Source organism: Chryseobacterium piperi, assembly GCF_002285635.2.
Classification (GTDB): Bacteria; Bacteroidota; Bacteroidia; order Flavobacteriales; family Weeksellaceae; genus Chryseobacterium; species Chryseobacterium piperi.
On record NZ_CP023049.2, the window covers coordinates 3,575,627 to 3,690,969 of the forward strand.

Annotated in this window: 82 protein-coding genes, 4 tRNA genes and 6 rRNA genes (2 of these 92 running past the window's edge); 54 read left to right on the forward strand and 38 right to left on the reverse strand. The window is 35.5% G+C overall.

Annotation, left to right across the window (positions count from 1 at the left end; translation table 11 throughout):
* From CJF12_RS15655 to CJF12_RS15665, 3 genes are all read left to right on the forward strand, one after another.
* Positions 1–117 carry the 3' end of a DoxX family protein gene (locus tag CJF12_RS15655; RefSeq protein WP_051887269.1) on the forward strand. It extends 330 nt beyond the left edge of the window, so the window shows 117 of its 447 coding nt (coding positions 331–447); the start codon falls outside the window, past its left edge; the stop codon is at positions 115–117.
* Positions 118–186: 69 nt separating this feature from the next.
* Positions 187–1,479, forward strand: coding sequence for a phenylacetate--CoA ligase family protein (locus CJF12_RS15660; protein WP_034684214.1), 1,293 nt, complete (start codon positions 187–189; stop codon positions 1,477–1,479).
* 7 nt (positions 1,480–1,486) lie between these two features.
* Positions 1,487–2,089, forward strand: coding sequence for a hypothetical protein (locus CJF12_RS15665; RefSeq protein WP_131329526.1), 603 nt, complete (start codon positions 1,487–1,489; stop codon positions 2,087–2,089).
* A gap of 34 nt (positions 2,090–2,123) precedes the next feature.
* Here CJF12_RS15665 and CJF12_RS15670 read toward each other — a convergent pair whose 3' ends face one another.
* Positions 2,124–3,365 carry an NAD(P)/FAD-dependent oxidoreductase gene (locus tag CJF12_RS15670; RefSeq protein WP_034684219.1) on the reverse strand — a complete coding sequence of 414 codons (1,242 nt, stop codon included), beginning with the start codon at positions 3,363–3,365 and terminating at the stop codon, positions 2,124–2,126.
* Between the two features lie 95 nt (positions 3,366–3,460).
* Here CJF12_RS15670 and CJF12_RS15675 point away from each other — a divergent pair, with 95 nt between their 5' ends.
* The 8 genes from CJF12_RS15675 to CJF12_RS15710 all read left to right on the forward strand — a co-directional run bounded on the left by CJF12_RS15675 (position 3,461) and on the right by CJF12_RS15710 (position 12,132).
* Positions 3,461–4,981 (forward strand): HAL/PAL/TAL family ammonia-lyase, encoded by a 1,521-nt coding sequence (locus tag CJF12_RS15675; protein ID WP_034684221.1) that lies wholly within the window; start codon positions 3,461–3,463, stop codon positions 4,979–4,981.
* Between the two features lie 61 nt (positions 4,982–5,042).
* Positions 5,043–5,774, forward strand: a complete 732-nt coding sequence (gene fabG, locus CJF12_RS15680) for a 3-oxoacyl-ACP reductase FabG (RefSeq protein WP_034684224.1) — start codon at positions 5,043–5,045, stop codon at positions 5,772–5,774.
* A gap of 85 nt (positions 5,775–5,859) precedes the next feature.
* Positions 5,860–7,080 carry a beta-ketoacyl-[acyl-carrier-protein] synthase family protein gene (locus tag CJF12_RS15685; RefSeq protein ID WP_034684226.1) on the forward strand — a complete coding sequence of 407 codons (1,221 nt, stop codon included), beginning with the start codon at positions 5,860–5,862 and terminating at the stop codon, positions 7,078–7,080.
* Between the two features lie 4 nt (positions 7,081–7,084).
* On the forward strand, positions 7,085–7,339 hold the full coding sequence (locus CJF12_RS15690) for an acyl carrier protein (protein WP_034684251.1): 255 nt from the start codon (positions 7,085–7,087) through the stop codon (positions 7,337–7,339).
* Positions 7,340–7,392: 53 nt separating this feature from the next.
* A complete protein-coding gene (locus CJF12_RS15695; RefSeq protein WP_034684229.1) occupies positions 7,393–8,274 on the forward strand; it encodes an LpxL/LpxP family acyltransferase in 882 nt (293 codons plus the stop codon).
* A 213-nt stretch (positions 8,275–8,487) separates the two neighbouring features.
* A complete protein-coding gene (locus tag CJF12_RS15700) occupies positions 8,488–10,026 on the forward strand; it encodes a phytoene desaturase family protein (protein WP_034684232.1) in 1,539 nt (512 codons plus the stop codon).
* Positions 10,027–10,114: 88 nt separating this feature from the next.
* Positions 10,115–11,764, forward strand: coding sequence for an acyl-CoA--6-aminopenicillanic acid acyl-transferase (locus tag CJF12_RS15705; RefSeq protein WP_034684234.1), 1,650 nt, complete (start codon positions 10,115–10,117; stop codon positions 11,762–11,764).
* Entirely contained in the window at positions 11,761–12,132 is a 372-nt protein-coding gene (locus CJF12_RS15710; protein WP_034684236.1) for a hypothetical protein, read from the forward strand. The genes CJF12_RS15705 and CJF12_RS15710 overlap by 4 nt, the downstream gene beginning before the upstream one ends.
* A 32-nt stretch (positions 12,133–12,164) precedes the next feature.
* Here the strand turns inward: CJF12_RS15710 and CJF12_RS15715 are convergent, their stop codons facing one another.
* Positions 12,165–14,345, reverse strand: coding sequence for a prolyl oligopeptidase family serine peptidase (locus CJF12_RS15715; protein WP_034684237.1), 2,181 nt, complete (start codon positions 14,343–14,345; stop codon positions 12,165–12,167).
* Between the two features lie 377 nt (positions 14,346–14,722).
* Between CJF12_RS15715 and CJF12_RS15720 the strand changes: the two genes are divergently transcribed.
* The 10 genes from CJF12_RS15720 (at position 14,723) to CJF12_RS15765 (ending at position 27,079) form a co-directional block, all read left to right on the forward strand.
* Positions 14,723–16,435, forward strand: a complete 1,713-nt coding sequence (locus CJF12_RS15720) for a helix-turn-helix domain-containing protein (RefSeq protein ID WP_034684238.1) — start codon at positions 14,723–14,725, stop codon at positions 16,433–16,435.
* 195 nt (positions 16,436–16,630) lie between these two features.
* Entirely contained in the window at positions 16,631–18,994 is a 2,364-nt protein-coding gene (locus CJF12_RS15725; RefSeq protein WP_034684239.1) for an outer membrane beta-barrel family protein, read from the forward strand.
* 88 nt (positions 18,995–19,082) lie between these two features.
* A complete protein-coding gene (locus CJF12_RS15730; RefSeq protein WP_095591180.1) occupies positions 19,083–19,268 on the forward strand; it encodes a class I lanthipeptide in 186 nt (61 codons plus the stop codon).
* Between the two features lie 84 nt (positions 19,269–19,352).
* A complete protein-coding gene (locus tag CJF12_RS15735; RefSeq protein ID WP_095591181.1) occupies positions 19,353–19,538 on the forward strand; it encodes a class I lanthipeptide in 186 nt (61 codons plus the stop codon).
* Positions 19,539–19,621: 83 nt separating this feature from the next.
* Positions 19,622–19,807: a class I lanthipeptide gene (locus tag CJF12_RS15740; protein WP_095591182.1), complete on the forward strand. Its 186-nt coding sequence runs from the start codon at positions 19,622–19,624 to the stop codon at positions 19,805–19,807.
* 84 nt (positions 19,808–19,891) lie between these two features.
* A complete protein-coding gene (locus CJF12_RS15745; protein WP_095591183.1) occupies positions 19,892–20,077 on the forward strand; it encodes a class I lanthipeptide in 186 nt (61 codons plus the stop codon).
* 84 nt (positions 20,078–20,161) lie between these two features.
* A complete protein-coding gene (locus CJF12_RS15750) occupies positions 20,162–20,347 on the forward strand; it encodes a class I lanthipeptide (RefSeq protein ID WP_034685886.1) in 186 nt (61 codons plus the stop codon).
* Between the two features lie 267 nt (positions 20,348–20,614).
* Complete coding sequence (locus CJF12_RS15755) at positions 20,615–23,692, forward strand: lantibiotic dehydratase (protein ID WP_084675668.1); 3,078 nt, start codon at positions 20,615–20,617, stop codon at positions 23,690–23,692.
* Positions 23,664–24,872 (forward strand): lanthionine synthetase LanC family protein, encoded by a 1,209-nt coding sequence (locus tag CJF12_RS15760; protein ID WP_051887332.1) that lies wholly within the window; start codon positions 23,664–23,666, stop codon positions 24,870–24,872. Before CJF12_RS15755 ends, CJF12_RS15760 begins: the two co-directional genes overlap by 29 nt.
* A 5-nt stretch (positions 24,873–24,877) precedes the next feature.
* Complete coding sequence (locus CJF12_RS15765; RefSeq protein WP_034685891.1) at positions 24,878–27,079, forward strand: peptidase domain-containing ABC transporter; 2,202 nt, start codon at positions 24,878–24,880, stop codon at positions 27,077–27,079.
* Between the two features lie 15 nt (positions 27,080–27,094).
* Here CJF12_RS15765 and CJF12_RS15770 read toward each other — a convergent pair whose 3' ends face one another.
* The 21 genes from CJF12_RS15770 to CJF12_RS15870 form a co-directional block, all read right to left on the reverse strand.
* Positions 27,095–28,267 (reverse strand): DUF2062 domain-containing protein, encoded by a 1,173-nt coding sequence (locus tag CJF12_RS15770; protein WP_034685893.1) that lies wholly within the window; start codon positions 28,265–28,267, stop codon positions 27,095–27,097.
* Positions 28,268–28,271: 4 nt separating this feature from the next.
* Positions 28,272–28,757 carry a hypothetical protein gene (locus CJF12_RS15775; RefSeq protein WP_034685894.1) on the reverse strand — a complete coding sequence of 162 codons (486 nt, stop codon included), beginning with the start codon at positions 28,755–28,757 and terminating at the stop codon, positions 28,272–28,274.
* Positions 28,754–29,134: a hotdog family protein gene (locus CJF12_RS15780; protein WP_034685895.1), complete on the reverse strand. Its 381-nt coding sequence runs from the start codon at positions 29,132–29,134 to the stop codon at positions 28,754–28,756. The genes CJF12_RS15775 and CJF12_RS15780 overlap by 4 nt, the downstream gene beginning before the upstream one ends.
* 3 nt (positions 29,135–29,137) lie before the next feature.
* Positions 29,138–29,770, reverse strand: coding sequence for a hypothetical protein (locus tag CJF12_RS15785; RefSeq protein ID WP_051887333.1), 633 nt, complete (start codon positions 29,768–29,770; stop codon positions 29,138–29,140).
* Positions 29,736–30,359, reverse strand: coding sequence for a LolA family protein (locus tag CJF12_RS15790; protein WP_034685896.1), 624 nt, complete (start codon positions 30,357–30,359; stop codon positions 29,736–29,738). Before CJF12_RS15790 ends, CJF12_RS15785 begins: the two co-directional genes overlap by 35 nt.
* Positions 30,352–31,107, reverse strand: a complete 756-nt coding sequence (locus CJF12_RS15795) for a polysaccharide deacetylase family protein (RefSeq protein WP_034685898.1) — start codon at positions 31,105–31,107, stop codon at positions 30,352–30,354. The genes CJF12_RS15790 and CJF12_RS15795 overlap by 8 nt, the downstream gene beginning before the upstream one ends.
* 552 nt (positions 31,108–31,659) lie before the next feature.
* The gene (locus CJF12_RS15800; protein ID WP_034685901.1) at positions 31,660–32,721 is read right to left on the reverse strand and encodes a beta-ketoacyl synthase N-terminal-like domain-containing protein; all 1,062 of its coding nucleotides are present in this window, start codon (positions 32,719–32,721) and stop codon (positions 31,660–31,662) included.
* Positions 32,718–33,917 (reverse strand): beta-ketoacyl-[acyl-carrier-protein] synthase family protein, encoded by a 1,200-nt coding sequence (locus CJF12_RS15805; protein ID WP_034685903.1) that lies wholly within the window; start codon positions 33,915–33,917, stop codon positions 32,718–32,720. The genes CJF12_RS15800 and CJF12_RS15805 overlap by 4 nt, the downstream gene beginning before the upstream one ends.
* Positions 33,918–33,920: 3 nt before the next feature.
* Complete coding sequence (locus CJF12_RS15810) at positions 33,921–34,178, reverse strand: phosphopantetheine-binding protein (protein WP_034685904.1); 258 nt, start codon at positions 34,176–34,178, stop codon at positions 33,921–33,923.
* A gap of 102 nt (positions 34,179–34,280) precedes the next feature.
* Positions 34,281–34,820 carry a 3-oxoacyl-ACP synthase gene (locus CJF12_RS15815; protein WP_034685905.1) on the reverse strand — a complete coding sequence of 180 codons (540 nt, stop codon included), beginning with the start codon at positions 34,818–34,820 and terminating at the stop codon, positions 34,281–34,283.
* 10 nt (positions 34,821–34,830) lie between these two features.
* Positions 34,831–35,991 (reverse strand): beta-ketoacyl synthase N-terminal-like domain-containing protein, encoded by a 1,161-nt coding sequence (locus CJF12_RS15820; protein ID WP_034685906.1) that lies wholly within the window; start codon positions 35,989–35,991, stop codon positions 34,831–34,833.
* Positions 35,988–36,416, reverse strand: coding sequence for an acyl-CoA thioesterase (locus tag CJF12_RS15825; protein ID WP_034685907.1), 429 nt, complete (start codon positions 36,414–36,416; stop codon positions 35,988–35,990). Before CJF12_RS15825 ends, CJF12_RS15820 begins: the two co-directional genes overlap by 4 nt.
* Entirely contained in the window at positions 36,406–37,674 is a 1,269-nt protein-coding gene (locus tag CJF12_RS15830; RefSeq protein WP_034685909.1) for an ABC transporter permease, read from the reverse strand. The genes CJF12_RS15825 and CJF12_RS15830 overlap by 11 nt, the downstream gene beginning before the upstream one ends.
* Positions 37,661–38,419 (reverse strand): ABC transporter ATP-binding protein, encoded by a 759-nt coding sequence (locus CJF12_RS15835; RefSeq protein ID WP_034685911.1) that lies wholly within the window; start codon positions 38,417–38,419, stop codon positions 37,661–37,663. Before CJF12_RS15835 ends, CJF12_RS15830 begins: the two co-directional genes overlap by 14 nt.
* Before the next feature lie 2 nt (positions 38,420–38,421).
* Complete coding sequence (locus CJF12_RS15840) at positions 38,422–39,417, reverse strand: BtrH N-terminal domain-containing protein (RefSeq protein WP_034685912.1); 996 nt, start codon at positions 39,415–39,417, stop codon at positions 38,422–38,424.
* Entirely contained in the window at positions 39,417–39,821 is a 405-nt protein-coding gene (locus CJF12_RS15845; RefSeq protein WP_034685913.1) for a hypothetical protein, read from the reverse strand. The genes CJF12_RS15840 and CJF12_RS15845 overlap by 1 nt, the downstream gene beginning before the upstream one ends.
* A gap of 7 nt (positions 39,822–39,828) precedes the next feature.
* Positions 39,829–40,272, reverse strand: a complete 444-nt coding sequence (locus CJF12_RS15850; protein WP_034685914.1) for an ABC transporter permease — start codon at positions 40,270–40,272, stop codon at positions 39,829–39,831.
* Between the two features lie 5 nt (positions 40,273–40,277).
* Complete coding sequence (locus tag CJF12_RS15855; RefSeq protein WP_034685916.1) at positions 40,278–40,709, reverse strand: hypothetical protein; 432 nt, start codon at positions 40,707–40,709, stop codon at positions 40,278–40,280.
* Positions 40,709–41,848, reverse strand: coding sequence for a beta-ketoacyl-ACP synthase III (locus CJF12_RS15860; protein WP_034685918.1), 1,140 nt, complete (start codon positions 41,846–41,848; stop codon positions 40,709–40,711). The genes CJF12_RS15855 and CJF12_RS15860 overlap by 1 nt, the downstream gene beginning before the upstream one ends.
* 3 nt (positions 41,849–41,851) lie before the next feature.
* Positions 41,852–42,766, reverse strand: coding sequence for a hypothetical protein (locus CJF12_RS15865; protein WP_034685919.1), 915 nt, complete (start codon positions 42,764–42,766; stop codon positions 41,852–41,854).
* A 45-nt stretch (positions 42,767–42,811) separates the two neighbouring features.
* A complete protein-coding gene (locus tag CJF12_RS15870; protein WP_034685920.1) occupies positions 42,812–46,462 on the reverse strand; it encodes an MMPL family transporter in 3,651 nt (1,216 codons plus the stop codon).
* Positions 46,463–46,648: 186 nt separating this feature from the next.
* On the opposite strand from CJF12_RS15870, the gene CJF12_RS15875 reads away from it, so the two are divergent.
* From CJF12_RS15875 to rrf (CJF12_RS16010), 27 genes are all read left to right on the forward strand, one after another.
* On the forward strand, positions 46,649–47,056 hold the full coding sequence (locus CJF12_RS15875; protein ID WP_051887334.1) for a hypothetical protein: 408 nt from the start codon (positions 46,649–46,651) through the stop codon (positions 47,054–47,056).
* Between the two features lie 2 nt (positions 47,057–47,058).
* Positions 47,059–48,198: an EpsG family protein gene (locus tag CJF12_RS15880; RefSeq protein WP_034685921.1), complete on the forward strand. Its 1,140-nt coding sequence runs from the start codon at positions 47,059–47,061 to the stop codon at positions 48,196–48,198.
* A gap of 327 nt (positions 48,199–48,525) precedes the next feature.
* The gene (locus CJF12_RS15885) at positions 48,526–52,008 is read left to right on the forward strand and encodes a T9SS type A sorting domain-containing protein (RefSeq protein WP_084675669.1); all 3,483 of its coding nucleotides are present in this window, start codon (positions 48,526–48,528) and stop codon (positions 52,006–52,008) included.
* Positions 52,009–52,300: 292 nt separating this feature from the next.
* A complete protein-coding gene (gene topA, locus CJF12_RS15890; RefSeq protein WP_034685923.1) occupies positions 52,301–54,847 on the forward strand; it encodes a type I DNA topoisomerase in 2,547 nt (848 codons plus the stop codon).
* Between the two features lie 110 nt (positions 54,848–54,957).
* Positions 54,958–56,028 carry a formimidoylglutamase gene (locus tag CJF12_RS15895; protein WP_034685924.1) on the forward strand — a complete coding sequence of 357 codons (1,071 nt, stop codon included), beginning with the start codon at positions 54,958–54,960 and terminating at the stop codon, positions 56,026–56,028.
* A 3-nt stretch (positions 56,029–56,031) separates the two neighbouring features.
* Positions 56,032–57,036: a glycosyltransferase family 2 protein gene (locus CJF12_RS15900; protein ID WP_034685926.1), complete on the forward strand. Its 1,005-nt coding sequence runs from the start codon at positions 56,032–56,034 to the stop codon at positions 57,034–57,036.
* Positions 57,037–57,152: 116 nt separating this feature from the next.
* Positions 57,153–58,271 (forward strand): glycosyltransferase family 4 protein, encoded by a 1,119-nt coding sequence (locus tag CJF12_RS15905; protein ID WP_034685928.1) that lies wholly within the window; start codon positions 57,153–57,155, stop codon positions 58,269–58,271.
* Between the two features lie 40 nt (positions 58,272–58,311).
* Positions 58,312–59,172 carry a polysaccharide biosynthesis/export family protein gene (locus tag CJF12_RS15910; protein ID WP_034685929.1) on the forward strand — a complete coding sequence of 287 codons (861 nt, stop codon included), beginning with the start codon at positions 58,312–58,314 and terminating at the stop codon, positions 59,170–59,172.
* A 4-nt stretch (positions 59,173–59,176) separates the two neighbouring features.
* Positions 59,177–61,663 (forward strand): polysaccharide biosynthesis tyrosine autokinase, encoded by a 2,487-nt coding sequence (locus CJF12_RS15915; protein WP_034685930.1) that lies wholly within the window; start codon positions 59,177–59,179, stop codon positions 61,661–61,663.
* A 213-nt stretch (positions 61,664–61,876) separates the two neighbouring features.
* Complete coding sequence (gene porG / locus CJF12_RS15920; protein ID WP_034685931.1) at positions 61,877–62,770, forward strand: type IX secretion system protein PorG; 894 nt, start codon at positions 61,877–61,879, stop codon at positions 62,768–62,770.
* A gap of 5 nt (positions 62,771–62,775) precedes the next feature.
* Positions 62,776–63,525 carry a polyprenyl diphosphate synthase gene (uppS, locus tag CJF12_RS15925; protein ID WP_034685947.1) on the forward strand — a complete coding sequence of 250 codons (750 nt, stop codon included), beginning with the start codon at positions 62,776–62,778 and terminating at the stop codon, positions 63,523–63,525.
* A 28-nt stretch (positions 63,526–63,553) separates the two neighbouring features.
* Positions 63,554–66,106, forward strand: coding sequence for an outer membrane protein assembly factor BamA (gene bamA, locus CJF12_RS15930; RefSeq protein WP_034685933.1), 2,553 nt, complete (start codon positions 63,554–63,556; stop codon positions 66,104–66,106).
* A gap of 8 nt (positions 66,107–66,114) precedes the next feature.
* On the forward strand, positions 66,115–66,666 hold the full coding sequence (locus CJF12_RS15935; protein WP_034685950.1) for an OmpH family outer membrane protein: 552 nt from the start codon (positions 66,115–66,117) through the stop codon (positions 66,664–66,666).
* A gap of 65 nt (positions 66,667–66,731) precedes the next feature.
* A complete protein-coding gene (locus CJF12_RS15940) occupies positions 66,732–67,235 on the forward strand; it encodes an OmpH family outer membrane protein (RefSeq protein ID WP_034685935.1) in 504 nt (167 codons plus the stop codon).
* Positions 67,236–67,305: 70 nt separating this feature from the next.
* Positions 67,306–67,791, forward strand: coding sequence for an acyl-CoA thioesterase (locus CJF12_RS15945; protein WP_034685937.1), 486 nt, complete (start codon positions 67,306–67,308; stop codon positions 67,789–67,791).
* Complete coding sequence (rfbD, locus tag CJF12_RS15950) at positions 67,791–68,651, forward strand: dTDP-4-dehydrorhamnose reductase (RefSeq protein WP_034685939.1); 861 nt, start codon at positions 67,791–67,793, stop codon at positions 68,649–68,651. Before CJF12_RS15945 ends, rfbD begins: the two co-directional genes overlap by 1 nt.
* Positions 68,652–68,664: 13 nt before the next feature.
* Positions 68,665–69,348, forward strand: a complete 684-nt coding sequence (locus CJF12_RS15955; RefSeq protein WP_034685940.1) for a hypothetical protein — start codon at positions 68,665–68,667, stop codon at positions 69,346–69,348.
* 898 nt (positions 69,349–70,246) lie between these two features.
* Positions 70,247–71,763, forward strand: a 16S ribosomal RNA gene (locus CJF12_RS15965).
* A 210-nt stretch (positions 71,764–71,973) separates the two neighbouring features.
* A tRNA-Ile gene (locus CJF12_RS15970) sits at positions 71,974–72,047 on the forward strand.
* Between the two features lie 91 nt (positions 72,048–72,138).
* Positions 72,139–72,212, forward strand: a tRNA-Ala gene (locus tag CJF12_RS15975).
* Between the two features lie 208 nt (positions 72,213–72,420).
* A 23S ribosomal RNA gene (locus CJF12_RS15980) occupies positions 72,421–75,184 on the forward strand.
* Positions 75,185–75,331: 147 nt separating this feature from the next.
* A 5S ribosomal RNA gene (gene rrf / locus CJF12_RS15985) occupies positions 75,332–75,439 on the forward strand.
* Positions 75,440–77,181: 1,742 nt separating this feature from the next.
* A 16S ribosomal RNA gene (locus tag CJF12_RS15990) occupies positions 77,182–78,698 on the forward strand.
* A 209-nt stretch (positions 78,699–78,907) separates the two neighbouring features.
* Positions 78,908–78,981 (forward strand) — tRNA-Ile (locus CJF12_RS15995).
* 91 nt (positions 78,982–79,072) lie between these two features.
* A tRNA-Ala gene (locus CJF12_RS16000) sits at positions 79,073–79,146 on the forward strand.
* Between the two features lie 208 nt (positions 79,147–79,354).
* Positions 79,355–82,118 (forward strand): 23S ribosomal RNA (locus CJF12_RS16005).
* A 147-nt stretch (positions 82,119–82,265) separates the two neighbouring features.
* Positions 82,266–82,373 (forward strand): 5S ribosomal RNA (rrf, locus tag CJF12_RS16010).
* The 16S, 23S and 5S rRNA genes sit together here with 4 tRNA genes alongside, the layout of an rRNA operon.
* Positions 82,374–82,594: 221 nt before the next feature.
* Here the strand turns inward: rrf (CJF12_RS16010) and CJF12_RS16015 are convergent.
* From CJF12_RS16015 to CJF12_RS16035, 5 genes are all read right to left on the reverse strand, one after another.
* On the reverse strand, positions 82,595–83,263 hold the full coding sequence (locus CJF12_RS16015) for a hypothetical protein (RefSeq protein ID WP_034682748.1): 669 nt from the start codon (positions 83,261–83,263) through the stop codon (positions 82,595–82,597).
* 63 nt (positions 83,264–83,326) lie between these two features.
* Positions 83,327–84,619 carry a spinster family MFS transporter gene (locus tag CJF12_RS16020; RefSeq protein ID WP_034682746.1) on the reverse strand — a complete coding sequence of 431 codons (1,293 nt, stop codon included), beginning with the start codon at positions 84,617–84,619 and terminating at the stop codon, positions 83,327–83,329.
* Between the two features lie 40 nt (positions 84,620–84,659).
* The gene (locus tag CJF12_RS16025; RefSeq protein WP_034682744.1) at positions 84,660–85,163 is read right to left on the reverse strand and encodes a DinB family protein; all 504 of its coding nucleotides are present in this window, start codon (positions 85,161–85,163) and stop codon (positions 84,660–84,662) included.
* Between the two features lie 23 nt (positions 85,164–85,186).
* Entirely contained in the window at positions 85,187–86,074 is an 888-nt protein-coding gene (locus CJF12_RS16030; RefSeq protein WP_034682742.1) for a fumarylacetoacetate hydrolase family protein, read from the reverse strand.
* Between the two features lie 40 nt (positions 86,075–86,114).
* Complete coding sequence (locus tag CJF12_RS16035; RefSeq protein ID WP_034682739.1) at positions 86,115–87,197, reverse strand: cupin domain-containing protein; 1,083 nt, start codon at positions 87,195–87,197, stop codon at positions 86,115–86,117.
* A 252-nt stretch (positions 87,198–87,449) separates the two neighbouring features.
* On the opposite strand from CJF12_RS16035, the gene CJF12_RS16040 reads away from it, so the two are divergent.
* The 3 genes from CJF12_RS16040 (at position 87,450) to CJF12_RS16050 (ending at position 93,099) form a co-directional block, all read left to right on the forward strand.
* A complete protein-coding gene (locus tag CJF12_RS16040) occupies positions 87,450–88,040 on the forward strand; it encodes a PadR family transcriptional regulator (protein WP_084675614.1) in 591 nt (196 codons plus the stop codon).
* A 250-nt stretch (positions 88,041–88,290) separates the two neighbouring features.
* Positions 88,291–91,185, forward strand: a complete 2,895-nt coding sequence (locus CJF12_RS16045; RefSeq protein WP_034682736.1) for a SusC/RagA family TonB-linked outer membrane protein — start codon at positions 88,291–88,293, stop codon at positions 91,183–91,185.
* A 15-nt stretch (positions 91,186–91,200) separates the two neighbouring features.
* On the forward strand, positions 91,201–93,099 hold the full coding sequence (locus CJF12_RS16050; protein ID WP_034682732.1) for a SusD/RagB family nutrient-binding outer membrane lipoprotein: 1,899 nt from the start codon (positions 91,201–91,203) through the stop codon (positions 93,097–93,099).
* 62 nt (positions 93,100–93,161) lie between these two features.
* On the opposite strand, the gene CJF12_RS16055 is transcribed toward CJF12_RS16050, so the two are convergent.
* The 10 genes from CJF12_RS16055 to CJF12_RS16100 form a co-directional block, all read right to left on the reverse strand.
* Positions 93,162–93,626: a hypothetical protein gene (locus CJF12_RS16055; RefSeq protein ID WP_228379074.1), complete on the reverse strand. Its 465-nt coding sequence runs from the start codon at positions 93,624–93,626 to the stop codon at positions 93,162–93,164.
* Between the two features lie 73 nt (positions 93,627–93,699).
* Entirely contained in the window at positions 93,700–94,221 is a 522-nt protein-coding gene (locus CJF12_RS16060; RefSeq protein ID WP_034682729.1) for a hypothetical protein, read from the reverse strand.
* Complete coding sequence (locus tag CJF12_RS16065) at positions 94,218–96,974, reverse strand: COG1470 family protein (RefSeq protein ID WP_034682727.1); 2,757 nt, start codon at positions 96,972–96,974, stop codon at positions 94,218–94,220. The genes CJF12_RS16060 and CJF12_RS16065 overlap by 4 nt, the downstream gene beginning before the upstream one ends.
* A complete protein-coding gene (locus tag CJF12_RS16070; RefSeq protein ID WP_034682724.1) occupies positions 96,967–97,767 on the reverse strand; it encodes a WxL protein host-binding domain-containing protein in 801 nt (266 codons plus the stop codon). Before CJF12_RS16070 ends, CJF12_RS16065 begins: the two co-directional genes overlap by 8 nt.
* Positions 97,768–97,863: 96 nt before the next feature.
* Positions 97,864–98,442: a hypothetical protein gene (locus CJF12_RS16075; RefSeq protein WP_034682722.1), complete on the reverse strand. Its 579-nt coding sequence runs from the start codon at positions 98,440–98,442 to the stop codon at positions 97,864–97,866.
* A gap of 276 nt (positions 98,443–98,718) precedes the next feature.
* Positions 98,719–101,070, reverse strand: coding sequence for a phosphocholine-specific phospholipase C (locus CJF12_RS16080; RefSeq protein WP_034682720.1), 2,352 nt, complete (start codon positions 101,068–101,070; stop codon positions 98,719–98,721).
* Between the two features lie 83 nt (positions 101,071–101,153).
* Positions 101,154–102,629: a SusD/RagB family nutrient-binding outer membrane lipoprotein gene (locus tag CJF12_RS16085; RefSeq protein WP_034682718.1), complete on the reverse strand. Its 1,476-nt coding sequence runs from the start codon at positions 102,627–102,629 to the stop codon at positions 101,154–101,156.
* Between the two features lie 21 nt (positions 102,630–102,650).
* The gene (locus CJF12_RS16090; protein ID WP_034682716.1) at positions 102,651–105,827 is read right to left on the reverse strand and encodes a SusC/RagA family TonB-linked outer membrane protein; all 3,177 of its coding nucleotides are present in this window, start codon (positions 105,825–105,827) and stop codon (positions 102,651–102,653) included.
* A 184-nt stretch (positions 105,828–106,011) separates the two neighbouring features.
* The gene (locus CJF12_RS16095) at positions 106,012–107,553 is read right to left on the reverse strand and encodes a BamA/TamA family outer membrane protein (protein WP_228379073.1); all 1,542 of its coding nucleotides are present in this window, start codon (positions 107,551–107,553) and stop codon (positions 106,012–106,014) included.
* Between the two features lie 259 nt (positions 107,554–107,812).
* Entirely contained in the window at positions 107,813–108,601 is a 789-nt protein-coding gene (locus CJF12_RS16100) for an SDR family oxidoreductase (protein ID WP_034682713.1), read from the reverse strand.
* 441 nt (positions 108,602–109,042) lie between these two features.
* Between CJF12_RS16100 and CJF12_RS16105 the strand changes: the two genes are divergently transcribed.
* From CJF12_RS16105 to CJF12_RS16115, 3 genes are all read left to right on the forward strand, one after another.
* Positions 109,043–111,931 (forward strand): SusC/RagA family TonB-linked outer membrane protein, encoded by a 2,889-nt coding sequence (locus CJF12_RS16105; RefSeq protein ID WP_034682710.1) that lies wholly within the window; start codon positions 109,043–109,045, stop codon positions 111,929–111,931.
* Between the two features lie 26 nt (positions 111,932–111,957).
* Entirely contained in the window at positions 111,958–113,466 is a 1,509-nt protein-coding gene (locus tag CJF12_RS16110) for a RagB/SusD family nutrient uptake outer membrane protein (protein ID WP_034682708.1), read from the forward strand.
* 174 nt (positions 113,467–113,640) lie between these two features.
* Positions 113,641–115,343: the 5' portion of an alkaline phosphatase gene (locus CJF12_RS16115; protein ID WP_034682706.1), read on the forward strand. The gene runs 124 nt beyond the window's last position; the window shows 1,703 of its 1,827 coding nt (coding positions 1–1,703); its start codon is at positions 113,641–113,643; its stop codon lies off the right edge, out of view.

Genomic DNA, 115,343 nt, shown 5'->3' on the forward strand with positions numbered 1-115,343 from the left:
CCTTATGACCAGGGGGAAATTACCTTTTTTTATTGGCTGTTTTTTGTGGTCTTTCTGATTGTAGGTGGTGGACGATTTAGCTTAGATGCCTTATTATTTCATAAGACTAAAGCTTAATTTGATTTTGGATTCTATACTATAATTGTGCTTAAGTTTTAATAAATTTGTTACTTAAAATCAAAATCATTGGAATTTTATCCATCAATCGAAAAATCAGATGTTCAGGAAATTAAAGTATTTCAGGAAAAGAAGCTTCGGGAACTTTTAGTTTATCTTGAAGAACATTCACCGTTTTATCAAAAGCTGTTTAAGGAAAATAGCATCAATATCCGTGATATTCAGTCTCTAGAAGATTTACAGAAGATTCCGACAACATCAAAAAATGATTTGCAGCAGCATAATCATGATTTTTTCTGTATCCCCAACAATGAGATTGTAGATTACAGTACTACATCGGGAACATTAGGAGATCCTGTAACGTTCGGTTTGTCAGATAAAGATCTTGAAAGACTCGCTTATAACGAAGCGATCTCTTTTGCGTGTGCCGGAATACAGAAAGGGGATGTGGTACAGATGATTACGACTATTGATAAACGGTTTATGGCAGGCTTGGCTTACTTCTTAGGTTTAAGAAAGATGGGGGCAAGCGTCGTAAGAATGGGACCTGGAATTCCGGAATTACAATGGGATTCTATTTTTAGATATCAGCCCAAATACCTGATTACAGTTCCTTCCTTTTTGCTAAAAATGATTGATTATGCCGAAAAACGAGGGCTGGACTATAAAAACTCTAGTGTATATGGTGCTGTTTGTATTGGTGAAAGCATCAAGAATCAGGATTTTACCGATAATATTCTTTCTCAGAAAATAAAAGAAAAATGGGATATTAAGCTCTTCTCTACTTATGCTTCTACAGAAATGAGCACTGCTTTTACAGAATGTGAATTTCAAATCGGAGGCCACCATCATCCGGAACTTATTATCACTGAAATTCTTGATGACCAAGAAAACCCCGTGAAAGAAGGAGAAAGTGGAGAGTTAACGATTACAACTTTAGGAGTTGAGGCCATTCCTTTACTCAGGTTTAAAACGGGAGACATTGTAAAAGCTCATTATGAACCTTGTCAATGTGGAAGAAGAACGATGAGGCTGGGTCCGGTTATCGGAAGAAAGCAACAGATGATTAAATATAAAGGGACGACTTTGTATCCACCTGCAATGAATGATATTTTAAATGATTTTAACAATCTCCTTTGTTATCAAATTGTTATCCTGTCCAATGAAATCGGGTTGGATGAAATCATCATTAAGGTTAGTGCAGAGGGAGAATGTGAAAATTTAGTGAACGAAGTAAGGGATCATTTCCGTGCAAAATTGAGAGTGAGTCCTAAAATTGAAATTGTAGAATTTGATGTTCTGTCTAAAATTGTCTATCATCCCAACAGCAGAAAGCCTATAACATTTATTGATCTCAGATAACCCCAATATGAAGAAAAATCTACTATTTCTATTACTAGCCATTTCAACAAGCTTGATGTCTCAGAGAGTAAAAGTGATTTCTGGAGATTATGATTTTTTGAAAAGCGAAAAATTTTTGAAAGTAGTCTTTAAATTCAATGATGTTAAATTCGAAAAAAAGAATTTGACTGAGGAGGAATTTATCACAAAAAGGATGGAAGAGATAGAGAAATCAAAAGGGAAAGAAGAAGCTGAAAAGTGGAAAGCTGATTGGGAATATACCAAGCAAAATACATTCCCGGATAAATTCTTAGAATCTTGGAATAAAAATACAGACATTAAAGCATCTACGAAATTTGAAAGAACGAAATATACTTTAATCGTAGAACCCAAATGGATTCATGTTGGTTTCTTTATGCCTTTTTCGAGTGACGTTGCTTTGTTGAACAGTAGATTGACTTTTGTGGAAACAGATAATCCAGATCATGTTTTGATGGTAGTTGAGGGAATAAAGGCTAAGGGGGATAACGGTTTTGGTGTTCCGAATCATAATTACCGAGTGGCAGAATGTTATGCAAAAACCTCTAAAATGCTTGCCTTGAAAGTGAATTTTTATACAAAGAAAAAATAAAAATATTTTCTTTTACTATTATCTTCAGAACATTTTATGGTTTTGTTTCCATTTTAATAAGATTAGCAAGGTTTTTAATGACTGTATCGTGTTTTTTTACAAAAGGATTTTCTTTATCCCAAACATATCCGGCGAGCACAGCGCAGATTTTTCTTTTAACATCTTCGTTTTCTGGTCTGTGAAAAAACAATTCCTGTAGATTGCCAGTATACCATTCTTTAACATAGGTGGTAAAAACACTTACCCCATACAATATATAATCCGAATATTCTTTTTGCCAGTCTATGATTTCACCGTTTAATTGTCTGATAGCCAATTTTGCAGCAAGCATTCCCGATTCTGTTGCAAATGCCATCCCTGATGAGAATACGGGGTCTAAAAACTCAGATGCATTTCCCGTTAGTGCAAATCCGTCGCCGTATAATTTTTTTACAGAGCAGGAGTAATCTATCAGTTTTCTGGGTTCAAAAAGAAAATCAACATTCCCAAAACGATTGGTATAATAATCAGAAAGTGAAATTGCCTTTCTTAGTGCTTCTGCTGTGTCTCCGTTTTCAGTCAGTTTCTCAATATAATCTGTTGGTCCCACAATTCCTACACTTGTATTTCCGTTGGAAAAAGGAATTACCCATAACCATACTTCTGTTTCGATAATGTCGAAAGAAATTAAAGTGCCTTCTGTTCCTTCTTCTCTGTTAATATCCTGGACATGAGAGAAGATAGCAGAATGGGGAGATAGTTTTGATGGTTTTTCAAGGTCAAGAAGACGGGGCAAAACTCTTCCGTAACCACTAGAGTCAATCACGAATTTTGAGTGGATTTCTTTAATTTCTCCGTCTTTGTTTTTTACCGTAGTGATAGAGTCTGTACCATTAAATATAATGTCGGTTACTTCTGTTTCAAATTCAAGGTCAATACCTTTGTTGATGACCTCATGGGCAAGAGTATAATCAAAGTCAGCTCTCGGAACCTGCCAGGTCCAATCCCATCCTTCTCCGAACTTATTGCTAAAATCAAAAAGGCAAACTTCATCCCCTCTTAAAAAGCGTGCTCCAAGCTTTTTTTCGAAACCCATTTTGTCCAGTGCGGGAAAAAGCCCTGCCTCTTCAAAATGATCCATTACTCTTGGAATTAAACTTTCACCAACAACCAATCTGGGGAATTTTGTTTTCTCAACAACTTTTACGTTGATATTGTTCTTCTTTAAGTATGAGGAAGATACGCAGCCTGAAGGTCCGGCGCCTATTACAAGAACGTCAACAAACTCTTTACCCATCTTTGATTTTTTATTTTAATAATAACTTCTATCTTTGCCGCAAAATTAGTGACAAATAATTAATATTTATAAAATTATCTAGATTACTTTAATCGATGAAAATAAATAACTTTTTAGAGCTGAAGGATTTTCAGAACATAATTATCAGGAATGAAGAAATAGAGCTGGATGAAACACTTTTAACCAGAGTAGAAGCAAGTTTTCAGTTTTTAAAAGAATTCTCAAGGAATAAAGTAATATATGGAGTCAATACGGGATTTGGACCGATGGCTCAATTTAAAATCAGTGATGAAGATAAGCATCAACTTCAATATAATCTAATAAGAAGCCACTCTTCGGGAATTGGAAATCCATTACCGGCAGAAGAAGTTAAGGCATCTATGCTGGCGAGGCTTAATACTTTGTCATTAGGAAATTCAGGAGTGCATAATTCTGTGATTTACTTACTTAAAGAGTTGATAAACAGAAATATTATACCGTTAATCTTTGAACACGGTGGAGTAGGCGCAAGCGGTGATTTAGTACAGCTGGCACATTTGGCTTTGGTCTTGATTGGTGAAGGGGAAGCGTTTTATAAGGGAGAAAGAAGAAATACCAAAGACGTTTTTGCTGCAGAAAATTTAGAACCCATAAAGGTTGAAATTCGTGAAGGTTTGGCATTAATGAACGGGACATCCGTTATGTCCGGTATTGGAGCGGTAAACGCTTATAAAGCGAATCAGCTTACTGAAATCTCCATACAACTTTCCTGTGCAATTAATGAGATTGTTCAGGCATATGATGACCACTTGTCAGAAGCATTGAACGGTACGAAAAGACATTATGGACAGCAGAAGGTTGCTGAGAAAATGCGGGCACGTCTATCTGATAGTAAACTGATCAGAAAAAGAGAGGATCATCTGTATACCCATTTTGAAGAACAAGAAAAAGTATTTAAAGAAAAGGTTCAGGAGTATTACTCTTTACGATGTGTTCCTCAGATTCTGGGACCGGTTTTAGATACTTTGGAATATACTGAAAAGGTTCTTGAAAATGAGATTAATTCTGCCAATGATAATCCGATCATTAATGTTGAAGATCAGCATGTCTACCATGGCGGAAACTTTCATGGAGATTACATCTCATTAGAAATGGATAAGCTGAAACTGGTAGTTACAAAACTGACTATGCTTGCAGAAAGACAACTGAACTATCTTTTAAACTCAAAAATTAATGAAATTCTACCTCCTTTCGTAAATTTAGGTAAATTAGGATTTAATTTTGGAATGCAGGGAGTACAGTTTACGGCTACTTCTACTACTGCTGAAAGCCAAATGTTATCCAACTCTATGTATGTGCATAGTATTCCTAATAACAATGATAACCAGGATGTCGTAAGTATGGGAACCAACGCTGCCGTAATTTGCAGAAAGGTTATTGAAAATGCTTTTGAAGTACTGACGATTGAAGCAATTACTATTGTTCAGGCTATTGAATATCTTGGTTTTCAGGATAAAATTTCTTCATCTACAAGGACGTTGTATGATGAGGTAAGAAAAATCATACCTGCTTTTTCTGATGATATGGTAATGTATCCTTATCTGGAAGAAGTAAAAAAATATTTGAAGACGATGTAACCATTCGGTACCATAAATTGTCAATTACTAAGGAGGAAAAATATTTAAAACACTAAAACACATGAAATGTGCAATTGTAACAGGAGGTTCTAGAGGTATTGGAAGGGCCATCTGTATAAAACTGGCGGAAGACAAAAACTACCATATATTGATCAATTATACTTCAAATGAGTTGGCAGCAAAGGAAACACTGGCCAAAGTTGAAGAACTTGGTGCTACAGGAGAAATCCTTAAGTTTGATGTAGGAAACGCTGAAGAAACTTTGAGCATATTAGAAAAGTGGCAGGAAGAAAATCCAGATGCACTTGTTGAAGTTATTGTCAATAATGCGGGGATTACAAGAGATGGATTATTTATGTGGATGAAAAGTGAAGACTGGAACAGTGTGATCAATACAAGCTTAAATGGTTTTTTCAATGTAACGAACTTTTTTATTCAGAAGTTGTTGCGTAATAAATACGGTAGAATTATCAATATGGTTTCAGTTTCCGGAGTAAAAGGAACTGCCGGACAAACCAATTATTCGGCCGCAAAAGGAGCTTTGGTAGGAGCTACAAAAGCACTTGCCCAGGAAGTTGCCAAGAGAAATATTACAGTAAATGCTGTAGCACCTGGATTTATTAGAACAGATATGACTCAGGATTTTAATGAAGACGAATTGAAGGCAATGATTCCTGCGAACAGATTTGGCGAAGCGGATGAAGTAGCGGACCTGGTTGCATTTTTAGCCTCCCGTAAAGCTTCTTATATTACAGGAGAAGTGATTAATATTAATGGTGGAATTTATTCATAATAATGTAGCAATATAACAATTTACCAGTGTACCAATTAAATCATTATTACATTGCTAGACTGATACATTGTTTCAATTAAATAACATGGAAAATAGGGTTGTGATTACCGGGATGGGAATTTATTCTTGCATCGGAACTTCTTTAGAAGAGGTGAAAGAGTCCCTATATCAAGGAAAATCCGGGATTGTTTTAGAACAGGAAAGAAAAGATTTTGGATATAGATCGGGGTTAACGGGACGTGTTCCGAAACCTGAGCTGAAAGGGCTTCTTAGCAGGAGGCAGCGGGTAAGCATGGGTGAAGAGAGCGAGTATGCGTATCTGGCTACAGTAGATGCATTAAAACAAGCCCGGATCGAAGATGATTTCCTTGATCAGCATGAAGTGGGTATATTATATGGGAATGACAGTGTTTCACAAGCCGTTGTTGACGCGATTGACATTGCAAGAGAAAAGAAAGATACTACTTTAATGGGGTCCGGAGCGATTTTTAAATCGATGAATTCCACGGTGACTATGAACCTTTCAACGATCTTTAAGCTGAGAGGAATTAACCTTACCATTAGTGCAGCCTGTGCGAGTGGATCTCATTCTTTGGGATTGGCTTATCTTATGATTAAGAATGGGTTACAAGATATAATTGTTTGCGGAGGAGCGCAGGAAACGAATAAATACTCAATGGCAAGCTTTGATGGGCTAGGCGTTTTTTCCATAAGAGAAGATAAGCCGGAGAAAGCATCAAGACCATTCGATACAGCAAGAGACGGGCTTATTCCCAGTGGAGGAGCCGCGACTTTAATAGTGGAAAGTCTGGAATCTGCACAAAGAAGAGGAGTGCCTATTTTAGGTGAAATTATTGGATATGGTTTTTCTTCAAACGGTGGGCATATCTCTACACCTAATGTTGATGGTCCTGCTTTAGCAATGGACAGAGCTTTAAAACAATCCGGATTAAAAGCAGAAGATATCGATTATATTAATGCTCATGCAACCTCTACTCCGATTGGTGATGCCAACGAGGCAAAAGCCATTTACGAAATTTTTGGAGCGGAAGTTCCTGTAAGTTCTACCAAATCTATGACGGGGCATGAATGCTGGATGGCGGGAGCTAGTGAGGTGATCTATTCTATGCTGATGATGCAAAATGATTTTGTAGCACCGAATATTAATCTTGAAAATCCCGATGATGAGGCAAAAAGGATAAATTTAATCGCTGAAACAAAAAATCAAAAAATTGACGTATTTTTGTCGAATTCTTTCGGATTTGGGGGAACCAATTCCGCACTAATTGTTAAAAAATTTGATTAAAAACATGGAAAGAGAAAAAATTGTTGCTATCGTTAATGATTTTTTGATCAACGAGTTTGAGGTAGATGGTGATGAAATAAGCAATGATGCAAATCTTAAGAAGACCTTAGGATTGGATAGTCTTGATTATATTGACATGGTAGTGATCATTGAATCTAATTTCGGCGTGAAATTAGGAGAAGCAGACTTTAAAAGAATGGTCACATTTGATGACTTTTATACGACTATAGAGCATAAAATAGCCAATAAAACTGCATAACATTGGCTGAAACTTTACTTTATTAATTTCCTCAAAAATTTTACGGATAAAGGATGAACAAATGGAAAGGTAAATCTAAAGGGACAATATTAGGATATAAAATATTTGTCTACTGTATTAGAAATATCGGTATTAAAAGTTCCTATTTTGTTCTTTATTTTGTAGCGACCTATTATTTTTTATTTCTTAAAAAAAGTAATCAGTATATTTTTTATTATTTCAACAAGAGATTAAACTATGGATTCTGGAAGTCTAAACTTTCGGTATTCAAAAGTTATTTTATTTTTGGTAAAGTACTGATTGATAAAACGGCTATTTCTGTTGGATTAAGAGATCGGTTTACCTATGAATTTGATGGAATAGAACATCTTAAAAACCTTCTTAATGAAAAACGAGGAGGAGTTCTGATCAGTGCTCATATTGGTAATTTCGAAATCGCAGAACACTTTTTTGCAGATATTGATTTTGATTGCCAGATTAACCTTGTAACTACAGATCAGGAAGTTACAGTGATTAAACAATACCTTGACAGTGTTGCTGTTAAGAAAAGCAACATTAAGTTCATCTATGTAAAAGATGATATGTCCCATATTTTCGATATTAATGCAGCATTATCCAATAACGAGTTGATTTGCTTTACAGGTGACCGGTATTTTGAAGGATCAAAATTTCTTGAAACAGAGATGTTAGGAAAAAGTGCCAAATTTCCGGCAGGGCCTTTTCTGATTGCGTCAAGATTAGGTGTTCCTGTAATGTATGTGTATGTGATGAAAGAGAAAAATCTCCATTATCATTTGTATGCAAGAGTCGCACAGGTAAAAAAACGTGATGCTCAAGGGCTACTCAACTCCTATGTACAAAATCTTGAGTCTATGCTTTATAAATATCCCCTTCAATGGTTCAATTATTTTGATTTTTGGGATGATATCGATTAATTTTTCTATTTTTAGACTCGAAAACTAACTAACAAAAGCCTCAACCATTAAGATTCTTTTAGAAGTTAAGATATTTAAGTTATATTCTACTCATTATAGAGTTTGGAGCTTTTAAAATGATCCAGACAAGTTTAAAATGTTGTAAAAACAAATGGGTTTGTTACTTAATTATTTTAATCTCTGAGTGTCTTAATTTTAAAGAAACCTTTCTCCTTGAAAAAAGAATATGACATACTTGTAATCGGCAGTGGATTAGGAGGCCTTGTTTCTGCTGTGATTATGGCGAAAGAAGGTCTAAAGGTATGTGTTCTGGAGAAAAATAATCAGTTTGGAGGGAATCTCCAGACTTTTTCCCGTGATAAGCTTATTTTTGATACCGGAGTTCATTATCTGGGTGGACTGTCAAAGGGGCAAAATCTTTATCATTACTTTTCTTATCTGGAAATAATGAATGAACTGGATATTCATAAAATGGATGAAGATGGATATGATAAGATTACTTTTGATGGTGATCCGATAGATTATCCCCATGCACAGGGCTACGATAACTTTATACTTCAATTGTCAAAGTTTTTTCCGGATGAAAAAGAAAACCTCGAAAGGTATTGCGAGGGTATACAGTACGTATGTAACCATTTTCCCAGATACAATGTAACCGGAAAAGATCAGTACAATGAAGAGATTCTTCATCTCAATACCCGTAGGTTCATTGAATCCATTACTCAGGATAAAAAGCTTCAGTCTGTTTTATTAGGTTCCAATTTTCTCTACGGAGGAGATTCTGAAAATACACCTCTTTATGTCCATGCGCTTACCGTCAATTCTTGTATCCAAAGTGCTTATAAATGTATAAAAGGGGGAAGTCAGATCTCTAAGCTGCTGATCCGTAAATTAAGGGAATATGGGGCAGAAGTTCATAAACATGCTGAGGTTGCCAGAATGATTTTTAATAATGAGGATGTGTTGATTGGTGTAAAAACCAAAGGCGGAAAAGAGTATCATGCAAAACAGTTTATTTCCAATATTGAAATCCGTTCAACAATTCAGCTGATAGGAGAGGACAGATTAAAAAAGTCATTTCTTAACCGGGTTTTAAGCTGGGAACCTGTTTCTTCATGTTTCAGTGTTTATCTCGTTTTAAAACCGAGAACAATTCGCAATTTTAATTACAATATCTATCATTATTCCTCAGAAGATCTCGTATGGAATGCATATCGCTATGACAAAAAATCCTGGCCTGAAACTTATATGCTTTCTTCAACTCCTTCAAAAGCTGATCATGAATTTGCAGAAAGTTTGACAATTATCTCATATATGGATTTTGATGAGGTAGCAACATGGCAGAAAACAGTCAATACAGTTGTAGATGAACATGAGAGAGGAACGCAGTACGAGATGTTTAAGCAAAAGAAGGCAGATCAGATGATTGATGCTTTAGAAAAAAGAATACCGGATTTAAGACGATCAATTAAAAAAGTTTATACTTCTTCACCGCTGTCTTATCGTGATTATATAGGAAGTGTCGAAGGGAATATGTATGGCTATAAAAAAAGCTCAGGTACGCCTCTGAAGACTATGGTGTCGCCACGAACAAAGATTGATAATCTATTTTTAACCGGTCAATCTGTCAATATGCACGGAATTTTAGGATGTACCATCGGTGCTTTTAATACCTGTGCTGAAATTTTAGGAAAAGAATTGATTGAGGAGCGACTGACACAAATGATTAAAAATAATGATGAAGGGAAATAATATAAGATTGATCATTCGGAATGTAAAGGAGAAATATCAATCGCCAGGAATTGATTGCTCTTTATGTCGACATGGCAAGATTCGAAGAATGTTATTCTGTTTTTTCTTTTTTCTTAATCTTATTTCTTGTGGCATCAGAAAATCTATCCATCATGCCCCTGACATAAACCAATACTCATTAGATATTCCAAAAGTCAATAAAGTCAATGATTCGACTTTCACGTATAATCGAAACTATTTAACAAAAAACAGGCAACAGCTTTGGGAATTGTATATCCAGGGAAATCCTTTACAATTAGGCTATAATAATGGAGCACTGACCCAAAATCTGATGCAGAAACAGGAAGGTATTTTCTTTTCCAAGGTGGCAGGTTTTGTTCCTTCGAAATTCAAACAAAAATTATTACGCGGTTTCCTGAAATGGTATAACAGAAAAATGTATCTGAATGTACGGGAAGATTATCAGGCTGAGTTGTACGGACTATCCCGCTACTCATCTGATCAGTATAACTTTATTGCACCAAGATATTTAAGAAGCCTATACTTGCATGGGGCTCATGATATCGGACATGCTTTACAGGATCTTGCAATGGTTGGCTGTACCTCCTTAGCGGTATGGAATGAGAATACGGAAGATGGAGATTTATTGATCGGAAGAAATTTTGATTTTTTCGTAGGTGATGATTTTGCTGAAAACAAGTTGGTTGAATTTGTGCAACCTGAGCAGGGAATTTCTTATATGTCTGTAAGTTGGCCCGGAATGATTGGGGTTGTTTCAGGAATGAATAAAGAAGGGATGACCGTCACAATTAATGCGGGGAAATCCAAAGTTCCCCTCACTGCTAAAACTCCTATTTCTTTTGTGACAAGGGAAATACTACAGTATGCAAGAAATATTGATGAGGCGATTGCCATTGTGAAAAAAAGAAAGGTTTTTGTTTCTGAATCCATTCTTGTTGGAAGCGCAAATGATAAAAAGGCAGTCATTATCGAAGTTTCACCGGATAATTTCGGAGTATATGAAGCTCCGAATTCAGACAGGGTATTTTGTGCCAATCATTTCCAGTCTGATTCTTATAAAAATGATAAAAGAAATCAGAAGCATATCCAGGAAAGTCATTCTGAATATCGGTATGAAAAATTACAGGAGCTTTTGCAGGAGAATAAAAAATTGAATCCTGAGAAGATGGCTTTAATCCTAAGGAATAGATCTGGCTTAAAAGACAGGAAAATAGGCTTTGGTAATGAAAAAGCCATTAATCAACTTCTGGCTCATCATGCTGTGATTTTTTCACCTGAAAAACGTTTGGTTTGGGTATCCTCCAACCCTTATCAGCTTGGGGAATTTGTATGTTATGATTTGAATGAAATTTTTTCTGACTACAGACTTGAAAGTACTGAACTGGCAGTGTCCCAATTCAATATTGAAAAAGATCCATTTTTAGAATCGGAGGATTTTAAAAATTATGAAGAATATAAAAAGCTGAAAGTTCAGATTAATGATGTTGTTGAGAATAAAAAAGAGGTGCTTACAGAGGGACTTATTTATCATTACCAGTCTTTAAATCCTGATTTCTGGATGGTATATTACCAGATAGGAAGATATTATTATAATCGGAAAGATTATCAAAAAGCAAAAATTGAATTTGAGAAAGCTCTTACCAAAGAGATTACAACAATACCTGATCAAAATAATGTGAAGCATTACTTGAGAAAAAGCATTAAAAAAGTACCATGATTTCTAAGAAAATAAAGCTATTATTCAGTATACCGGTGATTATCATTATTGTGTATACAGGATATCTGATCTGTCAGTACCATTCGATTCCTGATAATATTCCGATTCATGGTTATAGTGAAAATACAGGTGGATCCGGGAGTAAGCTATTTTTGTTTTTTCCGATCCTATTGAACATCATACTTTTATTATTGATCTGGAGGATTATTAAAAGACCGGATAAAATCAATTTTTCTTTTGAGCTTAAAGAAGAGGATAAAGCTAAAACGTATGCCATTACACAAATGGTATTGGTCATAATCTCAATATTCATCACAGTTATCCTGACTGTTATTCTATTTTCAGATGTTGTTTTTAGTGATCTTTAAAGTCTTAGAATTAGTATTTATGAAACGTACGTTTACTTTTTTACATTTTCTTTGGGCTGATAGTCCGGGTGACCCAACTGCCAAAATGCAAATGCGAACATGTCTCCTAAGTTAGCGTATCGTTGGGCAACAGGAACATTTCCTGCATGTCCTCCTTCAAAATCTATTTTTAATAGTATAGGATTATTGGAAGAATCAGCAGCCATCAATTTAGCAGCAAATTTTACAGGTTCCCATACAGTAACCCTCTGGTCATTTATTCCTCCGGTTATAAATGTAGCAGGATATTTTACCCCTTTTGTAATATGGTGGTAGGCATCCATTTCTAATAAAGCTTTAAATTCTTTTGGGTCTTTTACACTCCCGAATTCTTTAGGTTGCCCATTAGGAGTAGCTTCTTCTCTAATCGTATTTAACGATCCTACTTCTGCAACAACTGCTTTAAATAAATCTGGTTTTTCAGTCATCGCTCTACCCACAGTGATTCCTCCTGCACTTGCTCCCCAAATAGCTACTTTATCTTTTGAAGTATACTTTTCATTAATTAGATATTCTGTACAATCAATTAAATCTCTCCAGGTATTGGGTTTTGTTTCTTTACGACCTGCTAAGCGCCATTGTTCTCCTTTTTCTCCGCCTCCTCTCACATGAGCTACGGCAACCATTCCTCCCTGATTAACCCATAATAAATACATTTTTGCAAAAAAGGGAGTATAGGATACCCCGTAAGACCCGTAACTATCAATGAGCATCATGTTCTTACCATCTTTTTTGAGGTTTTTATTGTAGATTAAAGATACCGGAACGCTTTCTCCATCCCTTACTTTTACATTAATCTCATTGACTACCACATCTTTGAATTCAGGGTATTCTGTAATAGGAGTAAGATTCTCTGGTTTAAAGGTATTGGTTTTAATATCGTATTTAAAACGCTGTTCTTCATTTGCCCAACCGGAACACGTTATCCAGATGTCAGAAAAATGAGTTCCTATGGATTCTAAACTAACATTTCCTGAAGGAAAAGGAAGTTCAATAGAAATGTCTTTTCCGTTTTTATACAGATATAATTTAGCTTCTACTCCGTTTTTGGTAGTGGTATAATAAATACCATCATTTGTTATTTCATAATTTTTAATAATTTCATCTTTTTTCTCAGAAACTAAAACTTCTGAATTTTTAAAATCCGGATGAGTAATATTTGTTTTGCATAATCTATTAAAAGAAGAATTGTAACCCGAAAGGAAAACAACCTCATTTTTCAATGCATCAAAACTTTTTGCTTTATCACCTGGGTCAGATAAGGGCTCCCAGTTTTTTTTACCCTCCAGTAAATCTTTCTTCTTGATCATATATGTTTTTCTATAGGATTGATAATCTACTATCATTCCTATATAATATTGCTGATCTAAATTAAAGCTTAAAATCATAGGGTACTGATTATCCGCAATGTTTAGATCTGGATTATTTTTAGCAGAAAAAACATCTATTGCATCCTTTGGATCTGTACCTATTTTGTATAATACGGTTCGTGTATTTTTATAAAAATCCTTAGACTTAGGATCTGTTGTAGAAAAAGCGACATATAAAAAGCCACTATTATCGTCAATCCATTTTATTCCGTCGAAACCGGCGGGTGCTGTATTTGTAATGACTTCAGGATGAATATATTTTGTTTTGACATCCATGATAATTAGATTTGCCAGTTCATTGCCCTTTTCAGACATAGAAATAGCAATTTTATTTCCGTCCCAGCTTGGACTTATGTAATTGATAACAAAAGCATGGCTTTCTCCATTGCTCTTTTTATACATAACGGGATCATAAAGCAATTCTTCCTTTCCGGAAAATGTATCACGGTAATAGAGTTTGTATGCTTTTTCATCTCCTTTTTTCTTTAAGTAAAAATATTTATTATTACTTGTTATATTCAGGTTAGAAACAGAATATCCCTGTCTTTTATCAAGTTCTAATCTTTTCTCTAAATAATAATTTTTTTTAGGAATGAGATCAAGAACAGAATTAGTGTATGCAGTCTGAGACTTCATCCAATTAATAGTCTGGGGATCATCTAGATTTTCTAAGTTTCTATAGTCATCTACTACTTTAGTTCCAAAGTACTCTTCAGCAACAGGTGTTGAAATAGCTGAATTCGTTTTTTGAGCATTGATGAATATAGATAATAAACAGGTAATAATAAATATTCTTAATTTCATTAGCGTCTAAATTATTGTTGCCCTATAGTTTCGCGAATTGTGGGATCCGTAGGGTCATTGTCTCTGCCAAAGTTACCATTTCCGCCAATAATAGTTTTCATACTACTAATTTTTATTAGTTGTACTTTTTTTAACGACAATTTCTTGTTGTCCTGATTTTGCTTTTTCATAATTGTTTTTGGTGTTTTAAATTACCTGACAAAGAAAGTATTTTTTCCTGGACGAAACACGTAATATACCTATAGATTTATAAAATTATAAGGATGTTTTATTTGTAATGTGTTTGTTTTCAGATTTTTATGAATGTAAAATATTCGTTTTCAATTATCTGGTTTTTGACTAATAAAAATGTAAATTTGTAGGATATTCACGAAATAATGAAATATAATTACTTTTTTTTACTCTTTTTCTGTAATTTATTTTTCGCTCAAAATAAATCGACGGACAGTTTAAAAACATTGGGTTATGATAAGCTGAAGAATAAGTTTTATGGGTATTATGAAAATGAAGATACTCTGAAAACAAAAAAGGTTGCTGAATACTATCTGCAAAAAGCAAAAAAAGAGAAAAACAATCTTCAGATTGCGGAAGGTTATATATTAGTGCATTTTAATGAAGATTTTCCTACTGCTTTAAAATATATTGATAGTCTTGCTATTATTACCAAAGATGTAAAAGGAAATTTATATCCTACCAGGACATACTTGATGAAAGGGAATTTATATTTTAAGCATGATTATTTAAAGAAAGCATTAGACAATTATGTTATTGCTTTACAATATGCTAAAGAGCAAAAAAATGAGAAGCAGATTGCTTATGCTAATATAAATATTGCCTATTTAAATAGTTATTTGGGCAAATATGAAAAGGCTGCCAAAACATTTAGATATTACTTATATAATTCTAATAATATAACCAACGAAACCCAACATAATCAAATACGGGTAAGCCTTATTAATTGTTATCTTGAGCTTAATAAATTAGATTCCGCTAATATTTTAATTAAAGAAGGAAAGGCATCTACATTTACAAGTAAAAGCAAATATAGTGTTAATCAATATTCCTATTTTACGGGGTATTCTTATCTTAAACAGAAAGAGTACAAATTGGCTATAGGTGAGCTGTTGAAGGCCTATAACTTTTTTTCCAGTATCAATGATAATAATGAGAACTATGCACTCTATAGTTTGGGCAAATCGTATGATGGTTTGAATGACAAAGCAAAAGCAGTACAATATTTTACACAATTAGATGCTAACGTACAAAAAACGAATAAAACTTTTCCTCAATTACGAGAGGTATATACTTATATTATAGATTATTATAAAAGTATTAATGATCAGGAAAAGCAACTTTATTATATTGATCGTTTTTTAAAGGTGGATAAGAAGCTGGATGAACAATTCGAATATCTATCAACAGAATTGTACCAAAAATATGATACCCCTAATCTTTTAGAGGAAAAAGAACGGATTATCAGTAGTTTAGAAAATAGGAAAATCATTTTGTATGTTTCTCTTGGGCTGTTATCTATAGTTTTATTATTACTTTCTTTATTATACTATAGATCAAAAAAAATAGAAAAGAAACATAGAAAAATTGCTCACGATTTAATTGAATCTATTGAGAAAAGAAGTCTTGAAATACCTGAAAATAAGGTGGATATCGTTCCGCTTCAAAACGCCGAAAAAGTTGACATAGAAGATAAGGTAACGAAAACGACTCCTGAAGATGTAACACAATTTATTTTAAAAGAATTAAAGATTTTTGAAACAAAAGAACTTTTTCTAAAGAAAGGGATTACATCAGCCAGCTTAGCTAAAAGTATAAAAACCAATACTACCTATTTATCAGAGGTTATTAATACACATAAAGGAAAAAACTTTGCGGGTTATCTTAACGATCTTCGAATTGATTTTGCATTAAACAGGTTAATTAAAGACAAAAAGTTCCGGTCATACAAATTATCTGTCATTGCAGAAGAATTAGGATACAATAATGAGCAGGCATTTTCTTTGGCCTTCAAGAAAAAAACAGGTACTACACTCTCTATTTATATCAAGGAAATTGAGAAAACTAACCGATCTTAAATAAGTGTTAATTATCTGTTTTTTAAATATTTAAATATTATTTTTTATAAATTTATACCTATAAATTTATAAATCTAAAATTCTTATAATTTTTTTCTAGTATGTTCTTGTGTAAGTTTGTTTCAACAAATGACACAACGATTTATCTTTTATATATATCGTATAAAATGTGAATCAGAATATTAAATTGAACATATGACGATTAAGGTATCTATTACTGCATTATTCTTTTTAGGACTAAACACACTTTTCACTGCGCAAAGTATTTCCGGAAAAATCACCAATAATAAGGGAGAGGCAATTCCTTATGCGGAGGTGTCGGCGGAATATCAGAAAGAGAAATTTTATACTATTACGAATGCGAGCGGAAATTATACTTTAAAGGTATCTAAGAATAACGATTATACTTTAAATGTTTTTAACAATGGAGCAAAAGTATACACGCATTCACTTACTGTAAAAGGTGATATAAACAAAGATGTAATCATTAATGAAGAAGTAAAAGAAAAAGAAATTCAAGGGGTTGTTTTAACTTCAAGAAAAAAGATAATAGAACAGAAAGTTGATAGAATGGTTTTTAATTTAGAAAATTCTATTGCTTCTCAAGGAATGAGCGGAGCAGACGCATTGAGAAATACACCTCTTATAAGAATGGATGATCAACAAGGTGTTTCAATTGTTGGTAAAAGTGGAGTAAGTGTTATGATTAATGGTAAAATGCTTAACCTTTCCGGAAGTGAGCTGACAAACTATCTGCAATCTTTACGTTCAGATGACATTTCAAAAATTGAAGTGATCACCACACCACCAGCAAAATATGAAGCACAAGGAAATAGTGGATTGATTAATATAATTCTGAAAAAGAATACCAATTTCGGATGGAGTGGGAGTTTGAATACATCATATCAGAGAAATACAAAAGATGGTTTCAGAAATGGAGTAAATATAAATTACCGTACGAATAAATTAAATTCATCATTAAAGTTAAGACATTATGATAATGGATATTCGCCGGTAGGAAGCAGAGACCTTATAAGTGATGTTAATAAAATATTCACAGAAGAAAAAAGAGAAGACAGAACATATGGTTTAGGTTTAAATTATAGTCTTGATTACGAGATTAATAAAAACTCTAATATAGGTGTGATCTATGATTATGGAAGTTCCAGATATACAATGGATTCTCGTAATAGAAGCCGCTACTTTACAGGTTTGGTACCTGACTCTACTTTGAATACTCATGCCATGCATAAATGGATGACTCCTACTCATACTTTGTCTGCCTATTATGATTTAAAACTGGATACTTTAGGAAAAAAACTAAGTGTTGTAGGTAATTTATTAAATAATCAGCCAAATAAAACGAATGATTTTGTTACTACAAACCTTTTAAATTTAAATGAATCGATTGTACGGAATGAGAGTTTATTAAAGTACAACGTATTTTCTGGACAAGCAGATCTTTCATTACCATATGATTGGGGAACCGTGGAAACAGGAGGAAAATATACTTTTCTGAAAAATAAATCAAATGTAGGGTATTATGAATATTTGTCTGGACGATATGTGATCAACCCGGAAAACAGTAATGTATTTGATTATGAAGAGCAGAACTATGCATTATATGCAAGCCTTGAGAAGAAGTTTGGAAAGAAATGGGTTGCAAAAGCAGGTTTAAGATATGAATACACTACGTTGGAGGGTACTAATGATGATGGTCAAAATAACATTAAAAATAATTATGGAAAGTTTTTCCCATCGTTATATATAAGTTATAATCCTAATGCAAATCATTCATTGTCTGTCAAGTATTCCAGAAGAATTACCAGACCGGATTTTCAGTCGCTTAATCCTTTTAGATGGTATACGAACCCTTACATCTATTATACAGGAAACAGTTCATTGCAACCCTCATTCAATGATAATGTTGAAGTAAGCTATACTTTTAAAAATAAACTTACAATTTCGGCATATAATCAATATACACAGAACGGGTACAGTAGTATTGCAAGGTTGTTAAATGGAGTCTACAGTAATAGAGTGGAAAACAGTTATGATCAGAATAAAATTGGGCTAAACCTTACCTATTATGATACCTTTTTCAAAGTTTGGGAATTTTCAGCAAACATGAATGCTTCTAATGGTCGAACGAGTCCATTAATCCCTGAGCTTCAGGAAATATCTGTGAACTCTTTTCTGTATTCATTTTATAATACCATCGCTGTTAATAAATCTAAAACGGTATTTGTTATGCTAAATTTCTGGCACTCTCTACCATTTACTTTTGGCAGCACCTATGTTAAAGATCAATTGGAGTTTTCTCCTGGAATAAAAGCTTCCTTATTTAATAAGCAACTTCAGTTGAGTGCAGTATTGAGTGATGCTTTCAGGACGGTTAAAAACAATGGTTATACAGAGTATTCGGGATATAGAGAAAATTTTAATCAATACAATGATTATAGAAGATTCACTTTTAGTCTTACCTACATTTTCGGAAATAGTAAGGTAAAAGGAGCTTCAAAAAGTATACGGTTTGATGAAAAAAGCCGAGCAAATTAGACTTTCATTAGAATAAAAAATAAACGCGCGTCAGGAGTATCTCGAAAATCCATAAAAGAGTAGAGAACTAACTTTAAAATTAAATAAAATGAAAACAAACAAATTTTCAGCATTGCAGTTAAACAAAAAATCAATTGCAAAATTAAACGACGGTCAGTTAACTTCTGTAAAAGGAGGGAATAGAGGTAATCAATTAGAAGCAGACTGTACTAACGGAGGTATCACTTGCTCAACTGCAGGATCTACTGTTATCATCAAAGATCAAGTATCTTAATTACTTTTTTATTATCAAATCATCAAATCGGAGTATCTCGAAAATCCATAAAAGAGTAGAGAACTAACTTTAAAATTAAATAAAATGAAAACAAACAAATTTTCAGCATTGCAGTTAAACAAAAAATCAATTGCAAGATTAAACGACGGTCAGTTAACTTCTGTAAAAGGAGGGAATAGAGGTAATCAATTAGAAGATAACTGTACTAACGGAGGTATCACTTGTTCAACTGCAGGATCTACCATTATCATCAAAGATCAAGTATCTTAATTACTTTTTTATTATCAAATCATCAAATCGGAGTATCTCGAAAATCCATAAAAGAGTAGAGACTAACTTTAAAATTAAACAAAATGAAAACAAACAAATTTTCAGCATTACAATTAAACAAAAAATCAATTGCAAAATTAAATGACACTCAATTAACTTCTGTAAAAGGAGGGAATAGAGGTAATCAATTAGAAGATAACTGTACTAACGGAGGTATCACTTGTTCAACTGCAGGATCTACCATTATCATCAAAGATCAAGTATCTTAATTACTTTTTTATTATCAAATCATCAAATCGGAGTATCTCGAAAATCCATAAAAGAGTAGAGAACTAATTTTAAAATTAAACAAAATGAAAACAAACAAATTTTCAGCATTACAATTAAACAAAAAATCAATTGCAAAATTAAATGACACTCAATTAACTTCTGTAAAAGGAGGGAATAGAGGTAATCAATTAGAAGCAGATTGTACTAACGGAGGTATCACTTGCTCAACTGCAGGATCTACTATTATCATCAAAGATCAAGTATCTTAATTACTTTTTTATTATCAAATCATCAAATCGGAGTATCTCGAAAATCCATAAAAGAGTAGAGAACTAACTTTAAAATTAAACAAAATGAAAACAAACAAATTTTCAGCATTACAATTAAACAAAAAATCAATTGCAAAATTAAATGACTCTCAATTAACTTCTGTAAAAGGAGGCAGTAGAGAAAATCAAGTAGCTGCAGACTGTAGTAACGGAGGTATTACTTGTTCAACTGCAGGATCTACAATTATTGTTCAAACGCAGGTGTCTTAAATTATATATAGTATGGTCTTCCTGAAAAATGGAAGGCCATATTTTAAAATGCTATAACAAATATACTGAAAAACAAATGAATTTTCAGTAGTACGGATAACAAAAAAATAATCACATATTAAATGGCTCTCAATCTACTTCTATAAAGGATGTAGAAGGTAGTCAAGTGCCAATAAGTGAGGTGCTTGTAGAGATCATTTATGTAAGCCTAAGGGCTTTAATGATCATCATTTCTTTTAGTCTTTTAATCATTCAGATATTCTAGATATGTTACTAAAATCAACCGATTTTTTTCTTTTGAGAATGCCCAGCTTTTCTGTTAATCATTTAGCCGAACTCAACAGCTATATACAACAGAGAGATCTTCTGTCAGTCAAAAAGATGTTTAAGGATGAGCTGTTCTTAAAAGCAGTGTATTTGTCTTCACGATATTTTTATACAGTAGCTGTTCAATGGTTGCAAAATGAAAATATATCTTTTAATACTGAAGAAAAAGTTCTACTTACACTTTATAAATATTATTCCAGAATATGTTCCAGAGCAACACCATATGGATTGTTCGCCGGATTTTCATCTGGAAATATTTCGAGTGAAAATACCCAAATAGAGTTTAAAGAAAACTATTTGGATCCTAAAATCAGAATAGATTTATTGGCACTGAGAAAAATAAAGGATTCTATTATTCATCATGATGATAATGCAAAAAAAATTCTTTACTTCCCCAATAATACAATATATAATCTCAACAATATTATTCGATATATTGAATGGGATAAAAACTATAATTATTCAATCTCGGAAATTGATACCACTGCTCTATTAGAGAAAATTTTAGAAGTCTCTAAAAATGGAATAGGATATACAGAATTAACACAAATAATTCATCTTGAGGAAAAAGAAGCTTCTGAAGAAGATATTGATGCTTTTATCAGTTTTCTTTTTCAAAATAAAATCCTTGTTGATAGATTACCACCATATTTAACAGATATTAATAATCCTGTTATCGAGCTTGAACAACAATTAAAATCATATAAAATAGATTATGGGAAATCAGAAATTATTAAAGATATAGAAGAAATCAGTACGGGAAATACGATTGATATAGAAAGAATTGATTCTATTTATGAGAAAAACCGAGATATTCTCAACGAAAACCTCCAACTTCTTCAGGTTGATCTTAAACTAAACCTCCAAAAGAATCAAATTAATGATAAAATCATTAATAAAATTACTCAGGCTACTCACGAACTAAATGGCATCGCCATTAATAGACCTGTTGAAGATATTAATACATTTCGTAGAAAATTTTATGAAAAATTTGAAGATGAAGAAGTTGAATTAAGCAAAGCTTTAGATCCCCAGTTAGGCGTTGGCTACGGTTTGCAAATCAGCGGAAATGTGGAAGAAACGCCATTACTTCAGGATGTTTCTTTTTCATATAAGAATAATGAGTCATATAATATTTCACGTATTTTAAAAACTGTTCTATGTAAATATGTTGACTATTTTTCTAATAATAATGGAAATCCAATAAGGTTAACAGAAGACGATATCAATATCTCTTCAATCAATCAGCCAATTAATGAATTGCATGATACTTATTATCTTTTCGGGAATATTCTGGTAAACAATGATGAAGATATTAATGAGCATAATTTTAAATTTTTTAATAGAGCTTCATTGCCGGCACCTAATTTCAATACTGTCTTGTCTAGGTTTTCTTATCATGATGAGGTTTTAAGATCTAAGATCGAGAAATTACAAAGTGACTCTGACGATATGATCTATGCTGAAGTTGTCAATTCTTCCAGTGACAGAGTAGGAAATGTTTTATTAAGACCTAATTTTTATCCATACGAAATACCTTATATCTCAGAAACCAAAGGGGATAAACCGAAAATCAATATCGACGATATCATGGTAAGCATTAGAAATAATGAGGTTATTTTAAGGTCGAAATCTTTAAATAAAAGAATAAAACCTGTAATGTCAACAGCTTATAACTATCATATAGATCAGCTTTCCATTATAAGATTTCTGGGAGATATACAATATTATAATGTTTACAGAGGGTTCGCGTGGGACTGGGGAGCATTATCAGACAATAATTATCTGCCAAGGATTGAATATAAAGAAATTATCCTTTCGGAAGCAAGATGGAAACTGAGAAAAAAACAATATAATAATACCACACTTAGAGCTTATTTACAAGAAAATAGAGTTCCTAAATATTGTAATATCAAAGAATTAGATAACGTTTTGCTTTTGGATACAGAAAATGACATATCTATTCAATTATTAATCTCAAAACTCAGCAAAAAGGACATTACCTTATATGAATCTTTTATTGAATCCTCTATTATCAGGAATGATAACAAAAAATATGTAGGAGAATTTATCATTCCATTAGTTAACGAAGAAAAAAGGCGTGATTTTCAAGTAGCTCAACCCCAAATTCAGCAAGAGGAAAGGTATTTTTACCCGGGAGGAGAGTGGAGTTATTTTAAATTGTATTGCAGTCACAAAACAGGAGACAGAGTAATTACAGAGGTTATAAAACCTTTAATCAAAGATCTATCTTCAGAAAGTGCTCTTGAAAAATGGTTTTTCATACGATACGGTGATCCGGATAATCACATCAGATTCAGAATTAATAAAAGACTGGATAAGACCTTGATTCAGAAAATGAATGAATATACACAAGCATTTATTGATGAAAAACTGATTACTAAAATTCAGATTGATTCCTATAAAAGAGAGATCGAAAGATATGCAAGTTTTGGAATTGATGACGCCGAAAAGCTGTTTTCTTATGATAGCCAGGCAATAGCTGACTTTTTGGAAATCATCGAATTTGATGATAATGAAAATATTCGGTGGATGACTTCCGCGGCTTCAATTGATCTGCTTTTGGATGATTTTAATATCTCGATAGATGAAAGAGTGAATATTTTTAAAAATCTTTATCAGGAATTCTTACCTGAATTCGTAGATACATCAAATAAAATATATTCTAAAGATTTTAAAACTTCAATTGACACTCAATACAGACAATATAGATCTTTTTTTGATGAGATTATTCAGAATAAAAATCTATCAAGCATTGAAAGCTATATACAACCATTTGAAACAAGAAGTCTCAGGATAAGAAAGTTGCTTGAAGAAAAACGAAATATATCAGAAGAATCCAATATCCGTTTTTTGAGAAGTTGTATCCATATGTCTTTAAACAGGTTTTTTTATACAAAACCCAGAATGTATGAACTTTTAATTTACTTTTTTTTATTTCAAAGTTATAAATCTAAATTTTTAAGAAATGGACCCTATAAAGAATGTGCTCAATAAGATTATTTCTATTGTAGAAAAAGAAAAATATACCTTCAATGAACCCACTGTAGAAGGAGGAACGATGGGAGTAGCAATCTTTTACTATTTCTGCCATCAATATTTTAACGACGATCAATATCTGTATAAAGCCGAAGAAATGGTTGAAAAGTCAATCAACCTGATCTCTGCAATTTCTGAACAAGACGAGTTTGTACCAAAATATACAGGAGATTCATTGTCGAATGTCATCGCAAGTTTTGGAAAGGGACTGCTTTTTATTGAGAACAAATTTAATTATGATTATGATTTTAGTTCTTATTATGACGTAATCAGTGAGACCCTTCAGGTTTTAGTCGTTGAAGATATGAAACGAAAAGATTATGATTTTTTCAGCGGAGCTTTATCAAGCGCCTATTTTTTTCTTAATAAATTATATTATTCAAATGGTGAAGATGAAGTTTCTTTCAGAAATCTTGAAAGAATCTATGAAAGTTCAAAAAAAGCATCGGTTCACCTTAGTGAAAACGAAATTTATTGGGTATCTCCATCTTATATGGATCAGGTTTATCTAGGACTTTCTCATGGTTCTGCAATGATGATTAACTTTTGGTCAAAACTGTATAAGCTGAGTGTAATCAACTCCGAAAATAAAGAAGAGAAAATATGGCTGAATAAAGCGGTCAATTTTATTTTTGAAAGAAAAAGAGACTATGTTGACGGATATTTTCCTCACAAAGCTTTCACTACGGAAATAACAGGAAAAACACAATTGTCCATGTGCTATGGAGACTTGGGAGTGCTATATTCTTTATTTAATGCCAATCAAATATTAGAAAATACAACATATCAAAAAGACATTGATGAAATGATCTATACAACGAGTCTGCGTGATCAGGAACCCTTATTTACCTATGACACAGGGATATTGTATGGAGCTTCAGGAATAGGATATATTTTTGAGTATTTCTCGGGAGAAAAAAAACAAAATATATACGAAAAGACCATCAATTATTGGAACAATCAAATTTTGACATACAGAACTTCAGACAATGATTTTGTATATGGTTTTAAAGATGATAAGAACGAAAGTGCAAAATATTCTTTTGCATGGGGTATCAGCGGGATGGGAATCCGCCTGATGCAGTCACAGTCTTCCCACTTACCTTCAATAAATGAATTATTATTAATAGGAATTTAAAAGCTATGAAATTTGTTGCTCAATACGATCAGATGGATTGCGGTCCGGCGTGTCTTTCTATGATTTCAAATCATTATGGAAACCCTATGTCGATGCAATTTTTACGTGATAAAAGTTTTATAACCAGAGAAGGAGTTTCTTTATTGGGTATCAAAGAAGCTGCTGAAAGTATAGGTATTGAAACATTACCTGCAAAAACGGATATTGAAGGGATTAACAATGATCTTCTTCCTGCCATTATTCATTGGAACCAAAACCATTTTGTGGTTTTAAATAAAATTTCGACTAACTTTTTTACAAGAAAAAAGTCCTATAAAATTGCAGATCCTGGGCACGGTTTCATAACGCTTTCGGAGGATAAATTAAAACAGTCATGGTATTCCGATGATAACCAAGGGATTATTCTTTTTCTGGAACCTACAGACGAATTTTTTAATTATGAATCTCCGGAAGAAAAAGAAGTTTCGTTCAAAACCATTTTTCCTTACCTGAAGCCTCACAAAGGTAAAATTTACTGGATGTTCTTGCTATTATTGTTAGGAACAATTACAACGCTTACTTTCCCTATTTTGACTCAGAAACTGATTGATGAAGGAGTTGTTAAAAAAGATTTAAATGTTATTATTTATATTTTATTAGGTCAATTGGCATTTTTCTTTGGAAATATTATTTTTGAAGTAGTCAGAAACTGGATTACTCTTACAGTAGGAACTAAAGTTAATATTCAGATTCTCTCAGATTTCCTTAAAAAACTATTGAAACTACCCATCAAATTTTTTGATTCAAAACTAAAAGGAGATTTTAATCAACGTATTGTAGATCACGATAAAATAGAGATCTTTTTGACTTCTCAAAGCTTGCCGATCATCTTTTCGGTTATTACTTTCTCAGTATTTTTTGGAATATTATGGTTTTACAGTTTTCAGATACTTTTAGTTTATATTATTTTAACGTCGTTTTCTGTAGCCTGGTCATTAATCTGGATGCGAAAGAGAAAAATTCTGGATTATATTAGATTTCAACAACGTAGTGAAAATCAGGAATCTATATATGAAATGATCAACGGGGTTTCTGAAATGAAACTGAATGATTTTGAAAACTATAAGAGAACTGAATGGGAAAAAATCCAACATAAATTATTAAAAATAAACATGCGTATCCTAAAACTGGATCAGATTCAGCTTTCAGGTTTTGAATTTTTCAACCAACTTAAAAATATCATTGTAACATTCCTTGCTGCCTACTTTGTGATCAAAGGACATATGACAATTGGTGCGCTTTTAAGTGTTTCTTATATAATAGGACAAATGAATTCTCCGATTAATCAACTTGTTACTTTTTTTAGAACCTTACAAGATGCCAAGCTTAGTTTATCAAGGCTAAATGAAGTTCAAAATCATCCTGAAGAAGAAAACGAATCGCATCTCCCGTTAATGCATGAAAGATATACCCACCAAAACAGTATTGAAAAAGGAATTTATTTTAAAAATGTTTCTTATCAATATGAAGGACCACAATCTCGCTTTGTTTTGAAAGATATTAATCTTTTTATCCCAGATGGGAAAGTGACTGCAATTGTTGGAGAAAGCGGAAGCGGAAAAACGACATTGATGAAAATGCTTTTGAAATTTTATGAACCGATTTCCGGAAATATCTTTTATAACCATCATAATATTGACGATATCTCACCGGCAGATTTGAGGAGAAACTCAGGTGTCGTGATGCAGGACGGCTATATTTTCTCTGATACTATTGAACGAAATATTGCAACCAGTGATGAAAATATTGATTATGAAAGATTAGAAAAAGCAATGATCACGGCCAATATAAAATCGTTTGTTGAGAGTCTTCCTTTGGGATTAAAAACCAAAATAGGTTCTGCAGGAAATGGTCTTTCCGGCGGACAAAAGCAAAGGTTTCTAATTGCGAGAGCTGTATATAAAAATCCGCATTTTATTTTATTTGACGAAGCTACTTCAGCTTTGGACGCAGAAAACGAAAAGGTCATTCATAATAATCTTCAGTCTTTCTTTAAAGGAAAAACCGTGATTGTTGTTGCTCATCGTCTAAGCACAGTAAAAAATGCAGACCAGATTGTTGTTTTGAAAGATGGAGAGATTATCGAATTAGGAACGCATCAGGATCTGGTTAATAAAAAGACAGCTTATTATAACTTAGTAAAAAATCAATTGGAATTGGGAAGTTAATAATATGGACCTAAATTAATTATTCTCAGGACTTAATTTTTTCAATAGAAGATAAACACCTATCCAGGAAAGTGCAGACATTGTAGTGGCCAAGATCAAACTGCCGATAACATATTGAAGAAGATTGTTTTTTATCAGTTCGAAATTTAATTCCTGACCTAGAATATTGCTTTCACCATGTACGAAAGGAGCGCCGATAAATAAAGAAGCGGCAATAATAAAAGGGATAAAAGGAGGCAGACTTACATTGGAAGCAATAAAAGCCAGTACTTTATTAAGCTTAAATAGAACAGAGAGAGAAATAACAAGCAAAGTCTGAAATCCCCAAAAAGGAGATAGACCGATAAAGACTCCTAAAGCGATAGAAAAAGCTTTGGTTCTATTACTCCCATCGCTTTCCAGGACGTCCTCTTTAATGAACTTTTTAAAACTTTTCTTCCTGAAATTATTGATGAAGTTTCTGGGAATAATATACACTAAAGTAATGGCCACTAAAATAGTGTTCAGTATGCTGATCCGGGTAAAGTCTTTAAAAGGTCTGAAATGGGAAACTCTTTCTGTAGGATCATATAATACTTTGACCGGAACATTTTTGACTGGAACATGCCTCCATGCGGATCTTACGATAATTTCGATTTCAAATTCGAATTTAGGAGTAAAGTATTTTTTAGGGATTTTCAATAAAGGATATAAACGGTAACCGGATTGGGTGTCCTCTAATCTGATTCCTGTTTCAAACCAAAACCAGAAGTTGGAAAAGCGGTTTCCAAAACTGCTTTTTTTAGGAATTCCATCCTGAGACATATTTCGGTTCCCGATTAATAATACATCTTCTTTATCATGAAGTAAAGCAGTAACAAAAACGGGAATGTCATCAGGGTAATGCTGCCCATCAGAATCAATGGTTATAGCATAATGGTATCCAAGTTCCTTTGCCTTTCTGAAACCCATTTTTAAAGCATTTCCTTTGCCTTTATTTTCCGGTAAGGAAACTATAGTGATCTGAGAATATTGGCTTAATATCTGAAGCGTTGAGTCTGTAGAGCCATCATTAACAACAATAATATGGGGAGTGTAATTCAAAACACCCTGAATAACTCGTTTCAGAGTTTTCTCATTGTTGTAAGTGGGGATTAAAATGCAAACTTTCTTTTCGGAAATTGCATTTTGTACTTCAGGAAGGGTCATTGTTTTATTTTAATGAAGCTTTTTCTGCGGGCGAGAAGGTTTTAGACTGTGCAGCAAATTTCTGAATATAGCTTTTTAATGCTGAATTCTGTTTGTTGTAATTGTTCAGAATAAATGTTTTATCGTCCTTTAAGCTTGAATGATATCCCACAATTTTAGGAATGTTTTCCTGAACGCTTAAACGGATTACTCTCAATTCAATAGTATTAGGGTTATTTTTTATAACATTCTCAAGACTTGTTGCTCCGGTTTTTACAAAAGTTTTTCTCTTTCCTTTTTCCGTAGTTACTTTCGCCTCCATGATTTGAGCTGCAGCTTTGTATCCAACTGTAACAGGGTCTGAAGCAGATTGTTTTTCAGCGATAGTAATGAATGCTTGTGTATTAGCATTAGATTGATTGGCTTTTGCATAGCTGTTTCTCAAAGCTTCTAAGTCTGAAGTCTGGAAGAAGAGCATGAATGCAGGTATCAGTGATAAGATCAATTTCATGAGGTTTGTCTTTTATATTGTGCTGACATTTTTAATGCAATTGTCTCGCCAAATACCGTCGTATTTTTTACTTTGATCTCATCTTCAGTTTCATTAATATCCAGTTGCAATGTTAAATCAGGAGTTTCAAAAGGGTTAATGATTGCCATAAACTTAACATTGGAAGCCGCCTTTAAAAATAATGAAGAACCGGTAAATTCCTCAGCAAGTTCTTTTACAATCTGCATCATACAAACTCCTGGGGTGACCGGATTGTTCGGAAAATGTCCTTTGAAAATGTCATGCTCCTTGTTTAAAGTAATATGAGCTGTGAAACTCCCGTTTTCAGCTTTTTCGTATGATTGTAAAGTATAAAAATCTGTAAGAATAGTCTGCATCAGTTATTCGGTTTCTGTTATTTGAAATAGCTTAATATTGATTTTAAAATCTTTGTGCTGAAGATCAATACTATCAGCGAATATATGTTTTTTTGCTTCAAAATTAAAATTGATTTTCGGCTTATTGTTTTTAGTATACATGATCTGATTGAGCAGTCCATTGTCTTTATTGAAAAACAGATAATACTTTTTATTCTCGGTTTGAGAAAGGTAAATTTTAGAATCTTTATTTTCAAAGCTTTCATTTACCGGATACTTTCGTTTTAAAAGTTGCTGAAAATCATTTCTTAAAAAGTTTTTTACAATTTTTTTATCTAAATCAGGGATGATAAAGTTGATCTTAAAATCGTGATCTGAGATTTCAAAGTCGATCAGTTTATTGCCAAAATCAGAGGTTAATGCGACACGGTGTGTTGTTTCATTGATTTTTTTAATAACCAGTAAACCGCTCACGTGGTTTTTATAGATATCAATCTGGCATTTGTATACATAATCTTCAGTTGAAGAAAAGTATAGATTTTCGACAGCTTTCTCTGTGTTTGGAATTGCCTTTACATCTGTAAGCTGATAGGTTTTACAGGATAGTAGCAGTAAAAGAATACTACAAAGAAAACTCTGAGGCAGAAATCGGTGCATTGATCTTGGTATTTTTAAAAACAATATTGGTTGTATCTCCTGATGCTTCCAGCATGTTGACTTGGGCAACAGTCGATTCATTTTTCGGGAAATAAAGTTCTATTTGTTTAATATACTTTAATAGTTGTGTAGATTTAGGAGTGAACCTGGCGATATTGTATGATGCATTTTTAAAATAAGTAACCGTGAACTCAGGATCAGTAAACATTTTTCCATTAGAGCTTCCGACAATTAATTTATTGATTTTTTCAAAAGTTTTACTTTTTGCATCAACCGAAGATTTTTTCCCCTGATCATTGATAAATATTTTATTTTCTTTAAAAACAATACTGTACTGGTAGGGTTTTGTATACTTCCAGCTGAGCATGTTGGGAGATTTCAGAGACATTTTACCATGAGTAACAATGTTTTTGTCTAAAAAATCCATTTTTTTTGTTTGCGTGAAATCGCTCTGCAATGTTTTAATCTGCTGGGTTTCCGAAGATACCTTTGTTACAAAGGTTTTTGCTTCAGGTCCTGTCATGGCAGTTTGCGCATAAAAGATACTTGAAACGAATAAAAATGCTCCAAAAGCAATGTTCTTAATCATTTTTCTTTGATTTTATAATTGAGTCAACGGTAAACGTTGAATATTTTTTATCTTTTAAAAAATGCAATAAATCTACCAAAACACGATAGGTCTTTTCTGAAGTGTCATGCAGAAGGATAATGCTTCCGGGTTTCATTCTCCTGATAATCCTTTTGTAGACCTTCTTTTCATCATCAATAACAGTGTCTAATGAACGGACATTCCAACCAATACTTTTTTTACCCGTTCTTTTAATGGCTTTCGCTATGGAAGGGTTGGTTACTCCAAATGGAGGTCTGTATAAAGTGGTTGCTGTATTTCCGACAGACAGGATAACATCATCACATTTCTGAATTTCATCTGTCATTTTTGATGTGGATAAAAATCCGGTCGATTGAGAATGGGAGTAGGTGTGATTACCTATGGTATGCCCCTCTGCAAGTATTCTTTTGAATGTTTCCGGGTACTGTTCAATTTGCTTTCCAATACAAAAGAATGTTGCCTTTATCTGGTGCTCTTGAAGCAGGTCTAAAAATTGGGGAGTCAATGCTGTTGGTCCGTCATCAAAAGTGAGTGCGACTTCTTTGACTCTTGTTCGCTTATGAGTAATGCTATTCACAAAATACCCTAGCTGAATATCAAAAGAACCCCAGACCACAATCGCTGAAAAAAGCAAAAAACAAAACAAATATACCCAGAAAGTCCCGTGAAATGCATAAATAAATACATTACAGAACAGGTAAAATAAAATAAACAGGTAATGTTTCATCTTTTATTATTTTGAAAGTTCTTAGTTAATATTATTAATCTGTTTCACAAAGCAAAAGTTAAAGGCTAGCAATGCAGTTCAGTAAAGAATCTAAACTTAATAGTCTTCATAACTTAACTCTAAACTTAATGTTTAATTTAAAAAATTAAACATTATTTTAGAAATTAGGAAATTACTCTTTCGTCGAAATTATTCCATTCTTAAACTATCTTCAAAGACTTATCATCCTTATTCTGATGACATGCCTATCCTCAATCTTTGTTATTCTGAAAGAATCTAAACAAAGCAATAAAATCAAAACCTTTAAACTGATGAGCTTAAACTATGTTGAGATTCCTCCACTCCGCTTTCGCTTCGTTACTGAATGACAAAGAGCAACCTTATTCTTTAGCCATTTTTCTTTATTTAAATTAATTACTAATGTGTAAACAGATAAGGTGACAAACGTTATTCGCATTTATAAATTTACGATTTAGCAGTTCAGTAGCTCCATGATTTAGCCATTTAGTAGTTTGGCCCTTCCGCCTTTCTGCCATTTTGTCCTCTGCTTTATTAAACCTTCTCCAACAAGACCAAACTATGGTCACATCCTAGTAGATGATTATATAAAAGAACATATTTGATATCTTCTCTTTTTACTGAATTGATTATCATAGCCTCAGGGATCTGTTGGTTTTTAAGAATATGGCAGGCCATAAAAGTAGAAAATCCGCTGGCAGTATTAAATTCACCACTTAAATGTTTGTAATATAATAACGTAGATTCTGTAAATACTTCCATGGCATGGGTGTAATACATATCAGATTTCGCATCACCACTAAATCCTAAAATAACAGTGTCAATATTTTCAGCTTTGAGGTTATTTTTTGTTAAAAACTCATTGATAAAATGCTGAACATCATGCTGGTCCAATTGATTAATGATTTGTATATCCTTAAGCAGGGCATATGAGCTTTTTGTTGGATTTTTCTCCAAGACAAAGAAACTGGCACCTTCACCCCATAGAACCCCACCTGTTTCTGAATGCAAGAAGTCAAAGGGTAAATCTTCTGGTTTCTTAATGATGTTGTGTAATTCGTAGAGCTCCATTGTTCTTTCGGTCTGTTCATCAGTAGAGCCAACCAGAACATGCTCTGCTTCTTCATCTGTAATCTGTAGCTTAGCATCTAACAATGAAAACTCTAACGCTGAAGAAGTGTTCACATAAGTGAAGTTATATCCATGGCATTGCAGGCCCAACGCGATCTGGCCGGCAACTGTATTATGAGTAGATTGAATGAAATAAGTAGGAGTTAAAAATTCCTCATTATTTTCAATAACATTTTTCAAAAACTTTTCGGAATCCTGAGAACATCCCATTCCTGTTCCTACAATAATAGAATCTGGTTTTTCAACGCCCGCTTCTTTTAAGGCATATTGAGCGGCAACGGTGCTCATTTTTACAGTTTTAGACATTCTCCTGATCATTGTAGGAGGAATGAATTCCTTGTAATTGGGATCAATTGCTTTTATAATCTGAGCTGAGTTTTCAGGTTTCAGATGATGAAAAAATTCTTCGTTTAAAGTGTCCTGAGCAGAAATACAGGAAGCGCTGTTGATGTAAACTGAACTCATGACTTTGAAAAAATTAAAGTTGAACAATTTCCTCCAAACCCAAATGAGTTGGAAAGTACATGATTGATATTTTTTTCTTTTAGTTCAGTAACAGGAGTCAAATCAAATTCTTCCATTTGAGTTTTAAAATTCAAATTCGGAAATATTACATTGCGTTGTATCGCCAGAATAGAGTAGACAGCCTCAATTCCTGCGGCCGCCGCTAAAGTGTGCCCAGTAAATGCCTTTGTAGAACTGAATTCAGGAACATTACCCTCACCGAAAATCCGGATCATGGCAATTCCTTCAGACAGGTCATTATTAGGAGTTGCCGTTCCATGAACATTGATGTAGTCTATTTCGTCTTTTTGAATGCCGGAAATTTTTAAAGCTTGTTGCATAGCCAGATAAGCGCCTTGTCCGTTTTCCGATGATGCTGTCTGATGGTGCGCATCATTAGCATTTCCGTAACCTGAAAGGTAAGCAAGAACCTTTTTATTTTCCTTTTTAACAACTTCATCAGACTCCAATACCAGAAAAGCAGCAGCTTCTCCAAGGTTCAATCCTTTTCTGTTCTGATCAAAAGGAGTATTATAAGAATCAGTAAGAATCATAAGAGTGTTAAATCCGTTAAGAGTAAACTTGGATAAAGAATCTGTGCCCCCTACGATTACCCGGTCTAAAACTCCGTTTTTAATAAGTTTTGCTCCCATCATAATAGCATTTGCAGCAGAAGAACAGGCTGTACTTATAGTCGAAACCATTCCCTTCAAGCCTAAAAAGTCTGCAATGGCTAATGAGGAATTTCCGGCATCATGAGAGTCAATATATTTTTGCTTTTCAGGGAAGTCTTCATAATTATAGAAATACTTTTCAGTAATATCCATTCCTCCTACACTGGTAGACGAAATTAAGCCTGTTCTACAGGAGTTGATATCTGAAATGTTCGCATTTTCTACCGCTTCTTTTGCAGCAACCATTCCTAATAAAGTGGTTCTTGTAAAACTATTATCTTCACTTAAGTGAAGTTGCTGTATAAGATCTTTGTTGGTCTTTTTTATTTCACCAGTTTTTATTTTTCCGGCGTGTCGGGTTTCAAATAATTGAATATCTGAGATCCCGTGTTTTCCGGAATGTAATGAAATAAAATTTTCCTCCACATTGTTTCCAATGGAAGAAATAATGCCCATCCCTGTTATGGCAACTTTATGACCCATTAATTATTTTGTTCTGTTTTCTTCAATGAATTTTGCCATCGTATCGATGGATTGAAAAATCTCTTTTCCCTTTTTAGGATCGGATAATTTTATTCCATAGTCTTTATCTAAAAGGACGATAAGTTCTAAAGCATCAATAGAATCTAATCCTAATCCGCCACCAAATAAAGGGTCTGTATCTTTTATTTCTTCAATAGAAACATCTTCAAGGTTAAGAACTTCTATGATTTTGTGCTTTAATTCTAATTTTAAATCTTCCATAATATTAATTTTAATATGACAATATATCAATAAAGAATATATCAATATACCAGTTTACCAATGATTACTTCACTGCATCTAGTATTGGTACATTGGTACCATTTATAATGTGAGCAAATATACAAAAGCTTTGTAACTTTCCTGATATAGTTCTACCCAGCCACATAGTACTTTTTCGGCTTTTCGGGTGTCTAATATTTGTTGTGCATAATTGTTTAAAAAACTTTCATCGAATTCATCCAGAACAAAAAAAGCATTTTCGGTCTGCATCTGATGTCTGATGCTTATTTCTCCTACACAGATGTTAGGTAATGTATAAACAAAGACGGCAGGACTTGGAAAATAATTTTCTTTTGAATTGATACTATCCTGGTATTTAAAGTCAGTATCTAAGCTTGATGACCTGTTGGCAAAAACCAACGCCGTTCTGGTTTTGTCCTGATTTTTTAAAATCATCTCAGCAGATAAAAAGGCAAGTTTACTTAATGAATCCATTTTATGAAACTTAGGATAGTTGAGATCAAGACTCTTGTAAGCTTCTTTGGCAAACTCTTGGAATGTTATATCCTGACTTGAGAAAACGACCTTTTCATTAAGGGTTATTTTGGAATTTTGTATGGTGCAAACGGCTATTTTCTTCATTTTTTCCGGGTTAACATTTTTCTAAAACAATAGCAGCATTGCATCCTCCAAAGCCTGAGGCTGTTTTTAAAATATATTTAATTTCTGCAGGTTGTTGTTCCTTAATAATATGTAATGGCTGTGAAACTCCTGTTTCCTTGAAGTTTTTAGAAGGAAGAAGCGTGTTGTGTAAAGCACTTTCCATCGAAATAATACTTTCCAGTAAGCCGGAGGCACCTAAACAATGCCCATAAAATCCTTTCATACTATTCAAAGGGATATTCTGCAGTTCCATCCTGTTAAAAGCAATTGCTTCCATCTCATCATTATAAATCGTAGCTGTTCCATGGGCAGAAACGAAATCAATCTCTTCTGCATTCAGTTGAGCCTCTGTCATTGCATTTTTAATACTTGCATACAGTCCGTCTCCTGTTCTTGAGGGTCCGGAAATATGATTGGCATCGTTAATAGCCGAGTCTCCCAAAATTTTAAACCTAAATTTTTCGTTTTGTGAAACTGCTTCGTCAGGTTGTCCTGTGTATTGGTCTCCTGTTATATAAGCTGCAGCGGTTGCTTCCCCAATGTTAATTCCGCTACGGTTCTTATCATAAGGCTGGCAAGGCTCTGGTCCTATAGCCTGAAAAGAATTAAAACCCGAGATGACAAACTCAGTGATCTCATCTCCGGCAATGACAAATGCATCATTATAATTTCCTGACTGGATTAAATTTTTTGCAACCCCGATTGCCATTACTCCTGAAACACAGGCATTGGAAACAACAATAGGCTTTGTTTTAAATCCAAAAAAATCAGCAATTTTCTGTGCTAAGGCAGAAAGAAAAACGCTTTCCGGTAAGCCAGATTGATTTTTTAACAGACTAATATTTCCTTTTGTAGTAGAGAGGATAAATGCAGTGTTATGGGTAATGGTATGCCTCTCAACTAATGGTTTTAAACATAACAGAAACATCTTTTCTAATCGTGTAAAATTCAACTCAGAAAAGTTATTGGAGAAGGCTGTTTCTAATTTTTCTGTATCCATCATGGACGCATAGACTGCTTCCTGATTCTCAATAATTGAATGCAGCACAATTCCGGATTGATTTTGCAGTAAAGCACTCCAATTTTCAGCTACGTTCATTCCCAGGGGAGTGACGCAGTTGTAGTCCGTAATATAAACCTCCTTCATCATGATAGTTTCATTTTATCTTTCCATTCTTGAAAAAACACAGGATTGTATAAACAAAGATTTCCATCACTGTCTAAAAATACCTGGATCGTCTCACCACTGCAAACCAGTTTATTATCCTGGTTGAATAGCTCATATTTGAAAATCAGTTTTGCTGCCACAGAATTAACAAAAGTAGTTTCTATTCTGAAAGTCTCTCCATATTTTAAAGGCAGGAAATGTTCGCAGGTACTTTTTACAATAGGGGTCAGGTAGCCGGCTTTCTGGATATCAAGATAAGATAATCCATGCGCTCTCCCAAATGCCTCTCTTCCATCTTCAAAATAGGCAATATAATGCCCATGCCAGACAATTCCCAAAGGATCTGTTTCATTGAATCTTACTCTGATTTCCTCAGAAAAGCTAATATTTTTTTCTTTAGACTGCATTTTGTTTCCTTTCGTAAAAAATAGAAATTGTGACCATAGCGATGTAAAATAAAAATAATAAAATAAGCTCTTTCGCTATATCAGTAATTCCACTATTTCTTAAAATAATATCATAATAAGCATTTAATCCCCAGTTCATCGGAGAGAACTTAGCAACATGCTGCATAAATTCTGGCATAAGGAATACAGGAACCCAGATTCCACCTATTGCCGCCAAAACAACCACGGAAGTGGCGCCGAATGGGGCAGACTGTTCCTGAGTGTCTGCAATTGTTCCTAAAAGAACTCCAAATCCTATGGCAGCCAGTCCGGCAAATAAGGTTACAATAATAAGATAGAACATTTTTCCTGTCACATCAAAAGCCGGTAGATCCATATAAGGGAAAAGATACATTCCAACAGCTACCATAAGTAAAAACTGGATAATACAGATGATAAGATAGGTGAACGTTTTACCTAAAATATGAATATAATAAGGAGTTGGACTCACTCTGACCCTTACACTGGTTCCCTGGCTTTTTTCTTTTACTAAATTAATGGATAACGGAACAACAATGAAAAATATAGCAAAAAGTGTCCACGCAGGAACATTATGCTGGACAGAATTGGGAATAATTTCTATATTTCCTTTGGTCGGGGTAATTTCTTTGAAACTGATCAGGTTCTTATTTTCTTCCAAATTTTCTGTGGTTCCGAGTTGCTCCTGAAAAGCCTTGTAAATCTTTTTATTTTCAATTTCGAAAACCATTTTGTTGACGGAGTTCATGACAGAATTTTTAAACCCTGCATTAGTTGCGGGATCAAAATAAAGATGAATTTCCTTAGTTTTTGAAATTGTTTTTTTTGTAGAGGCAGAATCGGTTTCCAATCCAAATGAACTGACAATCGTCTGAACTTTAGAATCAATATTGGAATTCAGGTCCTTGGTTAAGTTTTCTGGAATAACAATAGCCATCTGATATTCTCCGGAGAAAACAGCATTTTGTGCTGATTTTTCATTATAATGGGTTAGGAGTTGGAACGTTTTACTGTTTTCCAGTTCCTTTTTGATATTTTGAGAAACATCAGATTGATCATTATCAACAAAAATAATAGGTATTTTTGAACCTTCAAGATTTTTAAAGGTAGAATCCTGAATCAGGGTAATCGTAACAATGAGCAATAAAGGCATTACGAAAATAATTACAATGCCTCCAATATCCCTTTTTAATAAAAGAATTTCCTTGATAAAGCTTCTCCACAATTTATACAACAACATCTCTTAGTTCTTTTCCGGTTAGTGAAATGAAAACGTCTTCCAGGTTTTCAGCGGTGGCAATTTGTGTAACGAGCTCTTCCGGGCTTCCTACAGCATGAATTCTTCCTTTGTCTATAATGGCAATTTTTGTGCAAAATTCTTCTGCCTCCGAAAGATGATGGGAAGTATAAATAATGCACGTGCCATTTTTATTGAGCTCCTGAAGAAAATCGATGATTACTTTTTTAGATTGAACATCTACTCCGACTGTTGGTTCATCCAGGAAAAGAACTTTAGGGTTATGAAGTGTTCCGGCGATGAGGTTACATCGACGTTTCATTCCTCCCGAAAATTGTTCTACCTTTTTATCTGCAAATTTAGATAAACCCATTCTTTCTAGCGATTCATCAATGCTTTTGTGAAGGGTTTTATGTTTTAATCCGTATAGGCTTCCGAAAAACAGTAAATTTTCTTTTGCAGTCAGGGTTGGATATAACGCATATTCCTGTGGAACAATACCTATAATCTGTTTTATTTTAGAACTATCTTTTTTAGGGGATAATCCATTAATAGTAAAATGTCCTGAACTAGGTTTTATAAGCCCTGAAAGCATAGAAATCAAAGTAGTTTTTCCAGCACCATTTGGGCCAAGAATTCCGTAGATTTCATTTTTGCTTATATTCAAAGAAATATCATTGACTGAAAACTCATCAGAATTTTTATATTTCTTATATAGATTCTTGATTTCAATAATATGCTCTGCCATTGCTAGATCGCTTTTCTCAGTTTTTTGTAAAAAGCTTCTTCTAAGTCTGCGATATGAAGCATAGACTTTGAAAGCTCCTGATAGATATTACTCTTTGAGTTCCGGTTTTTATAAACGCGGGCAATATCCACTGCGAAATCTCTCCATAAATCTCCTATTGCTGTAATTTCTTTTGAAAGCTCTCTCAGCTGATCATTTTTAAGGATGTCTGCGGCTTCCTGTAAAAAGGCTCCGTAAATGAATCTGAAACCACCACCGCCAGTTCCTATTTCTTCCTGCATTCTTATCAGTTGCCCCAGATAATGATTGGTAACCTTTGTTCCCTTTTTTTCAGCCCACTTCGGAATACTTCTGGCCACCCATCTCATTGCTTTTATTCCGATAAGAGGAACCGGAGCCAGCATATTTTTGCAAGTGTCCTTAATTCCTTTTTTGATGGCTTCTTCTACATTGATATTTTCAGGGATGTAAACAGGAAAGTACATATGTCCTTTCGGAGGCAGAGCTCCTTTGGCATATCTTACTTTTTCCAGTTCTGCTTCAGAGAGCGAAGTGACATAATCCATTACAGGGTCACTGATGAGAAATCTTCCCTCTTCTTTACCATACACTACAAGATTGTGTGCATTGAAATGAAATTTATATTCCTCCGGAAAATAAGTAAGGTTAAAAACTCCCACCTGAAGACCGGTAGGAATATTATTTTCCAGATTTTTTTCTAACGCTGCTTGAGCATCTCTAGGATTTGAAAACTTTTGTCTCTTAATTTTAATGCCCAGTCTCTTTGCCGCTTTACTAAAAATAGCACCGGGCATCGGACGATAGCTGAAACCTGGAGCAAAATTAACTTTTAGAAAAGGCAGATACACGAAAAATAATCCGGAACCAATTCCGAAGATCATAGGTTCGCTTAGCTTTATACCTTTGTAGCGTAGTAAATTAGAAGCAACACCGTTTTCACAATGAGCTGTTTGATGGTGTTCAAAATTCAATTTCATTATTTTCCGTCGAAATTTTTTAATTCCGCCACTGTGATTCCAAATGCATCCGCATATTTCTTCAGCACAGTATCGCTTAGTGTTTTAAATATTTTTGGTTTTGTATGTCTTTTCACCCGCCATTGCCACATTCCAACATAAGCAGAAAGTACAGCTAAGTCCATTTTATTCAGTTCCATGAAATAAATAATAGGGCTTACGATATGGTTGGCTACATTTTGTCTGGCTTCTTCTATTCTTTCATTAATCAGAGCCATGGATTCATCCAGCGCCAGCTTTTTAGCCTCCCAGCCTATGCTGTTTGCTGTAGTATAATTGTCATTCTCATCAGTAACATATACGACTTCCGTCATATTTGCTGATTTTAGATTACTTTCATCCTGAGGAAGATCTTGTTTTTTCATCGTTTACTTATTGTTGTACTTTTTGAATAAACAAATTGATTTCGGCCCTTATTATTAACTCATCGTGATTAAAAGTTTCACAGAAAATATTACAAATGTTTTCATATTGAGAAATAAGCGAAGCCCTTGACGTGATTTCATCACCTACTTTAGGTAATGAAAAGATTTCAATCTTTTTGATATTGGTGATGAAACCGATCACTTTTGTTTCGATATCGGGACCTTCGAAAAAGCTTTGTCCTAAAATAGACGAACAGGTCTGTGCCGAATGCTCTATTAATCCAGCTTCCACGAGTTTGTTATTGTGAACGAAAATATTATCGTCGGTTATCTTAAAGGAAGTTACGACTTTTTCTTCAGTCAATTCCAAAATATAATCTACCATCAGCATGGGTTCGCGATGAGGTAAATAATGGTGTATATTGATGATGTCGTCTTCCTTTAATTTCATTACAATTATTTTACAACCGTTTTCATTTGAGAGTTTGCTATTACCACATCATTTAATTTAGTAATGCAGTTGACCAATGTAACTCCCATTACTTCATTGAGAATGGTAACCTCTGTTTTCAGAAGATCTCCAACTTTCGGAAGCATTTCGGCATCGAAAGATTTAATGGCTCCAATATAACCTGTAGGGGCTTCTTTCCCTAGCAAATAATATTTGTAACCTGTATGTAATGCCACACTCTGTGCTTGGTGCTCTATTAATCCAGAAGCTTGAAAAGTTCCGTTCTGAACAAAAATATTCTCTTGTTTTATTATAAAACCTGAAACCAGATGACTTTCAGAATACTCTGTAAGTTCATGTACCATTACAAAAGGATGCCTTTGCGGGATCAGGCTTTCAATAAAATCTTTATCGGATATGGGCAGATTCTTCTCCATTAGCACACCGTTAGTAAGGCACATGAATAAGCAAACCTTCCACTCTCCGGAACACAAAGAAGTACTTTTTCTCCTTTTTTCAACTTTCCTGAATTCATCAGTTCTTCCAAAGCAATAAAGATAGAGCCGGCTCCGATGTTACCCACTTCCGAAAGGTTATAATACCATTTTTCCCATGGGAAATCCATGCTCTTTTTAGCAAATTCTTCCTTAAGTCCATTTTTAAAGTAGCCTGAAGAAATGTGTGCCAATACATGGTCTATTTTTTCAGGGTCCAGCTGATGCTTGTCAAAAGAAGCTCTTAAGCTTTCTGCTCCTTTTACCAATATATACTGATCTAAAAGTTTTGTATCTTGTTTTAAGGCAAATAAAGATTGTTTTAACCATTCATCAGAAGGATAGTCGGCCCATGATTTTAAGCTTCCATCTTCTTGTTTTTCACAACCTGAATACATACATGCTTCAATTTCATGAGCATAAGAGTAAAAGTCAATAAACTCTACTCTTAAAGAGATGCTATTTTCTCTTGGTTTATTCTCTAATAATAATGCACCGGCACCATCAGAAAGCATCCATCTCAGGAATTCCCTTTTAAAAGCAATGATGGGTCTTTCTTCCAATAGTTTTAGATTCTCCGCTTCATGATTAAATTTATCTGCAGTCATCCATGCTGAGAATCTTTCTGAACCTACACATACAGCGTTGTCGCGTACACCGGCTTTTACAGAAAGGAATCCGTAATTAAAAGCATTCATCCCGGAATTACAAAGTCCTGTCGATGTATTGATTTCTATTGACTTTCCAATATTTAGCTCACCATGAACCATCGAAGAATGAGATGGCTGGATTTGATCTGCCGAGGTAGTTCCACAAGATAATAACTGTATATCTTCTTTTGTGAAACTTTCATCGAAAAGACCCTCTACAGCTTTTGCCGTAATTTGTGCATTGGTGTGAGTGATTTTTCCGCCTTTCTCTAATGCATAATATCTTGTCTTAATCTGATTATTTCTTAAGATTAAAGCCCTTGCTTTAGAAGGTGTGTCGTTGACCAAACCAAGATAACTTTCCATTTCATCATTAGAAACCGGCTCATTGGGTAAGTATGTTGAAGCTTTGGTTATAAATACGTCTTTCATCTCTTATTTTAAATTTATTCCTTGTAAATATTTTTTTTGTTTCTGCCTTTTAGATCTTAAAATTGGTGCCAATAGTATATGAAAGACCAAAACGATAGGCGAGATAATCCATATTGCTGCCATCAAATATACCTTAAAGAATTTTATCAGCAATGGTCGCTTTTCTTTTTTCTTGATAATGAGGTTGGACCAAACGGTGAAGATTTTATTTCCCACTTTTTCTACTCTCACAAGAAATGGCCTGATTTCTACTGCTCCATTTTCTACCAGGTCAGGTTGAAGATTTTGCCAATCATTATCTTCAAAATGTCTTTTAATAATCTCTCCATATTTTCCTGCTCCTGAAATCTCTTTATCTGAAATTCCTGCGGCGGGTAGCAATCCGGATTTTTCTTTTTTACCGGTGGTCAGCCAGCGTAAAATAGTTAATACACTGGTATAATTATCATGCCTATCTACCAATGCAATATTTCCGACAAGTTTTGCATTAAGATTTTTCAAATAAACCTTAAGCTTTTCCTGTGATAACATCCACATATTACGGGTTCCTGAAACAGTAACGACTGGGGTGTCTTTTAAAATGTTTTCTGCGTAGCCGCTCTTCAAAAAGGAAATAATAGGAATGGAAGGAGTCAGATACCAAACCTGATATCCGAATATGATTAAGTCAAACTTTTTATTTAACACTTCTTCAGGAGGTGGAACTATTTCTCTCGGAATCTGTAAATAAGATTCCGGAAAGGTATTAAAGAAAACATCACTTGGCCATGGAAAAGGGAAGTCTTCCTTCAGCTTTATGTTGTAATAGGTCACAGCGAATTCATCCTTTTTGTCTTCAAAAGGTTGGGCTATATTTTTTACAATGTCTTCCAATTGACCCGTTTGCGTATAATATAAGACAAGTATGTTCTTCTGCATGAAAATTTTTATTGATTACAAAAATATACTTTTAATATTTATCAGTTATCTCTTGTATATTTTTATTGATTCTGAAATAAAATATGAATTGTAATCGCTATTTTGGAGCGATATGTTTTTAGTGTTCATGAAAATAATGATTTCAGGAAGTTTGTCAATGCTGTTTATATCATAGTTTTCATTGGAAACTAAAAGTATACCAACATCCTTATTGATCTCTGAAATATCATTAATGTAGTTTAATTTTCTTCTTTTTACCAAATAATTATGCTTTGCCACTTGCTGTTTCTCCAGGTCACTTATTAAACTGAAAATTTTTCTATCTGCTTCCTGAAGGGTTAGCAAAATATCTGTCTGGCCATAATCATCAGCAATATGAAGAATAGTAGCATTTTTAGGAATGTGTTTATTCAGTTCAAAATAAACAGATTTGTTTTTCTTAAAATCTTCTTTTACACGTTCTACGATTTCTGCCTCTTTATAAAGGAAGCTTAGAAATAATTTCTTTTTAAAATAATTTTCATCTTCCAACTCGCTTCTTAGCTTTGAAAATTGTTCTCTGAAGAAAGCATTGATTTTTTTTGTTCTCTCAGAATAGGTGTTTCCAAATGTATGATCTTCCTTATGGATCCGATCTCCTATTTTTATAGTAATGCTTCCGTCATAAATGATGAAATCACCTTTAGGCAGAACTTGAGAGTTTCCATGGATATAAACCGGAACAATATCCATATTGAGTTGTTCGGAAAGATAAAAAGCACCTTTGTGAAATCTTTTTATATCATTGGTATATGAGCGTTCCGCTTCCGGGAAGACTACTAAAGAATAGCCCTGCTTCACTTTTTCTTTTAGTTGATCGATTCCATTTTCTATCCCCTGGGATACGGGATAGAAACCCATTGCTTTTACAATACGACCAAAAATAGGTGAGTTGTATACCCAATCATTCACCAGGTATATAATTTTGTAATGAGTCATTGCAATGGCAAGGGTATCCAGAAAAGAAGTGTGATTGGAAATGATAATAGCGGGTTGGCTAAAATTTTCTTTGGGATTCTTAATAATGGTCTTTTTTACAAAAGAATTCGTGTATAAAACAGACGTTAGGAATTTTGCAATGAATATTTTGATATATCGTAAAGTGTTTCCTTTTGCCTTTCTAACAAAAATGCTCCCGAAAAGAGAGAATAGAATTCCTCCAAGTCCATAGTACACAAAAGATAAAACTGAATGTAAGAATAGTCTTAATGTAATAGGTGAAAGGCCTTTTTTGGCTCTGTTGGTAATTAAGAGTCTGAACCAAAAAGGATATAATGTTGAGGTAATAATAATTACTGAAAACATTCCTATTAAGGCAACCAGTGCTAAAGAATGCAAAGCAGGATGTTTTGCAAAGATTAATGAACCGATAGAGAGAATGGTTGTAAAAACGGCCAGAATGATTGAAGTCCTATACGTAGGAAGTTCATTTTTTCCGGTAGTATGCTCCTTTTGCATGGCTTTCGTAAGGAATATGCTGAAATCGTCTCCAACTCCGAAAACTAGAGTGCAGACTACAGTACTGAAAATATTGAGTTCTAGTCCTAAAAAATATAAAATTCCAGCAGTTACTACCCCTGTTAAAACTATTGGAAACATCGTGAGAATCGTCAATTCAAAATTTCTGAAAAAAACGATAATGGTAAGAATGATAGCCAGTAACGAATAATTGATCAGGGTGTTGAAATCTTTTTTAAGCAGTCCTAAAAAAGTTTCATTCATCTGCTGGCGATCGATTGCTAAAGCATCATGCTCTTTTTCTACATCTTTAATGAATGCATCTCTTTTATTCTCGTCAACCTTAACGATATTTGAAATGGTATAGAATCCTTTTTCTTGACTTAAAAATTCGGAAACCTGCAAGGCTTTTACTTTTTCATAATCTTTCAGATCTAATGTTGAGTAATTTTTATTTAAAAGTTCATTGAATTGATTGAAAGCGCTGTCGTTAAATCCGAATTTATTACCATTGGCAATAAGTTCTGATATAGTATTGTTTTTTTTATTGGTGTCCCAGAACTCATTCCAGCTTTTAATCTTTTTCTGCTGGTCTTTTTCAGATAATACCACGTTTCCTAAAGAATTATAGCTTAAAATTTTCCCTTGCTTCTTTTCTTTTTCTAAAAATTTGCTCAGTTCTGAATTCCGGGTTAATGCTTCATCTTCTGAATCTCCATAAGAAATAGTATATATTGATTTAGAAGTGATATCGGAAAGCTTTTGAAGCTTTGCTTCACTGATTTTTAAGTCTTTGGGAATATAGTTTAAATCACCAATATCTTCATTGAAGCCAACGTGTCTGAATCCGAATAAGCAAGCAATTATAACTAATGAGCAGACAATGATGAGTGGCTTGTTTTTTTCGTACTGATAAGAACCTATCTTGTCAATAAAGTTTGTATTAATTTTTTCATCTTTTACCTTTGGATGATAGAGCTGAGGGACAATGATTAAAGCTGAAATGGAAGACAGTATTACTGTTATGGATGCAAATAGTCCTAAATCTTTTAGGGCTTCTGATCTCACGAAAATAAGACACAAAAAAGAAACAGCCGTAGTGGCACTACTTAGAATAATAGGCTGTGTGATTTCCTTATAAAGTTCCTCAATATTGTTGTTGTGTTTATAATGAGTAAGAATATGAAGGGCATAATCTATGGTAATCCCAATTAAAATGGCGCCTACGCTTAATGATATTGCTGAAATCTTATCTTTAATAAAATACAATATCAGCAAGGCTAACAAAACGGAGACTACGGTAGGAAGAAAAACAATAATAGGAGTAAATAAGTTTCTGAAATAATAAATAAGTAATATCAAAAGCACAGTCATGGAGATCATCACTGTGTTCTGAATGTCTTTTTTAATCTGTTCAGCATTGGCAACAGCTATCACTGGTGATCCGAAGTAGCTTACTTCTGTTTTTCCTTTAAACTTTTTATTGATGTTATCTTTTATTTCATTGAGCTGATCGACAAAAAACTCATTGTTTTTGGTATCGTTACTTTTATTTTTAGGATCAATAAAAAGCAATAGGTTCTTCCCGTCTTTAGTAATGATATAATTGTCTTCCAGCTTAAAATATTTACTAATATTGAGTGCGTTAAGTTTTTTAATGCCTAAAAAAGTAATTCCAAGTGGATCTTTTTTTATAAACTCTTTAGTAACAAGACTCGTGGGCGCTGCCAATGATATATAATTATTTTCTACCTGTTGGGCAATGCTATCTTTCTGTAGCTTTTGGCTGATTTCCTTATAATCATTTTCGTCCAGTAATAAAGGTAGGTTCCTATTGATAAAATCAAATGTTTCTGAGATTTCATCATCGTTGACTTTTCCCTGAATGGAACCAATGTATTTTTGTAATGGGGTAATTTTTTCTAAAAAATAATCAGCTGTTTCAGATAATTGGAAATTATCTTCAGTAGATTTATTTTCTATGATAACAATAATTTTATCAGAAAAGTTGAGTTGCTTGAGGACTTTTGCTGTGAGATCGGACTTTTCACTTTTAGGAATAATCTGATTAATGTCTTCCTCAAAATTGATTTTTGATGCAAAAAATAGACATATGAGGGCTGTTCCTACTGTAAATAATATAGTGAGGAGTTTGTTTTTAGAAATTAAATAATATAGAAATATAAAAAAACGATGCATCGCATTACAAAATCAAGATTGCAAATTTAATTTTTTAAGTATTAGTTCAAAACTTTTAATGCTTAAGTTTGGTTGAAAATCAATAAAATATTTAGGTGAAATGAAAAAAACTTATACTTTTGCAAATGTTCCCTATTAATAATATATTTTAAAACAAAATTATTACGAATAAAAAGCTGTTTTGATATGTTGAAAATATTTGATGAAAAAATGAACGGATTTTTATTTACTATAATTCTTCCGCTTTTGCTGTTTGCTATGTCTTATTATGGATTTGAGTCTTCATATACCAGACTCAAAACGGCGGAAAGGCCTCCGGACTATTTGTTTTCATCTGTTTATGCTTACAGAGTAATTCCTAATTATCTTAGTTTGTATCTGACAGGAGTTGGGGAGTATGTCATAGATCATTATCTCACATTTTTTAGAAAGTTTCTTCTAAAAAACGGAACGGCATTTTATCATAGTCTTTTTTTTGTTCTTTATTTTCTGGTTTTTGACAAAGTGCTTAAAGTGAAGCCGATTGTACTTTTGCAGTCTATTCTTTCAGTAATTATAAGAACTTATTATCAATTTAAAAATGCTGTGAACTAATTATGAGTTTATTACACCCATATTATATAATTGCCATGGTCTATATGCTAATTTTTAGCATTCAAGAAGTTTATGGAAATAAGGTAGATAGAAAATGGTTTTGGTTTTTAGGGGTTTATCTTGTAATTATTGCTGGTCTTCGTGATAATGTAGGACCAGACTATGGAAGCTATTGGAGTATTTATTTTTATTCAAGTACTAAAGAATACTGGAGTATTTTTATGAAAGCTCTGCATATTGAGACTTCGGAAAGTATAGATATAGAATGGTTATATGTATTGATTAATAAAATAATGATTGGAGTATTTAATGCTCCGTACTACATGCTGCTTTTATTAATCGCGATTTTGGCTATATTTTTTAAGGTACGATACACTGAAGATAATACTTTTTACCCCTTCACTTTTACTTTGTTTATGTTTATTCCTGGTTTTTTTGTTGGTGAGAGCGGGCAGATAAGGCAAAATTTAGCAACTTTTATGATTTATTTTGCGATTAAGTATATTAAAGAAAGGAAGTTGTGGCATTATTTATTCTTTGTTTTCATAGGTTCAGGTATTCATAATGTGTGTTATCTATTTTTGCCCATGTACTGGCTTGTACGCATGCCTATGAATAAAACAATAATGTTGATATTGATTATTGGGTCGATAATTTTATCTCCATTTGAGGTGTATAGGTTTTTTGGGGATTTTTTAGGTAATATGGCTTCTGATAGTGAGCTTATAGGAGGTTTTAATGGGTATATGGATGAAACGGCAGAAAGGTTGAATGGAGGGTTTGGTATTCCTGAAGCGATGATGGCTATTCTCACATTCTTTTTATTTGCTTTTGACACTAAAATGGTTCAAAAATACCCTTACTATGAATATCACAGAATGTATGCAGTTGTAGGTATTTGTATGTATTTTATTTTTAGAAGTAATCCTGTTTTTTCTTCCCGATTGGTTGGAGCATTCGTTGGCTTTGCTTATATATTGATTCCTAATGCTATGTATGTTACCTCAAAAATGACCAAATCACTCATTTATTCATTTATACTGGCGTTAGTGGTGTTTAATTTCATTGTATTTTCAACTTTTAATAACATTAAAGCTGGACGATTTTCGATTGATCTTTATAAAAATCATATTTTACCTTAATAATTAATAATTATTCCAGCAGATCAAAGAGCCGGTACATTAATGTGCCGGCTCTTTGATCTGCTGGAATTTTCAATTCTAGATTGTTTTTAAGCAGAATATTCTTCTAGTGTATTATAAATTTAATATGGATTATTTACAATTTGCTGTGATAAAATTGTAGTTTTGCTGAATTAAGTTATGAAATTAAATTTACATAAATAAATAATTAATTATGTTTTATTTTTAGTGTAATTAATTTATAAAATAGTTATTAATAATATTAATGACTATTTGTTGTTTAGGGCTTAAAATTTGCAGTTGTGTTTAAACATCAAACTTAAGGATATGAGAAACGTATTCAAGAACTTAGTGACAATATTGTGTTTTGTCTCGATTGGTGTCTCTTCTATGAATCTTTCATTCGAAAAGAATGCTATAGGATTAATCAATAATTATTTATTAAAAAAGAGGGATTCTTTGATCAAGATTCCAGAAGAGTTCAATAAAGCCAATAGTTTGAAAATCACTTCAATTAAACAGGCCCAGAGAAAGGTTGCTGTTGATTGGAGCAAAGCCCCGAATAGCTATATTTTTGATCCAAGCCAGACTTCATCTGGAATAATAATCCCTGTCAGGAAGGCATACGCAATGTGGGAAGGTGATAAATATGTAGGAGGAGATGGGATTCCTGTGGGTAAGTTGGCGGCTGATGTGCTATGGGAAGATGTTCCGGGGCTTATATTGAGTGGCTCTGACTATGCTTTGGAAATGATAGATTCAGGGCAAAATGCAAAAATTAGAGTCCCGGTTAATAAGTCTAAGAAAGGAAATGCTGTAATAGCATTTAGGGTAAATGGTGATATTTTCTGGTCCTGGCATGTATGGGTAACGGACGATCCTACTAATGGATCTGCGTATAAGAGTTTTGCCGGAGTAACAAGGGAGAGAAATGATGGAATAATAGAGGTGATTCCGGATTCGGAATGGAAGTGGATGGATAGAAATTTAGGGGCTGTAGAGAGAACGATTACGGGTATGGAATGGAATAGAAATGGAGGGTTGTTATATCAATGGGGAAGGAAGGATCCGATACCCCCTCTAGTGTATAGAGGAAATGATTTTTATGAAGTTTCGGGCTCTATAGGAAGAGTAAGACACCGGGGGGCTAAAAACTTTACCAATGCCGTGAGAATTGATGATCTTAGAAAATTTGTTTTATTATCCAATGCGGATGTTAAAAATAATATCAAACTATCGGTAAAAAATCCATTGAGTCTTATCTACGTTAATAAAAATGACAACTCCGGACCTGCTTATTATAATAACAATAGCAATCTAATGGTTAATTGGTTCGGAACCTTAGTTAACCTGAAAGACAGCCAACTTACAGAGCTTAATTTATGGTCTGATAATTCGCGTGGAAAGGTCAATACAGACTATAGTACGGATACTGCAGCTCAGCCTTATAGAGATAAATCTGCATATGATCCATGTCCAAACGGGTGGAGGATTCCGTCTGTATTGGTTGCTAATTTGGCTTCTGCAAATTATGTAGATGATATTAGAGTTGATTTTTCCCCTTTTGGAGTAAGAACCAATACTCCAAAAAATACGTTTGAAAATAGCGGGTATCATATAATAAAGCCTACGGATGCTAATATTGCTAATTTTATGAAGGGATTTAAATTGTATTCTAATATTGGATTTGATTTGTCCAATGTTGATGGGTATGATATGGGAATATTTCCAGGTATCGGTCTTATTGCAATTAATGCTCAGTCGGGCCAATTTACAGATCAGCATCATACGAGTCTATGGACAGCCACTATGGCTAAACATTTTGATTCTACCCCTGCTACTACAGCAAGGGGGTTATTTATGGTGCCTGACAAAGGTCAATCAGATGTTCCTGATCCCAACTTTCCCAATATAAAAGGAAGATTCCAATATTTGCCTTTAATGGGTATGAATACATCTAGTGCAAATGGATGCAGATGTATAAAAGATCCTTTGTATGTAGTGGATAATTATGATTTTCCAACAGAGTTTTTAAATGATGGAGCGGGATATTGGGGAGGGATTGATGATCCTAATAGCTATCAGATTGTTAAAAGTACTTCATTATCTGTTGTTGAAATTCCAATCAGTAAGGCATTTTCGGTTCAAAGTCAACTTCTTGGAAATTTGGAAATATTAAATGCTTCCAGTTTTAATAATTTAAAAACTAATGTGCTTTGGACTACGAATAGTAACTTGATAAATAAAATTGTTGTGTCAAACCCAGCACCCAATTCATTAGACGATATTGTTAATTCAGAGATTTTAGTTCAGGTTAATCCTAATCAAAGCGGAAATGCTGTGGTGACCTTGCATAACGGTAGTATAACGAATCCTGTATATTGGAGTTGGCATGTTTGGGTTACAGATACTCCTATCAATACTTATCAATATACTACTGAGCTGCCTGTAGGAAATGTAACTAACTATATCAATTATGTGGATAAAGCAGATATTGTTTTGCAGACAGAATTTATGGATAGGAATTTAGGGGCTACCGATGCATTCCCTGTTGTGGCTAATGGTCTTACACCTACGTCCGCAGAGTTGGCGAAGATAAGGGCGTCCACAGGATTGCATTACCAGTGGGGAAGAAAAGATCCTATTCCAACATTTCAATATGCAGATAACCGGGTATCTTATAATGTATTTTTAGGAAATACTGCTGCGAATGGCTCTGTTGCTTATACAACTCTTACTGCAGCAACCTATAATAATACCTCAGGGAATTATATAGTACCCTATAATACATATTCTAACGCTTCAAATGCTAATGTGCTGGATAGTGATAAGATTTCAGATAAAATTGCAAAAATTCTTTCTTATTCTGTTAAGAGTCCCCTGGTATATATGGTTCCAAGTACTTTTGCTTCTTATAATAGCAGTGTTCCGAGCTATACCAATGGGACAGATTGGTTATCAAATGAGCCGAATTTGGCGCCGGACAGATGGGGGCGTGGTGGAAAAAAATCACCGTTTGATCCTTGTCCTGAAGGATGGAGGATTCCTGATGTTTCAGGAGTAGCTATTATATCAGGAAAGGATTTTGGTATGACACCATGGTATAAAAAAGATAAAAATGTAGCCAGTTCGTATAGTGTAATAAATGATTATCTTGGAGTGAGAGTGAGGAACCCCAGTACTACCTCTACAATAGGATATACTTTTAATAATTCTGCTTATGCGGTAGGGAATTTTCCTAATTCAGGCTCCAGAGGATTTAGAAGTGTTACAGGGAATCAGTCGGCACAAGGAACATATAATGTACTTAATTTTCAATATCCTGGAGTTTGGACAGGAGCTTTGATCTCAAATTATATAGGCAGACCTATTAATATTTTGTTTGATGCTGCTTCTAGTGCTAATCGGATGATTGCATTTAATGACAATAATGATCCCTATTTCGGGATGAGTTGCCGTTGTGTGAAAATGAAATATGATACAAATGGAAATGAAGAAGGGGTTATTCCCAAGCTTCAGATCACTTCATTATCTGCCACAAGGGAGGCAATGCCTTTGAGTAAAAGCGATATCAAGGATATTGTTAGCAAAGAAAAAAATTCAGTATTTCCTAATCCTGTAAAAAATGATCTTTACATAAAAGCTCCTAATAATGAAGGCTATTATTATCAAATATATAATATGTCCGGGCAATTAGTGAAATCCGGTAAGTTTGAAAATGGAAAGACAAGTCTTTCATTACTTAGTTCGGGAATTTATTTAATAAGAATTAACAGCGAAAATAATATTATTAAGATTATTAAAGAATAACTGTAAAGGGAGGTCACTTCATTTTTGAAATGACCTCTTTTTTTTACTTATTAAAAAAAATGTTGTTATTTGATATGTGTATTATAACATTTTACTTCATTTATTAATTTTATGGCCATAGGTGAAAAATTCTATAAATATATTTTAAATTAAGAATAATTCGATGTAAACTGCTTATTTTGAAAGAGTGACGGCCTTAAAACTACTGTTTTTAAATACATAAGATTCCGAATTAAAAAATTGTAACAAAATCTATCTAATAAAAAAGCTTTACTTTTGCAAAAATTTTAGAATGTCGAAAAATTTAGTAATCGTAGAGTCCCCGGCCAAAGCAAAAACTATTCAGAAATATTTAGGAAAGGATTTTGATGTGAAATCGAGTTTCGGTCATATCCGGGATTTACCCAAAAAAGGAATGGGAATTGATCTTGAGACATTCAGTCCTGATTACGAAGTTTCTGCAGACAAGAAGAAATTAGTAACGGAATTGAAATCTGCTGTAAAAAAAGCTGAAATAGTTTGGTTAGCTTCCGATGAGGATCGTGAAGGAGAGGCTATTGCATGGCATTTGGCAGATGAATTAAAATTAAAACCGGAAAACAGAAAAAGAATTGTTTTCCATGAGATTACTAAAAATGCCATTCTAAAAGCAATCGAAAATCCTAGAGATATTGATCAAAATTTGGTGAATGCTCAACAGGCCCGAAGAGTTTTAGACCGAATTGTAGGTTTTGAAATGTCTCCGGTTCTTTGGAAAAAAGTGAAACCAGGATTATCTGCGGGTAGAGTTCAGTCTGTAGCTGTAAGGTTGATTGTTGAAAGAGAAAAGGAAATTCGTGTATTCACCCCAAAAGCAAGTTTTAAATTAGAAGGTATTTTCTTAAATAAAACGGAGCAGGAAATTTCCGCAAAACTTAAAAAGGATTTTGAAAAAGAAGAAGATGCTGAAAAGTTCCTAGAAACGGCAAAAACTACAGAATTTAAAGTTCTGAATGTTGAAACTAAGCCGGGAACACGTTCTGCATCCGCACCTTTTACAACTTCTACACTACAACAGGAAGCATCTTCAAGATTAGGCTATAACGTTACCAATACGATGCGTCTTGCTCAAAGATTATATGAGGAGGGGTATATTACTTACATGAGAACAGACTCAGTAAATCTTTCTCAGGAGGCAATAGAAGGAGCAAAAAAACAAATTATTTCAGAATATGGAACGGAATATTCTGCTCCAAGGAAATATACTACAAAGTCAGCTTCGGCACAGGAAGCTCACGAGGCTATTCGTCCTACTGATTTTGGAGTAAAGAGTATCGGTGATACTCAATTAAACAGATTATATCAGCTGATATACAGAAGAACACTGGCCTCTCAGATGGCTAATGCTAAAATAGAGAAAACAGTAATTGAAATTGGGAACCCTAGCTTGCCGCAGCATTTTGAAGCGCAGGGAGAGGTGATCATTTTTGATGGTTTCTTAAAAGCTTATGGAATTGTAAAAACCGAAGATGAAGATGATGAGAATAATGAAAAGTTATTGCCAAAGGTAAGTATAGGAGAGGTTTTAGAATATAAATCAATCACAGCAACTGAAAAATTTACCAGACCAAGTGCACGATATACGGAAGCAGGATTGGTAAAAAAACTTGAAGAATTAGGAATTGGTCGTCCATCTACTTATGCGCCGACAATTCAGACTATTCAAAATCGTGAGTATGTTGATAAACGTGAGATTGAACCGCAAACTCGGGAAGTAGTAAAAATGTCTTTAGTAAAAGACAAAATAAAAAAAGTAGTTCTTGACGAAAAGTTCGGCGGAGATAAAAATAAATTTGTTCCTACAGATATAGGTGAAGTTGTTAATGACTTCCTTATCGATCATTTTAAAGAGATCCTGGATTACGGATTCACAGCAAGAGTAGAAGAAAGTTTTGATGAAATTGCCAATGGTGATCAAAAATGGAAGGAGATGATGACTGACTTCTATTCTAAATTTCACCCGAGAATTGCTGATGTTGAAGAAAATGCAGATCGCGCTAACGGGGACCGGTTATTAGGAGTTGATCCTAAAACAGGTAAAAATGTACATGCAAGAATTGGTAGATTTGGAGCAATGATCCAGATTGGAGAAACTGAAGATGAAGAAAAGCCAACTTTTGCATCATTAATGGTTGGTCAGAATATTGCAACCATTAGCCTTGAAGAAGCTCTGGAATTATTCAAATTACCTTTCGAACTTAATGATTACGAAGGACAGGCTGTTTCCGTAGGAGTTGGTAGATTCGGGCCTTACGTAAAATGGGGTGAAACATATATTAGCATTCCTAAAGGTGAAGACCCTCTTTCCGTAGATCAAAAACGTGCGGAAGAAATCATTGGTGAAAAGAAAAAAGCAGATGCTCCGATTGCGACTTATAAAGGAGAGCCTGTAACAAAAGGAACCGGAAGATTTGGACCATTTATCAAATACCAGAGCATTTTTGTGAATGTTCCTAAAAAATATAACTTTGATAATCTTTCTCAGAGCGATATCAACGAATTAATTGATGCAAAATTGGAGAAAGAAGCCAATAGGTATATCCAGCAATGGGAAAAGGAGAAAATTTCTATTGAAAATGGAAGATGGGGCCCATTCGTTAAATTTGGAAAGGCGATGTTTAAGATTCCAAAGAAAAAGGATGAAACCAAATATGATGCTGAAGAATTAAAAGAAGTTTCTTTGGATGAGGTGAAAAAGTGGATTACAGCCCAGGATAAAAATGCATTTGCAGAGAAGAAAAAGCCTGCGGCTAAGAAGAAGGCTCCTGCAGCAAAAAAAACAACAGCCAAAAAGAAGTAATTTTAAAATTATACATATAAAGCCATTAACATTGTGTGTTAATGGCTTTTTTATGAGGATAAAATGATTTTATTTTAATATTTTTGATTTTAAGATTTAATTTAGAGAGAATGGATTTTGAAGATTTTATTATTTCCCCGAGAAATTTCAAAACTGAAAACTGGCAGATCGGAAATCGAATAAAGAAAGAGATAAAGGAAGACAGTATTGTTTTGCTGTTTGTCTCTGATTATCGAGGGGCCAACGGTGAAGCAGAGGTACAAGATTTTACGGCAATAAGAAAGGAATTTTATAAACTTTCACAACTGGATTTTGAAATTCCCATTATTGATTTAGGTGATTTGGTCTCGGGTAAATCCGTTCAGGATTCTCACTATATTCTACAAGAAGTTTTATCTGCTTGTCATTACAAAAGAGCTATTCCCGTAATTATTGGAGGGTCAAATGATTTTGCGTACTCCTTGTTCTCCGGGTTGAATTTTCATCAAAAAAATATTAATTATACGCAGATCAGTAATATCATTTCTCTTAAACAGGGAGAGGAGATTAATGAGCACACTTTTTTAAGCAAAATCTTAGGAGCTAAAAACTTTTCCATTAAAAATTATCATCATCTCGGGTATCAGAAACATTTAAATGAAGTTGATTCTGTGAAGCTGATCAAAGAAGTAGAGTTTGATATTATCCGACTTGCGGAAATGATGAATTCTACAGAAAAAACAGAACCTTTCTTTAGAAAAGCGGATCTGGTCACCGTTAATTGTGATGCTATTGAAAGCTTTAGTGAGCCTTTTTCAATGAATCCACAGGTAAATGGGCTAAATAGAAGAGAAATTTGTGCTTATATGAAGGAGATAGGGCTTAGTGAAAATCTAAAGTCTGTGGGTATTTTTAATTACAATATTTATTCTGAAAGCCAACTTAATCACCAGCTTTTAGCACAGATGATCTGGTATTTAATTGAAGGAATTAATATTCAGAGGTCTCACCCAAAAGAAAGGCATTATGAGGTGTTTTATGTTCTGATTGATGATTATCAATATGCATTTAAGCGAGATACTTTCAGTGATTTATGGTATTTTGGCGATGATGAAAATATAGAAAATTGCATTCCGTGCTCAAGAAAAGACTTTGATGAGGCAAAAAAAGGATGGTTGAACGCAAGGCTGACGAAAATTTAATATATGGTAAACACTGTTCCCGCAAAAATTTCTATCATAGTTCCCGTCTACAATGTTGAAAACTATCTGGCAAAATGTCTGGATTCTTTAATGAATCAGACCCTTAGCAGTATTGAAGTTGTTATTGTTAATGATGGAAGCAAAGATACCTCTGAAAAGATTATCCAAGAATATGCTAAAGCATTTCCTGATAAGATAAAGGCATATAATAAGGAAAATGGAGGGCTGAGCGATGCAAGGAATTTTGGAATAGATCACGCAACAGCAGAATATATAGGGTTTGTAGATAGTGATGACTATGTTACGGCAGATATGTTTGAAGAAATGCTAGCCTTAGCTGAAAAACATGGTGCAGAAATGGTTATTTGCAATATTCAAAAGGTTGACGAATCCGGAAATATAACCCAGAAGTTAAAGCAGTTACCTAATATGTCGGAGAAAATAGATTTAGAAAAGAATTTTTCTGTCTTTTCAGATTTAAGTTATTTCGCATGTAATAAATTATTCAGAAAAGAGCTTTTTACTCAAAAGCGGTTCAAAAAAGCGGTGCATTTTGAAGATATTCAACTTATTCCACAGCTTTTATTGGAATGTAAAACGCTGGCACAAACCCAAAAATTTCATTATCAGTATCTGGAACGTACGGATTCTATTACAAAGACACATACAGAAAAGGGGCTTGATATTTTAAGAGCAGTAGAGGATGTAGAATCTGCATTTGAAAAGTCCCAATATTCGTCAAAGGAAAAAGAGCTAAAAAACTTTCAGATTTTGGAAGGAGTATATACTTTTCTAGCCTATCTGGCCTATGTGAAGGATAAGAAAACTTTTTATGAAATGTCGAATCAACTAGGTGTTTTTATTAAAAAAAGAAATCTTAAAATTAAAGATATATTAAACTATACTCGTTTTGGTAGGAATTATATTTTATATTTGCCACTGAAAAAAAAGATATTTTATCTATTATATTTTGCCGGACAAAAGAAATTGATAAGAAAATTAATCTAAACACAAATGCAAGTGCTACTGTTTCAATATAATAAGCTATTATTGGATAGTTTTTAATATGTGATAACTAGAAAATATTCTGCTGTCAGAAACAAAAAGCGCTTAATTAGAAAAAAATGAAGAATTTTGAATTGTTCTTGAGCGATGTGGGGATTTCTATTTTTTATGTAAAAATAGGATTAGGCTTCTTGTTCTCTTTTTTAATTACATTTTTCTCCGTTCCTACCATTATTAAAATTTCTAGAAGAAAAAATCTGATGGATGAGCCGGGAGTAAGAAGTTCTCACCTGAGAAAAATACCTAATCTTGGGGGTATTGCTATCTTCTATTCAATAGGTATTTGTACTTCTATTTTTGCATACGAACTTTTTGACTTGTATAAATTTTTGTTTGCTTCCTTACTTATTCTTCTGTATGTGGGTGTGATGGATGATATTGTGGTGATGCGGGCATATAAAAAGCTGGTGGCACAGATTGTTGTATCGGCACTTATTGTCATAGGATCAGATATCAGAATCAGAAATTTGTTTGGAATTTTTGGAATTTATGAACTAGAATACGTTTTAAGTGTTTTATTTAGTATTGTCACTTTTATTATTCTTATCAATGCATTTAACTTAATTGATGGGATTGATGGCCTGGCAGGAGGATACTCTGTGATATGTAGTGCGTTGTTTGGGATAAGCTATTACAGATTGGGTGAATATAATTATCCGCTAGTTGTATTGTCTGTCGTTATAATTGGAGCTGTTTTAGCGTTTCTTTATTATAATCTGTCTAATTATAGAACCAATAAAATATTCATGGGAGATACAGGGTCGATGTTATTGGGCTTTTTATTAGCATTTACAGGGATTTGTTTTATAGATATATTTATAGATAAAAAGCTCCCGGATATACCAAGATACCATTTGCAATCTGCACCTGCGATCGCAGTAGCTATCTTGATTTTACCAATTGTAGATACATTAAATGTAATTATTGTAAGGCTTTGGAATAAAAAATCTCCATTTGAAGCTGATAAGAACCATATTCATCATAAGCTTTTAAAGCTTAATATAACACATAGGAGATCAGGGATTTATATTATAATGTATTATCTTTTTATAGTTATGGTTGCTTATTATTTAAGACATATCGATGTAAATTTATTACTTCTGGTAATTGTCATATTAGGCTTTGCAGGTGCTTATTTCCCGGATTTTATTTATTACACCAGAAATAATAAAAAGTAACAATTAAATCTTTATTTTTGTAAACAACATTGAAAATATGATGAATTATTTTAAAAATTTGTTCCTTCTAATACTACCTATTTTTTTTACTTCTTGTATTACAAAAAAGGATGTGAGGTATTTACAGCCTAATGAAAATCTTGTGATTAATGAAGAAGGGCTTGTCCCTTACAATATTCCTATTTATAGGATCACTAAAAATGACATATTAAACCTTAATATTGTTACAACACCTAAGGGAGATGCCGCACAATTTTATTCAACATTAAATACTTCGGGAAGTACGGTAACTCCAAATTCGAATGTGAATGCTGCGGCTACCATGGGGCGTACAGGGAATAATGGAGGAGGAAATACTAATTTTTATTTTAATGGGTTAAAAGTAGACTCCAATGGAGATATCAATGTTTTTGGTATCGGTTATATTAAAGCTGAAGGAAGAACAATTGAAGAAATAACGAAAGAAATCCAAGAAAAAGTAAATGAAAACTTCCAGGATGGAAAATCACAAGTGAGATTAAATACAGATGGTATTACTTATTATATTCTTGGAGATACTGAGGGAATAGAGATTTCAGGCGAAAAAATTGCCCACAAAAATACACTAACTATCACCGAAGCATTAGCTATTAATGGAGGGCTAAATAAAAGTGTTGATAGAAAATCAATTGTAATTCATAGAAAATTACCAGAAGGAATTAAAATAGCAAAAATAGATCTTACCCGTGAAGATGTAATGAACTCACCATATTATTATATACAAAATGGAGATGAAATTTATCTTAATACAAGAGGAAAGAGTTTGAATGGATTAGGAAAGGATCCGATACAGACGATAGCGACAGGGGTTTCATTAATTACAACAGCTTTGTCAGTTTATTTAATTCTAACAAGACTTTAATATTATGATTCCAGGAAAAGAAACTGTAGAGAAAAATAGTTCTCAAAAAGAAAAGAGTGGCAACTTCGAATTATTTGATATTGAACACTTTCTTAGGAGGATATTAAATAACTGGTATTGGTTTGTTCTTATGCTGTTCATTGGATACTCTATTTCTTGGATGTATGGGAAGTATTATGCACAAAATATTTATGCTTCGAACTTATCCTTAAGTGTTTCAAATAATACCTCGAGTTACTTTACTCCAAACCAATCTATTAATTTTATCTGGGGGCAAGGGGGAAATCAGGATGGAATTTACTTGAAAAAAATGCTTTTATCAAGATCTCATAATGAATTTCTTGTGAAAGAATTGGACCTTTTTGTTAATTACTCAACTAAAGGATCTATAAAGTCAACGTATTTAGATAAGGACGACTCTCCTGTATTCGTACAAATAGATAAAAAGCACCTGCAACAGATTGATTATCCTATAACCATTATTCCTAAAGGAGCGGGTACATATGAAGTTGTTTTGCCGGAAACAGGAGAATCAACAAACTTATATAGTTATGAAGTAGAAGGTTTTCAAAGTATCAAAAATTATAAAAGACCAGCAAATAAAATAATCAGAATAGGAGATTGGTATACCTCTCCTAATTTGAAATTCAGATTACTTGAAAATCCTATAAAGACCAGTATTAAGCTTGATAATATTATTGTTAATTTTACTTCAGTAAATCAATCTGTTAATAGTATTGTTTCTTCGGTTGGAGTTGAGTTTGATAAAGAAATTAATACCATTATGATTATTACTAAAAAAGGGTTTAATCTAAATGGGACAGTAAACTTCTTAAATAGATCTGTAAGCCAATTACAGAAAAAGAGAATGTTGGATAAAGTTACCGTTGATAAAAATACAGAAAGTTATCTTAAAAATAATCTTAATGAGGTAAGAAAACAGCTTGACTCAAGTGCAAATATTCTTAATTACCTAAAAACTTCCGAAAAGTTATATGATATTAAAGATAGAGATGAGAAGTCTTTAATTAAAATCAAAGATCTTGAGGCAAAGAAAGCCGATTTAGTGAGTAAATTAAGTTCTCTCAATAATATTAAAAATACTATTGATACCCAGAATTTTGACAATATGATAAGTACCAATGCAGCTGGATTTGAAGATGGAATGTTCTCTGCATCTGTTACGGAACTTAAAGCACTGTACCTGAAGAGGAGAGAGATGTCAACTATTTATAGACCCAACTCTGAACCTATGAAAGAAATTAATAGGTTGATTAATGAAGCTAAACAAAATTCTTCAAGTGCTTTAAGTAATTATTATAGTGGATATTATAAAGAAATAAGCAAGATCGACCAACAAATAGCTGAAGCTAATGCTGATCTTGATGCTTATCCTGAAAAAGAAAGAAAATATTTAGATGCAGAAAGAGGATATAATATAATTGAGGCAACTTATAATAGCCTGCTTGGGCGACAAAGTGAAACTAAGATGAGAATGGCAACCAGCCAATCGGATATAACAGTTATTGACCCTGCAAAAAATGTTGGACAGGGACCAATTGGTCCTAACGTAAAAGGAACCAAATTTGCTATTATAGGAGGATTGTTATTTTTACCATTATTGTTTATACTTGCTGGTGAGCTATTAGATAATAAGATAAGAAACATTAAAGAGCTATTAGGTGCAACCAAAATTCCTTTACTTGGTGTGGTTGGAAATAATAATAACGAAAATATGCTTACCGTTTTAGAGCAGCCGAAGTCTTCGGTTTCAGAAGCATTTAGAGGAATAAGAGCGAACATGAGGTTTTTATCGGGTGAAAATGATAGAAGTAAAGTGGTGCTTATTACATCTTCTATTGGAGGAGAGGGTAAAACTTACGTTTCAATTAACTTGGCATCTGTACTTGGATTAAGCGACAAAAAAACAATCTTACTAGGAATGGACTTAAGAAAGCCTAAGATTTTTGGTGATTTTAAGATTGATAATAAATATGGAATTTCAAATTATTTGACAGGAGAAGTTTCGATAGATCAAATTATTAATAAAACAAAAATTCCTAATCTGGATGTTGCTACATCTGGTCCTATTCCTCCCAATCCATCGGAGTTATTGATGAGTAATAAAAACATCAATTTTATTGAAGAACTTAGAAATATCTATGACTTCATTATTATTGACTCACCACCAGTGGGATTAGTTGCAGATTCCTATGAACTGATGAAATACTCGGACACGAATATTTATGTTGTTCGTCATGAATATACAGAGAAGTATATGCTTAAAATGATTACTGAAAAATATCATAATAATGAAATAAAGAACTTAGGTCTTGTTTATAATGACTATACTGTAAAACAAGGCTATGGTTACGGCTATGGTTATGGCTATGGATACGGTTATGGGTATTTTGATGAAGATAAAAACTATAAAGAACCATTATTGATTAAAATAAGAAATAAGGTGCAGTCAATATTTAATAAAAAATAATATATTTAAACCCTCATTTAATGGGGGTTTATTATATATGTAGAATTTCGAATCTATTAAAAAAAGAATATTTCGGGCACTTTGTCGTTTACTTTATAACAAATTATGTTTTTTTGTTTGTTTTTAACTAAACATTAAGAATATCATTAATATAAAAATGTTTTATATTTGCAAAAATTAATTTTTAAAATAACCATAAATCCATATTCTTTTATGAATAAAAAATTATTGTTTAGCTTCCTTACCGTCCTTGGAACATTGGTGAGTGTCAAAGCACAAAGAAACGAATTGGGGGTTCGTCTAGGTATGAGTAACCTAGTGGGTGATATAGGAAGTACGAGTTATATTTTACAAAAGCCGTTGGATTTAAGCAGAGCTTCAGATTGGGGAATCCCATTTTATGGAGGTATTTTATATAGATTTAATTTTAACCCTTACCAGACTGTTAGATTAGACTTAGGATATAATCAGATTCAGTTTAGTGATAAAGCAGCAAAGGAAGATTACAGAAGAAATAGAAACTCATTTGGAAAGAATAATGTATATGAAGCGAGTTTAATGTTTGAGTATAATTTTTTCCCGGTAAACAATGAGCAGATAAGTATGGTGAGTCCATATATATTTGGAGGGATTGGAGGTTTAATGTTTGATGCACCGAAGGCGACTTTGATCAATGATTTTAGAAGAGATGCAGATGGGGTGGCACAGGCACCAATTAATGAAATGGATTTTACAACAAGAGCAGAATACTCACTGGGGAGAAAAGTAACCGTGCATATTCCTTTTGGAGTTGGATTGAAATATAAATTCAATCATAGCTGGGCAATATTTGCTGAAGCTACTTTTAGATATACATTAACAGATCAGTTAGATCATAGTAAGATATTAACTAAAGATGTGAAGTCCTCTTATAATGCGGATATTTTAAGTCCGAACACAGGAGGGTCCCTACTACAAACGGGAGATTATTATGCTGTTTCTAAAGAAAGAGAAACTGCATTTGTTAATGAAAGAAATATTGGAGATACAAAATCTAAAGACTGGATGAATACCTTTAGTTTAGGGCTTACGTTCTCTTTTGGAAGACCTCCATGTTATTGTGATTAATGAATATGTCGTTGATTAAAGATAAAATAAATTCAGAGAATTTACCAAAACATGTTGCCATTATAATGGATGGTAACGGAAGATGGGCTAAATCTCGTGGCGAAGAAAGAACTTTTGGTCACAAAAATGCTATTAATGCTGTGAGAAATGCCATTAATGCATGTAATGAGATTGATATCCCTTATTTAACATTGTATACATTTTCTTCGGAAAATTGGAATCGGCCTGCTAATGAAGTAAACACTTTAATGAGTTTACTGACAGAAACATTATTGTTAGAAGCCGAGGAGATTTTCAGTAAGGGATTGCGGATGCATGTTATTGGTAATTTGGAAAAACTGCCTCCACTTGTGAAAGATCAGTTAATGAGAGTAGTAGAGCTAACAAAAGAAAACACAAAAGGGAATTTGGTATTAGCCATAAGCTATGGCTCTCAAAATGAGATACTAAATGCTGTAAAAAATATAAGTTCTGATGTAAAAGAAGGAAAGATAGAAGTAGAGAATATTGATGAAAAATTATTCGAAAATTATCTTTATACAAAAGATTTTCCTCCTGTAGATTTGCTTATAAGAACCAGTGGTGAAACAAGAATAAGCAACTTTCTCCTTTGGCAGATCGCCTATGCAGAACTCCAATTTTTAAATGTTCTGTGGCCAGACTTTACAAAAGATATTTTCTTCCAATGTATTGTTGATTATCAAAACAAAGAAAGAAGATATGGCCTAACTGGCGAACAAATAAAAATCCAATAATTTTTAAGAAAAGAAAGACTACGATAAAATGAAGTTTAGACTATTACCCATCATCATGTTTGTTGCTTCTGCACATTTTTATGGACAGGTAACTCCACAGGATAGCACAAAAGTGAGTAACCCTGTGCATGCAGAAAATCAAGCAGGAACTTACGTTCTTAAAGACATTGTTGTAGATGGGGTTAAGAAATATACGCCTGCGCAAATCTTAAGATTTACAGGTTTATCTAAAGGAGAAAATGTGGATATTCCAGGACAAAAAGTTAGCAATGCTATCAAAAAGCTTTGGGACACCCAATCATTTTCTGAAGTAGAAGTTTATGTTCAAAGTATTGAAGGAGAAACGGTAGTTTTGAAATTTTACTTACAGGACCTAAAGGAACTTGGAGAAGTTAAATTTTCCGGAAAGGGAATTGGTAAATCGAAAAGTGAAAAACTGGCGAAAGATAACAACCTTAAACCGGGAACTAAAATTACACAGAATTTAGTTTCAAGTCTTAAAACAAATATTCCGAAAGATTACATCAAAAAAGGATTTGCAGATGCTAAAATTTCCATTCAGGATAAAGTAAATGCAAATGATCCTGCTTTAGTGAATTGGACTATTAATGTAGATAAGGGTAAGAGAATAAAGATCGACCACATCGAGTTCGAAGGGAATGAAAATGTAAGTGATAGACAATTAAGAAATAAAGCTTTCAAAGAAACGAAACAAAAGAGATTCGGTATTGGAGGTATCTTGAAGTCATCGAAATTTATTGAAAGTAAATATCAGGAAGATAAACAAAGCTTGATCAGTTACTATAACTCTTTAGGATATCGAGATGCAACTATTGTTTCAGATTCTGTCTGGAGAAATAAAAAGAATAATTACGAAATTAATGTAAAACTAAAAGAAGGTAAAAAATACTATATCGGAGATGTTACTTTTACCGGAAATACAGTATATGTTACGGAGTATTTACAAAGACTTCTAGGTTATAAAAAAGGGGATATTTACGATGCTGTAGGTTTCAATAAAAAAGTTGGTGAAGACGGAGGAAAAGAAGATGATTCAGATATCAAATCCGTATATATGAATAACGGATACCTTTTCTCAAATGTAACACCGGTTGAAAAATCTGTATCAGGTGACTCTATTAACTTAGAAATTAGAATAAACGAAGGAGAGCAGGCGACATGGAACAGAGTTACCTGGCAAGGGAATACCACAACTCATGACCACGTTATTCTTAGAGCCTTGAGAACGAAACCAGGAGAATTATTTAAGAAAACAGAAATCAAGAGAACTTATTTTGATTTAGCAGGTATGTCCTTTTTCGACCCACAACAAATTGGTCAGGATATTCAGCCAAATCAGCAGGATAATACAGTAGATATAAACTGGAAGCTAGTAGAAAAAGGATCCTCACAGGTTCAGTTGCAAGCTGGTTACGGGGGGAATAGTTTTATCGGAACATTAGGATTGACCTTTAATAATTTCTCATTAAAAAATTTCCTTAAGTTCAAAGACTTCAGGCCGGTACCTCAGGGAGATGGACAGATTCTATCTATTCAGGCGCAGGCTGGTCAGTTTTTCCAGAATTATGGGGTTTCATTTACTGAGCCTTGGTTATTCGGGACAAAACCTACAGCACTTTCTGTAAGTGTCAATAACTCTATCGTTAGGTATAATACATCCATTACTTCTACAAGTACTGATCCATCAAAATTGAATATTTTCTCTGCTTCAGTGGGGTTAAACAGATTATTAAGATGGCCGGATGATTATTTCTCTTTGTATACGGGGCTCCAATATCAGAACTATAACTTTAAAAACTATCCGTTTGACTTTGGGGGATCAACAGAAAACTATGGAAGCGCTAATAACTTAAGCATAAATGTAGGATTAAGCAGAAACTCTGCTGGGATAGATCCAATATTCCCAACAGTAGGTTCTAATATTGAGCTTTCTGCAAAATTCACTCCGCCATACTCATTGTTTAGTAATAAAAATTATGATGCGATGACTCCAGCAGCTAAGTATAAATGGATGGAATTTTACAAGGTTAAATTCAAAGCTGATGTTTATAATGAAATTATTGGAAAGCTGGTATTAAGATCTTCTGCAGAAATGGGATTCATGGATGGGTATAATAAACAATTAGGTGCTCCTCCGTTTGAAAGATTCTATATGGGAGGAACCGGACTTTTCGGAGGAAGGTTTGATGGTAGAGAATTGATTCCTTTAAGAGGTTATCAGAATGCAAGTCAATATGGTGGAGATGGAAGCCAGGGAGATATTACTCCAAGAGGGGGTGGAACTATTTATAATAGATTTACTTTAGAATTAAGGTATCCTATTTCCTTGAATCAAACTGCTAAGATTTATGCATTAACTTTTGCTGAAGGAGGAAATGTTTGGAATTCATGGGGTACTTACAACCCATTCCAGTTAAAAAGATCTGTTGGTGTAGGGGTAAGAGTTTATATGGGTGCTTTCGGGTTAATAGGATTTGACTTCGCTTATGGATTTGATAAGACAGTTTCGGGTCAAATTTCAGGTTGGCAGACACACTTCTTAATGAACCAAACATTATAATTCATAATATGAAGAATTTTAAAATTATTTTCACTTTTGTATTATTTTTGCTTTTTAGTTTTAGCAATGCTCAGAAAATAGGAGTTGTAGACACTGAATATATTTTAAATAAACTTCCACAGTATAAAGAAGCAGAAGCAAGACTGAACTCGCAAATTGATACTTGGCAATCAGAACTTCAGAGTTTGCAGTCTGAATATGAAAAGAAAAGATCAGCTTTTGAAAATGAAAGAGTATTATTGGTAGGAGATCAATTAAAGCTGAGAGAGAAGGAAGTAATGGATTTGGACAAAAACATTAAAACCACGACAAGCTTGCGTTTTGGGACTAGTGGAGAAATTACTAAATTACGATCTAATTTGGTTCAACCTTTTCAAGACCAAATCTGGAATGCTATTAAAACGATGTCTGAGAAAAACGGCTTGGGCATAGTTCTTGATAAAAGCAATAACATTAGTGTTATTTTTCTTCAAAAGAGATATGACTATACCGATAAAGTATTAGATATCCTTTTGAAAGGAACGGAAAAAAATGAAAAAACTAATAAAAGTAAAAAGTAATTAATAATTAACTTTTACTGAAATTAAAGATCTAAAAAACAAATTAAATTATTTATTTACCAGTTATGAAAAAATTAAGTGTATTATTTGCAGCAGTAATGATGGTTGTATCTGTAGGTATGGCAAAAGCTCAAAAAATTGCAACTTTAGATGTTATAGGTGTTCTTAACGCAATGCCTGAAAAGAAAAAAGCAGATGCTGATTTAAAAACTTTCTTAGATGCTAAGCAAGCTGAAATCAAAAAGAAAGCAGATGCTGGACAAGCTAAATTAAAGCAATACTCTGAGGAAGCTCCTAAGAAATCTGCTGAAGAAAACAAAGCAAGAGAAGGTGAGTTAGCAAAAATGCAAGAAGAAATTCAGCAAATGAATGACAAAGCTCAAAAAGATTTTACTGCTAAGCAAGATGCAGCTTATGAGCCTGTTGAGAAAAAATTAAACGAAGCTGTATCTAAAGTAGCTAAAGCTAGCGGATACGACTATATTATGGATGCAAATTCTTCTGCATTTGTTTACAAAGGAGGTGTTGATGCAACTCCAGCTGTAAAAAAAGAATTAGGTGTTCAATAATTTTAACAAATTAACAAACATTTATAAAACTAACCATCTCTTTTAGAGGTGGTTTTTTTATTTTTGCCAAATGGAAAAAGAAGTATCAACAACGGTTAAAGTTAGGTTTAGCGATTGTGATCCGATAGGGCATTTGAATAATGTCAAATATCTGGACTATATGTTTAATGCCAGGGAAGATCATGTAGAAACATTCTATGGCTTTACGTATGAAGAGTACACCAAAAAAACAGGATGTACCTGGATTGCCATACAGAATGAAATTGCCTATTTAAAAGAAGTAAGATATAATACCCAGGTAGTCATTAGCAGTAAGACAATCGATGTGCAGGACAGAACTGCCAAAGTTGAAATTCTGATGAAGAGTCTTGATGAAAAAACTATCCATGCCGTTTTATGGGTTACTGTAATTTATTTTAATGTGAAAACAAGAAAATCGGATATTCATCCGGAAGATGTTAAAGAAATTTTCCATAAGTTTTATGTTGATTTAGAACAAAAAGATTTTCAATCTAGAGTTAAGTTTTTAAGATCTCAAAACGCAAAAAATTCGTAATGAAAAAAATAGTAGTAATTGGAAGTAACGGTCAGCTGGGGAACTGTATCAGAAAAATAGCTCCAGATTTTGAAAATGAATATGAATTTATTTTTACAGATTCAAAAACGTTAGATATTACAGATGAAGGGCAGGTAGATAGCTTCTTTTATGACCATAAGCCGGATTTCTGTATTAATGCATCAGCTTATACTGCTGTAGACCTTGCCGAAACCGAGAAAGACAAAGCATTTGCAGTCAATGCTGAAGGTGTTGCTCACCTGGCTCAGGCATCTTTTGATCATAAAGCCATACTTATACATGTTTCCACAGATTATGTATTTGATGGAGAAACCAATCTGTGCTATTCAGAAGATGATTTTACAAATCCGATTGGCGTATACGGAGAATCAAAACTAAAGGGAGAAGAATTGGCATTGGAGATCAATCCTAAAACAATTATTCTTAGAACTTCGTGGCTATATTCAGAGTTCAATAAAAACTTTGTTAAGACTATGTTGAACTTATTTTCACAAAAACCTGAATTAGGAATTGTAGCGGATCAATTTGGACAACCAACTAATGCTAATGATTTGGCAGAAGCTATTATGGATATTATTAAGGCGCCACAGAAAAGCTTTGGTATTTTCCATTTTTCAAACTACCCTGAAACGACCTGGTTTGAATTTGCAAAGAAAATTGCTGAATTCTCGAAATCTTCCATTAAATTGAATGCTCTAACTACCGAACAATATCCAACTCCGGCAAAAAGGCCAAAGAGAAGTACGATGTGTTTAGATAAAATAGAAGGTACCTATAAAATTGAACCCAAGCATTGGGAAAACAGTTTGGAAGAATGTGTCAATATTCTTTCTCAATAATATATATTATAATATGAAAAATCTTGCAATTGTTATTTTTGTTTTAGCCACTCAGTTTTTTGCTGCACAGAATGTGTACTTAACAAAAGTTGAAAAGACAAATGATAATACGGATAAATTTTTATTTAAAATAAAGGAGGAGATAAAAGACGCCCAATACTTGGGAGAAGTTGAAGTGCAAGGTTTTTCAAAAGATGATGCAGCTATTTTTTCATTGATCTATAAAAAAGCAAAAGAGATTGGTGCTAATACATTTTCTTTACAACCTTTTGAAAATGTTGATGGATCTCCACAGGCTTTTAATCCTGCAAATTATAAACTAAATATGTATTATTTATCCAAAGAGAAGTTAGTTTCACAAACTGGTTATCTGTATTTGTTTGCCTCTTCAGATAGAGATCAGAAAATAAGTATTAATAGAAAAGACTATAATTTGTCTCCCCGATCTTTCCTGAAAATAGAAACAGTACCGGGAGATGTTTATACCATATCTACCAGAAAGCTTTTAGGGTCCACTATAAAACTTCAGCCAAAACAAGGAGAAGTGAATCAATACTTTCAAATCTCAGCCTTAAAAGTAAAATCCGACACTTCCGGAGTAGGAGGATTAAACTTGAAATCCGGAGATATAATTGGTTTGGAAAAATCTTTTGCAGAATTTTTAAGCCTAATATATTCTAAATTAAATTATAAGTAAGCGTTTACTTCTATAATAATTATATATAACCCCCGAATCAATTCGGGGGTTATATATTTTCACTTTGGTTTATAATAAAGATAAACGTTCTGCGAAACCTTTCTATTATCAGGAAACCCCTCCAGGATATGCCATATTGAAATTTTATGATGACGGCTCATTTGAGAATGAATATATAGTACACCACTATTAAGTTATCATATATATATAATAGTAGTGTCACACAAGTAAGCCGGCTTTATGCCGGTTTACTTGTATTTATATACACTATATAGCAGGTAAATTACCCAAGCTCCTGCTTTTTCCACGCTTTCTCTATCTCCCAAAACCTTTTCTCTTCCCTCTTCATTCCCTAGTTCCTAAGCCTTTCTTCCTTGTGCCATTCTGTTTCCCTTGATTCTCTTAAATAAATGTTTAAATTTTTAAAACTGTATTTCAGATAGTTAAGAATAAATATGAATTAAAAGTAAACTTTATGTTAAATAGATTTGGAAGGGTGGGGTAAATAGTGGTAATTTTGCACCACTGAAAACGAGAGATAGTAGGTAGCGCAGAGAACGGTAAACATTAGGAAACAGGCTTAAAAAATAAATGAGAATTTATTTTGATAATAAGAAAAAGTTTGTATCTTTGCAATCCCAATTAAGGGAGCGCAGAAGAAGAGTGGTTAAGGTTTTGGAAGAGTTTAGGGTTAGAAAAAAAGACTTTAAAATTTCTTTAAAAAACATTTGGTCATTTGAAAATAATTAATTACTTTTGCACTCGCAAATATGGAGCGACACTGACAGATAGATTGCTTCATTAAAAAGCGGAAGATATAAAGATCATTGACATACAATATAACAACCAAGTAAGGAAAAACTAAAGCGTCAAAACTTTGAGTGAGTCAGACAAACATACAATGGAGAGTTTGATCCTGGCTCAGGATGAACGCTAGCGGGAGGCCTAACACATGCAAGCCGAGCGGTAGATTGTCTTCGGACAATTGAGAGCGGCGTACGGGTGCGGAACACGTGTGCAACCTGCCTTTATCAGGAGGATAGCCTTTCGAAAGGAAGATTAATACTCCATAATATATCAGATGGCATCATTTGATATTGAAAACTCCGGTGGATAGAGATGGGCACGCGCAAGATTAGATAGTTGGTGAGGTAACGGCTCACCAAGTCTATGATCTTTAGGGGGCCTGAGAGGGTGATCCCCCACACTGGTACTGAGACACGGACCAGACTCCTACGGGAGGCAGCAGTGAGGAATATTGGACAATGGGTGAGAGCCTGATCCAGCCATCCCGCGTGAAGGACGACGGCCCTATGGGTTGTAAACTTCTTTTGTATAGGGATAAACCTTTCCACGTGTGGGAAGCTGAAGGTACTATACGAATAAGCACCGGCTAACTCCGTGCCAGCAGCCGCGGTAATACGGAGGGTGCAAGCGTTATCCGGATTTATTGGGTTTAAAGGGTCCGTAGGCGGACTCGTAAGTCAGTGGTGAAATCTCATAGCTCAACTATGAAACTGCCATTGATACTGCGGGTCTTGAGTAAGGTAGAGGTAGCTGGAATAAGTAGTGTAGCGGTGAAATGCATAGATATTACTTAGAACACCAATTGCGAAGGCAGGTTACCATGTCTTAACTGACGCTGATGGACGAAAGCGTGGGGAGCGAACAGGATTAGATACCCTGGTAGTCCACGCCGTAAACGATGCTAACTCGTTTTTGGGGCTTCGGCTTCAGAGACTAAGCGAAAGTGATAAGTTAGCCACCTGGGGAGTACGAACGCAAGTTTGAAACTCAAAGGAATTGACGGGGGCCCGCACAAGCGGTGGATTATGTGGTTTAATTCGATGATACGCGAGGAACCTTACCAAGGCTTAAATGGGAATTGACAGGCTTAGAAATAGGCTTTTCTTCGGACAATTTTCAAGGTGCTGCATGGTTGTCGTCAGCTCGTGCCGTGAGGTGTTAGGTTAAGTCCTGCAACGAGCGCAACCCCTGTCACTAGTTGCTACCATTAAGTTGAGGACTCTAGTGAGACTGCCTACGCAAGTAGAGAGGAAGGTGGGGATGACGTCAAATCATCACGGCCCTTACGCCTTGGGCCACACACGTAATACAATGGCCAGTACAGAGGGCTGCTACCAGGTGACTGGATGCTAATCTCGAAAGCTGGTCTCAGTTCGGATTGGAGTCTGCAACTCGACTCTATGAAGCTGGAATCGCTAGTAATCGCGCATCAGCCATGGCGCGGTGAATACGTTCCCGGGCCTTGTACACACCGCCCGTCAAGCCATGGAAGTCTGGGGTACCTGAAGTCGGTGACCGTAACAGGAGCTGCCTAGGGTAAAACAGGTAACTAGGGCTAAGTCGTAACAAGGTAGCCGTACCGGAAGGTGCGGCTGGAACATCTCATTTTAGAGCGTCTTAAAGACGATAAACAAAATTAAGGTACTTCAATGTACCATGTACTTACTTAAAGAGAAGCTTTAGTTTTTTATTTGGTTGATTATATATAAAAAAATACAAACCCACTAGAAATTAGTAAACGGGAAGGGAGCGATAGAGAGAACAATGATAAGGCAGTATATAGATTACTAAATTACTCATTACCCATCACTCATAAAGAGTCTCGTAGCTCAGCTGGTTAGAGCGCTACACTGATAATGTAGAGGTCGGCAGTTCGAGCCTGCCCGAGACTACTAATTTTGAGTATAGGAGTTTGAGAGTATTAGAGAGAATGAGTTAACGCTCGGGACTTTCTAACACAATCATTCACCAACTCAACTAGAGGGGGAATTAGCTCAGCTGGCTAGAGCGCCTGCCTTGCACGCAGGAGGTCAAGGGTTCGACTCCCTTATTCTCCACAGTTTTGCGCGTTTGATTTAAAAGTATAATGGATAGAGCCAAAACAAATATCCATTTATCATACAAGCAGAAAGACATTAAGATCATTGACATTAACGGTAAAAATATCACAAAGAGAAAACCGAGCGCAACTAAGCGTTTGAGTTTACAAAAATACTTTGACATAGTAATATGTCATAAAAAAAACTAAACTAATTAATAATTAGGAAAGAAATCGTTAAGGGCGTATGGCGGATGCCTAGGCTTTCAGAGGCGAAGAAGGACGTGGTAAGCTGCGAAAAGCTGCGGGGATTGGCACACACGAATTGATCCGCAGATGTCCGAATGGGGCAACCCGGCATGTTGAAGACATGTCACTCTAAATTTATTTAGAGAGCAAACCCGGAGAACTGAAACATCTAAGTACCCGGAGGAAAAGAAATCGAAGAGATTCCGTAAGTAGTGGCGAGCGAAAGCGGATTAGCCCAAAAGTCATTATATGTTTAAAAGAATGTTCTGGAAAGAACAGCCATAGAGGGTGATAGCCCCGTATTTGAAAGGCATATTTTGATGATAAATGAGTAGGGCGGGACACGTGAAATCCTGTCTGAATATGGGGGGACCATCCTCCAAGGCTAAATACTCCTGAAAGACCGATAGTGAACAAGTACTGTGAAGGAAAGGTGAAAAGCACTTCGAATAGAAGGGTGAAATAGAACCTGAAACCGTACGCCTACAAGCGGTCGGAGCCCACATGTTGGGTGACGGCGTGCCTTTTGCATAATGAGCCTACGAGTTAATTTTACTAGCGAGGTTAAGGACTTCAGGTCCGGAGCCGGAGCGAAAGCGAGTCTGAATAGGGCGCATAGTTAGTAGGATTAGACGCGAAACCTTGTGATCTACCCATGGGCAGGTTGAAGCTCTGGTAACACAGAGTGGAGGACCGAACCGGTTGACGTTGAAAAGTCTTCGGATGACCTGTGGGTAGGGGTGAAAGGCCAATCAAACTGGGAGATAGCTCGTACTCCCCGAAATGCATTTAGGTGCAGCGTCGTATATAAGTTTATTAGAGGTAGAGCTACTGATTGGATGCGGGGGTTTCACCACCTACCAATTCCTGACAAACTCCGAATGCTAATAAATGTTCTACGGCAGTGAGGGCATGGGTGCTAAGGTCCATGTCCGAGAGGGAAAGAACCCAGACCAACAGCTAAGGTCCCCAAATATATGTTAAGTTGAAGCAACGCGGTTGGACTGCATTGACAGCTAGGATGTTGGCTTGGAAGCAGCCATTCATTTAAAGAGTGCGTAACAGCTCACTAGTCGAGCGGTCCGGCATGGATAATAATCGGGCATAAACATATTACCGAAGCTATGGATTTATAATTTAGAATTATATCTGGTAGGGGAGCATTCTATTTGCGCCGAAGCAGTATCGTGAGGTATTGTGGAGCGGATAGAAAAGAAAATGTAGGCATAAGTAACGATAAAGGGGGCGAGAAACCCCCTCACCGAAAGACTAAGGTTTCCTCAGCCATGCTAATCAGCTGAGGGTTAGTCGGGACCTAACGCGAACCCGAAAGGGGTAGTGGATGGACAATGGGTTAATATTCCCATACTTGCTCACACTAAAAAGGGGACGGAGTGCCGTACTTGCTGGAGACTGACGGAATAGTCAAGGCCTAGCCTTCGGGCGAAGCTGCTGCAGGGAAAGTGCTTCCAAGAAAAGCCGAAGTGAAGCAACCCGTACCAAAACCGACACAGGTAGTCGAGGAGAGAATCCTAAGGTGCTAGAGTGAATCATGGTTAAGGAACTAGGCAAAATAGTCTCGTAACTTCGGAAGAAGAGACGCCATCAGCAATGGTGGCCGCAGTGAAGAGGCCCAGGCGACTGTTTATCAAAAACACAGGACTCTGCTAAATCGAAAGATGCTGTATAGGGTCTGACACCTGCCCGGTGCTGGAAGGTTAAGGAAGGGCGTTAGCGTAAGCGAAGCGTTTGACTGAAGCCCCAGTAAACGGCGGCCGTAACTATAACGGTCCTAAGGTAGCGAAATTCCTTGTCGGGTAAGTTCCGACCTGCACGAATGGTGTAACGATCTGGGCACTGTCTCAACCATGAGCTCTGTGAAATTGTAGTATCGGTGAAGATGCCGATTACCCGCAATGGGACGAAAAGACCCTGTGAACCTTTACTATAACTTCGTATTGACTTTGAGTAAGTAATGTGTAGGATAGGTGGGAGACTATGAAGCTGGCACGCTAGTGTTGGTGGAGTCGACGTTGAAATACCACCCTTTACTTACTTGGAGCCTAACTTCTTTTAGAAGGACATTGCGTGGTGGGTAGTTTGACTGGGGTGGTCGCCTCCAAAAGAGTAACGGAGGCTTTCAAAGGTACCCTCAGCACGCTTGGTAACCGTGCGTAGAGTGTAATGGCATAAGGGTGCTTGACTGTGAGACCTACAAGTCGATCAGGTGCGAAAGCAGGACATAGTGATCCGGTGGTTCCGTATGGAAGGGCCATCGCTCATAGGATAAAAGGTACTCCGGGGATAACAGGCTAGTCTCCCCCAAGAGCTCACATCGACGGGGAGGTTCGGCACCTCGATGTCGGCTCGTCACATCCTGGGGCTGGAGAAGGTCCCAAGGGTTGGGCTGTTCGCCCATTAAAGTGGCACGCGAGCTGGGTTCAGAACGTCGTGAGACAGTTCGGTCTCTATCTATTGCGGGCGTTAGATGTTTGAGAGGGCTTGATTCTAGTACGAGAGGACCGAATTGAACAAACCTCTGGTGTATCAGTTGTACCGCCAGGTGCACCGCTGAGTAGCTACGTTTGGAAGAGATAAGCACTGAAAGCATATAAGTGCGAAACTCGCCTCAAGATGAGACATCTTTTAAGGGTCGTGGGAGATGACCACGTTGATAGGCTATAGGTGTAAAGTTGGTAACAGCATAGCCGAGTAGTACTAATTACCCGTAGATTTATAGCCTAATTGGCAGCACTTAGTTGCGCAGTAAAGGTTTTGTCTTTGTGAACGTTTTTATCGATTAAAACCAGAAGTTAGCAAATAGAATTTAGAAGTTAGAGAATGATCTAACCTCTAATGACTAAAGTCTAACCTCTTATATAAAGCCTTTAGGGTGGTTTTAGCGGTGGGGCTCACCTGTTCCCATTCCGAACACAGAAGTTAAGCCCACCAGCGCCGATGGTACTGCGAAAGCGGGAGAGTAGGTCGCCGCCAGTTTTTATTAAAAAGTCTCATACATTTATTTGTATGAGACTTTTTTTGTTATAGACATAGACGAACTACTACTACTAGAATACTACATACTAGAAAAAGGTAGGTGGCAGATGATAGGTAATAGGTAATAGGTAATAGGTAATAGGTAATAGGTAATAGGTTGTAGGGATTAGGATTTAGGTAAAAGAAAAGTAACTAGTAACTCTTATCAACTAATCTTAAAAAAGCTTTATCTATAGAAGTGTGCTTTTGCCTGTCTTCAATAGGTATGAAAATCAAATGACTTTAGCTTAAACTTAGAGTCCTACACATGTTCTGTCCTTAATAGAGATAAATTAACAGGATAATTTTAAACGTTATATATCTATTTCTGTTTCAACTATTGAGGTATGAAGTTGTAGGACTTATACTCATATCTTCCATTACGTAATGATCGCTTTCGAATATATTATTTACTTTTAAATACTCTGAGCAATCAAAAAGTTGCAACCAAAATTGAAGTTCTAAATATTAATAATACCAGACTTTTCTTCTTAAACTATTTTATATAGCTCCTGATACTTAAATCAAAATCTATAAAATAACTGTATCCATTAGATTATTATAAATAATTTGATGAGTGAGCTGCCTGGAAAAATGATTATATGTGGGAGGAATAAAAGACAGATAGGCGATTTTTTTTCCTTACGAATAGGTTCCAGCTTTTAATTGTTGTCTGTGGCAACTATAGTAATATCATAATTCTTATATTATAAAACTAATATATTGGCAAAACAACGTACTGCGTTCAAATATCAGAATGAATACCATTCATAAATAATATAAGTACCATAATAAATAATGTTCCTAATACTTATAAGAAAGTGGAACTAGTTTTATCGAATTAGTGTATTTTTCATTCCATAAATAGAACTAGTTCAATAAAGCTTTTAATTTGGTCTACTAGAAACTACTGAATAATATTCCTTAATATTAATCTTTCCTCTTAAACATTACCGACTTTACAGAATAGTTTTACATTTTCATCTTATCCAAATTAGTATAATTTTTTTATTCCTCCATATTTGTTCTTAAATAAGATTCATTTTTCTCGTCGGGGTTCATTATTCCGATATTAATTAGATCTCTTTATCATATTTACTTCCCTTTTTCCACGCTTTCTTTATCTCGCAAAACCTTTTCTCTTCCCCTTTCATTCTCTAATTCCTAATCCCTTCTTCCTTGTCTCTTTCTCTTTTGCCTGATTCTCTTAAATAAATGTTTAAATTTTTAAAACTGTATTTCAGATAGTTAAGAATAAATATGAATTAAAAGTAAACTTTATGTTAAATAGATTTGGAAGGGTGGGGTAAATAGTGGTAATTTTGCACCACTGAAAACGAGAGATAGTAGGTAGCGCAGAGAACGGTAAACATTAGGAAACAGGCTTAAAAAATAAATGAGAATTTATTTTGATAATAAGAAAAAGTTTGTATCTTTGCAATCCCAATTAAGGGAGCGCAGAAGAAGAGTGGTTAAGGTTTTGGAAGAGTTTAGGGTTAGAAAAAAAGACTTTAAAATTTCTTTAAAAAACATTTGGTCATTTGAAAATAATTAATTACTTTTGCACTCGCAAATATGGAGCGACACTGACAGATAGATTGCTTCATTAAAAAGCGGAAGATATAAAGATCATTGACATACAATATAACAACCAAGTAAGGAAAAACTAAAGCGTCAAAACTTTGAGTGAGTCAGACAAACATACAATGGAGAGTTTGATCCTGGCTCAGGATGAACGCTAGCGGGAGGCCTAACACATGCAAGCCGAGCGGTAGATTGTCTTCGGACAATTGAGAGCGGCGTACGGGTGCGGAACACGTGTGCAACCTGCCTTTATCAGGAGGATAGCCTTTCGAAAGGAAGATTAATACTCCATAATATATCAGATGGCATCATTTGATATTGAAAACTCCGGTGGATAGAGATGGGCACGCGCAAGATTAGATAGTTGGTGAGGTAACGGCTCACCAAGTCTATGATCTTTAGGGGGCCTGAGAGGGTGATCCCCCACACTGGTACTGAGACACGGACCAGACTCCTACGGGAGGCAGCAGTGAGGAATATTGGACAATGGGTGAGAGCCTGATCCAGCCATCCCGCGTGAAGGACGACGGCCCTATGGGTTGTAAACTTCTTTTGTATAGGGATAAACCTTTCCACGTGTGGGAAGCTGAAGGTACTATACGAATAAGCACCGGCTAACTCCGTGCCAGCAGCCGCGGTAATACGGAGGGTGCAAGCGTTATCCGGATTTATTGGGTTTAAAGGGTCCGTAGGCGGACTCGTAAGTCAGTGGTGAAATCTCATAGCTCAACTATGAAACTGCCATTGATACTGCGGGTCTTGAGTAAGGTAGAGGTAGCTGGAATAAGTAGTGTAGCGGTGAAATGCATAGATATTACTTAGAACACCAATTGCGAAGGCAGGTTACCATGTCTTAACTGACGCTGATGGACGAAAGCGTGGGGAGCGAACAGGATTAGATACCCTGGTAGTCCACGCCGTAAACGATGCTAACTCGTTTTTGGGGCTTCGGCTTCAGAGACTAAGCGAAAGTGATAAGTTAGCCACCTGGGGAGTACGAACGCAAGTTTGAAACTCAAAGGAATTGACGGGGGCCCGCACAAGCGGTGGATTATGTGGTTTAATTCGATGATACGCGAGGAACCTTACCAAGGCTTAAATGGGAATTGACAGGCTTAGAAATAGGCTTTTCTTCGGACAATTTTCAAGGTGCTGCATGGTTGTCGTCAGCTCGTGCCGTGAGGTGTTAGGTTAAGTCCTGCAACGAGCGCAACCCCTGTCACTAGTTGCTACCATTAAGTTGAGGACTCTAGTGAGACTGCCTACGCAAGTAGAGAGGAAGGTGGGGATGACGTCAAATCATCACGGCCCTTACGCCTTGGGCCACACACGTAATACAATGGCCAGTACAGAGGGCTGCTACCAGGTGACTGGATGCTAATCTCGAAAGCTGGTCTCAGTTCGGATTGGAGTCTGCAACTCGACTCTATGAAGCTGGAATCGCTAGTAATCGCGCATCAGCCATGGCGCGGTGAATACGTTCCCGGGCCTTGTACACACCGCCCGTCAAGCCATGGAAGTCTGGGGTACCTGAAGTCGGTGACCGTAACAGGAGCTGCCTAGGGTAAAACAGGTAACTAGGGCTAAGTCGTAACAAGGTAGCCGTACCGGAAGGTGCGGCTGGAACATCTCATTTTAGAGCGTCTTAAAGACGATAAACAAAATTAAGGTACTTCAATGTACCATGTACTTACTTAAAGAGAAGCTTTAGTTTTTTATTTGGTTGATTATATATAAAAAATACAAACCCACTAGAAATTAGTAAACGGGAAGGGAGCGATAGAGAGAACAATGATAAGGCAGTATATAGATTACTAAATTACTCATTACCCATCACTCATAAAGAGTCTCGTAGCTCAGCTGGTTAGAGCGCTACACTGATAATGTAGAGGTCGGCAGTTCGAGCCTGCCCGAGACTACTAATTTTGAGTATAGGAGTTTGAGAGTATTAGAGAGAATGAGTTAACGCTCGGGACTTTCTAACACAATCATTCACCAACTCAACTAGAGGGGGAATTAGCTCAGCTGGCTAGAGCGCCTGCCTTGCACGCAGGAGGTCAAGGGTTCGACTCCCTTATTCTCCACAGTTTTGCGCGTTTGATTTAAAAGTATAATGGATAGAGCCAAAACAAATATCCATTTATCATACAAGCAGAAAGACATTAAGATCATTGACATTAACGGTAAAAATATCACAAAGAGAAAACCGAGCGCAACTAAGCGTTTGAGTTTACAAAAATACTTTGACATAGTAATATGTCATAAAAAAAACTAAACTAATTAATAATTAGGAAAGAAATCGTTAAGGGCGTATGGCGGATGCCTAGGCTTTCAGAGGCGAAGAAGGACGTGGTAAGCTGCGAAAAGCTGCGGGGATTGGCACACACGAATTGATCCGCAGATGTCCGAATGGGGCAACCCGGCATGTTGAAGACATGTCACTCTAAATTTATTTAGAGAGCAAACCCGGAGAACTGAAACATCTAAGTACCCGGAGGAAAAGAAATCGAAGAGATTCCGTAAGTAGTGGCGAGCGAAAGCGGATTAGCCCAAAAGTCATTATATGTTTAAAAGAATGTTCTGGAAAGAACAGCCATAGAGGGTGATAGCCCCGTATTTGAAAGGCATATTTTGATGATAAATGAGTAGGGCGGGACACGTGAAATCCTGTCTGAATATGGGGGGACCATCCTCCAAGGCTAAATACTCCTGAAAGACCGATAGTGAACAAGTACTGTGAAGGAAAGGTGAAAAGCACTTCGAATAGAAGGGTGAAATAGAACCTGAAACCGTACGCCTACAAGCGGTCGGAGCCCACATGTTGGGTGACGGCGTGCCTTTTGCATAATGAGCCTACGAGTTAATTTTACTAGCGAGGTTAAGGACTTCAGGTCCGGAGCCGGAGCGAAAGCGAGTCTGAATAGGGCGCATAGTTAGTAGGATTAGACGCGAAACCTTGTGATCTACCCATGGGCAGGTTGAAGCTCTGGTAACACAGAGTGGAGGACCGAACCGGTTGACGTTGAAAAGTCTTCGGATGACCTGTGGGTAGGGGTGAAAGGCCAATCAAACTGGGAGATAGCTCGTACTCCCCGAAATGCATTTAGGTGCAGCGTCGTATATAAGTTTATTAGAGGTAGAGCTACTGATTGGATGCGGGGGTTTCACCACCTACCAATTCCTGACAAACTCCGAATGCTAATAAATGTTCTACGGCAGTGAGGGCATGGGTGCTAAGGTCCATGTCCGAGAGGGAAAGAACCCAGACCAACAGCTAAGGTCCCCAAATATATGTTAAGTTGAAGCAACGCGGTTGGACTGCATTGACAGCTAGGATGTTGGCTTGGAAGCAGCCATTCATTTAAAGAGTGCGTAACAGCTCACTAGTCGAGCGGTCCGGCATGGATAATAATCGGGCATAAACATATTACCGAAGCTATGGATTTATAATTTAGAATTATATCTGGTAGGGGAGCATTCTATTTGCGCCGAAGCAGTATCGTGAGGTATTGTGGAGCGGATAGAAAAGAAAATGTAGGCATAAGTAACGATAAAGGGGGCGAGAAACCCCCTCACCGAAAGACTAAGGTTTCCTCAGCCATGCTAATCAGCTGAGGGTTAGTCGGGACCTAACGCGAACCCGAAAGGGGTAGTGGATGGACAATGGGTTAATATTCCCATACTTGCTCACACTAAAAAGGGGACGGAGTGCCGTACTTGCTGGAGACTGACGGAATAGTCAAGGCCTAGCCTTCGGGCGAAGCTGCTGCAGGGAAAGTGCTTCCAAGAAAAGCCGAAGTGAAGCAACCCGTACCAAAACCGACACAGGTAGTCGAGGAGAGAATCCTAAGGTGCTAGAGTGAATCATGGTTAAGGAACTAGGCAAAATAGTCTCGTAACTTCGGAAGAAGAGACGCCATCAGCAATGGTGGCCGCAGTGAAGAGGCCCAGGCGACTGTTTATCAAAAACACAGGACTCTGCTAAATCGAAAGATGCTGTATAGGGTCTGACACCTGCCCGGTGCTGGAAGGTTAAGGAAGGGCGTTAGCGTAAGCGAAGCGTTTGACTGAAGCCCCAGTAAACGGCGGCCGTAACTATAACGGTCCTAAGGTAGCGAAATTCCTTGTCGGGTAAGTTCCGACCTGCACGAATGGTGTAACGATCTGGGCACTGTCTCAACCATGAGCTCTGTGAAATTGTAGTATCGGTGAAGATGCCGATTACCCGCAATGGGACGAAAAGACCCTGTGAACCTTTACTATAACTTCGTATTGACTTTGAGTAAGTAATGTGTAGGATAGGTGGGAGACTATGAAGCTGGCACGCTAGTGTTGGTGGAGTCGACGTTGAAATACCACCCTTTACTTACTTGGAGCCTAACTTCTTTTAGAAGGACATTGCGTGGTGGGTAGTTTGACTGGGGTGGTCGCCTCCAAAAGAGTAACGGAGGCTTTCAAAGGTACCCTCAGCACGCTTGGTAACCGTGCGTAGAGTGTAATGGCATAAGGGTGCTTGACTGTGAGACCTACAAGTCGATCAGGTGCGAAAGCAGGACATAGTGATCCGGTGGTTCCGTATGGAAGGGCCATCGCTCATAGGATAAAAGGTACTCCGGGGATAACAGGCTAGTCTCCCCCAAGAGCTCACATCGACGGGGAGGTTCGGCACCTCGATGTCGGCTCGTCACATCCTGGGGCTGGAGAAGGTCCCAAGGGTTGGGCTGTTCGCCCATTAAAGTGGCACGCGAGCTGGGTTCAGAACGTCGTGAGACAGTTCGGTCTCTATCTATTGCGGGCGTTAGATGTTTGAGAGGGCTTGATTCTAGTACGAGAGGACCGAATTGAACAAACCTCTGGTGTATCAGTTGTACCGCCAGGTGCACCGCTGAGTAGCTACGTTTGGAAGAGATAAGCACTGAAAGCATATAAGTGCGAAACTCGCCTCAAGATGAGACATCTTTTAAGGGTCGTGGGAGATGACCACGTTGATAGGCTATAGGTGTAAAGTTGGTAACAGCATAGCCGAGTAGTACTAATTACCCGTAGATTTATAGCCTAATTGGCAGCACTTAGTTGCGCAGTAAAGGTTTTGTCTTTGTGAACGTTTTTATCGATTAAAACCAGAAGTTAGCAAATAGAATTTAGAAGTTAGAGAATGATCTAACCTCTAATGACTAAAGTCTAACCTCTTATATAAAGCCTTTAGGGTGGTTTTAGCGGTGGGGCTCACCTGTTCCCATTCCGAACACAGAAGTTAAGCCCACCAGCGCCGATGGTACTGCGAAAGCGGGAGAGTAGGTCGCCGCCAGTTTTTATTAAAAAGTCTCATACATTTATTTGTATGAGACTTTTTTTGTTATAGACATAGACGAACTACTACTACTAGAATACTACATACTAGAAAAAGGTAGGTGGCAGATGATAGGTAATAGGTGGCAGGAGGAATTAGTGATTAGAATTTAGGTAAATGGAAAGTAACTAATAACTGACAACCGACAACTAAAAACTAACAACACTCAACTCTTACCAACATTACCTAAACTCTTTTCGTAGAAATAAACCCACATTGGTTTTGGTTACAGGATTTAAGCCATATTGGTCAAAATCTGTAGCAAGCCCATATTGAAAGGATTTGTGATCCAGCCCTATTCGTAATTGTTGCTGACTTCTGCGATGTAGTTTAAAATCTAACCAGCTTGTGGTTGCCAACAGCTGAGTAAAGAGCTGATAATCCCGAGTAAGAGGGAATCGGTAATTGACCATTATAATGGCTTCCCGTAAAGGAATGTTAATCACCATATAAGAAAGGAATATGGTCGCAAATAATCTTGGGGTACGTTTAGAGTACTGTACTGCTAAAAAAGGAGTAATTCCAGTAGTGTTAACGAATTTCATTCCAACACCAGCGGCAAAAGGACCTGCATAATTATAGGTTACAGCCATATTGGTAAATACTTCATCAAATCGCCGGTCCTTTTTAGTGTAAAAGCTGTGTACAGCTGTTATATTAAGAAGATTAAATTTCTTTTGCCGATCAATCTTTTTTGAAACAATAGCAGACATTAATACTTTTCGATAGCCCACGTCAAGCTCAGCCTGAATTATTGGTGGGGGTGGAATGCTATCATGAGCGATTTGTGCCTGAAATAAAAATGATAGGAGTAAAAAGAAATAGCTAAAGTTTTTTTTATACAAATACATAAGGATATAAATTAAGATGAACAACTGAGAGTATGTTTGTTGTATTAAACAATAAGAATAAAATTATCCTTGTTCTATGGTATTAATGTCTTTCTCTACACAGACTGAAGCCTTCCAATAGATTATGCTTGCAAGCAATGCTACACCTGTTGCAGATAACAATGAGTAGCGTATGGCATTAACACTATATGTTTCGGATAAAAGATCATTAAAAAAACCTGGAACAGAGCTGCCAAAACCATGACCGATAAAGTTGCAGGAAATGGTTAATATTGCTGCTGCCAAAGTACGTACTTCTACACGCGTGACAGTCTGAGCTACACCCCAGGCTACTCCAATATGAAATGCGAGAAAGAATGTTGTAATGCCGAGTCCTATAATAGCCATTGCAGCACTGGTTGAGAATAAAAACAACAGAGAAAAGGTTGCACACAAAAATGTTGCTATAGCAGGGATTTGTAAGATGTACTTATAGTCTTTCTTTCCAAAAGTATTGGAAAGCCATCCCCCAAGAAAAGCACCTGCAAGACCGGTTCCCCCTTTTACAACTCCAACAATCAATCCTATTTGCTTTCCGTCGAAGTGATAGATTCTTCTGAGGAAAGTTGCTTCCCATGTACTTAATGCATAAATCACGAAAGCTCCCATAGTGGTGGCGATCAGTACGAGACGGTAACTTCGCCGACTAAAAATGTCTTTGAGAGCTTCCCGTAAAGGAATTCCCAGCTCTTTTAGCTTATAATGCTCTTCTGAGCTGCCACGTAACGGTTCCTTCATGGTTAAGCGGATAACCAGAGCCAGTATAAGTCCTGGAGCTCCGGCAAAAAAGAAGGCGTACCGCCATCCTAACATTTGGCCGACAAGACCTGCAATGAGATAGCCTAAAAGTATTCCGAGATGGAGCCCTCCGGAATAAATGCTAAAGGCTTTAGGGCGCTTTTCTTTTGGGAAAAAATCAGAAAGAAGAGAATGCCCCGGAGCAGAACCCATTGATTCTCCAAAACCAACCATGATTCTGGCAATAGTAAGCTGAAGAGTATTAGCCACCAGTCCACTAAAAGCGGTCATGGCGCTCCAGATAGTAAGCCCCGTAACAATAATATTCCTTCTATTATATCGATCGGCTAGTCTTGCTACAGGAAAGGTCATCGCAGAATAAAAAGCAACAAAAGCGAAACCGGACAGTAAGCCCATCACAGTATCTGACAGATGGAATTCCTCTCTGATAGGGTCGAGAAGTACATTGAAAATAACACGATCCAACAAGCCTAGTGCAAATACCAGGGTCAGTAATAGTAGTGCATAATTAGGCCGGGTTTGCCCCAGCCTTCTATGCTCTGAGATTTGAGAGTCCATATAAGTTTTGTTTTTTTGGTGAGTATAAGGTATACAGGTACTAGCTGATCTGCTTCACGACCCTGTTAATTTGGGCAACATGGATGTTGTCGTGTTCAACTATGAAATGATCTATGAAATCCCTTAACTTCATTAATCCGAATTTAGGATTCATATGCTGAATTTCTTTTTCAAGATCGGCAGGTGTCAGTTTTTCAAATAAACGGGTAATCTCTGCATAGCTTTTTTCCAGACGGTTCCGGATTTCAGCTGATGATGGCTGAACCTTATCTGCTTCTTCTATATTGGCTAAACGGGCTGGATTATCCATTTTTCGACCAATAGAAAGAGAAGGATCATGCAGTACTTTTTGGATTTCGTTTACAAAGAAAACCCGGGCCTCTCCAATATGCCAGAATACAATACCACAAGACCATTCTTCAAATGAAGGTCTGGTATATAATTTTTGTGTGGGAACAACTTCATCTAATAATTTCAAAAAGCTTTTTTGGGAATGTTGAAGAGATTCTTTGATTTCTTGCAAGTTTAATGTTGTATTGCTCATAATTTATGTTTTAAGAATTGTAATTATTTAATTGTATTTTGTAGTAAGCCGATATTGGTAATTTCTACTTCCACTACATCTCCTCTTTGCATGAATACTTTAGGAGTTCTCCCAAATCCGACACCAGAAGGCGTGCCAGTAGCAATGATGTCTCCAGGATTTAGGGTCATGATTTCTGATATAGCTTCAATGAGAGTGGGAACATCAAAGATAAGATCACCAATAAAAGATTCCTGCATTACCTGTCCATTCAGCCGAAGTGTAATTTTGGAATTAGCGAGGTTTTCTATTTCATCAGGGGTTATGAGCATTGGACCTATAGGACCATGTCCATCAAAGTTTTTTCCTTGCATCCACTGAATAGTCCTAAACTGATATTCACGTACCGTTACATCATTAAAGCAAGAATATCCTGCTACATATTCTAAAGCATTTTCCTTTTTTATGTTTTTCCCTTTTTTACCGATAATAACTGCCATTTCAGCTTCATAGTCCAAGGAATTGGATAAGTCTATATAGGGAACATCTTGTTTGTGGCCATTTAAGGTTGTAGCCATTTTTGCAAATAATACCGGCGTTGAAGGCATTTCGCGTTTCATTTCCATAATATGATGCTTATAATTCAACCCCACACATATAATTTTCTCAGGAGATCCTACTACGGGAAGCCATTCAATCTGGTCTTCTTTCCAAACCGTATTTTCTGGAAGTTGATTCCAGTTTTCCTGAGCATACGTTATAACCTTTTCAGCATCGGATAATCCGGAAGTGCTTTTTAAAGATTCCTGTATACTGGGAGCTAAAGAAATCTTTGCCAAACTGGCAATTTCATTAAGATCAATGATTTTTTCCTGAACAAAAGCTCCGAATTTGGGTTCTGAAGAACCGACGGTAAACATTAATAATTTCATTGGTTGTATTTTAAAATTGAATATGATTGATTAGAGAAATTTAGAGAGGGCTTTTAAAAACTTCACGGACGAATTGATGACCGTTATTTTCGAGATAAGGTTCTTCCCTGTATTTATCGAGTGCCCGCATCAGTGGGATATCACTTACAGAGAATAGGATGGCATCAGAATTCTCCGAAATATTACAATGTTCATGACAAGCCCAGGTAGGAATTACAAAAAAATCCCCTTCTGACCAGTTAAATTGTACTCCATCTATTACTGAATAACCGCTTCCTTCAAAAACATAATATACATTACTGGAAACATGGCGATGGGCTTTGGTATGTACTTTAGGACGAATCATTTGTATTGATGCTCCAAAAGTTTTCATGACCGCTTTTCCATTGAAAGAATTGACATATTCCAGAGCCAAATCATCATAAGGACTGGCTTCATCTGCTTCTTTAAGATCATTAAGCGCTTTTAGAGTGTCTTTCCATTTATAAACAGATACCGGAGGATACTCATTGATAGGGGGTTCCCATAAAGGGCGGTAATTTCCATTGCCATGCTTCAGTACTGATGCATTCATTTTTTTGGTTATTTCCTGTTGATCCAAATGATAAGATTCAAAGAAATTGGCATTAAGGTAGTTGGTAACGGGAATATCTAAAGCGTCTAACCAGATTGCATGCTTATCATTGATAGAACCATGGTCATGCCATAACATGGGAGGATTAAGTACGTAGTCTCCTCTTTCCAAAAAAATTCTGTTTCCTTCAACAGTACTATAAGAACCTTCACTTTGAATAATGAATCGTGATGCTTGTGCAATATGGCGATGCGGAGGAGCGATCTCTTTACCATTCAACCATTGTAATGCCATCCACAAAGTCTCAGTAGCATAAGGTTTTCCATTAAGACCAGGATTGCTTAGTCCTAAAGCGCGTCGATCCCCTCCGTCTTCAAGCTCAACCAGTTTACCAGCTGTTGATGCCAGCTGATGCAGCTGATCCCATTTCCAAAGCCAGGGGATAGCGGCCGGGCTAGGGTGTAACGGTAATACATCTTGCTCTACAAGCCAAAGAGGAGTTAAATTCTGCTCTTTTAGCCTGGAGTATAGTGCTTCTTTTTCTTTCATAATATAGTATTTGTGATATTATTTTATTTTTATTATTCAAAACACTGATTGTTTCTTTTATTGGATTAATTATTATCATGGTGATAAATTTAAATATAAATAAATGAATATTCCAAATGAAATTTGAATAAATTTAAATATTGTGATAATTTTAGTTTTTTGTTTATTTATTTTTAAATAGTATTTAAAGTAATATTTTATAATGAATATGAGAATAGAACTGTAATGATTATATTTGTATAAAACATCTTTATGTCGACCAAACACATCATTATGTCTATGTTGGAAATAGCTCCTATGACAGGCTATGAGATTGCTCAAAATCTGAGTACTTCAGTAGTTCCGTTTTGGAGCGCTACTGCCAGCCAGATTTATAATGCACTCAAAAGTATGAAGGAGAGTAACCTGGTAGAAACTGAAAATAGTATCAGGGGGGAAAAAATGAATGTGGAGCAGTATACTCTTACCCACACCGGTCGAAAAGAGCTTGATGATTGGATTCAGGAGGATATTCAGTATATCCCGATTCGGGAGCCTTTTTTACTTTGGTCTTCTTATATGGAGAAATGTACTTTGGAAAAAGCGATTTCTATCATAGATAAACATATTGAGAGATTTGAAAAAAGAGCGCATCAGCTTGAAGAAGCTACCTATAAAATACAAACCAATGAGTATAAGCTTATGAAAATGAGATCGGAATCTACCCCGAAAGAAAAGCTTAAAAAAATCCAGATGGCTCGTGCTTTTGCTTATGGGGAAATTGCTGCAAAAGCACGATTTGAAGTGGAGCAGGCTAAACGTATCCGGCAATTTGCTTATTCTTTTTTTTCAGAAAATGACTAATAAAAAAACAAAACCTAATACGAAGTAAAGTATTCTGGTTTTTTTTGAATGCTTTTGTATGGGCGGAATTTATTTTTCCGGCTAATGTATGGGTGTATTTTCATCATTTTATCTCCCTATTTTTTATGCTTATGATTTGAGTATAAATGTGTTGAATTTTAATTTATATACCTAATATTCTTTTTAGGTAGTAGTACTTTGTTAAATAGTATTAAAATATTATGTTTGCGATAAGTTATACGAATATAATATGAAAAAAACACTATTTAAGATTGGATTGCTTCAATCCGTATTTTTTTGTTGGGGTGGGCTGTATGCGCAAACTACAGATTCAATTAAAACTGCAAAGATTGATGAAGTAGTAGTAACAGCTTACGGAGTCAAAAAAGAGAAAAAAGCATTGGGTTATGCTTTTCAAGATGTAAAAGGTCAGGCCCTAGTAGATGCCAGAGAAAACAATGTTACTAATGCTTTAACTGGTAAGGTTGCCGGTCTTCAGGTGATTAGAGGTGGGTTTGGACCGGGAGCGTCTTCTAAGATTAACCTTAGGGGATTTACTTCTATAAAAGGAGATAATCAGCCTTTGATTGTAGTAGATGGAATTCCCATCAACAATTCAGCAGGAGTGAAGGCGAAAGCTCAGGAAAGTGGTAATAAGAATAATGATTTCTGGAATCCAGATATTGATATGGGGAATGGATTAAGTGATATCAATCCCGATGATATTGAAAGTATTTCTGTTTTGAAAGGTGGTGCTGCGTCAGCATTATACGGTGCAAGAGCAGGGAATGGAGTCATTCTTATCACTACAAAAAGCGGAAAGAAAAGAAATGGTATTGGAATTACTTATTCTACAAGCTTAGGGTTTGAAAATATTTTTATGAAACCTGAGCTTCAGAGTAGTTTTGGTCGTGGAAATAACGGATTGGCAAATCCGGCTGGAGATACCTCTACTTCAAGTTGGGGACCTGCTATTGATAAATCAAAAGTAAATGATAATCTAAAAAACTTTTTTAGAACAGGAACCAATACGCAACATACTTTAAGCTTTCAGGAAACCTTAGGTGAGGGGACCAATTTGTACACCTCTGCGAATTATTTATACAATAATAGCATGATTCCTAATTCAAAATATGAAAGATGGAATTTTATGGCAAGAATCAATTCTAATTTTGGAGCCCGCAAAAGATGGACCTCGGATATTAAAGTTCAATACGTAAGCACTAATGCTATTAACAGACCTTCGGCAGGGCAAGGGGACGGTAATTATTATCCCGGTATTTTATTATTGCCTCGTGATATTAATATCAGAGATTATAGAGAGGGGATGACCCAAAATAATGTCCAGCAGAGATGGATTACCAATGATGGAATTAATCCATACTGGTCAGCTTATAATAGACTGAATGAGGATAAGAAAGACAGGGTTTTACTAAGTGGTTATTTAAAGTATCAATTTAATGACTGGTTAAGTGCAGATGCTAGGGTAGGAACTGATTTTTATTCTTTAACTGCTGATTCACGGACATGGACTGGTTCCAAAATGGAGAATTCCTATAATACAAGTCAGGAAAAGTTTTACGAAAACAACTATATAGGTAGTATTACAGCGAAGAAAGATAATATTATAGGGAAGTGGAGTGGTTCCCTTTCCGCTTATGGACAAATGATGGCATCGAGAACTAAAGCAATCTATTTGTCAGCACCCAAATTGGTTATTCCTAATCTTTTCAATATTAATAATGCTGAAGGGAATCCTGGAATAACGGAGGTTATTTTAGACAAAAAAATCAACTCCGTATTTGGTGCTGCAGAAATTAATTATGATGGATACTGGTTTATCAATGCTACATTAAGAAATGATTGGACTTCTACTCTGAATACACAAAACAGGTCATATAATTACTCTTCAATAGGGACTTCATTGGTATTGACAGATATGATCGAAAAACTGTCTGATAAAAAATCTGATATTTTAACATTTGCTAAGCTAAGAGCATCCTATGCAGTTACAGGGAATTCCCTGGATCCTTATGAGCTTTATAATACCTACGTGATTAAAAGAGATCCCAATGGAAATATCATTGCTGAAAGAAAAAAGACCTTATATGATGACAATCTTATAAGTGAAAAATTGAAAAATTTCGAAATTGGGGTGGATATTAAATTATTCAACAGGGTTTCTATAGATTTCAGTTATTATGATTCCCGAGCTGTAGACCAGTTATTGGATTTGCCTATGAATCCAATGTCAGGCTATAATAATAGAAAGGTCAATGCTGGAATAGTACAAAACAAAGGAATTGAAATTGTTTTAAATTCTGATGTTATTAAAAATGAAAAGTTCGTATGGAATGCCAATATTAATTTTTCACAGAATAAAAATACGATCAATGAGCTGGATGGAAAAATATCTCAATATCCATTAGGCGGTTTTGATGATGTTGGAATATTTGCGGCCGTAGGAAGAAGATATGGGGCAATATTTGGATCAAGATTTTTAAGAGTGCAGGATGTTAATAGTCCTTACTATGGGAAGCTTATTTTAACAAGTAACGGTTTGCCACAAATAGATAGGGGGCCTTATTTTTTAGGAGACCAGTCTCCGAGAGTATTGTTTGGTTTTATAAACAGTTTTTCTTATAAAAATATTGGATTATCATTCCAGATTGATGGGCGTATAGGAGGAAAGTTCTACTCAGCAACCCAAGCAGGATTACAACGTTCGGGATTAGCGAAAGAAACAGCGCCCGGAGGAAAACGGGACAAATTTGTAGTGGATGGAGTAATTAATAACGGGAGTAATTATACGGTAAATAATGCAGAAATTACCCAGCAGGATTACTGGGCTGCTGTGGGTACCGGAAATTTGGGAATAACTGAACAAAATGTTTATGATGCGACCAATATACGGTTAAGAAATATTCAGCTTTCTTATACTTTTCCGAAACAGCTGTTTGAAAACTTCGCTCTCAAGAGTGCAAAAGTATTATTTACGGCTAACAACGTCTGGATGATTTACAGTAAAACAAAAGGAATAGATCCTGAGTCTGTATTTGCGATAAGCTCAAATGCGACAGGATTCGAAAACTTCGCTTTTCCTACCATGAGGTCCTACTTATTTACACTTACTTTAGGTTTCTAATAAAATTAAAATAAAATGAAAAAATATATAATTCCTGCTTTAGCCACATTCCTGATGATCTCCGGATGTAAAGATTTTGAAGAAATAAATGTAGACCCTTTGTCTCCGAATATTAACCAGGTAGAACCTCAATACTTCTTAAATAATTCTATTCTTGGCGCTCAGCAAGATCCTAATATCGCCGAAAGAGTTTTTGTTCTTTATTGGAAAACAGCGGCAAGACAGCATTTGAGTACAGGTATTGCTGGTGGAGCAGATAATGATTCCTGGTCCGTTGAGTATTGGAAATATCTTTCAGAATGGCTGAATAATGCAAATGCAGCCATTGAAATAGCCAATGGAAGGAAGGAAGCAGGTAATCCACAACCCTATTATGATAATTTAATTCAGATATCCCGTATATGGAGGGCTTATTTGATGAGTGAGTTTTCAGATAATTTTGGACCTCAGCCTATAAGGGCTTTTCAAGGGAGTAATCCTGATTTTAATTCAGAAAAAGAAGTCTATTATTTTATTTTGGACGAATTGAAAGATGCTACAGCAAAAATGAATCTTAATCAACCGATTCCTTCTGACAATATTTCAAAATATGATATGGCGTATAAGATGAATTGGTCTCAATGGGTCAAATATGCGAACTCCATGCGTATGCGAATTGCGATGAGAATATCCGAAGTAGACCCTGCAAAAGCAAAGGCAGAATTTGAAGCTGCAGCGAATTCTAATATGTTTATATCTGCAAGCTCGGACAATTTCACCGTGGCTGAAAAACCGGGATGGGATCCCCTTACAGGAGTAATGTCTAGAGAGTGGAATTCGCAGTTGTTATCAGCAACATTGAATAATTTATACATTGGTTTGGGGGGAATTAATTCTATAGACCAGTTGAGTGCAGATAAACATAGTGCTGTAAAGACCGACGATTATATGGGGGTGAAATATGAAGAACAGTTCACAACACTTACCAATGATCCGTCAGCAGGATATTGGCTTGATGGTCTTCCCAATAAAATAGATCCAAGAGCATATAAAACATTCTATATCCCCGGTGATTTTACTAGTCCTATTTATTCTCTTTATCCTACTTATACTAATGACGCAAGTACGAATTCAGGTATTTTAACGTTTGCCAATAACAGTACGGTTACAATTAATACGGTCAATACCTGGAATGCATCCACTATTGGAAACTGGGGCGTAAAAGGTCAAAGAAACGGATTGAGAGGTTTGATTGGCCGCGCACCAGCTTTAGGGAAACAATATCGGCAAAGTAATAACTCACGGATATTTTTTGCAAGCTGGGAATCCTATTTTCTGATTGCTGAAGCTGCTTTAAAAGGATGGTCGACCCCGATGAGTGATGAAGCTGCTTATAATAAAGGGATTCAGGATAACTTTGTTTATAATGGGGTTTCTCAGTTTTACGGACAATATATTACTTCCACCGATTATAACCGTGACGGAACTTCTGTAGCATACAGTCATATCTCGGAACCTGGAGCAACGCATATGATGAAGTATAAAGATCCGGCGACCAATAATTTGGTTTCGGTCTCTGTAAACTATCCTGTGAATACCATTTATAAAAATGGAGCTTTTAAAAATGATAAACTGACTAAGATCATTACACAGAAATATCTGGCCAATATGCCCTGGCTTCCATTAGAATCTTGGAATGATCACAGAAGATTAGGATTGCCATTTTTTGAAAATCCGGCTGTGGAAACTCCTTTGGTGAATTTGCCAGCGATTACAACAGGGAATTATATGACTAATTCTATTAAAAATTTTCCTCAAAGATTAAGATATCCAAGCAGTTTCCGGAATTCGGACCCGAACGGTTATCAGAAGGCAGTACAGCTTCTGGGAGCAGAAGATGCTACTCTTACTCCGCTCTGGTGGGCTAAACATTAAGGGAATATGATGAATGATACTAAACCTCTTTCGATAAGATTGAGGTTTTTTTATGGAGTGAATTAAAGAGCTCCGATAGTAAAAACGATCCTGCTATTATAGGCTGCTGCAGGGACAGTAACTGATACCCCCGTTAATTCTAGCTGTAAAGGAATGTTGTTATAGGTGGCGAGGGCCAATACTGCGGCTATTCTAAATAATTCGACATCAGAGGTGGTAATAGGTTGATACGTGGTTCCTCCGGTAATTGTACATAATAAGCAGACTGTAGTTCCGTTTCCTGTTCTTCTGATGTTTAAGGTCAGCGCATTATTCCATGTCGGATTGGCTACATAACGGACAGATACTTTACCGGTTCCCAACAATAAAGGAACACTTGCGGTCAGGAGAATTTGATTCGTTGCACTTTCATAAGTTCCGGCATAATTAGTTCCTGCCTCTGTTATAGAAGGGACGCTTACCGTCCAGTTGCTTCCCCCTACAGTTAATGTTTGTGAATGTACAGGGCTTGCTATTAATAATAACAAAAAAAAGCATATACTATTTAGAGTAAGGTTTCTTTTTTTTAAAAAATCAATAGGGTATCTCATCTCATTCATTTTATTCAGTGATCGTATAGGTAATAACAACCGGGGTATTGGTTCGAGCTAAGTTAGCATAGGTGTTAGGAACCAGGCTGATCGTAAGTCTATGTCCATTATTGGCCCCATTTCCTGTGAACGCTCCTCCTATTCCGGTAATAATATTGATTGGAGTGGTAGTAAGAGTCACTTGTGCGGTAGGTATTCCTAATGTCCCCCCTCCTGCACCTGAAGCAGCAGCGGCCTGTAATTTTATATCCACTCCGGTAATAGTCTGATTGACCGATGCGGTAACTCTTCGGGTAAGTCCTCCAGCCGCAATAGCAGAAGTGTAATTAATCCATTTTGTAGTATTTACCGCTGGGTTTGTAATAGGTAATCCCGCCTCAGTAGGTGCCACAAAACTTAATGTGATATTGCCGGTAGGCTCTATATCTAATAAAGTGACAATAGGTAGTGTTACAGCAGCTGTAATCTGTGAATATATTTTACCAGACAAAACCAGAAAGATTATACAGAATGTAGATGGGAGTAGTTTCATTTTTGTTTTTTTATGGTATTATATCCTACTTTTATACTTTCCTGTTGATATTTAACCCCTGTTTGCTGTTTTACAACATCAATAGCAAGCATCTTGGTTTCGGAAGGGTGTAATGTAAAATGGAAAGTGTCCATGGAAATCTTGTAACGCTTATCCAGTCCGTTTCTATAAACTTTTACGTCCCATTCTCCCGGACGTAAATAAGTAAAGTCAAAGTTTTCATTTACAAAAGCCACTTTTCGATAGGTTTGCTCTCCGTTAGTCGCTTCGATAATGATACTTTCTTTTTTCTTTCTTTCTCTTTTTAATTGAAATTGGGCAAAACTTATCTGGTTTTCATCAGCCTTTTCATTGAAAGTAATAAACCCTTGAATGTTAGAAGCCGTAGTTAAATTAAAATTAAATATATTTTCTTTATTGTTCAGTATGACGGAAGCAGGCATACTAATGTCGGATATATCATTAATTCCGGTTGTTGACCGGTCTATTTCCAGTAAATAGTCTCCGGGGCTGATATTTTTAAATATAAAATTCCCGTCTTTATCAGTTACTGAAAGATGGTTTCCCAACGTCAGTCTTACACCATCGATTTTCTTTACCCCTTGATTTCCAATATTTCCGGATAGAGTGGTGTATTCTGCAATTTTCTGTACCGGCATATTGACACGCCATGTGTAGCGTAATGAAAATATAAAATCTTTATTTCCCAGCTGCCCCCTTTGTAGTGCATAGCGTCCGGATATATCAAATTCATGGCCAGGGAAAAGGCGTTGATGAAACAGGACTTCAAAAAGATTACGGTCGTTAAAATATTCTTCAGGTATATAATTGTTCTGATAAAAGATACTGAGATCGGACTGCGGAGTAAACCTGCTTATAATACGGGCTCCATAATATACCTGTTTTTGATTTTGCATCTGATAACGAGAGGTTATCGCATAACTTCCAAAGACATTAAAAGAAGTTTTAAACTTTTCAAAAGCTAAGTTAACGGTATAAAAACTGGAATTTCCTGTAAACCCAATAAGGTAATTATCTGTTTTTCCTAATTGCCCTTGCAGATTCACTTGAAAAATACCGATCTGTTGATCAATACTCAGTCTGATGAACTTTTCGTAATAATCAAACTGTCTAGGCTCTAGCCTATCCCGATATTTCTGAAATCCATTGAATAGCATGACAGTACCGGTTCTAAGGTATTTATAGCTGATTCCATATTGAAGATAATTTCTATATGGTGCTGCTAAAAATAACGTATCCCTTTGAAAATTCCTGGCATCCTGAACATAATTAACAAACATATCCAGGCGTTTGGTGATTTTGTATTGTAGGTTTCCGTTGAACGTACTGGTATTGGTAAAGTATCCGGCAAATTGCGGACTGGCTCTCATATACATAACATTTCCATTGATTTTATCATAGCTTCCCAAAAGCTGGACCATATAAGCATTTCCTTCTGTCCGGTCGGTTTTACTGTAAGCCAGTTCACCGGAAACATCCAGATTTTTATTGAGCTTAAACTTTCCTATAGCGTAGGGTAAGTGGGCATTGGAATCTAATTTCAACCCATTAAATCCTAAAATATTTTCTCCGGTTCTCGGGATTTTATATAAATAACCCGCAGTAATTTCGGATTCTTTATTAAGCTTATAAGTCGAGTATGCATTAAATTCATCTTTAATATCCCGGAAAAATCTCGGGTGATTATAAAACCCGCCGACACTAAATTTTTTAAAGTTGTAACGCAGCTCCCCACCTCGGCCGTATCTGGCATATTCTGTAAGAAAGGACGAAGAATATGTTTTATCTCCCAAGTGAACAAAATAGTTTTCCCGTCTGTAGTTAATAAAATATTCCTCATATTGGGTAAAGGAGTTGAATTCAACAGGGTTGGAACTTGCTGCATGAAATTCAAGAATTCCTTTGTTATCTTTATCCAAACTACCTTTACCATAGAGTTCTCCTTGAAATCCGTCGTGATAGATTCCACGATTTTTCATTCCGATAAATGATAAAGATGCTGATATGGGTAACCGGTGATAAATATCGTCTTCTGTTGGTTTTACAGAAATAATTTTGGTGCTGCTGTAGGCGGTTTGGTTTTCCTGGGGATAGTCTGGAGAATAAACAGAGAGATTAAGGTTTTGGTATTCATTTTTTCCTAAACCGGGATCTGTTTTTTTGCTGATGGTTATTATTTTTGCTTCCCCGGGAGGCAAGAGAAGTGAGGCATCGTGATCTACAACGGCATTCTTGCTTTCAAGTATCAGTTTTTCAGTGATGTTTCCGCTGTTTTTTAATAAAAATGAAGATGTGATAATATCCCCTGCTCTTACGAATTCAGGAGAATTGATTGCGGTTAGGGATAGCTTTCTGCTTCCGGAAATTTCTATTTCTAAATTTTTAATAAGCTGCTCACCATCATTTTTTTCTGTTCCATATAAGATTACTTTATATTTTCCTTGGGGAGTTTCAGTAGCAATGCGAAGGGGAACAATGTATACTGTGTGTTCAGATGGTTCGATAGAACAATCATTCTTGGTTAAAATGGGAGTGATATAAGGACTTGACGTTTCAACCCTGATATCATAGGTTTTATTTTTTGATGTAGTGTTTTCCAGAGTAAAAGAAATAGACGTAGCTGTTCCCGGCAGTAGACTATCTTTTTTGTTGACAAATTGGTTAGATTGTTTTTGAGAAAAAATAAGTACTGGGAATAGTATGATAAGGTATAAAGCCCAATTTTTAATCATTTTTTACTTCTAGTTCCACATTGAGAGCAAAAGCATTTTCATCTTCATCTGTTGCGATGATGACTGCATTGTATTTGTCAGGTGGGATTTTACTGATGTCAATAGGGAAAGATTTGGATGTTTGAGGTAATAGTCCCATGGCCAGGCTTGAAAATGTTCCTATTTTCTGTCCGCTCTTGCGGTTATACATCTCAATAGTTGCTGTAGGTTTACAGTAAATATCGCCCTTATTGGAGATCGCAATTTTTAAAACCTGTCTGCCTTCTTCTTTCTCGACCTTTACACTTTCAAACTTCAGGTCAGGTTTTATATTCTCGGCATTATAATCAGTAATCACCTGAATGGCATATCGGACAATAGAAGTTATATTAACCCCTGCCTTGCTGTCACTTGGTTTTACATCTTCTACAGGTTCGACAATAATTACACTCCAGTAACTTCCTGGCTTCGCAAGCTGATTAGGAACCGTAATTTCATAATAAACTTCGGTCTTTTCCTTGGCTTTCAGAGTAATGTAATTCGTATTAAGCTTAATCCAGTCACTATTGGTTTTCTCATTAGTATGAGGTTCTGTGTAATTAATAGAGCCGTTTGCCTGATAGGTAAAGTCTTGTAGAAATATTTTTACATTCTGTGGCTTGCTGCCCGTATTTTCTATCGCTACTTTTCCTTTATAAACCTGCCCGGATTCTACTTTATAATTGTGGGTAAGACCATTTAGTACTACGATACTTGCCTGTAAAAATAAGTAGGGTATAATAAGGAAAGCAAAAAAGAAAATGCGTTTTATCATTCTTTTAGAAATTTTGAGGTTGATATCAGGCACGAGAAAACTAAGAAGAAACTGACCAAGCGATTTCTTCTTAATTAAAGTGAGGATTTTTAATAATTAATTGTCCGAAATAGTGTAAGTAACAGTAGCAACAGTAGTTGTTGTTGCCTGTAAATCTGCATAAGCAGCTACTCCACCAGGTCCACTCCCTGCGGCTAAAGCGTAGGTAAGATTGTGACCATTATTGGCACCGTTTCCTGTATAGGCACTCCCAATCCCTGAGATGATTGTTTGATCAGCAGCGCTCAATGTTAACTGGGCAGCTGGTGTTCCTAATGTTCCTCCACCTGAGCCTGTAGCAGCGGCAGCAGTAACATGAATGTCTACTCCCGGAATCAATGCATTTAATTTTACAGATACATTACGGGTTGGATCTGCTACTGATTTGATGGATGAATAATTTAACCAGAGCGTTGTGTTGGCAGGACTTGCAATAATAGGTTGTCCGGCTTCCGTAGGAGCAGTAAATCCTAACGTAATGTTTTTAGTAGCAGCAGGTTCAATGTCCACAAGAGCAACTTCAGGAACAGTGATTGCAATGGTATGATTATCTGTGTTGGTATCTTGAGCGCTTACATGGGCAGAGATTGCCAAAGCCACTAAAGAAAGAGATAATGGAAATTTAAATTTTTTCATGGTAGGTATATTTAATTTTGAAGTGAAGTTAATAAAATTTTCAATTAGTATTCATGTTTTTTTTCTTTTATGATTCTATTTGCTTATTATCAGTTGCTTAGAAGGAATATTTGTCATTTATTTATCACCAATGTTTGAAATAATATTTTCGTTAATCGAGCATTAAAACAATGGTGTTTTGTATTATTTACTTCAAACAAATGTATTTTTTTAATTAAAATAAAAAAAGACCTTACGATGATGCAAGGCCTTAATTCATTTTATAAAGATTTGTGGTTACGCCCAATGCGGGTCTGAAATGGAAGTTTTTCCAGTTTCTATACGTCCTGAAAAGTGCCATATATGCCCTTGAACATCTATTTTCAGATCATACCATCCTTTATTTTTATTTAATTTAAAGATTATTTTTTCTTCAGTTTTGCTTAATGAAATTTTTCTTTGATCTTTTTCATACAAGTCTTCTAAAGTAGCAGATATAGTACTTTTTGTGTGTTTTTTGAAAATCAATTGAACCTCATTATTCTTGGTGTCATTTAAAAGCCGGATTTCTAATTCCGGTTTCTGAGCTCCTTTAAATTTTCTATAAAAGCCATTGGGACCAAAGACTTCATAATCATATATGCCCGGATTTACAGGATGTGATAATTCCAGCTTATCATATAAGGCATAAGAAAAGTAATAGTTATCCTGATTCTGATCCAACTTAGTTCTGTCATAAACTAATAATGGAATTGCGGTTTCTCTTAAATTGGTCATTTTGATATGCCCATCTTCCAGATTAACAAGGTAATTATAAGGTAAAGCATTAGATGGTTTAATTCCTTTTTCCTGAATCTCTAATAAATTATTGCTAAGCTCCTTTTCAGTATACCACTTGAGGTTAGGGACAGGTTTGTTCTTCGCTGCATTAATGGTCTTTGCATAATCTTTCTGATTTATGTAATCCATTGGAGGAACTTTAATATTAGAAGCGTTAAATGCAGAAGTTAAATCTCCGCAAATTGCCCTTCTCCAATCACTGATATTATCTATCGTGGTATCTTTATTAAACTTTTTCTTGATGAATTTTTCAAGGAATTGCAAAACGGAAGTATGATCTGAAACTTCAGAGTTTACAAAACCACCTTTTGTCCATGGTGATGCAATAATCATAGGCACACGGTATCCTAATCCAACGGCTCCTTCTATGCGTTCATAATCCTTTAATTTCGGAGAAGACATATATTCCTGGTTTTTGTTGACATATTCAACACCTTCTTTTCCATTTATATCAACTGGCTGGCTGGGGTTCAATGGAGGAGCAAAAGGAAGAACATGATCAAAATAACCGTCATTTTCGTCATAATTAATAATGAAAATGGTTTTTTTCCAGGTTTCAGGATCGTTTGTAAGAATATTTAAAACTTCTGAAATATACCATGCCCCATACCATGGTGAACCCGGATGGTCGGAAAAATGTTCAGGAGCAATTAACCAGGAAACGAGAGGAAGCTTTTTCTCTTCCACATCCTTACGGAATTGGAATAAAACATCGCCTTTAGGCACTACCAGTCGCTCTCCGTGCTCATCCGTTCCTATCTCTAAATTCCAAAAATCAGGATCTCCGGTATTCGTGGTAAATGCTTTTTCATGGAGATTCTTTTCCTTTTGAGAAAGTTTGGAATAGTTATCCGGATGATACTTTACCAGATCATCCTGCAATTCTGCAATTACAGATTCCAATCTTTCTTTCTGATTAGGATTTTTTTCAATTTCTTTTTTAAGATAACTGATGACATTAGGGATGTTTTGATAATACCCTTTTGAAAATTTTACATGGTATGCGGAGAACCATTCAATAGGATTGTCTGTGAAGTTACTTAACCAGGCTTCCTGTTCTCCCGACATTCCTTTAGGTAAGCTGATTTCATTCTGGTATATTTTCCATGAAACATTTTGCTCTTCTAATATTTCAGGAAAACTTTTCCATCTTGCCTGGCGGTTGTTATCATAATCAATATTTTCATTATATACATTGGCTTTTACTTTGCCATTTTGCTGTTCCCTAAGAGTTCCTGACCAATGAAAAAGTCTGTTGGGTGTAGTACCTGTAAGAGAAGAACAAAAGTATTGATCGAATATGGTAAATGCATCGGCTAGCTGATAATAGAATGGAAGATCTTCGCGATTATAATATCCTAAAGTAAGCGGAATATTTTTGTAATCTTTATTTCCTGAAGCTTTTGACTGTAACCATCGGTCATATTTTCCTTTATTTAAAGCTTTTTGCTGATCAGACCAGGAGTGCGGTAATGAGCTCATCCAGGTAGATTTGGTATTTCTTAAGTCTAAACGGGCAGGAGAAGCATATCTCCCATCATTTCCTTTCTGAAAAAAAACAGAATGCCCGTCAGGTTTAACAAATGCTTTTTTGTCAAGAAAGCCCCTTACTCCTTTAAGAGATCCAAAAGCATGATCAAATGACCGGTTTTCCTGCATCAGAATAACGACATGTTCGGCATCATAAAATGTGGATAAGGCAGCCGGTTCTATGGTGAGCGCTTTTAAAATGGAAGGATGTAAAACACTTGAAGTTCCTAAGCCTGCCAGTAATAAACTGGATTTCTGTAAAAATTCTTTTCTGTTCATACTGAATTATAATAAAAGAAAGAAACCGCAAGATAATAGTATTTTCCTGCGATTTCTTTTTGAAAGATTAAAAATTTAAAATTTTATTGCAGCCACCATGGTTTAGAATTGATTTGATCATTTCCTCCATATTGGGTTGCTAATGAAGCTTTAAGATTAGCACTGTTGTAATTGTATTCAGATTGTGGATATCTAAATCTGAATGGTGCTGAGGTTCCGGTCGGTAAAGGATAATTCGGATAACCTGTTCTTAAGTAATCGTAATAAGAAGTCCATTGTGCCTGGTGGAACATGGTCATATATTTCTGAGTCATAATTCTTTCCAGCTGGTCCGCTAAAGGGGCTGAATTATTATAAACAACTAATGGTGTTGTTAAATATTGATTCACATCAAATCCTGAAAAATAAAGATTTGGATTTTTAACATAAGTCTGGTAGAAAGTGAAGCTGGCTTTAACAGCATTGTCATAATGTGTTTTTGCAGATCCTGAGATCCATCCTCTTGCAGCTGCTTCCGCCAGAATAAACTCTAATTCGGAATAACTTAAAACAGAAGAAGGTTCATTGGTAGGATCTTTATAGAAACGGTCATTGACTTTTGAAATATTCTTAGCAGCGACTAATGCAGCATTATCAGAATAAGAAGAAACCGGATTTCCTCCGTTATATCCGGTAAAATCTGTTATAGGCTTTCCGGCTTCTTTTGCAGAAGTGGTTTGAGCTGCAAAAGTAAATAAACGTGGATCCTGTCTGTTTTTAAAGAAATTAATGAAATAATCTGCCATATACAGACTCGAACCATAGCTACTATTGTTAAACATACTATACCTGCTGTCAGCTGCATCTGCAAACTTAAGCTCTCCGTTATCTGTAATAGAAGTCATTAAAGGCTGACTTCCTACGATTGAAGCAAATTCAGTGGCGATATTATAGTTTCCAACAGTGGTTTTCTTAGACAGAGAGATTAATATTTTTAAACGGAAAGAGTTGATGAGCTTTTTCCATTTGGTTGCATCACCCTTATATACAATGTCACCTTCAATTTTATCATTAGAATTGATGAGGTCATTGGCCTCTTTCAATTCCGTTAATATTCCGGACATCACTGCTTCCTGGCTGTCATATTGAGGCTGAGTAATTCCAGACTCTCCTTTTATTGCCTGTGAATAAGGAATACCACCAAACTTTAAGCTCAAATTGAAGAAATAATAAGCTCTGAAAAATTTACCGATAGCAGTATAGTTTTTATTATTGATCCTTTCCGCTTCCTGCATCATTTTTACAGTATTCAAAAGTCCTTTTGTATAAACCTCGAAAGAAGCATCATTCCATTTCATATACTGGTAAACATTCTCCCCATCGATTCCGATCATCATTCTTGAGGCATACATATTCTCACCATTTACCTGAAAAGCATCTTGTGAAACGAATGTTAAAAGAGATTTGGGATCAATGCTTGCCTGGTCATTAGGGTTTTCATTGATTTTATCAAGACTTGTTTCACATGAAGTAAGGGCAAAAGCTCCTGTAATGATTAATGATTTTATAATATTTTTCATTTTGACTGAAAGATTATTTAATTAAAATTTAAGATTAAATCCGACTCCGAACCATCTACTTGAAGGATCTTGAATATCATTTCCCGACCCAATTTTCGATGGATCTTTACTGTCATTTCCGGTTCCTATTTTGAAATCGGGATCTGAATAAAGATTTTTTGCTTTTTTCCACATGGCCAAATTATAGCCGGATACGTTTACTGTGAAATTTTTCACAAATCCCTTGGGATTAAGTAAATAGGAGAAGTCATATTCAAGGATTACAGATCTCAGTTTTACAAAGGTTCTGTTGAAAACATTAGCAAATACATCACTTTCATCCTCAGTTACCCTTGCACGGTAAGGATAGTTTTGTGCCCAGTCCTGGAAGCTTATTGCTTTTGTATGGGGTGTATAAGTGCCAGTAGCAGCATTGTAATTTACCCCATCAGGAACAAAATAATAGGTTCCCGGATTAGCATACTCCCGATCTCTGTACTCTACAGAATTAGGATGTTTTCCGCCCCACCACATTTTTTCTACAACCTGAGACCTCATGACCCCACCAATACTTCCGTCGATACCAATATTTAAAGTGAATTTTTTGTACTTGAATGTATTGGTGAATCCAAATATCCAATCAGGATTGAAATGGCCTAAGTTCGTTGGATTGTTAGCTCTTGTAGGCATTCCGGTTTCAGCACTCAGGATGACTTTTCCATCTGGGGATTTCTGCCATGTATAATCATAATAACTATCCATTCTTTCTCCTAATTGGATATTTTTGTAATTAGGCATGTTATCATAGATAGAAGTTAGCTTTTGTTCGTACGTACTCCAGTTAATCAATGATTTCCAGGTAAAATCTTTTGTTTTTATCGGAACCAGTCCTAAGGAAATTTCAACACCTTGGGTAGTATATTCGTTTCCGTTTACATATTGAGTTTTGAAACCTGATGATTCAGCACTTGGAAACTGAAGGATGTTGTTATAGTCCAACGTTCTGAAATAGGTAGCATCTAATGTAATTCTGTTTTTGAATAGCCCCGCGCTTAAACCTAATTCGTATGATTTCGTTTGTTCAGGTTTAAGAGAGTTTTCATAATTTAAGGCTGTTGGATAATAGTTAGTGGGATTTCCGTTAAATGCAATTCCATTATTATTTAAATAATAATTTCTAATCGAATAGGGTTGGAAGTCATACGCAACTTTTGCCCACGAAGCAGAAAGCTTTAACATATTAACAGCCTCCGGCATCTTAACAAGATTTGATACGACGGCACTTAATGAAGCAGAAGGGTAGAAGTAAGATCTGTTAGCTTTTGGTAGGGTAGAAGACCAGTCGTTACGTCCCGAAACGTTGATGAAGAAAGCATTGTATAAACCAATATCCATGGTGCTGTAGGCACTATAGATGATTTTTTCTTTGAGATAGTCATAATATTTTATGGCTCCAATAGAATTGTCTAATGAATACTGCTCAGGAACTTTCAAACCATCTGTTGAAGCTTTATCAACATTGTTTTTATAATAAAATGTAGAAGCTCCGGCGTTGATGGCAATATCAAAATTATCAGAAAACTTTTTCTTATAGGTAGCTAAAACATCAGAATTGAGATTCCAGGTTTTTTCATCATTCAGAATATACCCGCCGGTTCTTGGCGCGCTATAATTGAAATAAGAATAAGGACTTAAGATTTCCTGTTTGTTATGATTTTGAACGATAGATATATTACCCTTTATTGAGAAGTCTTTGGTAGCTTTGTATTCCAGACCTGTTTGAGCATTGATGATATTAGTCCTGTTTTGATTTTTGTAATAATTGGCTCCAAACCAAGGGTTATTGTACCAGGCGTAATTCCAGTTCGCTTGTAAGGTTCCTTCTCTACCGGGTACCCACATATTATTTTTTAAGGCTCTTCCATCTACATCGGCTCCCATCCAGATGAGAATAGTATACATGTGCCCGCTGGGATTATAATCGTAATTGGGAACGTTTGGGGTAAAAGTTTGGGTGAAGTTGAACTTGGTGTTAAAAGTTAATTGATCAGTCAAATGATTTTCTGAAGAAAAATTAACGCCATAACGTCGTAAATATGCTTCCGGAACTCTGTCATCATAATTCATAAAATTACCCGAAAGTCGGTAGGTATCTTTATTACTTTTATAGCTTACCGCAAAACTGTTATTATTGATGACAGCCGGTTTTAAAAAAGTACTTAAATTATCATGATATTCCCAGTCAATAGGAACCCTTTCATATCTTGACTTATCGTTATACTGACTTCCGGCAACAGTTCCATACCATGGAATAACCTGCCCTGTAACTTTATCTCTGATCGGACTGTTCCATTGTGCGATTTTTAATCCTGGAACAAACTTCGGTCCCCAGATCATATCTCCATCATTTACTCCACCATCTGCACCGTCCCAGAATTCGTATTTTCCATGAGATCCGTTTCCATATTGAGTCTGAGTTTTAGGAAGATTTGTAAACCCGGCTGTGATCATTGTATTTTGTGAAAACTCTACCGTAAAACCTTTCTTCTTCGCATTTTTTGTAGTGATCAAAACAGCACCAAACCTTCCTCTTGATCCATATAATGCAGAAGCTGTTGCTCCTTTTAAAACATTAATATTATCAATATTATTAGGATCTAAATTTTGAAAAACTTCTTTTTCAACGATGACTCCATCGATTACAAATACCAGGTTAGAATTTCCTCTTAATGTAAATTCCGGTGCCTGCTGCATTCCGGTGGGATTGGAGACATTTAATCCGGCAACTTGTCCGGAGAAGAGATTTCCTATACTTGGAGTGGTAATAGTTTCAAATTGTTTAGTTCCTACTTCCTGAGTAGCATAACCAATTTTTTCTTTTTTCTTGGCAATTCCCAAAGCAGTAATCACCACTCCTTCGATTTGTTTTTCATTTACTTTTTTTAAAACAATAGAATATTGTCTTTTAGAAGACACTTCTATGCTGTAAGATGAATAATCCGGTGAGTAGAACTCTAGAATGTCTTTGGGGTTTGCAGTGATGGTAAAATTACCATTTTCATCAGTGGTAACAGATTGTCCTGTGTTTTTGTCAGTGATGTTGACACCTGAAACACTGGTGCCGTTTTCGGATTTTACATTTCCGGAAATGTGGATTTCTTGAGCAGTTAAATAAAGGGGGAGCAAAAAAATCGCAAAAGTAGCTAAAGTCTTCTTCATTTTTTTGAGGACAAATTTAGCTGCGTATTGTTACCAGTATTTTAATGATATATTAAGATAAAAATACGATTTAACGAATTGGTAACTAAAAAAGTTAATATAAGTGTAAAACGGAAAAGGTGAATTATATAGCTGTTTTTGTTTTATTATGGGTACTATAAGCAAGGGCTATGGAGGATCTTCTTTAAAATCTACTCAGTATTCCCCAATGGATTTTAATGTCATTGAACTTAAATGGATTTCCGAATTCATTCCCGTTAGATAGCTGGAAGCTCATGAGTCCTATAGGAATAAAAAAGTTGAATCCGAGACCGACACTATAGAGTTTGGGCTTTACATTTAAAGACTTATTATTCAGTTGCCCATATTGTCCAAAGAGGTCAAAAAATGCCTGATTGCCTATAAGATAGCGGTATTCTAAACTTCCGTAATAATAGAAATCGGCGGCCAGGGAATTCTCATTGAATCCCCGCATGGAATTCCAACCCCCAAAACGATACAATTCGTTGGCAGAAAAATCAACCTTTGAATCCATCATTGCTCCTTCTCCCTTTATGTTGAGAAAGTGGTTTCCGGAGATGTGATAATTGTGCTCCCCAAAGAAGTAAAACTGATTCTGATTGGCTTTGATATTATCTTTAGTATAGGTAGTGGATAAGAAGTCATAGCCGGCCGTTATTTTTGTTTTGTAAAGAAAAAGATCAATATCCGTTGGTTCTGTCATTTCAAACCAGACCCCAATACCTTTTTTATTATAATCTTTACCTTGTACGTAAAGGGTATCAATGATGCTTGATGTTTCAAAAGTTCCTCTCAGACCAATTTTGTTTCTGTTATTCATATGATAGTATAAAGCAGGTAATAATTTTACGTTGGCAAATGTTGAATCCTGCCGGAAGATATTCACCTTCATATTTAAACCGACATTGGATTTAAAAAGATAGGGGATATCAGTTTGGAGATCAAATGTCTGCCCTTTGTCGGGGTTTCGCTGCCAGTATAAATTAATAGCTTCAAAACCGTTAAACATATTCCTGAAATTAACATTCAAGGTTCCGTTAAGAGTGAATTTTTCTGTTTTATCATTTCCAAAACCGATCACACCATCAAATGTATTGGTCTTTTTCTTTTCCATGAAAAGATAAATCTGTGTCGAATCTTTGGTAAATAAGGTCTGAGGTGGACGTTCTAATGTAATAAAAGGGTGACTCTGAAAATTTTTATTGATCGCGATGAGGTTTTTGTCATCGTAGGTCTTTCCTTTGAAATCTTTCTCAAGATTTTTGATAAATCGTTTCGGAACATTCTCATATCCTTTTACCACAAACCCATTTATCGTTCTTTTATCGTTCTTGTTAATATCCAACTCTACAATAGGGTATCCGTTTTTCTGTCCTTTATATTTAGACTTGATCCTACTGAAAGAATATCCGTCATCAATGTACTTTTTATTGATATTCTTCTTGGTGGAATCCAGGTTTTTAGTGAAGAAATCTTTTTCTATTTTTAGTTTACCAGCGATAGAGTCGGAAAGATTAACATATGTCTCGTTAAAATTTTTACCCTTGTCGTAAATAATTTCTGTACTGTCGCCCTTTATTTTTACCTCTTTCAATTGGGTGAAGAAATAATTGCTTTGAGCCAGGGAATCAAGAAACTTTACAGCAGAGGCTGAGTCTTTAACTTTTTTAGTTTGTTTGGTTTGTATATCTGTAAGCCAATACATTTTCTTTTGCGCCTGAATAAAAACGCAAAACAGTACAAAAAATATTTTCAGAAATAACTTCAATATTACATTTATTTAAGCCATTAAGATATGTGATTAAATGCTTTAGAATACTCAGAAGACCTCCTTCATCAAAATGAACAAACATTCATAAATTGAGAACCTAACAGTTTAACGATTTTACAATTTCACTCTTCATCCCTTCCGCGATTTTGCCTTTCCGCCTCAAACAAACTCATCACCCAATACTAACCGGAAACTAATCCAGTTTATTGTATTTCTTCATTAAGTTTTCATAAGTCGTCTGAGGAAGTAACCATTTCAAAGGAACCCCTATTTTCTGTCCGAATTTCCCAAAATAATAATGGGCTTTCCATTTATTTTTGTTCACAAGCTGTTCGATATATTCGGCAACTTCTAATGGCTCAGTTCCATCACCTACATGGGAGTTCATAAGAGCATAAACCTTATCAAAAACATTTTTATACGGTTCGGACACTTTTGTTCTCACTCTGTTTTCTGCAATATTGGTTTTAATATCCCCCAAATGAAGTGAACAGACATCGATATTCCATGGATATACTTCATAACGCATGGCCTCAGTAACTTTATCCAAAGCTGATTTTGATGCAGAGTAAAATCCTCGGAATGGTAGTCCCATTTCACTTCCGATACTGGAAATATTGATGATTTTTCCGAATTGATGCTCACGCATTACAGGCATTACAGCGCTCATCATCTGAACAGAGCCAACTAAATTTAAATTGAAGAGTCTCAAAATATCTTCCTTTGAAGAGTCTTCTACAGAACCTACCATTCCCATTCCTGCATTATTGATTAAAACATCTATTTTTGATTCTGTTTTTAAAACCTCAGCAACAGCGTTCTGAACAGCATGGTTATCGGTAACATCTGTCGGAATAGATTTAAAAAATTGGCTTTCCGTATGTTTTCTGCTCAGTCCATACACCTGATGTCCTTTCTTTCCAAAATATTCGGCTAAAACAAAGCCTATTCCCGATGAGGTACCTGTAATGATAATGGTCATTTATTTTTATTACTTTTTAGAATTATCCTTTTTATTCTTTCTTTAAGCCCGCCGATAGAGCTTTATTAAAGCTGCTATTTTTAGTTCTTGATCAATTAGCGGAGTTTATTGAATTTTCAGCAAATGTAAAAAAAGAAAAATGAACTCTATTATTTATTCTCTATGAAAATAAGCTCTTTAAGATAAATCCTAAAGTATTGTTGATGAGCCTTATAACTGTTTATTGATCTTAAACTTAAAAGAAAGTTAATCTTAATAAAGTCAATCATATAAGAATAATCAGTAATTTATGTTTATGTATTTGGTTCATAGTGTTTTATATTGCTGCTTTATGAGTCTGTTTGTTAGAGTTGATTACTATTTTTTAATAGAAATATAAAAAAAGGTTAATGACGTCTGGGATAAAGCTGTTCTAATTTTGCATGCGAAATCAAAACATACATGACTGTACTTAAATCTTCTGTCTCAGTGGCTTATCTAACAGGCCGGGGACTATTAATTGGTGCCTTGTTTATCTCGCCAATACTGTTATCTCAGAAAAGAGATAGTTTAAAAGAAAAATCTATAGATGAGGTTGTTGTGGTAGGATACGGAACACAGAAAAAAAGTAAAGTATCCGGTGCCGTTTCTGAAGCTTCCTTAGATAAGCTGAGTTCAAGATCTTTATCCGGAATAGGCGAAGTACTTCAGGGAAAAGCACCCGGAGTAACAGTCGTCAACGAAGGGGGAGATCCTAATGGTGCCCCAAAAGTGAATATCCGTGGTTTAGGCGGAATTAATGGAGAAACCCCTCTGTACGTAGTAGACGGTGTCGTTTTTAACGGAACTCCTGCAATTAATCCTAATGATATTCAGGATATCTCTGTACTTAAAGATGCTTCTGCAGCCATTTATGGAGCAAGATCTTCAGGAGGAGTGATTCTCATCACGACTAAAAGAGGAAAAAAAGGAGCACTTACTGTCGATTTTGATGTAAAGTATGGTGTCAACCAGACATGGAAGCTGAAAGAATCTTTAAATGCGGCAGAATTCCAGGATGTGATGTATCAGGCTTTTGAAAATGCAGGTAAACTAAACAGTCTGCCTTTGGCTTTTAATGCAGAGAAATATGCTGACGGAAGAATTACCAGAACCGACTGGATGAAAGAGATTTTCCGTACAGGAACCATTCAGGAATATAATATTAATTTGAGTGGAGGAAGTGAGAAATCCAGATTTTTTGTTGGAATGAACCATAGGAATCTGGAAGGTATTCTACTAAATACACAGGCAAAGCGATATAACTTCAGAGTTAATTCGGAACATAAGATCAAGGATTGGTTAACGATCGGGGAGAATATGTATTATAATTACTCAGACGGAAATACGGCTGATACGAAAAGTGGGTATACCGGAGCATTAGTCGCAGCGATGTATTATCCGCCAAACGTTCCTGTGTATACTTCGACCGGAGCATTTTCAGGACTACCTATTGATGTAGCAGGAGGCTATGGAGATATGATCAACCCCGTAGCTTATCTTCAGCGGATCAATATCAGAAACCCTACTCATGAAATTCTCATCAACCCTTATGCAGAGATTACCTTAGCTAAAGACCTCAAATTTCGATCAAACTTTTCTCAGACCTTTAAAATCGGAACGGTTAAAAACTTTACATACAGAGTTCTGGAAGTAGGAAAGATTTTTGACACGAATAACCTTGAGTATCAGTCAAACAACTCATCGACAGCGCTTGCAGAACAGCTTCTTACCTATAAAATAGCTTTAAACAAGCATAATTTTGACTTTCTCGGTGGTTTTACTTTTCAGAAAACAATAGATGAGGGTTTTTTAGCCAAGGCTTATGATTTCAGAAGTGAGGTAGAAGTTTTTCAGCATCTTCAAAATGCGGCGGATACCAATAAAGATGTTTCGAGCTACAGATATCAGCAATCATTGGTCTCCTATCTGGCAAGAGTTAACTATGATTATTCCGGTAAATATGTAATCAGCTTATTAGGGAGAAGAGATGGCTCTTCTTTAGTGGCGAAGCAAAATCGTTTTGCTAATTATTATGCTGTTTCCGGGGCATGGGTAATATCCAGAGAAACCTTTCTACAGGATGCTTCCTGGCTCTCAAATTTAAAACTGAGAGGAAGTTACGGGATCTTAGGAAACCTGGGTGGGATTTCTCCTCAGGCAGTAAACCCTTTAATGATCAGGGATAATAATATTATTTTTGGGCAGGACCCGTCCCAAAACATTGCTTATTATGCTACTACGAGACCTAATCCGAATTTAAAATGGGGAAAATCTGAACAGACCAATTTTGGATTAGACGCTTCTTTTCTGAACAACCACCTTTCTTTACAGTTGGATTACTTCATAAAGAATTCCAAAGATCAGATATTTAATGTAAGCTTACCGAGTACGGCTACCTATAATAATCAATATGTAAATGCAGGATTATTTCAGGATAAAGGATATGAAGTAGGAGTTAATTATAACAGCAAAAGTACAGGAGACTTTTCTTATTCCATTGGGGCTACATTTAATCAACTAAAAAACACGGTGAAGCAATTAGCTGATGTAAATGAGATCTTTATTAACAGCAATGGAGTGAGAGGAGTGTTGAAACCTACCCGCATAAAAGTGGGCGAGTCATTATATTCTTACTATGGATACAAGACCGGAGGTATTTTCCAGACCCAGGACGAAATCAATAATTACAAGGATGCGAACGGAAATCTTATACAGCCCAATGCCAAGCCTGGGGATATTAAATTCCTGAAGAAAGACGGGAATACCGGAACGTTGAATAACGATGATTTTGTCAATCTCGGAAATCCTTATCCTAAATTTTCATATGGATTATCCTACAATATGACCTGGAAAAATTTTGATCTCAATGTATTCTTTCAAGGAGTGTATGGAAATAAAATATTTAATGGGCTGAAGTTTATTTCATTAAACCCGGGAGGAACAGGGCAAAACTATAATATGGACAGGGAAATCCTTAATGCATGGACACCACAAAATACGAATACAGATATTCCAAGGCTGGTTCACGGAGACCCAAGTGGTAATTATTCAAAAGTATCGGATTTCTATGTTGAAGATGGCTCTTACCTAAGACTGAAAAACCTTACCATCGGTTATTCTTTACCCAAAGAGCTTTACGGAAAACTTGACGTAACCAGGCTGAGAATTTATGTCACGACAAACAATTTGTTTACGATTACCAAATACACTGGTTTTGATCCTGAAGTCGGAATGGATACGTATGGTGTGGATACCGGAAGATATCCTCAGGCACGTTCATTTATTTTCGGGGTAGAAATAGGATTATAATTTTTAATAGTTAAAAAGTAAAAAATATGAAATTTTTCAACAAAATATTTTTAGTGTCAGGAATAGCAATAATGCTGTCGTCCTGTACAAATGAACTGGATGTTCAGCCGGAAGGAACTCCTACAGAAGCAAGCTTCTGGAAGACAGAAAATGACCTGATAACAGGAGCTAATGCCATGTATAAGCCTCTTTTTGACGGAGAGTTTTACGGGCGGGGATTGTTTTGGTTCATCAATGCCAGTGATGATATGGTCACAGGAAGGGCAAAAAGTGAAGCGGATAATGCAAAGAATTTCAGCAGTAATTATATTGCTGCAGGTGATCTGGAAACCCAATGGAATAAACGATATAATGTTATAGGAGTAGCCAACCGTGTGATCCGGAATATAGATAATATTCAGACCTCAGCTGCCGTAAAAAATAAATATCTGGGAGAAGCCTTATTCATGAGCAGCCGGATGTATTTTGAACTGGCTTATACTTATGGGAACGAGAAAGCGGGTATACCAATCATCGACCGTACGAAAGAACCCGATACCAATCCTATACCAAGAGCGGCCAACGTGATGGATAACTACAATTATATTGTAGCAGATTTGAAGAGAGCAGCTGAATTATTGCCTGCACAGGAACAGCTTCTTGCAAAAGATTATGGACGACCTCATAAAGCAGCTGCATGGGCACTTCTTGCAAAAGTTTACCTTTTTATGAAAGACTGGCAAAATGCAGCCTATTGGGCTAATGAAGTAATGACCAAAGGAAACAGAACTTTGCTGGCTAATTATGCAGATGTTTTCAAGGCCGAAAATAATTATAGTACAGAGTACATCTGGTCTCTTCCCGGAACTCCTAAATTTACCGCTTGGGGAAGTATCCTTCCCGGAGTAATGCTTGAAAATAAAGGCTGGGGATTATATAATGGCTGGGGGTATTTCCAACCCACTAAAGAATTGTATGACGAATATGAAGCAGGAGATCTTAGAAGAAGTGCAACGATCCTGAAATTGGGAGATAAATTTACTTTTAATGGTTCGGAAAGGACTTATGCTTCTTCCAATTCTCTTACGGGATATCAGTTTAATAAATATATGGATGCCTTTAAATATGCATTAAACAGTGGGCATGTAAGTGCCAATGGAGATTATCCGTGTACAGATCTTGCTGTTCCTATTATGCGTTATGCTGAGGTAGTCCTGATCAAAGCAGAGGCGAAAATAATGATGGGACAAAATGCTGACCAGGAAATCAATATGATCAGGACCCGCGCCGGTCTGGCATCAAAAAATGGATGTACGCTAGCCGATCTGAAACATGAAAGACGTTGTGAGCTGGCAGGTGAGTGGGCAGACAGGCATCGGGATCTTGTACGTTGGGGAGATGCTCAGGGTACCTATGCACAACCTTTACATGGTATCAGTGGCCAGATAGTTTGGGCAGCCAGGAACTTCAATCCATCAATCCATAATGTATGGGCAGTTCCGCAGGTCGAAATTGTCAACAGCCATGGAGTCATTAAACAAAATCAAGGTTGGTAAGATTTTTATAACTATTGGGGCGAGATTCGGGATTCGGGGTGAAGTGAAGTTATTAAGAATTTCTTCTTTGCCGTTTGGACAAACACCCTCAAATTTACAATTTAACATATCCGTGATTTCGCCCTTTCGCTTTTTTGCGATTTTACCTTTAAACCGATTCTTTTTTAAGATATTATGAAACAAATAAAAATAGGGGTCTTATTGGCCATGGCCATTTTTTCACAAAATCAGGCACAGAATTATTTAAACTATAATGTTAGTAATGCACATTCACATAATGATTATGAACAGGAACTCCCTTTCTGGCAAGCCTATTATGCGAACTTCGGATCTATTGAAGCAGATGTTTTTCTGGTCAATGGCAAACTTTGGGTGGCTCATACAGAAAAAGAATTATCTCAGGACAGAACATTAGAGAGTCTTTATCTGGACAATATTTCAAAACAAATTAAACTTAACAAGGGAAGTATCTATTCTGATCCTGGGAAAAAATTACAATTGCTTATTGATGTTAAGCAAGATTATAAAACAACACTCAGTGCATTGGTCACCACATTGAAAAAATATCCGGAGATAACAGGGAATCCGGGAGTTAAAATTGTAATTACCGGAGATCGTCCACAGCCGGGGGATTTTAAAAATTATCCGGATTATCTTTTCTTTGATGGAGATCTGGATAAATCCTATACTTCTGATGAGTTGAAGAGAGTAGGTTTGTTCAGTGCGGACCTGCAAGGTCTGGTTAAGTGGAATGGAAAAGGAATTCCAAGAGATGAGGAAACAGAAAACATTAAAAAGGTAGTTGCTGCGGCGCATGCACAACAAAAGCCTGTACGATTCTATGGAGCACCGGATTTTCCGAATGCATGGCTGAATTTTATAGATTTGGGAGTGGACTATATCAACACCGATCATATTCCTGATCTCAAAAAGTTTCTGAATACTATTCCCCGGAACTTCTATAAAAATACCAAAGAATACAGCACCTATACGCCTACCTATAAAACAGATGGAGTAGTGAAGAATGTTAAAAATGTGATTCTTTTGATTCCGGACGGAACTTCTTTACCTCAATACTATGCTGCTTTTACGGCTAATAAAGGAAAGCTGAATGTATTCAATATGAAAGCTACCGGATTGTCCAAAACCAATTCGTCCAATGCTTATATTACAGACTCAGCTCCGGGATCAACAGCTTTTGCTACGGGGGTAAAGACTAAAAATACTTTTGTAGGGGTTGACGGAATGGGAAAAGCCCTTGCACAAATTCCCGATATTATTGCCGGTAAAGGAATGACTTCAGGATTAATTTCTACCGGAGATATCACGGATGCTACACCTGCGGATTTTTATGCCCATTCAGATAATAGAAACAATTCAGAGCCTATTTTGAAAGACTTTGTTAATTCCAAAACCAAAATTCTGATCGGTGGACCTACGAATGGATTAACTCCTGAAAATCTACAGAAAATTAAAGATGCAAAAATCGATATTTATCAAGATCTGAAATCAGTAAAGAAAATCAATACCCGTACCCTGGTTATTGATCCGTTAGCTTCACAAAGAATAACCAATGGAAGAGGAAATTGGCTGGCGGATGCTTTTGATCTTACCCTTAATGATTTAAAAGAGAATAAAAAAGGTTTCTTTATGATGGTCGAGGCATCTCAAACTGATGGCGGAGGACATAGTAATAATATTGAACAGCTCGTTACAGAATTATTAGATTTCGATCACGTGGTAGGAAAAGCTATGAAATTTGCCGATGAAAACAAAGAAACATTAGTCATTGTAGTAGGGGATCATGAAACCGGAGGTTTAACACTTCTTGATGGCAGCCTTAAAGACGGGTGGATATTCGGAAACTTTAGTACAAA

What these genes read in the sequence shown, in the direction of transcription:
- CJF12_RS15665 (WP_131329526.1), top strand. Translation starts at nt 1,487, where the DNA reads ATGAAGAAAAATCTACTATTTCTATTACTAGCCATTTCAACAAGCTTG.
- CJF12_RS15670 (WP_034684219.1), bottom strand. Translation starts at nt 3,365, where the DNA reads ATGGGTAAAGAGTTTGTTGACGTTCTTGTAATAGGCGCCGGACCTTCA.
- CJF12_RS15675 (WP_034684221.1), top strand. Translation starts at nt 3,461, where the DNA reads ATGAAAATAAATAACTTTTTAGAGCTGAAGGATTTTCAGAACATAATT.
- fabG (WP_034684224.1), top strand. Translation starts at nt 5,043, where the DNA reads ATGAAATGTGCAATTGTAACAGGAGGTTCTAGAGGTATTGGAAGGGCC.
- CJF12_RS15685 (WP_034684226.1), top strand. Translation starts at nt 5,860, where the DNA reads ATGGAAAATAGGGTTGTGATTACCGGGATGGGAATTTATTCTTGCATC.
- CJF12_RS15690 (WP_034684251.1), top strand. Translation starts at nt 7,085, where the DNA reads ATGGAAAGAGAAAAAATTGTTGCTATCGTTAATGATTTTTTGATCAAC.
- CJF12_RS15695 (WP_034684229.1), top strand. Translation starts at nt 7,393, where the DNA reads ATGAACAAATGGAAAGGTAAATCTAAAGGGACAATATTAGGATATAAA.
- CJF12_RS15705 (WP_034684234.1), top strand. Translation starts at nt 10,115, where the DNA reads ATGTTATTCTGTTTTTTCTTTTTTCTTAATCTTATTTCTTGTGGCATC.
- CJF12_RS15710 (WP_034684236.1), top strand. Translation starts at nt 11,761, where the DNA reads ATGATTTCTAAGAAAATAAAGCTATTATTCAGTATACCGGTGATTATC.
- CJF12_RS15715 (WP_034684237.1), bottom strand. Translation starts at nt 14,345, where the DNA reads ATGAAATTAAGAATATTTATTATTACCTGTTTATTATCTATATTCATC.
- CJF12_RS15720 (WP_034684238.1), top strand. Translation starts at nt 14,723, where the DNA reads ATGAAATATAATTACTTTTTTTTACTCTTTTTCTGTAATTTATTTTTC.
- CJF12_RS15725 (WP_034684239.1), top strand. Translation starts at nt 16,631, where the DNA reads ATGACGATTAAGGTATCTATTACTGCATTATTCTTTTTAGGACTAAAC.
- CJF12_RS15730 (WP_095591180.1), top strand. Translation starts at nt 19,083, where the DNA reads ATGAAAACAAACAAATTTTCAGCATTGCAGTTAAACAAAAAATCAATT.
- CJF12_RS15735 (WP_095591181.1), top strand. Translation starts at nt 19,353, where the DNA reads ATGAAAACAAACAAATTTTCAGCATTGCAGTTAAACAAAAAATCAATT.
- CJF12_RS15740 (WP_095591182.1), top strand. Translation starts at nt 19,622, where the DNA reads ATGAAAACAAACAAATTTTCAGCATTACAATTAAACAAAAAATCAATT.
- CJF12_RS15745 (WP_095591183.1), top strand. Translation starts at nt 19,892, where the DNA reads ATGAAAACAAACAAATTTTCAGCATTACAATTAAACAAAAAATCAATT.
- CJF12_RS15750 (WP_034685886.1), top strand. Translation starts at nt 20,162, where the DNA reads ATGAAAACAAACAAATTTTCAGCATTACAATTAAACAAAAAATCAATT.
- CJF12_RS15755 (WP_084675668.1), top strand. Translation starts at nt 20,615, where the DNA reads ATGTTACTAAAATCAACCGATTTTTTTCTTTTGAGAATGCCCAGCTTT.
- CJF12_RS15760 (WP_051887332.1), top strand. Translation starts at nt 23,664, where the DNA reads ATGGACCCTATAAAGAATGTGCTCAATAAGATTATTTCTATTGTAGAA.
- CJF12_RS15765 (WP_034685891.1), top strand. Translation starts at nt 24,878, where the DNA reads ATGAAATTTGTTGCTCAATACGATCAGATGGATTGCGGTCCGGCGTGT.
- CJF12_RS15770 (WP_034685893.1), bottom strand. Translation starts at nt 28,267, where the DNA reads ATGACCCTTCCTGAAGTACAAAATGCAATTTCCGAAAAGAAAGTTTGC.
- CJF12_RS15775 (WP_034685894.1), bottom strand. Translation starts at nt 28,757, where the DNA reads ATGAAATTGATCTTATCACTGATACCTGCATTCATGCTCTTCTTCCAG.
- CJF12_RS15780 (WP_034685895.1), bottom strand. Translation starts at nt 29,134, where the DNA reads ATGCAGACTATTCTTACAGATTTTTATACTTTACAATCATACGAAAAA.
- CJF12_RS15785 (WP_051887333.1), bottom strand. Translation starts at nt 29,770, where the DNA reads ATGCACCGATTTCTGCCTCAGAGTTTTCTTTGTAGTATTCTTTTACTG.
- CJF12_RS15790 (WP_034685896.1), bottom strand. Translation starts at nt 30,359, where the DNA reads ATGATTAAGAACATTGCTTTTGGAGCATTTTTATTCGTTTCAAGTATC.
- CJF12_RS15795 (WP_034685898.1), bottom strand. Translation starts at nt 31,107, where the DNA reads ATGAAACATTACCTGTTTATTTTATTTTACCTGTTCTGTAATGTATTT.
- CJF12_RS15800 (WP_034685901.1), bottom strand. Translation starts at nt 32,721, where the DNA reads ATGAGTTCAGTTTACATCAACAGCGCTTCCTGTATTTCTGCTCAGGAC.
- CJF12_RS15805 (WP_034685903.1), bottom strand. Translation starts at nt 33,917, where the DNA reads ATGGGTCATAAAGTTGCCATAACAGGGATGGGCATTATTTCTTCCATT.
- CJF12_RS15810 (WP_034685904.1), bottom strand. Translation starts at nt 34,178, where the DNA reads ATGGAAGATTTAAAATTAGAATTAAAGCACAAAATCATAGAAGTTCTT.
- CJF12_RS15815 (WP_034685905.1), bottom strand. Translation starts at nt 34,820, where the DNA reads ATGAAGAAAATAGCCGTTTGCACCATACAAAATTCCAAAATAACCCTT.
- CJF12_RS15820 (WP_034685906.1), bottom strand. Translation starts at nt 35,991, where the DNA reads ATGATGAAGGAGGTTTATATTACGGACTACAACTGCGTCACTCCCCTG.
- CJF12_RS15825 (WP_034685907.1), bottom strand. Translation starts at nt 36,416, where the DNA reads ATGCAGTCTAAAGAAAAAAATATTAGCTTTTCTGAGGAAATCAGAGTA.
- CJF12_RS15830 (WP_034685909.1), bottom strand. Translation starts at nt 37,674, where the DNA reads ATGTTGTTGTATAAATTGTGGAGAAGCTTTATCAAGGAAATTCTTTTA.
- CJF12_RS15835 (WP_034685911.1), bottom strand. Translation starts at nt 38,419, where the DNA reads ATGGCAGAGCATATTATTGAAATCAAGAATCTATATAAGAAATATAAA.
- CJF12_RS15840 (WP_034685912.1), bottom strand. Translation starts at nt 39,417, where the DNA reads ATGAAATTGAATTTTGAACACCATCAAACAGCTCATTGTGAAAACGGT.
- CJF12_RS15845 (WP_034685913.1), bottom strand. Translation starts at nt 39,821, where the DNA reads ATGAAAAAACAAGATCTTCCTCAGGATGAAAGTAATCTAAAATCAGCA.
- CJF12_RS15850 (WP_034685914.1), bottom strand. Translation starts at nt 40,272, where the DNA reads ATGAAATTAAAGGAAGACGACATCATCAATATACACCATTATTTACCT.
- CJF12_RS15855 (WP_034685916.1), bottom strand. Translation starts at nt 40,709, where the DNA reads ATGGAGAAGAATCTGCCCATATCCGATAAAGATTTTATTGAAAGCCTG.
- CJF12_RS15860 (WP_034685918.1), bottom strand. Translation starts at nt 41,848, where the DNA reads ATGAAAGACGTATTTATAACCAAAGCTTCAACATACTTACCCAATGAG.
- CJF12_RS15865 (WP_034685919.1), bottom strand. Translation starts at nt 42,766, where the DNA reads ATGCAGAAGAACATACTTGTCTTATATTATACGCAAACGGGTCAATTG.
- CJF12_RS15870 (WP_034685920.1), bottom strand. Translation starts at nt 46,462, where the DNA reads ATGCATCGTTTTTTTATATTTCTATATTATTTAATTTCTAAAAACAAA.
- CJF12_RS15875 (WP_051887334.1), top strand. Translation starts at nt 46,649, where the DNA reads ATGTTGAAAATATTTGATGAAAAAATGAACGGATTTTTATTTACTATA.
- CJF12_RS15880 (WP_034685921.1), top strand. Translation starts at nt 47,059, where the DNA reads ATGAGTTTATTACACCCATATTATATAATTGCCATGGTCTATATGCTA.
- CJF12_RS15885 (WP_084675669.1), top strand. Translation starts at nt 48,526, where the DNA reads ATGAGAAACGTATTCAAGAACTTAGTGACAATATTGTGTTTTGTCTCG.
- topA (WP_034685923.1), top strand. Translation starts at nt 52,301, where the DNA reads ATGTCGAAAAATTTAGTAATCGTAGAGTCCCCGGCCAAAGCAAAAACT.
- CJF12_RS15895 (WP_034685924.1), top strand. Translation starts at nt 54,958, where the DNA reads ATGGATTTTGAAGATTTTATTATTTCCCCGAGAAATTTCAAAACTGAA.
- CJF12_RS15900 (WP_034685926.1), top strand. Translation starts at nt 56,032, where the DNA reads ATGGTAAACACTGTTCCCGCAAAAATTTCTATCATAGTTCCCGTCTAC.
- CJF12_RS15905 (WP_034685928.1), top strand. Translation starts at nt 57,153, where the DNA reads ATGAAGAATTTTGAATTGTTCTTGAGCGATGTGGGGATTTCTATTTTT.
- CJF12_RS15910 (WP_034685929.1), top strand. Translation starts at nt 58,312, where the DNA reads ATGAATTATTTTAAAAATTTGTTCCTTCTAATACTACCTATTTTTTTT.
- CJF12_RS15915 (WP_034685930.1), top strand. Translation starts at nt 59,177, where the DNA reads ATGATTCCAGGAAAAGAAACTGTAGAGAAAAATAGTTCTCAAAAAGAA.
- porG (WP_034685931.1), top strand. Translation starts at nt 61,877, where the DNA reads ATGAATAAAAAATTATTGTTTAGCTTCCTTACCGTCCTTGGAACATTG.
- uppS (WP_034685947.1), top strand. Translation starts at nt 62,776, where the DNA reads ATGTCGTTGATTAAAGATAAAATAAATTCAGAGAATTTACCAAAACAT.
- bamA (WP_034685933.1), top strand. Translation starts at nt 63,554, where the DNA reads ATGAAGTTTAGACTATTACCCATCATCATGTTTGTTGCTTCTGCACAT.
- CJF12_RS15935 (WP_034685950.1), top strand. Translation starts at nt 66,115, where the DNA reads ATGAAGAATTTTAAAATTATTTTCACTTTTGTATTATTTTTGCTTTTT.
- CJF12_RS15940 (WP_034685935.1), top strand. Translation starts at nt 66,732, where the DNA reads ATGAAAAAATTAAGTGTATTATTTGCAGCAGTAATGATGGTTGTATCT.
- CJF12_RS15945 (WP_034685937.1), top strand. Translation starts at nt 67,306, where the DNA reads ATGGAAAAAGAAGTATCAACAACGGTTAAAGTTAGGTTTAGCGATTGT.
- rfbD (WP_034685939.1), top strand. Translation starts at nt 67,791, where the DNA reads ATGAAAAAAATAGTAGTAATTGGAAGTAACGGTCAGCTGGGGAACTGT.
- CJF12_RS15955 (WP_034685940.1), top strand. Translation starts at nt 68,665, where the DNA reads ATGAAAAATCTTGCAATTGTTATTTTTGTTTTAGCCACTCAGTTTTTT.
- CJF12_RS16015 (WP_034682748.1), bottom strand. Translation starts at nt 83,263, where the DNA reads ATGTATTTGTATAAAAAAAACTTTAGCTATTTCTTTTTACTCCTATCA.
- CJF12_RS16020 (WP_034682746.1), bottom strand. Translation starts at nt 84,619, where the DNA reads ATGGACTCTCAAATCTCAGAGCATAGAAGGCTGGGGCAAACCCGGCCT.
- CJF12_RS16025 (WP_034682744.1), bottom strand. Translation starts at nt 85,163, where the DNA reads ATGAGCAATACAACATTAAACTTGCAAGAAATCAAAGAATCTCTTCAA.
- CJF12_RS16030 (WP_034682742.1), bottom strand. Translation starts at nt 86,074, where the DNA reads ATGAAATTATTAATGTTTACCGTCGGTTCTTCAGAACCCAAATTCGGA.
- CJF12_RS16035 (WP_034682739.1), bottom strand. Translation starts at nt 87,197, where the DNA reads ATGAAAGAAAAAGAAGCACTATACTCCAGGCTAAAAGAGCAGAATTTA.
- CJF12_RS16040 (WP_084675614.1), top strand. Translation starts at nt 87,450, where the DNA reads ATGTCGACCAAACACATCATTATGTCTATGTTGGAAATAGCTCCTATG.
- CJF12_RS16045 (WP_034682736.1), top strand. Translation starts at nt 88,291, where the DNA reads ATGAAAAAAACACTATTTAAGATTGGATTGCTTCAATCCGTATTTTTT.
- CJF12_RS16050 (WP_034682732.1), top strand. Translation starts at nt 91,201, where the DNA reads ATGAAAAAATATATAATTCCTGCTTTAGCCACATTCCTGATGATCTCC.
- CJF12_RS16060 (WP_034682729.1), bottom strand. Translation starts at nt 94,221, where the DNA reads ATGAAACTACTCCCATCTACATTCTGTATAATCTTTCTGGTTTTGTCT.
- CJF12_RS16065 (WP_034682727.1), bottom strand. Translation starts at nt 96,974, where the DNA reads ATGATTAAAAATTGGGCTTTATACCTTATCATACTATTCCCAGTACTT.
- CJF12_RS16070 (WP_034682724.1), bottom strand. Translation starts at nt 97,767, where the DNA reads ATGATAAAACGCATTTTCTTTTTTGCTTTCCTTATTATACCCTACTTA.
- CJF12_RS16075 (WP_034682722.1), bottom strand. Translation starts at nt 98,442, where the DNA reads ATGAAAAAATTTAAATTTCCATTATCTCTTTCTTTAGTGGCTTTGGCA.
- CJF12_RS16080 (WP_034682720.1), bottom strand. Translation starts at nt 101,070, where the DNA reads ATGAACAGAAAAGAATTTTTACAGAAATCCAGTTTATTACTGGCAGGC.
- CJF12_RS16085 (WP_034682718.1), bottom strand. Translation starts at nt 102,629, where the DNA reads ATGAAAAATATTATAAAATCATTAATCATTACAGGAGCTTTTGCCCTT.
- CJF12_RS16090 (WP_034682716.1), bottom strand. Translation starts at nt 105,827, where the DNA reads ATGAAGAAGACTTTAGCTACTTTTGCGATTTTTTTGCTCCCCCTTTAT.
- CJF12_RS16095 (WP_228379073.1), bottom strand. Translation starts at nt 107,553, where the DNA reads ATGTATTGGCTTACAGATATACAAACCAAACAAACTAAAAAAGTTAAA.
- CJF12_RS16100 (WP_034682713.1), bottom strand. Translation starts at nt 108,601, where the DNA reads ATGACCATTATCATTACAGGTACCTCATCGGGAATAGGCTTTGTTTTA.
- CJF12_RS16105 (WP_034682710.1), top strand. Translation starts at nt 109,043, where the DNA reads ATGACTGTACTTAAATCTTCTGTCTCAGTGGCTTATCTAACAGGCCGG.
- CJF12_RS16110 (WP_034682708.1), top strand. Translation starts at nt 111,958, where the DNA reads ATGAAATTTTTCAACAAAATATTTTTAGTGTCAGGAATAGCAATAATG.